At 37.3% G+C, this 115,343-nt stretch carries 95 protein-coding genes, 1 pseudogene, 1 riboswitch and 2 other annotated features (1 of these 99 running past the window's edge); of the genes and pseudogenes, 65 read left to right on the top strand and 31 right to left on the bottom strand.

Annotation, left to right across the window (positions count from 1 at the left end; genetic code table 11):
- Window positions 1-759 precede the first annotated feature (759 nt).
- Window positions 760-3,546, top strand: coding sequence for an S-layer homology domain-containing protein (locus tag ACIQLB_RS04880; RefSeq protein WP_400721739.1), 2,787 nt, complete (start codon window positions 760-762; stop codon window positions 3,544-3,546).
- Window positions 3,547-3,670: 124 nt separating this feature from the next.
- Here the strand turns inward: ACIQLB_RS04880 and ACIQLB_RS04885 are convergent, their stop codons facing one another.
- Window positions 3,671-4,309, bottom strand: a complete 639-nt coding sequence (locus ACIQLB_RS04885; RefSeq protein WP_400721742.1) for an NAD(P)H-binding protein — start codon at window positions 4,307-4,309, stop codon at window positions 3,671-3,673.
- 164 nt (window positions 4,310-4,473) lie between these two features.
- Between ACIQLB_RS04885 and ACIQLB_RS04890 the strand changes: the two genes are divergently transcribed.
- The 4 genes from ACIQLB_RS04890 to ACIQLB_RS04905 all read left to right on the top strand — a co-directional run bounded on the left by ACIQLB_RS04890 (window position 4,474) and on the right by ACIQLB_RS04905 (window position 8,164).
- Complete coding sequence (locus tag ACIQLB_RS04890) at window positions 4,474-5,685, top strand: diaminopropionate ammonia-lyase (protein WP_400721745.1); 1,212 nt, start codon at window positions 4,474-4,476, stop codon at window positions 5,683-5,685.
- Window positions 5,686-5,864: 179 nt separating this feature from the next.
- Window positions 5,865-6,626, top strand: a complete 762-nt coding sequence (locus ACIQLB_RS04895) for a MerR family transcriptional regulator (protein WP_400721748.1) — start codon at window positions 5,865-5,867, stop codon at window positions 6,624-6,626.
- A gap of 113 nt (window positions 6,627-6,739) precedes the next feature.
- On the top strand, window positions 6,740-7,189 hold the full coding sequence (locus tag ACIQLB_RS04900; protein WP_400721751.1) for a TraR/DksA C4-type zinc finger protein: 450 nt from the start codon (window positions 6,740-6,742) through the stop codon (window positions 7,187-7,189).
- Window positions 7,190-7,237: 48 nt separating this feature from the next.
- Window positions 7,238-8,164 (top strand): dipeptidase, encoded by a 927-nt coding sequence (locus ACIQLB_RS04905; RefSeq protein ID WP_400721754.1) that lies wholly within the window; start codon window positions 7,238-7,240, stop codon window positions 8,162-8,164.
- Window positions 8,165-8,181: 17 nt separating this feature from the next.
- Here ACIQLB_RS04905 and ACIQLB_RS04910 read toward each other — a convergent pair whose 3' ends face one another.
- The gene (locus ACIQLB_RS04910; RefSeq protein ID WP_400721757.1) at window positions 8,182-9,102 is read right to left on the bottom strand and encodes a 1,4-dihydroxy-2-naphthoate polyprenyltransferase; all 921 of its coding nucleotides are present in this window, start codon (window positions 9,100-9,102) and stop codon (window positions 8,182-8,184) included.
- A 271-nt stretch (window positions 9,103-9,373) separates the two neighbouring features.
- Window positions 9,374-9,559 (bottom strand): hypothetical protein, encoded by a 186-nt coding sequence (locus tag ACIQLB_RS04915; protein WP_400721760.1) that lies wholly within the window; start codon window positions 9,557-9,559, stop codon window positions 9,374-9,376.
- A gap of 169 nt (window positions 9,560-9,728) precedes the next feature.
- On the opposite strand from ACIQLB_RS04915, the gene ACIQLB_RS04920 reads away from it, so the two are divergent.
- The 7 genes from ACIQLB_RS04920 to ACIQLB_RS04950 all read left to right on the top strand — a co-directional run bounded on the left by ACIQLB_RS04920 (window position 9,729) and on the right by ACIQLB_RS04950 (window position 18,656).
- On the top strand, window positions 9,729-11,114 hold the full coding sequence (locus ACIQLB_RS04920; protein ID WP_400721763.1) for an isochorismate synthase: 1,386 nt from the start codon (window positions 9,729-9,731) through the stop codon (window positions 11,112-11,114).
- Entirely contained in the window at window positions 11,107-12,831 is a 1,725-nt protein-coding gene (menD, locus tag ACIQLB_RS04925) for a 2-succinyl-5-enolpyruvyl-6-hydroxy-3-cyclohexene-1-carboxylic-acid synthase (RefSeq protein WP_400721766.1), read from the top strand. The genes ACIQLB_RS04920 and menD overlap by 8 nt, the downstream gene beginning before the upstream one ends.
- Window positions 12,819-13,628, top strand: a complete 810-nt coding sequence (menH, locus tag ACIQLB_RS04930) for a 2-succinyl-6-hydroxy-2,4-cyclohexadiene-1-carboxylate synthase (protein ID WP_400721770.1) — start codon at window positions 12,819-12,821, stop codon at window positions 13,626-13,628. The genes menD and menH overlap by 13 nt, the downstream gene beginning before the upstream one ends.
- 64 nt (window positions 13,629-13,692) lie before the next feature.
- Window positions 13,693-14,511 (top strand): 1,4-dihydroxy-2-naphthoyl-CoA synthase, encoded by an 819-nt coding sequence (gene menB, locus ACIQLB_RS04935; RefSeq protein WP_049667407.1) that lies wholly within the window; start codon window positions 13,693-13,695, stop codon window positions 14,509-14,511.
- A gap of 339 nt (window positions 14,512-14,850) precedes the next feature.
- Entirely contained in the window at window positions 14,851-16,275 is a 1,425-nt protein-coding gene (locus ACIQLB_RS04940) for an o-succinylbenzoate--CoA ligase (protein ID WP_400721775.1), read from the top strand.
- An 83-nt stretch (window positions 16,276-16,358) separates the two neighbouring features.
- Window positions 16,359-16,817, top strand: a complete 459-nt coding sequence (locus tag ACIQLB_RS04945; RefSeq protein WP_400721778.1) for a hypothetical protein — start codon at window positions 16,359-16,361, stop codon at window positions 16,815-16,817.
- Window positions 16,818-17,450: 633 nt separating this feature from the next.
- On the top strand, window positions 17,451-18,656 hold the full coding sequence (locus ACIQLB_RS04950; protein WP_400721781.1) for a transglutaminase domain-containing protein: 1,206 nt from the start codon (window positions 17,451-17,453) through the stop codon (window positions 18,654-18,656).
- Here the strand turns inward: ACIQLB_RS04950 and ACIQLB_RS04955 are convergent.
- From ACIQLB_RS04955 to ytzI, 4 genes are all read right to left on the bottom strand, one after another.
- Window positions 18,619-19,614, bottom strand: coding sequence for a metal ABC transporter solute-binding protein, Zn/Mn family (locus ACIQLB_RS04955; RefSeq protein WP_400721784.1), 996 nt, complete (start codon window positions 19,612-19,614; stop codon window positions 18,619-18,621). The genes ACIQLB_RS04950 and ACIQLB_RS04955 overlap by 38 nt on opposite strands.
- Before the next feature lie 108 nt (window positions 19,615-19,722).
- The gene (yidD, locus tag ACIQLB_RS04960; RefSeq protein ID WP_053485074.1) at window positions 19,723-19,956 is read right to left on the bottom strand and encodes a membrane protein insertion efficiency factor YidD; all 234 of its coding nucleotides are present in this window, start codon (window positions 19,954-19,956) and stop codon (window positions 19,723-19,725) included.
- The gene (locus tag ACIQLB_RS04965; RefSeq protein WP_199777783.1) at window positions 19,953-20,114 is read right to left on the bottom strand and encodes a hypothetical protein; all 162 of its coding nucleotides are present in this window, start codon (window positions 20,112-20,114) and stop codon (window positions 19,953-19,955) included. The genes yidD and ACIQLB_RS04965 overlap by 4 nt, the downstream gene beginning before the upstream one ends.
- Before the next feature lie 70 nt (window positions 20,115-20,184).
- Entirely contained in the window at window positions 20,185-20,331 is a 147-nt protein-coding gene (gene ytzI / locus ACIQLB_RS04970) for a YtzI protein (RefSeq protein ID WP_400721789.1), read from the bottom strand.
- Window positions 20,332-20,469: 138 nt separating this feature from the next.
- On the opposite strand from ytzI, the gene ACIQLB_RS04975 reads away from it, so the two are divergent.
- The 4 genes from ACIQLB_RS04975 to ACIQLB_RS04990 all read left to right on the top strand — a co-directional run bounded on the left by ACIQLB_RS04975 (window position 20,470) and on the right by ACIQLB_RS04990 (window position 23,387).
- A complete protein-coding gene (locus ACIQLB_RS04975) occupies window positions 20,470-20,787 on the top strand; it encodes a transposase (protein ID WP_400721792.1) in 318 nt (105 codons plus the stop codon).
- A 341-nt stretch (window positions 20,788-21,128) separates the two neighbouring features.
- Window positions 21,129-21,593 carry an NUDIX domain-containing protein gene (locus ACIQLB_RS04980; RefSeq protein WP_400721795.1) on the top strand — a complete coding sequence of 155 codons (465 nt, stop codon included), beginning with the start codon at window positions 21,129-21,131 and terminating at the stop codon, window positions 21,591-21,593.
- Window positions 21,577-22,353 carry an alpha/beta hydrolase family protein gene (locus ACIQLB_RS04985; protein WP_400723061.1) on the top strand — a complete coding sequence of 259 codons (777 nt, stop codon included), beginning with the start codon at window positions 21,577-21,579 and terminating at the stop codon, window positions 22,351-22,353. The genes ACIQLB_RS04980 and ACIQLB_RS04985 overlap by 17 nt, the downstream gene beginning before the upstream one ends.
- Window positions 22,354-22,436: 83 nt before the next feature.
- Window positions 22,437-23,387, top strand: a complete 951-nt coding sequence (locus tag ACIQLB_RS04990) for an MBL fold metallo-hydrolase (RefSeq protein ID WP_400723064.1) — start codon at window positions 22,437-22,439, stop codon at window positions 23,385-23,387.
- Between the two features lie 200 nt (window positions 23,388-23,587).
- Here ACIQLB_RS04990 and ACIQLB_RS04995 read toward each other — a convergent pair whose 3' ends face one another.
- Entirely contained in the window at window positions 23,588-24,544 is a 957-nt protein-coding gene (locus ACIQLB_RS04995; protein ID WP_400721797.1) for an alpha/beta hydrolase, read from the bottom strand.
- Window positions 24,545-25,203: 659 nt separating this feature from the next.
- Entirely contained in the window at window positions 25,204-26,790 is a 1,587-nt protein-coding gene (pckA, locus tag ACIQLB_RS05000; protein ID WP_400721800.1) for a phosphoenolpyruvate carboxykinase (ATP), read from the bottom strand.
- 729 nt (window positions 26,791-27,519) lie between these two features.
- A riboswitch (SAM riboswitch) is annotated at window positions 27,520-27,638 on the top strand.
- A gap of 276 nt (window positions 27,639-27,914) precedes the next feature.
- Between pckA and metK the strand changes: the two genes are divergently transcribed.
- Window positions 27,915-29,111: a methionine adenosyltransferase gene (gene metK / locus ACIQLB_RS05005; RefSeq protein WP_400721803.1), complete on the top strand. Its 1,197-nt coding sequence runs from the start codon at window positions 27,915-27,917 to the stop codon at window positions 29,109-29,111.
- A 170-nt stretch (window positions 29,112-29,281) separates the two neighbouring features.
- Here metK and ACIQLB_RS05010 read toward each other — a convergent pair whose 3' ends face one another.
- Window positions 29,282-29,803, bottom strand: coding sequence for a gamma carbonic anhydrase (locus tag ACIQLB_RS05010; protein ID WP_400721806.1), 522 nt, complete (start codon window positions 29,801-29,803; stop codon window positions 29,282-29,284).
- 136 nt (window positions 29,804-29,939) lie between these two features.
- Here ACIQLB_RS05010 and ACIQLB_RS05015 point away from each other — a divergent pair, with 136 nt between their 5' ends.
- The 3 genes from ACIQLB_RS05015 (at window position 29,940) to ACIQLB_RS05025 (ending at window position 33,173) form a co-directional block, all read left to right on the top strand.
- On the top strand, window positions 29,940-30,746 hold the full coding sequence (locus ACIQLB_RS05015) for an alpha/beta hydrolase (RefSeq protein WP_400721809.1): 807 nt from the start codon (window positions 29,940-29,942) through the stop codon (window positions 30,744-30,746).
- Between the two features lie 127 nt (window positions 30,747-30,873).
- Window positions 30,874-32,376: an alanine/glycine:cation symporter family protein gene (locus ACIQLB_RS05020; protein WP_400721812.1), complete on the top strand. Its 1,503-nt coding sequence runs from the start codon at window positions 30,874-30,876 to the stop codon at window positions 32,374-32,376.
- A gap of 158 nt (window positions 32,377-32,534) precedes the next feature.
- Window positions 32,535-33,173, top strand: coding sequence for a superoxide dismutase (locus ACIQLB_RS05025; protein WP_400721816.1), 639 nt, complete (start codon window positions 32,535-32,537; stop codon window positions 33,171-33,173).
- Window positions 33,174-33,328: 155 nt separating this feature from the next.
- Here the strand turns inward: ACIQLB_RS05025 and mnmM are convergent, their stop codons facing one another.
- The gene (gene mnmM, locus ACIQLB_RS05030; RefSeq protein ID WP_400721819.1) at window positions 33,329-33,907 is read right to left on the bottom strand and encodes a tRNA 5-(aminomethyl)-2-thiouridylate-methyltransferase MnmM; all 579 of its coding nucleotides are present in this window, start codon (window positions 33,905-33,907) and stop codon (window positions 33,329-33,331) included.
- Window positions 33,904-34,860: a tRNA modification radical SAM protein MnmL/YtqA gene (gene mnmL / locus ACIQLB_RS05035; protein WP_400721822.1), complete on the bottom strand. Its 957-nt coding sequence runs from the start codon at window positions 34,858-34,860 to the stop codon at window positions 33,904-33,906. Before mnmL ends, mnmM begins: the two co-directional genes overlap by 4 nt.
- A gap of 271 nt (window positions 34,861-35,131) precedes the next feature.
- Here mnmL and ACIQLB_RS05040 point away from each other — a divergent pair, with 271 nt between their 5' ends.
- The 9 genes from ACIQLB_RS05040 to ACIQLB_RS05080 all read left to right on the top strand — a co-directional run bounded on the left by ACIQLB_RS05040 (window position 35,132) and on the right by ACIQLB_RS05080 (window position 48,670).
- Complete coding sequence (locus ACIQLB_RS05040; protein ID WP_400721825.1) at window positions 35,132-36,310, top strand: MDR family MFS transporter; 1,179 nt, start codon at window positions 35,132-35,134, stop codon at window positions 36,308-36,310.
- Between the two features lie 172 nt (window positions 36,311-36,482).
- Window positions 36,483-36,830, top strand: a complete 348-nt coding sequence (locus tag ACIQLB_RS05045) for an ArsR/SmtB family transcription factor (protein ID WP_400721828.1) — start codon at window positions 36,483-36,485, stop codon at window positions 36,828-36,830.
- 66 nt (window positions 36,831-36,896) lie between these two features.
- Complete coding sequence (locus ACIQLB_RS05050) at window positions 36,897-38,621, top strand: SulP family inorganic anion transporter (RefSeq protein WP_400721831.1); 1,725 nt, start codon at window positions 36,897-36,899, stop codon at window positions 38,619-38,621.
- Window positions 38,622-39,066: 445 nt separating this feature from the next.
- Window positions 39,067-40,818, top strand: a complete 1,752-nt coding sequence (dhaK, locus tag ACIQLB_RS05055) for a dihydroxyacetone kinase subunit DhaK (protein ID WP_400721834.1) — start codon at window positions 39,067-39,069, stop codon at window positions 40,816-40,818.
- Between the two features lie 101 nt (window positions 40,819-40,919).
- Window positions 40,920-41,132: a binding site (T-box leader), on the top strand.
- A gap of 90 nt (window positions 41,133-41,222) precedes the next feature.
- Window positions 41,223-43,640 carry a leucine--tRNA ligase gene (gene leuS / locus ACIQLB_RS05060; protein WP_400721837.1) on the top strand — a complete coding sequence of 806 codons (2,418 nt, stop codon included), beginning with the start codon at window positions 41,223-41,225 and terminating at the stop codon, window positions 43,638-43,640.
- Window positions 43,641-43,743: 103 nt separating this feature from the next.
- A complete protein-coding gene (locus tag ACIQLB_RS05065) occupies window positions 43,744-44,265 on the top strand; it encodes a sigma-70 family RNA polymerase sigma factor (RefSeq protein WP_400721840.1) in 522 nt (173 codons plus the stop codon).
- The gene (locus ACIQLB_RS05070) at window positions 44,252-45,190 is read left to right on the top strand and encodes a hypothetical protein (protein ID WP_400721843.1); all 939 of its coding nucleotides are present in this window, start codon (window positions 44,252-44,254) and stop codon (window positions 45,188-45,190) included. Before ACIQLB_RS05065 ends, ACIQLB_RS05070 begins: the two co-directional genes overlap by 14 nt.
- Window positions 45,191-46,179: 989 nt before the next feature.
- Window positions 46,180-47,451 (top strand): L-lactate MFS transporter, encoded by a 1,272-nt coding sequence (locus ACIQLB_RS05075; protein WP_400721846.1) that lies wholly within the window; start codon window positions 46,180-46,182, stop codon window positions 47,449-47,451.
- A 526-nt stretch (window positions 47,452-47,977) separates the two neighbouring features.
- Window positions 47,978-48,670 carry an AIM24 family protein gene (locus tag ACIQLB_RS05080; protein WP_400721850.1) on the top strand — a complete coding sequence of 231 codons (693 nt, stop codon included), beginning with the start codon at window positions 47,978-47,980 and terminating at the stop codon, window positions 48,668-48,670.
- A gap of 105 nt (window positions 48,671-48,775) precedes the next feature.
- Here the strand turns inward: ACIQLB_RS05080 and ACIQLB_RS05085 are convergent, their stop codons facing one another.
- Window positions 48,776-50,026 carry a BaiN/RdsA family NAD(P)/FAD-dependent oxidoreductase gene (locus tag ACIQLB_RS05085; protein ID WP_400721853.1) on the bottom strand — a complete coding sequence of 417 codons (1,251 nt, stop codon included), beginning with the start codon at window positions 50,024-50,026 and terminating at the stop codon, window positions 48,776-48,778.
- Window positions 50,027-50,222: 196 nt separating this feature from the next.
- Between ACIQLB_RS05085 and asnB the strand changes: the two genes are divergently transcribed.
- The 4 genes from asnB (at window position 50,223) to ACIQLB_RS05105 (ending at window position 56,603) form a co-directional block, all read left to right on the top strand.
- Window positions 50,223-52,070, top strand: coding sequence for an asparagine synthase (glutamine-hydrolyzing) (gene asnB / locus ACIQLB_RS05090; protein WP_400721856.1), 1,848 nt, complete (start codon window positions 50,223-50,225; stop codon window positions 52,068-52,070).
- 499 nt (window positions 52,071-52,569) lie between these two features.
- Window positions 52,570-54,183, top strand: coding sequence for a putative polysaccharide biosynthesis protein (locus tag ACIQLB_RS05095; RefSeq protein ID WP_400721859.1), 1,614 nt, complete (start codon window positions 52,570-52,572; stop codon window positions 54,181-54,183).
- A 9-nt stretch (window positions 54,184-54,192) separates the two neighbouring features.
- On the top strand, window positions 54,193-54,906 hold the full coding sequence (locus ACIQLB_RS05100; RefSeq protein ID WP_400721862.1) for a pseudouridine synthase: 714 nt from the start codon (window positions 54,193-54,195) through the stop codon (window positions 54,904-54,906).
- Between the two features lie 173 nt (window positions 54,907-55,079).
- Window positions 55,080-56,603, top strand: coding sequence for a diguanylate cyclase (locus ACIQLB_RS05105; protein ID WP_400721865.1), 1,524 nt, complete (start codon window positions 55,080-55,082; stop codon window positions 56,601-56,603).
- Between the two features lie 105 nt (window positions 56,604-56,708).
- Here ACIQLB_RS05105 and ACIQLB_RS05110 read toward each other — a convergent pair whose 3' ends face one another.
- Window positions 56,709-57,884 (bottom strand): MDR family MFS transporter, encoded by a 1,176-nt coding sequence (locus tag ACIQLB_RS05110; RefSeq protein WP_400721868.1) that lies wholly within the window; start codon window positions 57,882-57,884, stop codon window positions 56,709-56,711.
- Window positions 57,885-58,471: 587 nt separating this feature from the next.
- Window positions 58,472-58,693, bottom strand: a complete 222-nt coding sequence (locus ACIQLB_RS05115; RefSeq protein ID WP_036118795.1) for a DeoR family transcriptional regulator — start codon at window positions 58,691-58,693, stop codon at window positions 58,472-58,474.
- Between the two features lie 356 nt (window positions 58,694-59,049).
- Here ACIQLB_RS05115 and pepV point away from each other — a divergent pair, with 356 nt between their 5' ends.
- The 7 genes from pepV (at window position 59,050) to ACIQLB_RS05150 (ending at window position 66,860) form a co-directional block, all read left to right on the top strand.
- The gene (pepV, locus tag ACIQLB_RS05120; RefSeq protein WP_400721873.1) at window positions 59,050-60,456 is read left to right on the top strand and encodes a dipeptidase PepV; all 1,407 of its coding nucleotides are present in this window, start codon (window positions 59,050-59,052) and stop codon (window positions 60,454-60,456) included.
- A gap of 27 nt (window positions 60,457-60,483) precedes the next feature.
- Complete coding sequence (gene dat, locus ACIQLB_RS05125) at window positions 60,484-61,338, top strand: D-amino-acid transaminase (RefSeq protein WP_400721876.1); 855 nt, start codon at window positions 60,484-60,486, stop codon at window positions 61,336-61,338.
- Window positions 61,339-61,716: 378 nt separating this feature from the next.
- Window positions 61,717-62,721, top strand: a complete 1,005-nt coding sequence (locus ACIQLB_RS05130; RefSeq protein WP_400721879.1) for a nuclease-related domain-containing protein — start codon at window positions 61,717-61,719, stop codon at window positions 62,719-62,721.
- A 3-nt stretch (window positions 62,722-62,724) separates the two neighbouring features.
- Complete coding sequence (locus ACIQLB_RS05135) at window positions 62,725-63,657, top strand: diacylglycerol/lipid kinase family protein (protein WP_400721882.1); 933 nt, start codon at window positions 62,725-62,727, stop codon at window positions 63,655-63,657.
- A gap of 111 nt (window positions 63,658-63,768) precedes the next feature.
- Entirely contained in the window at window positions 63,769-64,416 is a 648-nt protein-coding gene (gene trmB / locus ACIQLB_RS05140) for a tRNA (guanosine(46)-N7)-methyltransferase TrmB (RefSeq protein WP_400721884.1), read from the top strand.
- A gap of 11 nt (window positions 64,417-64,427) precedes the next feature.
- Window positions 64,428-65,291, top strand: coding sequence for a YtnP family quorum-quenching lactonase (locus ACIQLB_RS05145; protein WP_400721887.1), 864 nt, complete (start codon window positions 64,428-64,430; stop codon window positions 65,289-65,291).
- 342 nt (window positions 65,292-65,633) lie between these two features.
- Entirely contained in the window at window positions 65,634-66,860 is a 1,227-nt protein-coding gene (locus ACIQLB_RS05150) for a carboxylate--amine ligase (RefSeq protein ID WP_400721890.1), read from the top strand.
- Between the two features lie 214 nt (window positions 66,861-67,074).
- Here ACIQLB_RS05150 and ACIQLB_RS05155 read toward each other — a convergent pair whose 3' ends face one another.
- A complete protein-coding gene (locus tag ACIQLB_RS05155) occupies window positions 67,075-67,389 on the bottom strand; it encodes a hypothetical protein (protein ID WP_400721893.1) in 315 nt (104 codons plus the stop codon).
- 313 nt (window positions 67,390-67,702) lie between these two features.
- Here ACIQLB_RS05155 and ACIQLB_RS05160 point away from each other — a divergent pair, with 313 nt between their 5' ends.
- The 8 genes from ACIQLB_RS05160 to ACIQLB_RS05195 all read left to right on the top strand — a co-directional run bounded on the left by ACIQLB_RS05160 (window position 67,703) and on the right by ACIQLB_RS05195 (window position 77,498).
- Window positions 67,703-68,779 (top strand): M42 family metallopeptidase, encoded by a 1,077-nt coding sequence (locus ACIQLB_RS05160; RefSeq protein WP_400721896.1) that lies wholly within the window; start codon window positions 67,703-67,705, stop codon window positions 68,777-68,779.
- Window positions 68,780-68,853: 74 nt separating this feature from the next.
- Entirely contained in the window at window positions 68,854-69,375 is a 522-nt protein-coding gene (locus ACIQLB_RS05165) for a DUF84 family protein (RefSeq protein WP_400721899.1), read from the top strand.
- A 455-nt stretch (window positions 69,376-69,830) separates the two neighbouring features.
- The gene (locus ACIQLB_RS05170; RefSeq protein ID WP_400721901.1) at window positions 69,831-70,655 is read left to right on the top strand and encodes a DUF1444 domain-containing protein; all 825 of its coding nucleotides are present in this window, start codon (window positions 69,831-69,833) and stop codon (window positions 70,653-70,655) included.
- A complete protein-coding gene (gene ytpR, locus ACIQLB_RS05175) occupies window positions 70,652-71,266 on the top strand; it encodes a YtpR family tRNA-binding protein (protein WP_400721904.1) in 615 nt (204 codons plus the stop codon). The genes ACIQLB_RS05170 and ytpR overlap by 4 nt, the downstream gene beginning before the upstream one ends.
- Before the next feature lie 315 nt (window positions 71,267-71,581).
- On the top strand, window positions 71,582-74,713 hold the full coding sequence (locus ACIQLB_RS05180; protein WP_400721907.1) for a DNA translocase FtsK: 3,132 nt from the start codon (window positions 71,582-71,584) through the stop codon (window positions 74,711-74,713).
- A gap of 219 nt (window positions 74,714-74,932) precedes the next feature.
- Window positions 74,933-76,246, top strand: coding sequence for a UDP-N-acetylmuramate--L-alanine ligase (gene murC / locus ACIQLB_RS05185; protein WP_049667451.1), 1,314 nt, complete (start codon window positions 74,933-74,935; stop codon window positions 76,244-76,246).
- A 110-nt stretch (window positions 76,247-76,356) separates the two neighbouring features.
- Window positions 76,357-76,863 carry a DUF948 domain-containing protein gene (locus ACIQLB_RS05190; protein ID WP_400721910.1) on the top strand — a complete coding sequence of 169 codons (507 nt, stop codon included), beginning with the start codon at window positions 76,357-76,359 and terminating at the stop codon, window positions 76,861-76,863.
- Window positions 76,864-76,997: 134 nt separating this feature from the next.
- Window positions 76,998-77,498 carry a YtxH domain-containing protein gene (locus ACIQLB_RS05195; RefSeq protein WP_053485032.1) on the top strand — a complete coding sequence of 167 codons (501 nt, stop codon included), beginning with the start codon at window positions 76,998-77,000 and terminating at the stop codon, window positions 77,496-77,498.
- Window positions 77,499-77,705: 207 nt separating this feature from the next.
- Here the strand turns inward: ACIQLB_RS05195 and pilM are convergent, their stop codons facing one another.
- Window positions 77,706-79,871 (bottom strand): pilus assembly protein PilM, encoded by a 2,166-nt coding sequence (pilM, locus tag ACIQLB_RS05200; RefSeq protein WP_400721914.1) that lies wholly within the window; start codon window positions 79,869-79,871, stop codon window positions 77,706-77,708.
- Window positions 79,872-80,044: 173 nt separating this feature from the next.
- Here pilM and ACIQLB_RS05205 point away from each other — a divergent pair, with 173 nt between their 5' ends.
- Both ACIQLB_RS05205 and ccpA read left to right on the top strand, forming a co-directional pair.
- Window positions 80,045-81,130, top strand: a complete 1,086-nt coding sequence (locus ACIQLB_RS05205) for a bifunctional 3-deoxy-7-phosphoheptulonate synthase/chorismate mutase (RefSeq protein WP_400721917.1) — start codon at window positions 80,045-80,047, stop codon at window positions 81,128-81,130.
- Between the two features lie 181 nt (window positions 81,131-81,311).
- The gene (gene ccpA / locus ACIQLB_RS05210) at window positions 81,312-82,316 is read left to right on the top strand and encodes a catabolite control protein A (protein ID WP_400721920.1); all 1,005 of its coding nucleotides are present in this window, start codon (window positions 81,312-81,314) and stop codon (window positions 82,314-82,316) included.
- A 146-nt stretch (window positions 82,317-82,462) separates the two neighbouring features.
- Here ccpA and ACIQLB_RS05215 read toward each other — a convergent pair whose 3' ends face one another.
- The 3 genes from ACIQLB_RS05215 to ACIQLB_RS05225 are packed head-to-tail and all read right to left on the bottom strand — an operon-like array spanning window position 82,463 to window position 84,926.
- Window positions 82,463-83,623, bottom strand: a complete 1,161-nt coding sequence (locus ACIQLB_RS05215; protein WP_400721923.1) for an acetoin utilization protein AcuC — start codon at window positions 83,621-83,623, stop codon at window positions 82,463-82,465.
- Window positions 83,620-84,270, bottom strand: coding sequence for an acetoin utilization AcuB family protein (locus tag ACIQLB_RS05220; RefSeq protein WP_400721926.1), 651 nt, complete (start codon window positions 84,268-84,270; stop codon window positions 83,620-83,622). The genes ACIQLB_RS05215 and ACIQLB_RS05220 overlap by 4 nt, the downstream gene beginning before the upstream one ends.
- A gap of 23 nt (window positions 84,271-84,293) precedes the next feature.
- A complete protein-coding gene (locus ACIQLB_RS05225) occupies window positions 84,294-84,926 on the bottom strand; it encodes a GNAT family N-acetyltransferase (protein WP_400721929.1) in 633 nt (210 codons plus the stop codon).
- 344 nt (window positions 84,927-85,270) lie between these two features.
- Here ACIQLB_RS05225 and acsA point away from each other — a divergent pair, with 344 nt between their 5' ends.
- The 5 genes from acsA (at window position 85,271) to ACIQLB_RS05250 (ending at window position 91,588) form a co-directional block, all read left to right on the top strand.
- Entirely contained in the window at window positions 85,271-86,998 is a 1,728-nt protein-coding gene (gene acsA, locus ACIQLB_RS05230) for an acetate--CoA ligase (protein ID WP_400721932.1), read from the top strand.
- Between the two features lie 247 nt (window positions 86,999-87,245).
- Complete coding sequence (gene argC, locus ACIQLB_RS05235; protein WP_400721935.1) at window positions 87,246-88,280, top strand: N-acetyl-gamma-glutamyl-phosphate reductase; 1,035 nt, start codon at window positions 87,246-87,248, stop codon at window positions 88,278-88,280.
- Between the two features lie 57 nt (window positions 88,281-88,337).
- A complete protein-coding gene (gene argJ, locus ACIQLB_RS05240; protein ID WP_400721938.1) occupies window positions 88,338-89,570 on the top strand; it encodes a bifunctional glutamate N-acetyltransferase/amino-acid acetyltransferase ArgJ in 1,233 nt (410 codons plus the stop codon).
- The gene (gene argB, locus ACIQLB_RS05245) at window positions 89,533-90,303 is read left to right on the top strand and encodes an acetylglutamate kinase (protein ID WP_400721940.1); all 771 of its coding nucleotides are present in this window, start codon (window positions 89,533-89,535) and stop codon (window positions 90,301-90,303) included. The genes argJ and argB overlap by 38 nt, the downstream gene beginning before the upstream one ends.
- 154 nt (window positions 90,304-90,457) lie before the next feature.
- Window positions 90,458-91,588 (top strand): acetylornithine transaminase, encoded by a 1,131-nt coding sequence (locus ACIQLB_RS05250; protein ID WP_400721943.1) that lies wholly within the window; start codon window positions 90,458-90,460, stop codon window positions 91,586-91,588.
- An 82-nt stretch (window positions 91,589-91,670) separates the two neighbouring features.
- Here the strand turns inward: ACIQLB_RS05250 and ACIQLB_RS05255 are convergent, their stop codons facing one another.
- Both ACIQLB_RS05255 and ACIQLB_RS05260 read right to left on the bottom strand, forming a co-directional pair.
- Window positions 91,671-92,552, bottom strand: coding sequence for an NAD-dependent epimerase/dehydratase family protein (locus tag ACIQLB_RS05255; RefSeq protein WP_400721946.1), 882 nt, complete (start codon window positions 92,550-92,552; stop codon window positions 91,671-91,673).
- Between the two features lie 91 nt (window positions 92,553-92,643).
- Window positions 92,644-95,694 carry a transglycosylase domain-containing protein gene (locus ACIQLB_RS05260; protein ID WP_400721949.1) on the bottom strand — a complete coding sequence of 1,017 codons (3,051 nt, stop codon included), beginning with the start codon at window positions 95,692-95,694 and terminating at the stop codon, window positions 92,644-92,646.
- 102 nt (window positions 95,695-95,796) lie between these two features.
- Window positions 95,797-96,001: a binding site (T-box leader), on the top strand.
- Between the two features lie 84 nt (window positions 96,002-96,085).
- On the opposite strand from ACIQLB_RS05260, the gene tyrS reads away from it, so the two are divergent.
- Complete coding sequence (gene tyrS / locus ACIQLB_RS05265) at window positions 96,086-97,354, top strand: tyrosine--tRNA ligase (RefSeq protein ID WP_400721953.1); 1,269 nt, start codon at window positions 96,086-96,088, stop codon at window positions 97,352-97,354.
- Window positions 97,355-97,813: 459 nt separating this feature from the next.
- Here tyrS and ACIQLB_RS05270 read toward each other — a convergent pair whose 3' ends face one another.
- The 3 genes from ACIQLB_RS05270 to ACIQLB_RS05280 form a co-directional block, all read right to left on the bottom strand.
- Window positions 97,814-98,623: a cobalamin-binding protein gene (locus tag ACIQLB_RS05270; protein WP_400721960.1), complete on the bottom strand. Its 810-nt coding sequence runs from the start codon at window positions 98,621-98,623 to the stop codon at window positions 97,814-97,816.
- Window positions 98,624-98,741: 118 nt separating this feature from the next.
- The gene (locus tag ACIQLB_RS05275; RefSeq protein ID WP_400721963.1) at window positions 98,742-99,947 is read right to left on the bottom strand and encodes an iron-containing alcohol dehydrogenase; all 1,206 of its coding nucleotides are present in this window, start codon (window positions 99,945-99,947) and stop codon (window positions 98,742-98,744) included.
- 395 nt (window positions 99,948-100,342) lie between these two features.
- Entirely contained in the window at window positions 100,343-100,744 is a 402-nt protein-coding gene (locus ACIQLB_RS05280) for a hypothetical protein (RefSeq protein ID WP_400721966.1), read from the bottom strand.
- 160 nt (window positions 100,745-100,904) lie between these two features.
- Between ACIQLB_RS05280 and ACIQLB_RS05285 the strand changes: the two genes are divergently transcribed.
- Together ACIQLB_RS05285 and ACIQLB_RS05290 are read left to right on the top strand one after the other, a co-directional pair.
- Window positions 100,905-101,492, top strand: coding sequence for a TetR/AcrR family transcriptional regulator (locus ACIQLB_RS05285; RefSeq protein ID WP_400721969.1), 588 nt, complete (start codon window positions 100,905-100,907; stop codon window positions 101,490-101,492).
- Between the two features lie 2 nt (window positions 101,493-101,494).
- Window positions 101,495-102,358 carry a CPBP family glutamic-type intramembrane protease gene (locus tag ACIQLB_RS05290; RefSeq protein WP_400721972.1) on the top strand — a complete coding sequence of 288 codons (864 nt, stop codon included), beginning with the start codon at window positions 101,495-101,497 and terminating at the stop codon, window positions 102,356-102,358.
- Window positions 102,359-102,415: 57 nt separating this feature from the next.
- Here the strand turns inward: ACIQLB_RS05290 and ACIQLB_RS05295 are convergent.
- A pseudogene (locus ACIQLB_RS05295) lies at window positions 102,416-102,608 on the bottom strand (LysR family transcriptional regulator); the annotation flags it as partial.
- A gap of 271 nt (window positions 102,609-102,879) precedes the next feature.
- Between ACIQLB_RS05295 and ACIQLB_RS05300 the strand changes: the two are divergent.
- On the top strand, window positions 102,880-103,698 hold the full coding sequence (locus ACIQLB_RS05300; protein ID WP_400721975.1) for an alpha/beta hydrolase family protein: 819 nt from the start codon (window positions 102,880-102,882) through the stop codon (window positions 103,696-103,698).
- 304 nt (window positions 103,699-104,002) lie between these two features.
- On the opposite strand, the gene rpsD is transcribed toward ACIQLB_RS05300, so the two are convergent.
- A complete protein-coding gene (rpsD, locus tag ACIQLB_RS05305) occupies window positions 104,003-104,605 on the bottom strand; it encodes a 30S ribosomal protein S4 (RefSeq protein WP_400721978.1) in 603 nt (200 codons plus the stop codon).
- Window positions 104,606-105,063: 458 nt separating this feature from the next.
- On the opposite strand from rpsD, the gene ACIQLB_RS05310 reads away from it, so the two are divergent.
- Window positions 105,064-106,944, top strand: a complete 1,881-nt coding sequence (locus ACIQLB_RS05310; RefSeq protein ID WP_400721981.1) for a sensor domain-containing diguanylate cyclase — start codon at window positions 105,064-105,066, stop codon at window positions 106,942-106,944.
- A 248-nt stretch (window positions 106,945-107,192) separates the two neighbouring features.
- Here ACIQLB_RS05310 and ACIQLB_RS05315 read toward each other — a convergent pair whose 3' ends face one another.
- Together ACIQLB_RS05315 and hisJ are read right to left on the bottom strand one after the other, a co-directional pair.
- Entirely contained in the window at window positions 107,193-107,672 is a 480-nt protein-coding gene (locus ACIQLB_RS05315) for a GAF domain-containing protein (protein ID WP_400721984.1), read from the bottom strand.
- A 24-nt stretch (window positions 107,673-107,696) separates the two neighbouring features.
- Complete coding sequence (gene hisJ, locus ACIQLB_RS05320; protein WP_400721986.1) at window positions 107,697-108,491, bottom strand: histidinol-phosphatase HisJ; 795 nt, start codon at window positions 108,489-108,491, stop codon at window positions 107,697-107,699.
- Between the two features lie 190 nt (window positions 108,492-108,681).
- Between hisJ and ezrA the strand changes: the two genes are divergently transcribed.
- The 5 genes from ezrA to ACIQLB_RS05345 all read left to right on the top strand — a co-directional run bounded on the left by ezrA (window position 108,682) and on the right by ACIQLB_RS05345 (window position 114,118).
- Entirely contained in the window at window positions 108,682-110,382 is a 1,701-nt protein-coding gene (ezrA, locus tag ACIQLB_RS05325; RefSeq protein ID WP_400721989.1) for a septation ring formation regulator EzrA, read from the top strand.
- 214 nt (window positions 110,383-110,596) lie between these two features.
- Window positions 110,597-111,061 (top strand): GNAT family N-acetyltransferase, encoded by a 465-nt coding sequence (locus ACIQLB_RS05330; protein WP_400721992.1) that lies wholly within the window; start codon window positions 110,597-110,599, stop codon window positions 111,059-111,061.
- Window positions 111,062-111,381: 320 nt separating this feature from the next.
- Complete coding sequence (locus ACIQLB_RS05335) at window positions 111,382-112,542, top strand: cysteine desulfurase family protein (protein ID WP_400721995.1); 1,161 nt, start codon at window positions 111,382-111,384, stop codon at window positions 112,540-112,542.
- Window positions 112,539-113,747 (top strand): tRNA uracil 4-sulfurtransferase ThiI, encoded by a 1,209-nt coding sequence (thiI, locus tag ACIQLB_RS05340; RefSeq protein WP_400721998.1) that lies wholly within the window; start codon window positions 112,539-112,541, stop codon window positions 113,745-113,747. Before ACIQLB_RS05335 ends, thiI begins: the two co-directional genes overlap by 4 nt.
- Before the next feature lie 152 nt (window positions 113,748-113,899).
- A complete protein-coding gene (locus ACIQLB_RS05345; RefSeq protein WP_053484999.1) occupies window positions 113,900-114,118 on the top strand; it encodes an alpha/beta-type small acid-soluble spore protein in 219 nt (72 codons plus the stop codon).
- Between the two features lie 330 nt (window positions 114,119-114,448).
- Here ACIQLB_RS05345 and thiE read toward each other — a convergent pair whose 3' ends face one another.
- Both thiE and thiD read right to left on the bottom strand, forming a co-directional pair.
- Complete coding sequence (gene thiE, locus ACIQLB_RS05350) at window positions 114,449-115,081, bottom strand: thiamine phosphate synthase (protein WP_400722002.1); 633 nt, start codon at window positions 115,079-115,081, stop codon at window positions 114,449-114,451.
- Window positions 115,071-115,343: the 3' portion of a bifunctional hydroxymethylpyrimidine kinase/phosphomethylpyrimidine kinase gene (gene thiD / locus ACIQLB_RS05355; RefSeq protein ID WP_400723067.1), read on the bottom strand. Its footprint extends 552 nt past the window's final position; 273 of the gene's 825 nt are visible here — the last part of the coding sequence; its start codon lies beyond the right edge, outside the window; it ends in the stop codon at window positions 115,071-115,073. The genes thiE and thiD overlap by 11 nt, the downstream gene beginning before the upstream one ends.

Genomic DNA, 115,343 nt, shown 5'->3' on the forward strand with positions numbered 1-115,343 from the left:
AGACACCGCCCTTTCACGGCGGTAACACGGGTTCGAATCCCGTACGGGTCATACTGAAATGCAGTAGATGTAACTTACATCTACTGCATTTTTTTATGATACATTATCAAATTATGTGTAACAGTGGTTCTTTAATCTAACTAAAGCGTTATTAAATTAGTATAAGGCTTTGATAAAATTACCCTCTAATAACTCATTAAAATTTTTTTCTACATGGTAGCACTCAAGAAGAAAGCCTCTCGTATTTTCATTATCTCCAACACTGCTAAAAAATAGGCATAGCAAAATAGAAATCAATTCTCAATTCTCCCTCTAACATGCGAAAACGTCTAAAATCCTTTCTATGATCGGCTGTTGCGGTTAGAATAGTCGTTCATGTAGGAGGTGAATAGCCCATCCCTTCGACTTCACTGAGTCATCGGAATAACAATTCCTACATACGAACGTATCATTCGTTGTGACTAACATCCTTTTGCTTATCACGTTTAGAGAAAAACGTATGTTAGATTCGTCTAAGCACGGCTCTATACTATATAAGAAAGGCTCTAAAAACCATACTTAATCCTAGTCTCTATCGAATATAAGTAAAATTATGCAATTTCATATAGAAAAAACTAATTATAATTTGAATTTGTTAAGTGCTCACTTTCTTTGGACAAATAATCCATGGAAAAACACTATAATATTGGTATATTCTTTGGAATATATGTATCTTTCTTTTATAATGGGAATGAATAGAATTAGTTGGAGGTAATAAAAATGAAAAAAAAGCAAAGTAAATGGATCATGAGTACAGCATCTGCTGCATTGGTTGCTGCAGCTGTTGTGCCTACTGCAAGTGCAGCTAGCTTTATAGATATTGCAAAAAGTGATCATAAAGATGCCATTTTGGCACTAGCAGATTTAAAAATTATTGGTGGATATCCAGACGGAACATTTAAGCCAAACACGACCCTTACGAAAGGTAATGTAACGAAATTTTTAGGAAAGTGGCTTGTATCAGAACACTTCCAGGTGCCAGCAGATTACAATAAAAAAGTACGTTTTACAGACTTGCCAACATCTTCAAAAGATAAAGAATTACTACAATATGCTGCGCTTATAAATGATACTGGTATTTTCAAAGGGACTAACAACAAGTTATTACCATCAGAATATATCTCACGTGAACAAATGGCTTTTATTTTAGTACGTGCGATTGAAAAAGTTTACGATATCGATTTAATTGCGATGTATAAAAAAGAAAACTTTAAATCTTCTATTACAGATTTAAAAGTAGCTTCAACAGAAAATCGTGAAGCCATCATTGCATTAGAATATGCAAAAATTACAAATGTAAAAACATTTAATCCGAAAAACACTTTAACACGTGGTCAATTTGCGTCATTCTTACATCGTTCGATGACGAATATCAATGATATGCTTAAGAAACCTGAAGTGCCATTACTTATCCAAACAGTTAAAGTTATAGATGCGAATACACTACAGGTGACATTAACGGATGGGACAAGCCATAAGGTATCATTAGCAACACCGCTTACTGAAAATGTAGAAACAAAGGTAGATTTCAAAATTAATGACAAACCGTATTCAGCTGTTGTTACATATGAAGTCAATGAGCTAAAAGTACAATCAATTGAGGGAATTAATGCGTCTCAGATTAAAGTTGTTTTCAACCAAGCAATTGACCCACTTTCTGTGTTAAAAGCAGATGGAAAATTACAGGAGAATGTTGTAGCGTTCTCTAATGTGGATACTTTAAGAGCACTATCAGTAGTAAAAACAGAAATTAGCACTGATAAAAAATCGGTCATCTTTACAATGAATGAGCCATTAAAAGGTACACATCGTTATGTGTTTAATAACATCAAATCTGAAAAGGGCACAGTGCTTCAAAAAGTAGATGCAAGTTTTGTTATTGCTGGTGATACACAAGCGCCTACCATTTTAGGAACAACGCAAGGAAAAAATTCTTCAATCGTTAAAGTGCAGTTTTCTAAGCCAATGGCAGCATTCCCAAATGAACGTATTCAATTTACATTACCAAATGGTACAAAGGTAGCGAATGTAGTAGGGAGCATTGAGCAAAACACAACTGAAGCAACTTTTGATTTATCAGCTGCAACAGTAAATGGCATTTATTTAGCTCCTAGTACAGCTATCCAAATTACATTCGTAGGGGCAGCAGATTTAGCAGGAAACATAATTTCACCAAGCTCTTCTACCGTAACAGTGAAAAAGGGAGATAAGGATGGAGTTCCGCCGACACTATCTTCTGTCACACAAACTGGACCAAATACGTTCCAGCTATTGTTCTCAGAGGAGATTCAACCACTTTATTCATATGATCTTTCAGTCAAAAACGGTCAGACTTCAATTTCCGTGAATAATGTAGAGAAAGATCCGAAAAATGGTCGTTTATTCAATGTTACGGTAGATCCAAGAAGCTCGCTTCAAGGATTTACAACGATTGAGACAGCACCTGGTCGTTTAATTACCGACTTATCAGGTGAAACAGCAACATTCTCAACAGTGTATAACTTTATAAGAGATGACAAAGCGCCTGCCCTAATGAATTCTGACATTGTTTACGAGGATAGTGTAGAATATTTACAATTAACGTTCGATAAGCCAGTACAGTTAGGAGCTAACGCAAAAGCATCATTTACTGGGAAATTCATGAATAATTACATTTTGTATGAGGTATCAAGAGGACCTCAAAGTGATATTCAGATCGTAAAAGATCAACCTACGAAACTGCGTGTTAAAATGTCAGGACTGCTCGGCAGTTATGATACAAAGGGAGCTCTTTACGAAGGCAAATTAAATTTATTTAATGTTACAAATTTATATGGTGTGCCAGTCTATGAAGTGCAAAATATTAAATTTACACGTAATGGTGATTTAAATATAAATAGCAATAAATTAGCTTTAACGCAATACAATGCAATTCAAACATCTGCAACAGATCCATCTATAAAAGATAATAATATTGTTTATTTAAATTTTAATTATCCTGTTGATCCATCACTTGCTCAAAACGTTCAAAATTATAGTATTGATAATGCTCAGGTAGAAAGTGCTGTTGTAGAGGGATCCAATTTAAATCGTATTAAGCTGACATTGAAAAAAGATTCGAATTATTATAACGGCCAACGAAGCTTCACGATTAAAGGCTTAAGAGCGGCAAATTCTATGGAATCATTTGATGAGGTGCGAACATCAATTAACCTTAAAGAAAATATTGCACCAAAGGTTACGAATGTTTATGTAAGTAATCAAAAAACAATAGAACTTACTTTCAGTGAGCCTGTAACGAAAGTTAATAGTACGGACTTTAATGTTGTTGTGAGTGGTTTATCGATACCGGTAGAAAGTACCATGCAAGGCAATGGTGGAGGAGCATTGATTTCAATATCACAGAGTGGGTATGGATATTCATTTGTAAAGGGTAGTAGTGTTACGATTCAAGCCTCACCTTATAATGCGATTACGGATGCCAACGGGAATAAATTAGATTTCACATCCCAAACAATACAGTACTAAGATGAATAAAAGAGATTAAATAAGAGTTTCCTAAAAAATAATATTTGTTTTTACACAATAAAAAATAGCATGTTGAGAATATATCTAGCATGCTATTTTTCTATGTCATTTTATCGCTATTACATTAATGGGAGATAAACGGTGCTTTGTGAACATATTTTGTATTATCCATATGATCAATAATAAAAGTGGCTATATCTTGATTAGTAATTTTCGTACCAGGCATATCCGTAAGGTTTTCCTTTATCAGTTTTGATGTTAAGCTATCTTTTACAAATGGCAATCTAATTAAAGTCCATTCGATCTGTTTATTATTTAACAAAAATTCCCATTCTAATTTTTTATCCTGCATCATTTTCGAAAAGAAAACTTCAAACATCTTTGCTCCGAAACGATTCATCATGCTTTTTTTGTCTTCTTTAATTGTTAGAGAACCACCGGAAACACCTATATAACGACTAATGTTTAAATCTTTCATCACATTAAAAATACTATTTGTAACTTTGCTATATAAAGGGTCCTCTTTTGGTGGTTGACCAAATGTATTAATAACAACTTGACAATCTTTAAGAAGTTCTCGGATGTTTTCGATATCTTGAACCTGCCCTTTCACTACTTCAATTTTATCATTTTTATACAGTAACTTATCCGGATTTCTAACAAGCATCCGAACATGATATCCTTTTTGTATTGCATGACTTGCTATATGTCTTCCTACTTTCCCTGTTCCTCCAATTATCGCTATTTTGTAAGCGTTATCCATTATATACCTCCAATTAAATATACTAGTAGATATACGATGAATCTCATTAATAAGATTCAAATTTTTCTTTTTTTACTAAAGTCTGTAATATCGATGTGTATAGTATTTTGTTTTGTGATTCTATAAGCTAAGATGAAAATAGAACAAAAGCTAGGGGGATATGTATGGAAAAATTATTATGGACTAACAACCAACAATATTTGTTACAGAGGAATGTAGAACAAGTAGTACCTTTTCTACGTAATTTTTCACCAGAACAAGTAAATCGTGTTGGTAGATTTCAGCGTACATATGAGAAATTTGAAAGTACACCATTACGTAGCATAAATGCTTTTGCATCGCTAGTTGGGGTGCATAGTATTTTTGTAAAAGATGAATCTTATCGATTTGGCTTAAATGCATTTAAAGTATTAGGTGGCGTGTATGCAATTGGGCAGTACGTTGCCAAAAAGTTAGATAGGAATATTGATGAGTTATCATTTGAGCAACTTAAATCACCAGAAGTAAAGGAACAGCTAGGGGATTTAACGTTTATTTCAACGACAGATGGCAATCATGGTCGTGGAGTGGCTTGGGCTGCTAGAGAGCTTGGTTTGAAAGCCCGCATTTATATGCCTGCTGGTAGTGCAGAGGAGCGCCTCCAAAATATTAAAAATGAAGGTGCATATGCTGAAATAACGACAATGAATTATGATGATACAGTTCGTTATACATCACAACTAGCAACAGAAAATGACTGGGTCGTTATTCAGGATACGATGTGGGAAGGCTATGAGGAAATTCCGTTATGGATTATGCAAGGCTATACCACATTAATAAAAGAAGCGGTTGAGCAGATGGAAAAAGCACCTACCCATGTATTTTTACAAGCTGGGGTTGGATCTTTTGCAGGTGCAATTGTAGCTTTCTTACAACAATATTATGAGGAAAAGATTACATTTGTCTTAGTCGAGCCTTTTGCAGCGAATTGCTATTATGAAAGCTTTAAAGCAGGAGCTGAACAGTTTGTAACGGTTGGTGGAAAGATGCAAACAATTATGGCAGGACTTGCTTGTGGTGAGCCGAATCCACAAGCTTGGGACCTGTTAAAGACTTATACGAAGGTCAGTATTTGCTGTGATGAGGAAGTTGCTGCAACAGGTATGCGCATTCTAGGAAACCCGCTAGCAACAGATGCACGAATCATTGCTGGAGAATCGGGAGCTGCCCCAGTTGGATGTTTTTATGAATTGATGACGAATGAGCAATATACAGAACTGAAGGAAACATTACAATTAGATGAAAATTCGCGAGTATTGTTTATTAATACTGAAGGTGACACAGATGTAGATAATTACAAAAATATTGTGTGGCATGGAAAATATGCAAAAAATTAATTGAAGAAATAGCAAACTAGTGATAATAAAATGTTCTAGTTTGCTTTTTTCATTTACGACGCGCCAAGTCGGAACGGAAATCAACCCAACGTTATGGTAATGAGCCAATTTTTCTTGAATTTTTTCTTGACCTTAACGTTGCGTAAACATTTACAGTAGCATTAGTGGAGGTGAAAATTATGGAATACACAATTCAAGAGCTTGCTCAATTATCCGGGGTTAGCACAAGAACACTGCGTTATTATGATGAAATTGGATTACTAAAGCCTGCAAGAACCAATGAGGCGGGCTATCGATTTTACGGACAATTTGAAGTTGATATGCTCCAGCAAATTTTATTTTATAGAGCATTAGATATGAAGCTAGCATCCATTAAGGAAATTATTCTAGCGCCTGATTTCCAACATAGAGAGGCACTCAAAACCCATCGTGCTGCTTTACTGACACGTAAGGAGCAGCTGGAGAAGATATTACAAACAGTGGAAAAAACCATTCAATCTATTGAGGAGGAACAACCAATGACAAATGCAGAGAAATTTAATGGATTTAAAGAGAAGCTAATCGAGGAAAATGAAAAGCAATATGGTCAAGAAATTCGTGAAAAATATGGTAATAACACGATTGAAGCATCGAATGCGAAGCTAATGAATATGACAGAGGAACAGTATGAGGCAATGCAGCAGCTAGAACAGCAATTATTTGATCGTTTAAAAGAAGCGATGGAAATCGGCGATACAAATAATGATGTGGCAATGGAGGTAGCGGAGCTTCATAAGCGTTGGTTAAGCTTTTCATGGTCACAATATACTAAGGAAGCACATGCAGGTATAGCTCAGATGTATATAGCGGATGAACGCTTCTCAGCTTATTACGATGAACGTGTTTCTAAAGGAGCGGCACAATTTTTACATGATGCCATCATCAATTTCGCCTTGGCGTAATTGTACTGAATGAAGATAAAAATTATACAAAAAAATAAGTGATTCCTCCTCATGCTTTCATGTTTTAGAAATATTAATTTAGGAAAAAATGAAGGCATGAGGAGGAGATTTTTTTGAACCCACAAGTAATGGAAAAATTAAAAAAGCAATTAGAGCAGGAACTACAGGAAATAGAACAACAACTTGAGGAATCAGAGCGTCCACAAGCGACAGAGTTATCTAATTATGATAATCATCCAGCTGACAATGCGAGTGATTTAACAGATCAGCTAACGGAAATGGCGATTGATGAGCACCGGGGTGACGATGCTGAAGAAATAAAGGCTGCACTACAAGCGATGGAGGATGGTACGTATGGTAAATGCGCTGTATGTGGTGACGAGATTCCTATTGGTCGCTTAGAAGCTATGCCAAAAGCATTGACATGTGTTGAGCATGCAGAGCACAAAGAGGATAATTTAAGGCCAGTAGAGGAAGATGTGTTGTCTTCTACGCCAAGATCGGATGATTTCATAGAACTTGAGGAATTTGGCTCTTCTGATACACCTCAAGATAAAAGTTAGTAAGCATTTTCGCTCTCAGGCAGTATAATAGCTGTATGGGGTGAGAATATGGACATAATTGATTTACACTGCGATGCTCTATTGAAATTAACAACTTTAGAAGCGGCAACATTTGAAGATGATGTACGTTTGCAAGCCAATCAACAGAGATTACAATTAGGGCGGGTTAAGGCACAAGTATTTGCTATTTTTATTAATCCTAAAATTCCACAAAGTCTGCAATTTTTAGAGGCAGTGCGGCAAATTGAAGCCTTCCATACGCATGTATTACAAACTGAGGGCATGGTGCATATTACGGATTGGTCGCAATTAGATACTTTAGCTCCACATGAAATTGGTGCAATTTTAAGCTTAGAGGGCTGTGGTCCAATCGGCGAAGATTTAGCAAAGCTTTCTGCAATTTTAGATGCTGGAGTGAAGCTAGTTGGCCTAACGTGGAATGAAGAAAATGCTGTGGCTCACGGTGCTGAACAGGATGCAAACCTTGGTTTAAAATCATTTGGTAAAGAGGTTATAAACTTGCTAAATGAGAGAGATATTATTATCGATGTTTCCCATTTAAATGAACAGAGCTTCTGGGATGTCTTGCCACTAGCGAAGCATATCATTGCGAGCCATAGTAATGCACGTGCAATTTGTGATCATCCAAGAAATTTAACGGACGCTCAGGCAAAAGCACTAGTCAAGCATGGCGGCCATATTCATGTCGTTTACTATCCGCCTTTTATCCAAGACAATGCTACGATGGATGATTTAGTAGCGCATGTGCAGCATCTAGCGAATATAGTAGGGGTAGAGCACCTTGGGCTAGGTTCAGATTTCGATGGAATAGATGCTACTGTAAAAGGATTAGTACACGCAGGAGAGGCACAAAATTTGTTAGAGACGTTACGTGAACATTTTTCAACCGAAGAAGTTCGTGGTATTGCAAGTAATAATTTTAGATGTTATGTAAAAAATGCAGTAGCCCGTTAAGGCTGCTGCATTTTTATTTAATAAAAGAAATATTGAATTAATAAACCGATTCCTAAGAGGAAGCCGAAGAATGTATTTGTTTGCGCTGTAAATTTCATTGCAGGCATAACTTCTTTCGCTTCTTTTTTATCGCGGAAAATTTGAATCGCACGAAGTGGTTTTGGAACGCTTAAGAAAATGATTAGAGCCCAAAAGGTAATACCATCAATTGCTACAAGAGCGATTACCCATAAGTACGAAACGATAAAAAAGCCAGATAGCACAGAAATGGCATTATCTCGACCTACTAAAATAGCAAGCGTTCTTCGACCACCCTCTGTATCGCCAACGATATCACGGATATTATTGGACAGCATGATAGCCCCAACTAAAATCATACTTGGTACTGAAAGCAAAACAGCATCTAATGTCACAGTAAGCGTTTGAATATAAAAGGCGATTAAGACAATCCCCATTCCCATAACAGCGCCAGATACAAGTTCCCCGAATGGTGAATAGGCGATTGGGTAAGGTCCTCCAGTATATAAAAAACCAATAAGCATACAAACAAGCCCAACAGCAGCAAGCCACCAAGAGGTAGAGGCACATATGTAAATGCCAAGCAGCATAGCGATTGCATAAAAGCTTAAGGCAATCATCATAATTGTTTTTGGTCGAACACCGTGACGCACGATCGTACCACCGATACCGACAGAATTTTCATTGTCTAATCCTAATTTGTAATCGTAATATTCATTGAACATATTTGTTGCCGCTTGTATAAGCATACTTGCAATGAGCATAGCAAAAAATAGTCCAAAATCAATTGTTTGTTTTTCAATTGCTAAGGCAATCGCTGTTCCTAAAAATACTGGAACGAATGAAGCGGTTAAAGTATGTGGACGTGTTAAATGCCACCAAACTTTAAAACCCCTATCAGCTTCAATGACTTTGGTCATAAGGTCTTTCTCTCCTTCAAATGTTGTAGACTATTCTTATTTTATACGAAGAATGAGAAAATGGATAGGTTCACAGCTTATTACATACAGTTCAATTAAAAAAATGATACAATAGAACATGCATTTATGAACTGAAAACAATAATTAAGATAAAAGCAACAGTACGAAGAATAGGCTAGCAAATAAAAATGACGGCTATTTTAAGAAAAAAATATGATGCGAAAAAGTACAAATGCTCATGTCATTATGCAAAGTTTTGGTCAAATTTGTTCTAAAGAAAAGGTTCATCACCAAAAGTTTGGATGACATTTGTTAAAACGTCTACTATGTAAATAAGTTGATTGAGTGGAGGCTGGGCGACTCCTTGGGGATTAGCGGTAGAGGAACGAAGGCTAAAAGCATCACGTCCTGTGATAACGCCTTCGTGACCAACATCGTGTTGGCCCAAGCGGCTCATCGGACGCCCCCAGGAAAGCGCCCAGTCGGAACGGAAATCAACCACACGTTTTGGTGAGGATCCAAAGAAAAGCCAAAGCAGTTGATGTTTATGACTGAAAGTGTAGAACGAGTACAAAACATACCGTGCGTCATTCATTATGTACATTGCAACAACGGAGGTAATTTTCATGCAACAGAAGTGGTACCAAGCCACAGAGGTAGAAGTGGACTCTTTGGGCCAAAGCCTTCATTTTTATATGGAAACAATTGAAGTTAGTCGCTTATCGGCGCTCGCATTTTATGCAGCGGGCGAGGAGCATTATAAAGGTGAACGATTTTATTGGCAAAATAGAGAAAAAACAATGACATTAGTAGGGCTAGGACATGCCTATACGATTCAAAATAACGCCAAAAATGATCGCTTCGATGCAGTAGAAGTAGAATGGAAACGTTTAACGAAAAACTGTGTGAAGGGACAAAGCGAGCTACAGCCAATTTTGTTTGGCGGATTTACATTCGATCCACAAAATAATGTAGCTGGGGAGTGGACAGGCTTTCCAGAGGCTTATTTTGCGCTTGCAACCTATCAGCTTGTCATACGTGATGACAAAGCGTTTGTAAGTATTCATCTCATTTCAAAAAATGAGCAAGCAGCGTCTCAATTTGAAGCGCTACGTAAAGAGCGAGATCATTTAATTCATGCTACTCAAGTAAAAGAAGTGAAAACGTATTCAAAGCCTGAAATCACAAGTTATTTTGAACCATATAAGGAGCCGTATTTAGCTTCGATTGACCAAGTAACTGCATTGATTAAGCAGAAGAAGGCAGATAAAGTCGTTATTGCACGCTCACTAGCATTGCAATTTAAAGAACAAGTTTCTTCACCACAGGTACTCTCACAAATTATTCATGAGCAGCCAGAGAGCTATTTATTTGGTTTAGAACGTCAAGAATTATTGTTCTTTGGTGCGTCCCCTGAACGTCTTGTAAAAGTAGAAGAGGGTCGAGCATTTTCATCTTGTGTTGCAGGATCTATTAAACGTGGTAAGACAGCAGAGGAAGATGAAGCCTATGGACAAAGCTTATTAAAGGATTCGAAAAATGGTGGCGAGCATCAATATGTTGTTGATATGATTGCGGAAACTTTCCGTAAAAATTGTGTAGAGATGAAAATACCGGATGGCCCTCGCTTACTAAAGATTAGAGATATACAACATTTATATACACCTGTTGAAGGTCAGTTAAATAATGAGGCAACAATATTACAACTGACAAAATCTTTGCATCCAACGCCAGCTTTAGGTGGTGTGCCAAGGAAAGAGGCAATGGCAGCTATACGTAAGTATGAGCCTATGAATCGTGGACTTTACGCGGCTCCAATTGGTTGGCTAGATGCTGACGGCAATGGGGAATTTGCAGTGGCCATTCGTTCGGCTGCTTTACTTAAGGATAAAGCTTATTTATATGCTGGTGGCGGTATTGTAGCAGATTCAGAGCCACAATCTGAATATGAGGAAACATTAGTGAAATTCCGCCCAATGCTTCGTGCGCTAGGAGGACAATTACATGAGTGAACGGAAAATTTTAACGGACTATGTTTATAAAATGGTAGCATCACTAGTGCAAGCCGGTGTTGAAAACGTTGTTGTCAGCCCTGGCTCACGTTCGACACCTTTAGCTTATGCATTTGCTTCAACGAAACAGCTTCATATGTATCGACAGGTTGATGAGCGATCGGCTGCTTTTTTTGCGCTAGGAATTGCAAAGGCTACAGCAAAACCTGTTGTTCTTTTATGCACATCGGGAACAGCTGCGGCAAACTATTTTCCTGCTATTGTTGAGGCAAGCTATGCCCGTGTACCGTTAATTGTCATTACAGCTGATCGTCCACATGAATTGCGAGAGGTGGGTGCACCACAGGCTATTAATCAGCCGAATTTGTATGGTACAAATGTCAAATGGAGCGTGGATTTCCCTTTGGCAGATGGTGCCACACCAACATTGCCGTTTATTGAGCGTCATATTGCACGTGCGGTAGCGGTGGCAATGAGCGCACCATTTGGACCAGTGCATATTAATGTACCGTTCAGAGAACCTTTGTTGATTGATTTTCGAGAGGAACTTCCAGAAGCGACATTTAAGCACAGTAGTATGGGTCAGTTAGTACCTTCAATGGCTACTCAACAAGAGCTATCGAAGATTTTAAGTGCAACTAAAAGAGGTTTTGTTATTATTGGTGAGCTACCGCTCGGTACAGATTTAACAATTATATGGGAGTTAGTCCACAAATTAAAATGGCCGGTCATTGTCGAGAGTTTATCCAATATGCGCTCTTCTGTCCCGGAGGATTGTCTACCTTATATGATCACGACGTATGATGCAATTATGAAAAGTGAAGATTTTAAAGCATTAGTTGAACCAGAGACGGTACTACGTTTAGGAGCGCAGCCTGTTTCTAAATTTATCATGCAATTTATTACTAAATCTCAGCCTAATGCCTATATTGTTGTCGATGAAGATCCGATGTTCCGTGATTCTACTAGTGTGTCTACTCATTTTGTTCATGCAAGTATTTGTGAGTGGCTCACGCAATTAGAGATCTCTGAAACAGCCCTAGAAACTGAGTATTTAGCTGAGTGGCAGGATGCTAATGATATTGCACTTGAGTATATTGAGCATTATGCTGATGGTGCGATTGATGAGGGAGCAATGGTAAGCCGATTACTTAAAATGATTCCTAATGGCAGTGATATTTTTGTTAGTAGCAGTATGCCAGTGCGTGATATTGATACGTTTTTAATGGCGACACCGAAGGATATTCGTATTGTTGCGAATCGTGGTACGAATGGTATTGATGGCGTCGTATCAACCGCAATGGGCTTTAGTCAAGGAAATAACCGCGAAACCTACTTGCTTATTGGCGATTTGGCCTTTTTACATGATGTCAACGGTCTCATTGCTTCAAGATACCAGGATTGCAATCTGACAATAATCGTTATGAATAATGATGGCGGCGGTATTTTCTCTTATTTACCACAATCTACAGTTGAAGCACATTATGAAGATTTATTTGGCACGCCAACTGCCCTTAAATTCCGTGATATTGCCAATATGTACGATATGGACTATATACGCGTAGATGATATTTCAGAGCTAACAGTAAAGTTCACTACGCTAAAAAAACGACCAATACGCTTAATCGAAATTTTCACCAATCGAGAGGAAAATGTGTATGCTCATCGGTCGCTGTGGAATCGTATTAATGCGGGATTAAAAGCATGGCAAAGCTAATGATTCGAGGGCTTGAAACATACGTGGAAATCTGGAATGAAGAAGCGGAGCAAACGCTCGTTGCATTGCATGGTTTTACAGGTAGTACAGTTACATGGATAAATTTGATAAAATCTCTACCTAGTGTAAGAGTTATCGCCATTGATTTAATTGGGCATGGTAAAACAGCTATACCTGAGCAAAGTAGTCGTTTCTCTATGCAAGAACAAATCCAAGATTTAGAGGAAGTTTTTGTCCAGCTACAGCTTAAGAAATTTACGCTGCTAGGCTATTCAATGGGAGGAAGAGTTGCATTATCGTATGCAATCTCCTACCCAGAACGCATTGAAAAGTTGATTTTAGAAAGTGCTTCGCCAGGTTTACGAACTTCAAAGGAACGTTCTGAACGTCGTGTAAGGGATAACGTTCTAGCTGAAAAAATAATTAGTAACGGTTTGTTATCATTTGTTAATGCATGGGAGAACATTCCTTTGTTTGAATCTCAAAAGCATTTACCGCACAGTGTACAAGAAGCGATTCGGTTAGAGCGACTTTCTCAGAAGGAGGAAGGCTTGGCAGGTAGCTTAATAGGCATTGGTACAGGCAGTCAGCCATCGAATTGGATGTCGTTGGATAAGCTTGAAATTCCTGCTCTATTAATTACAGGCTCATTAGATGAGAAATTTTGTAAAATTGCACTAGAAATGAAAGTGTTATTAAAAAATGCCAAGCATACGATAGTAAATGACGCTGGACATGCAATTCATGTGGAAAATCCCGCTGAGTTTGCTACAATAGTAGAGGAGTATTTAACGTAATGTTATTTTTACGTTATCGCCTCGATTTTGAACGAGACGAATTTAATTATTAGGAGGCAATTCAATGACACGTCAATGGACTAGTTTACATACTTATGAAGACATTAAGTATGAGTTCTATAACGGTATCGCAAAAATTACGATTAACCGTCCAGAAGTGCGCAACGCATTCCGACCGAAAACGGTAATGGAAATGATCGATGCTTTTTCACGTGCACGTGATGATAAAAATGTTGGAGCGATCATTTTAACTGGTGAAGGTGAGCATGCCTTCTGTTCAGGCGGAGACCAAAAAGTACGCGGTCATGGCGGCTACGTTGGGGAAGATGAAATCCCACGTCTAAACGTTCTTGATTTACAACGTTTAATCCGTGTTATTCCAAAACCTGTAGTAGCGATGGTTGCAGGTTATGCAATCGGTGGAGGACACGTCTTACACGTTGTCTGTGACTTAACAATTGCTGCTGACAACGCTCGCTTTGGACAAACTGGACCAAAAGTTGGTTCATTCGATGCTGGTTATGGCTCAGGCTATCTTGCACGTATTATCGGTCATAAAAAGGCGCGTGAAATTTGGTTCCTTTGCCGTCAATATGATGCACAGCAAGCACTTGATATGGGATTAGTTAACACAGTTGTTCCTTATGAGCAATTAGAAGATGAAACTGTACAATGGTGTGAAGAAATGCTACAAATGTCTCCAACTGCTCTACGCTTCTTAAAAGCAGCAATGAATGCAGATACAGACGGTTTAGCAGGTCTTCAACAAATGGCTGGCGACGCAACTCTTCTTTACTACACAACAGATGAAGCTAAAGAAGGTCGTGACGCATTTAAAGAAAAACGTCAACCAGATTTCGGTCAATTCCCAAGATTCCCTTGATTATCTGAAGCGTTGAACGGCTCGTATCTTAATGAGATACGAGCTTTTTGTATATCTAAAGGAGCGAGACGGATAGACTTGCTAGAGCGACGGAAGGTTACGGCTTAGCGTCGGAACGGCATGCTTTAGCGTCGGAACATCGTGTTTTAGCGTCGGAACGGCATGCTTTAGCGGCGGAACATCGTGTTTTAGCGGCGGAACAGCATGCCGAAGCAGCGGAAAACCATGTCAGAACACCGAGTAGACATGTCAAAACAATGGACATATCTCGTCAAACTAACAAATAGACAGATGATGCGATAAAGCAGTAAGATTAAGGCTGATTGGAGGAATAACGAGATGTATCTAAATTGGATTTTACAGCGAGCATATTTAACACCTTTACGAAAAGGTTTAACATATAATGGGCAGACTTGGACATTTCAAGAATTAAATGATTTATCTTTAAAACGTGCTCGTCAACTTACAGCACTGGATATTAAGCAAGGGGACCGAATTGCCATAATGGGGCCGAGTAATCCTTCCCTTGTCATTATGATGTATGCGTGTATGCATTTACAATGTGAAATGGTCATGCTAAATCGTAGGCTAACACAAGAGGAAATTGCCTATCAGCTAGAGGATTCAGAGGCTGTGGCGGTATTAATTGCAGATGAGGATATAGAAAAATTACCATCACATACGTCTTATTATTTATTTTCTACTATAGAAAAAAGTACAGAAGCGGCTATTGATATTACGAAAGAATGGTCTTTAAACCAAACAACATCGATTATGTATACATCTGGTACGACTGGTTTTCCAAAGGGCGTTTGTCAAACAGTTGGAAATCACCAGGCAAGTGCAACGGCCTCCGTTTTAAATATAGGTTTGCATGTGGATGATACTTGGTTATGTGCTGTACCACTTTTTCATATTAGTGGCTTTTCTATTTTAGTGCGCTCACTGTTGTACGGTAATAAAGTGCATTTATATGATCAGTTTGATGCAGCAGCCATTTCCAAAAATATAATGGATGGCGAGGTTACACATATGTCAGTAGTCGCTGTCACATTGGAAAGGATTCTACATACCCTTGAACAGAAAAACGCGCAAGCTTCACCAAAATTTAAAATGATGCTAGCAGGTGGTGGACCTGTGCCAGTAGATTATTTAAAGAGAGCTCATGCATTAAATTTAGCTGTAGCTCAAACGTATGGTATGACTGAAACTTCATCACAAACTGCGACATTAGCAAATGAAGATGCGATGCAAAAAATTGGTTCTGCGGGAAAACCATTATTTTTTAATCAAATTCGCATTGCTGAGCCTAATGACAATGGTGAAGGAGAAATTTGCATACGTGGCCCACATGTTACACCAGGGTACATTGGTCGTTTTGCCCAAAAAGGTGCAACGATTGATGGCTGGCTCCATACAGGGGATATTGGTTATATAGACGAAGAAGGTTATTTATTTGTCATTGATCGTCGGGCGGATTTAATTATTTCAGGTGGCGAAAATATCTATCCTGCTGAAATCGAAAATGTGCTACTTACACACCCTGCTGTTAAGGAAGCGGGAGTATGCGGTATTGATGATGATGCGTGGGGTCAGGTACCAATCGCCTTTGTTGTATTAAAAGAAGAAGCACAGGTAGAGCAAATACAAGCATTTTGTCAAAAGAAGCTTGCTAAATATAAAATACCAAAAGAAATTATTGTTACGGACGAGCTCCCTCGAAACGGTGCCAACAAGCTACTTCGTAGAAAATTAATGAACTAATACAAAAAGAAGCCTTCATTATAGGTATTTGACATTAAAGATTTAATTTATTTCAGATAGATTTTCGAAATAGGGGTAAAGCAATGAATTTTCAAGATTTGATGAAATTTAAAGGGTATATATATTTAAACAAATTGTTTGAACCAGAAGATAATTCACTGAGAGTACTTATTGATAGGTGTAATGTGAACAATACCAAGGAATTCGTGAAAATTACAGATGAGGTTGAAGTAGAAGCATCCCTAATTGATATTGATGACAATCTACCAGTTCTGCAATTGGATTTTGAGACGTATGTTGCTTACTCCATTATTAATGAATCTTTTACGGTAACGGTAATAGATGATTACGAAATTTCCGATGGTAATCTTTTTAGAATTTACTCTAAATCAAGGTATTTTGATTTTATTAAAGCAGGAACAATTGCTGAAGATATATTTCCAGAAAAGCAGTTCGTTCACTATCAAATTCCTTGTTTAAACCATATAATCGATATTATTTCATATGATGAGCCTAAAATTACTGAAACAAGAAGAAATTAATAATTTACATACTAGAAGAGCATCGGAATCGATGCTCTTTTATGTGTTTATTTTTACTTTTATAGAATGAGAAAAGTATTGCTAAAAGTAATGCGGAAGTTTGTTGAGTTTTTAAAATAACTCCCTATTAAGAGAACCCATTTTAGCTGCATTAGTTAAAAGGTTTCTTTGTATGTGTAGTTGAAAAACAAAATGATCAATAGGGAATCTTTATAAATGCTGTGGCATTTCACTTTTGCACAGACGAACCCTCTAAATGAAGTTTCATTTTATGACTATATATTAGAGTGATTTGCTTAGTGAATTGGTTGATTGGAGTGGAGACTGGGCGACTCCTTGGGGATCAGCGTCACAGATGAGACCCTGCAGCACAGCGAAGCGGCTCATCGGACGCCCCTAGGAAAACGCCCAGTCGGAACGGAAATCAACCCCTCGTTTTGCAGAAGTGCAACACCTTAATTTCATTGAGATAATAGTTTTTTTCAATACTATAAAAGAAGCCTTCATTTATAAGAAGGCTTCTTTTATTCGTTTTAAGAGTCATTTTAGTAAATTCTTAGGATTAAATTAATCATTCATTAACATAATAAGAAATAACAGGCATAAACTAGTTAGTAAAGGAGAATGGCTCATATGAGAAAATATATATATAATGTTGTCATTATATTATTTGTTCTACAAATGAGTCATGTGCAAGTATTCGCAAACTATGAACAAAAGAATATTGCAACTGCCAATTCAATAGAAATACTACAACATCTAATTCAAAAACAAGTCATGCAATTATCTACTGAATTTGACATTCGTTATACTGGTAATACATCCGAAATAAAAGATGAACTATCTGAGCTAATTAAACATGCTATTCAGGATCCATATATTTACGCCAATATTTCTAGTTTTAAATGGAAATATGATGGTTATGCCAATAATATTGTCATTACATTTGAGTTTGCCTATCATATTTCACAGGAAGAGGAGGCATTTGTAGAACAAACTGTGGCGAATATTATTGCACCTATGCATGGATTAAGTGAATTGCAGAAAATACAGGCTGCACATGATTTTATCGTTCTATCTACTGAATATTCAAAGGAAACCGAAGGAAGTCCATATTCTCCCTACACATTGCTTACGGAAAACAAGGGAGTTTGTCAGGCATATGCTTTAGTGCTTTATCGAATGCTAGAGATGCTAGGCTTTGAGGTACAATATGTACCAGGAACAGTAGGAGAACAGCTACACGCCTGGGTCTTAGTGAAGCTTGATAATGCATGGTATCATATCGATGTTACGTGGGATGATCCATTGCCTGATCGGAAGGGTGAGGTACTTTATAATTATTTTTTAGTTTCTGATCGCCAATTATCACAGGATCACTCTTGGGATTATACGAGTTTCCCAGCCGCTACAAGCGAAGCCTATATTGATTTACAAAAAATGAGTAAGGTTGAAGTTCTTACAAAACCAATAATGGATAGTCATTTTAACTTTGATGAAGGGCTGTCCGTTTTAAGTAAAAACAAACAAATAGTTAAACAATTAATAGAACAGTCTAGATTGCTTTTTAAAGGTCATAAAGGCGATAATCCTGTTCAGGTGCATCTAAATGAATGGGAACCAATCATTTTAGAAAGTAATGTAGCCGAAGTAAAGGCTAATCGAAAGATAATACAAAATGCTTTGCATAAGAAAAAAGGGTTAATAAGTGTTTATAGAACGGAAAAAAGAATGCCACAAGAAAAGTACGTCATAATAAAGGAGGTGCCCCATACGATTGTCGGGGCACCTCCTTACTCATTTATTTGTGAGCGTATAAGGCAGTATTTAAAGTTTTAATATTTTTCTTCATAAGGGTGAAGTAAGTCTCATTATTCTTCACATCATCTGCTGTTAAGACGCTTAAATTGTGCAAGATAAGAGAGTTTGCTCCAACCTCTTTTTGGATAACCTCGGCTAATTTAGAAGAGACATTTTGCTCGAATAAAATGTAGTGAATATGCAAATCATTTGCTTTATCAACAATCGCCGTAAGTTCTTTTTGAGAAGGCTCATTTTGTGAGTTTAAACCGGCTATTGGAACTTGCTTTAAGCCGTATTGTCCTGCGATATAGCCAAATGCTGCATGTGATACGAAGAACGTTTTCTCTTGCGCTTTATCAGCCATAGCTTTATATTCGCTGTCTAAATCTTGTAGTTCTTTTACTAATGCCTCGTAGTTAGCTGTGAATGTAGCTTCTTGTTCTGGCATTTTTTCAACTAGAGTGTTTTTAATGGAAAGTGCTAAGTCTTGACTGATAGTTGGAGATAGCCAAACATGTGGATCTACATTACCGTGATCATGATCATCATGTCCATGTCCGTCTTCATGATCATGATGTGCTTCCTCTTCATCATCATGTGAGTGACCTGTGCTCACAGCTAATTTTTCATCTGAAACCTGATCTGCAGTTGCTACCATTGTTACATCTTCATTAGCTAGAGTTTTTTTAGCATTTTCAACAAAGCCTTCGAGCCCTAAGCCGATATAGAAAAATATATTAGCATCTGCTAATTTCATCATATCTTTTTGTGTTGGCTCAAATGTGTGCTCATTGGCGCCAGCAGGATAAATAGAAGAAACCTCTACAAAATCGCCACCAATTCGTTGTGCAAAATAACTTAATGGATAGACAGTTGTGTAAATTGTTAATTTATCTTTTGTCTCTGACTGTTTGGATGTTGTTGATTTATTCCCACAGGCAGCAGTAAATAGGGCAAGGACTGCAACTAAAAATAATAAAAATACTTTTTTCATCTTATAGCATACCTCTTTCAAATAGTAACCATTACGATTTATTTTTTAGAACAGTTCTTATAATAACGCACATCTGAAAAAAGTACAAGAAAAAATGACCTTCGAAAATTAATTCTTTTTCGAAGGCCATTTTTCAGGTACTGGATCAAAGCCACCTGGATGGAATGGTTGGCATTTTGATATACGTTTAATCGTTAAATAGAATCCTTTAATGGCACCGTGTTTTTGAAAAGCTTCAAGTCCATAGGAGGAGCAAGTAGGATGGAAGCGACAAGATGGCGGCGTCATGGGTGATATAAATTTTCTGTAAAACTTAATGAGCCATATAAAGGGATATTTCATATTTGTTTATCCTTTTGTTGAGCGTTGATTTGCTTAGGCTTAGCATCGATAGTTTGTGTAAAGAAATTGCTTTTTTTCTTCAACAAGACAATGACAGAAACGCCAAACATAAGCATCATCATTGCGATCATAATGATTATTGGTAATGGTACTCCCATTGCGTTCACTCCAAATTCTATTTGATAATAATATTATAAAAGAATCTCTAAAAAAATTGTAGAAATTGAACTAGTCATCATCTTGATGAAAGCTTTGCTGAGGTTTTTCATCAACTGTATGTTTAAAAGCATACGCACGATTGACACTAATAATAGTCGCGACCGTTACTAGTATAACGATGATTGCTGCTACAACTAAGAGTGTAATTAAACTCATGGCATTCACTCCGTTCCTTATTCATACTTCCTATTATAAATTAGATAATCTTACTTAGTTGTGAAGGAAGTTTGACATTCCAGCGAATAAAACACTCCTTTTACCACCATACTATGGTAAAAGGAGTGTTTTGTAGAAATGGATCGTCAGCGTGTATATTTTTCACTTGCCAATAGAACGTATTATACAAATCCATTTGCAGGACCGTGGAACTTTGAACTCAACATAGATCGCCAAGCATTAGATGTCTTTGAAAAGATTTTTCAGCAAATGCAGATGTTAGAAATTTCAAATGCATGGCGAGCGCAATTGCCATATATACAATATCATCTTGATAGAGAAAATGATGAAATTGATTTGCGATTAAAAAAAATCTATGCACTTGTTCATGAGTATGGGGATGCGGATACGAAGGCATTTGTGGAACAGCTTCCATATTTCAATAAACGTGTCTGAAAGGAGGGTCACTGAAAAAAACAGTGACTCTTTTTTTATTGCTGAAAGCTAGTCTTAACTAATAGCAACTCTTGACGGATTAACCATTGTCATAAGAGAAGAGCTCACGTTTTGAGCACTAACAGTAAATAAATTCCAATTTGTTGCGCTGTTGCTGTTTGCGATCGAATAAACATAGTATTAGATGTGGTATTACTTCCCGTTAAGAACCCCCTATCGCATCGATTAATGGAAGTTGAATAGTAGTGATTTAATTTGTTGATTGTAGCTACATGATTACACTATAGTGAAATAAAAGATCATCATTGGACGTTGAAGAACGAAAAAAGGAGTTGAAGAGCATGTTTACATTTACAGATTTAAATGGTTTACAAGTGGATTTAAGTTTTAAAAGAGGCGAATTGAACATTGAGCCTAAACATGTACTCGTTTTATTAAAGCATGAAAATAAATGGTTATGTACGATTCATAAACGACGTGGTGTAGAGGTTCCAGGTGGTAAGCAAGAACTTGGAGAAACATTGGAGCAGGCAGCGATTAGGGAAGTATTCGAGGAGACTGGTGTTCATGTAAAAAACCTTAGATGGTTTGCAGAATACGCCGTTCATGATGATATCTTATTTTGTAAAACGGTCTTTACTGCTCAATTTGTGGGGCAGGAGGACATTGATTTTGATTTAGAAACTTCAGGGATGACTTGGCTAACGGATGAAGAATTTGCTCATCATCCAAATTTAAGCTTTCATATGAAGGATGAAGGTATGCAGAAAATGCTGGAGGAGTTGAAGCATTATGACCAATGGTAAAATCGTTGGAAAACGTCCGTATCCTTCGCCCAATCCAGCTATTCGTTTAACGGAAATCACATATATGTCACAGGGTCTACGTGTAAAGGGGTTATTAGCAGAGCCTAAGGCAGAAGGTACATATGATGGCTTTTTATATTTACGGGGAGGCATGCAAAGCATTGGTATGGTTAAACCTTCGCGTATCGCACAGTTTGCAGCTCAAGGCTTTATCGTTTTTGCCCCATATTACCGTGGCAATCGAGGTGGAGAAGGTCGAGATGAGTTTGCAGGAGCTGATCGATATGACGCTGTATACGCAGTAGAAGTATTAAAACAGTTTTGCAATGATAATATTAATGTCTTTGGTTTTTCGCGTGGTGGTATTATGGCGCTTTGGACTGCAATCTTACGTAGAGATATTACATCTGTTGTGACATGGGCAGGAGTATCTGATGCAACAGCTACATATTGGGAGCGGACAGATATGCGCAGGATGATGAAGCGTGTCATTGGAGGGACGCCTAATCGTGTACCAGAGGCTTATGATGCTCGAACACCACTTTTTGAGGTAGAACACATTACAGCTCCAGTACTTATTATTCATGGCTATCGTGATGAAAATGTAGATATTGAACACGCAAGACAGTTAGAATTTTATTTAAAGGATGCTAATAAAACATATGAAACATGGTATGATCTTCGCTATGCTCATCAGTATCCACCGGCCAAAAATAGAGCAATAGTACATGCACTTTGCGAGTGGATGAAACGTCAATAAAATAGTATGTTTTGAGAGGAGAGTATTGTTTGAAATACATAATAAGTAAAAGACGCAAGATTATAATTGTAGGATTAGTATTGATGATAATCGCTTCCACTTTTGTTTATTATAAGTTTTTAACACCTTCAGCAGATATTCAACAATACAAGGAATACTACGCTCCGGAAACAAAGCAAAAAGCATTGAATCAAGGTGAGATAAAGGTCACGTTTTTAGGAACATCATCTTTATTATTTGATGATGGCAACCCGCAATTATTGATTGATGGTATTTCTAGGCCACCCTTATTAAAAATGTTGCCTTTCAGCACTGTGAAAACGGATGCAGATACTGTAAATAATGCCTTTAAGAAAATAGGAATAGATAATAATAAGCTTCAGAGGTTGTTTATCTCTCATACACATTATGATCATGCGCTAGATTTAGCTTATATCGCTAAACAAACTGGGACGCATGTATATGGTTCAGAATCAGCAATTAATATAGGACTTGGAAACGGTATAAATATGAAACAGATGTCTGTATACGAAGTAAATACGGCTATGCAGTTTGATGATTTTACTGTCACTGTCCTTCAATCAAAACATTCACCAACCTTTGATGAAGGAGAGAAAATACAAGAACCACTTAAACAACCAGCAAAAGCCCTAGATTATCATGAAGATTCTTCATACGATTTCTTGATTACGCATAATAATAAAACATTCTTTGTTAAGCCAAGTACTAACTATATAGAAGGAGCATTAGATGACATTCAAGCTGATGTTTTATTTTTAGGAATAGGAGTATTAGGAGCTCAAGATCAAAATTTTCAAAACATGTATTATGAGCAAACTGTGCGGAAAGTACAACCGAAACTTATTATTCCAATACATTGGGACAACTTCAACAAACCTTTAACAGATGCTCTTGTAGCATTGCCTAAATTTGCAGATAACACAAAAAATGGATTAGATTTTATCATTCAAAGGACAAAAGCAGATGAAATTGATTTACAAATACTTCAAGGTTTCCAAAGCATTTATTTCTAAAAATTGCAGGGGAATTATACAAACTTCATTTAGAGAGTTTACTCCATTTTGATTAACTCTTTTTCAAGATGGTGTTTTTTGTTTGAAAAACTGTACAGGTAGCTCGAAGAACTGCTCGGGCCAAGTGAAAAACTGATCAGGTAGACCAAAAAACCGTTCAGGTGCTTTATGGCAGGCACCTGAACGGTAGAAAAGGACATTTACTCTATATATTTTGCTAAAAAGTTATTAATAATTTCCCAATAAGCGTCTCCAGCAACGCTTTCTGCACCACTATGTCCAGCACCCTCAACAATAAATTTCTCCTTCGGTACATTGGCAGCCTCATATACTTCATTTAGCATATCAGATGGAACAAATGTATCATTACTTCCATGAATGAATAGCATCGGTGTTTTCGATTTTGCTACTTGCTTGACAGTATCAGCTTCACCAAGCGTATAGTTAGCTCTTAACTTCGTAACAAATGAAGAAAATTGCATGATGGGAAATTCAGGTAAATTAAAAATTGCTTGCAATTGATAGGAGAATTCATTCCAAACTGAGGAATAACCACAATCCTCAATAATAGCCTTAACATTGCCAGGTAAATCCTCTCCTGAGGCCATCATCACTGTAGCACCTCCCATGGAAACACCATACAAAACAATTTCAGCGTTGTTATCAGAACTGATAACATTATTAATCCAAGAGACTACATCAAGTCGATCATGCCAACCCATACCAATATAGTCACCCTCACTTTTTCCATGAGCCCTTGCATCCGGTACGAGAACATTGTAGCCTGTATCATAAAAATGCTTAGCGTACTTGGTCATTTGTGAGCCATCAGATGAATATCCATGGAAAACAATTGCCCATTTATTTGTTTCGTTTGTATTTTTAAGCGTATAGGCATGTAATTTCAAATCATCGAAAGACTGTATATAAGAGTCCTCATAATTCTCTTTAAACCACTTCTCACTCTCTTCTTTTTCTTTAGCATCCTTAGGACTAACAGTAATAGAATTGTGCGGAGAGTTAAACACAGCTGATTTATCAGTATTAGGATTTAAGGCGAAGTTATAGAAATAATTCCCTGCAAAAAATCCAGCCACAACAAACAATACTAATAGAAGACTGACCATGGTAATAATCACTTTATATTTTCTTTTCATATATATCCCCCTAAAACTACTATTATGAATTATACACAAAGTTACTAATATGAAAAGTAGAATTCTCTTAAATAGGGGAATATAAAAAAAGGGAACGACCCTAATCGTTTCTTTTGCATGTTGTTGAAATGCTATTATGTCAATGAAATTAAGGTGTTTTATTAAATAAAGTATGGCTCTTCGGCAAAACGAGGGGGTTGATTTCCGTTCCGACTGAGCGCTTTGCCGCTGCCGCTACGCTTTCGCGCAGAGCAAAGCTTCCTGGGGGCGTCCGATGAGTAGCTTGGGCCAACACGATGTTGGTCACGAAGGCGTTATCACAGGATGTGATGGTTTTAGCCTTCGTTCCTCTATTGCTAATTCCTAAGGAGTCGCTCAGTCTCCACTCCAATCAACCAGGTCACTTAGCATGTATCTTCTGGCATGTCACCCTAATTTATAGTAATAAAACAAAACTTCAGCCACAGTTTTTCTTCCGAAAGCGAAGCGACAGCAACAACAACAAAGCTGAGGAATCGGCCCGATGCTCGTTCACAGGAAAGCGAGTAACATGGAATGGAAATTAAAGCTCCAAAACATTCTCAAAGATTTCCTGGACCATTTTGTTTTTCAACACAAAAAAGGGAACGACTTTTAAATCGTTCCCTTTGCTTAGTAAATTATTTTAATGGACCACCAAGTTTAGTGATAGCTTCAGAAACATTTGAGAATTTCTCGAAGTTTTTGTTGAATAAACCAGCAAGTTCAGCAGCTTTAGCATCATAAGCAGCTTTGTCTGTCCATGCATCACGAGGATTAAGCACTTCTGTTGGTACACCTTCAATAGAAGTTGGAATGTTTAAACCGAATACTGAATCTTGAATTGTTTCAACATTAGCTAATTTGCCGTCAATTGCAGCACGTACCATTGCACGAGTGTAAGAAAGCTTCATACGGCTACCAGTACCATATTCTCCACCAGTCCAACCAGTGTTCACTAAGAATACCTGTGCACTGTGCTCGTCAATTTTTTGACCTAACATTTCAGCATAAAGTGTTGCTGGAAGTGGAAGGAATGGAGAACCGAAGCAAGTTGAGAATACTGGTTCTGGTTCTGTAACACCACGTTCTGTACCAGCAAGTTTAGATGTGAAACCGCTTAGGAAGTGGTACATTGCTTGCTCTTTTGTTAATTTACTGATTGGAGGTAATACACCAAATGCATCAGCTGTTAAGAAGATGATTGTTTTTGGGTGACCTGCAACAGATGGATCAACAATATTTTCAATGTATTGAATTGGATAAGCTACACGTGTATTTTCTGTTAATGAACCATCATCATAGTTACAAACTCGAGTTTCTGGATCAACAGCTACGTTTTCTAGAACAGAACCGAAGCGGATTGCGTTGTAGATTTCTGGTTCTTTTTCAGCAGAAAGGTTAATTGTTTTTGCATAGCAACCGCCCTCAATGTTGAATACACCGTTATCAGACCAACCATGTTCATCGTCACCGATAAGCTTACGATCAGGATCAGCTGATAAAGTAGTTTTACCAGTACCAGATAAACCGAAGAATAATGCAACATCACCAGCTTCACCAACGTTTGCTGAGCAGTGCATTGAAAGGATGCCTTGTTGTGGTAATAAGTAGTTCATAATACCGAAAATAGATTTTTTGATTTCACCAGCGTATTCAGTACCACCGATTAGGATAATTTTCTTTTCAAGTGATACAATGATGAATGTTTCAGAAGCAGTGCCATCAACAGCAGGGTCTGCTTTAAAGTTAGGAGCTGAAATAACTGTGAAGTCAGCAACATGAGAAGCTAATTCTTCTTTAGTTGGACGGATAAATAATTGATGAGCGAAAAGATTGTGCCAAGCATATTCATTGATTACTTGGATGCTTAATTGCGAATCTTTGTCAGCACCAGCAAAGCCTTTGAATACGAATAATTCGTCACGTTCTTTTAAATATTTTACTACTTTTACATATAAGTTATCGAACACTTCAGAAGAAATTGGTCGGTTAACTTTTCCCCAGTCAATTTTATCCATTGTGCTATCTTCTTCTACCGTATATTTATCTTTAGGTGAACGACCAGTGTATTTGCCAGTTTCTGCACGAACTGCGCCATCTACTGTTAACATAGCTTCACCACGAGAAGTAGCCTTTTCAGCTAATTGTGGTACTGAAAGTTGAACATTAATGTTACCGCCGCTTAATAATTCCTTCAGTTCGTTTGCAATTTCTACTGAATTCATCGATTAAATACCATCCTTTTTTATAGTATTCCCTAGAGTCGAGGGAGATTTTCTTAATTTCAAAAATAGTATAACACAATTGCTTAAATAATCTATACTAATTCGGAAATTATTTTTCAGATTTTATTACTTTTCAAGAAAACGACAAAAAGTAAATTGATTCGTTTTGATAATGTTTTTTACCCTATAATAAGTGATCACACAATCACTTTCGACACAGCAAAATTGCGTTTGGAAGCTCTTAACTAACATGAGGTTCGCACAGGATGTGAAGTCTTAGCTGGTTTTTTATCAGTTGGGGTTTGTCGTCAACTGAAATGAGGCTACAATCATATTCATCCACCACATGTTCTGTAGCTACAAAATGTGCTTTAAAGGGGTCACACATATGTTAACACATGATGTGAGGTGGAGAATAGGGATTATTTTGTTTCAAATTACAGCATAATCCAAATTAGTTTCTTGTTTAATCCCATACTTTCTTTATAAGAATACAATCAATTATACCTTGGCATAATTGCGTCCAGAATCGGCTTTGTGCTTTGGCCATCAGTTGTTTATTGTGCGAAAGCGCAGTGCTAACGTAGCGGCAACAACATGAGGGCCGATACGATGTCGGTCATTTCGGTAATGCCACAGGTTCAGCGGATGTTTGGACACTCGCTGAAAGAAGCTAAAAATATTTGACAACGTTCTACCTTTTACGTATTATGAGATATTGAACGGATACTCTTATCCCGAGCTGGTGGAGGGTCAGGCCCTGTGAAACCCGGCAACCTGCATGAACTATTTCACGACATGCGCTGGTGCCAACCTGATGCAAGGGAAAGCCCCTTGAACGATAAGAGTGAAAGGTTACGAAGTCATTATTCCTTTCCTCATGTTAAGTAAGCGTGAGAAAAGGATTTTTTTATTGTTAAAAACGAATGTAAAGGTAAGCATATAGTCCTTTCCTTATTATAATGACGGATCTTTCGAAAACCTCGTGTTAAGAGCGGCAGCTGTATATTTGTGCAAAAGTAAAACGACAGCAACAACGGCTTGAGAGTCCAATCCATAGGGGCGGACTTGACATGGGTAATGAGTACCGTATTAATTCGCAGTAAGTAATAGGAGGAAACCAAATGACAAACCGTCGACTGTTTACATCAGAGAGTGTAACAGAAGGACATCCAGACAAAATTTGTGATCAAATCTCGGATGCCATTTTAGATGCTATTTTAGTAGAAGATCCAAACGCGCGTGTAGCGTGTGAAACAACAGTAACAACAGGCTTAGTTTTAGTAGCAGGAGAAATTACTACTTCTACTTATGTAGATATTAAAGGTATCGTTCGTGATACTGTAGCAGAAATCGGTTATACACGTGGAAAGTATGGCTTTGATGCTGAAAACCTAGCAGTACTTGTTGCTATTGGTGAGCAATCACCTGATATTGCTCAAGGTGTTGACCAAGCATTAGAGGCGCGTGAAGGCTCTATGACAGATGCTGACATTGAAGCAATTGGTGCAGGTGACCAAGGCTTAATGTTCGGTTATGCATGTAACGAAACGCCAGAGCTTATGCCATTACCAATTAGTTTAGCGCATAAACTGGCTCGTCGTTTAACGGAAGTACGTAAATCTGGTGAACTAGCATATTTACGTCCAGACGGAAAAACACAAGTAACGATTGAATATGATGAAAACAATGTACCAGTGCGCGTGGATACGATTGTAATTTCAACACAGCATGACGAAGAAGCTACACTTGAGCAAATTCAAGCAGACGTAAAAGAATTCGTTATTGCTCCAGTTGTTTCAAGTGAATTACTAGATGCCAATACTAAATATTTCATCAACCCAACTGGCCGATTCGTAATTGGTGGTCCAAAAGGGGATGCTGGTCTAACTGGACGTAAAATCATCGTTGATACATACGGTGGCTATGCACGTCATGGTGGAGGTGCTTTCTCTGGTAAGGACGCAACTAAGGTAGACCGTTCAGCGGCATATGCAGCACGCTATGTGGCAAAAAATATCGTAGCAGCTGGTTTAGCAGAACGAGCTGAAGTACAACTAGCTTATGCGATTGGTGTTGCTCAACCTGTATCTATTGCTGTTGATACATTTGGGACAGGAAAAGTTACGGAAAGTGAAATTGTAAAATGGGTACGCGAGCTATTTGATCTACGCCCAGCAGGGATTATTAAAATGCTTAACCTTCGTCGCCCTATTTATAAGCAAACTGCAGCATATGGTCACTTCGGTCGTACAGACTTAAATGTACCTTGGGAACAAACAGACAAAGCTGATGCATTAAAAGAAAAAGCAGGCTTATAAGCTATTCAGCTAAAGTAATGAAGAGCTGAAAAAATATTTTAAAATACTATTACAGAAAGGGGCTCAACATTCTAATAGCCCCTTTTGCTGTTTTTATCGAAAAAGAGAAGCTCCTAATCATAATTATGTATGGCTCGGTTGTTCAAGCAAACGTGGAGCTGTTGAAATAGCTATTTATTTTCTGTTTGAAGTGATTTATAGTATTGTCCTTTTTCTATATATTCACGTATGATGCGTTCCATATCTTCCTTATCTTCATCATTTAATTCTCTTACAACCTTTGCAGGACGACCTAATGCTAAGCTATTTGGAGGAATGACTTTGCCAGGAGGTACAAGACTACCCGCCCCAATGAATGCACCCTCTCCAATCTCCGCTCCGTCTAATACTATAGAGCCCATACCTATTAAGGCTTTTTTACGAATCGTACAGCTATGTAAAGTTACTTGATGTCCGACTGTTACTTCATCTTCAATAATGAGCGGATATTTAGGGCTTTGATGTAAGCAACAGAGGTCTTGAATACTAACTCGTTTTCCGATAATTGTTGGTGATACATCCCCTCGAATAACTGTGTTAAACCAAATTGTTGTTTCAGCACCTATTGTAACGTCACCAGTAACGGTTGCATAATCGGCAATAAAAACAGATGGATCGATATTGGGTATTTTACCTTTAAATGGATAGATCATAAGGATCGCCTCTTTTCTTTCTATGATGTAATATTATCGTATCAAATACGCAACTTGATGGAAATATAAAATTAAAATGAGCTAGATATTCCGATATAATCATTGTGTAATTATTTTTTTAGGAGGACTATGTGAAATGTGGAAATGGGAAGCTGATGGACAAGCAAAGGCTGTGGTTGCTATTCTTCATGGTGCATATGAAAATCACCGATGGTATGCATGGCTTATAGAAAAACTTAGATTGGAAGGCTTCCACATAGTCATGGGGGATTTACCTAACCATGGAGTAAATGTAGGATTTTCTCGTGTTCACGATGAAGATTTTAAAGAATACAATAAATATACAAGGCATTTAATGGAGAATGCTTTTTCGTATAATTTACCTGTCTTTTTAATAGGACATGGGCTTGGTGCGACACTATTACTACATACCATGCAAAAACGAAAATATGAATGCGCAGGGATTATCTTAACTTCACCTTGGCTTCATTTAAAGCTATTGCCAGGTAAACTATCAAATGCTTTAACTAGTTTAAGTGCCCTGACTGCAAATGTGAAGCTGACCCATGAAATTACATTAGAAGCATTAACGCGCAGTTTAGAAGGTAGAGATGAGATGAAGGATGAGGTTCCCTTTTCGTCAGTCGTTTCAGTGAAATGGTATCGAGAACTACAGCAAATGATGCGCAATTTAGTGTTATTGCCTAAGGCTGAATTCCCTAATATGCCTATGTTAGTTATGACAGCTGAAAAAGATAATATTACTGAAACTAAACAAACACGTAACTGGCTACATCAGATGGAATTTACAGAGTTTCAATTCAAAGAATGGGCAAACTGTTATCATAATCTATTTCATGAAGTAGAGCGTGACGAGATTTTTGTTTATATACGTGATTTTATTAATAATGCTCTTCGAAGAATTGGCTATATAATTGAATAGTGAATTACCTCTCCAATTAACTAGAAAAATAACTAACTTTTCGTTACTTGAATATAATATTGTAATTTTCTGAAAAATGTAATACTATAATGACTTAAAGTAATATTTTTCAAATCGGAGGGGTAAAATGGAAACGATTGTTGGGAAAATTAATGAGATTTTATGGGGACCGTGGTTTATTTATGGCATTTTGTTAATAGGCCTCTTTTTTTCAATCATTACACGGTTCCTACAAGTAAGACACATTAAAGATATGTTTGTTTTAATGTTTAAAGGCGAAAAATCAGAAAAGGGGATTTCATCTTTCCAGGCGATGTCTATCGCATTATCTGGTCGAGTAGGAACAGGTAATATTGCCGGTACAGCTACAGCAATCGGGATGGGGGGACCTGGGGCTGTTTTTTGGATGTGGGCAATCGCCTTTATCGGTGCGGCAACTGCTTACGTTGAGTCGACATTGGCTCAAATTTATAAAGAAGAGAAAGATACAGAATATCGTGGTGGGCCAGCTTTTTACATAGAAAAAGGAATGGGGCAAAAGTGGTTTGCAGTTATTTTTGCTGTTGCCGCATTAGCTGCCATGTTAGTTTTGATGCCGGGTGTTCAATCGAATGCAATTGCGACAGCGGTTGAAAACGCTTTCGATGTTAAGACTTGGATTACAGGACTTATTATTGTCGTCTTATTAGGTACTATTATTATCGGTGGGATTAAATGGATTGCCAATGCTGCACAGATCATTGTACCGTTTATGGCATTAGCATATATTCTGATGGCCATCATCATTATTGCAATGAATATTAAAGAAGTACCAGCTGTATTTTCATTAATTTTTTCTAGCGCATTTGGTGCACAAGAAATCTTTGGTGGTATTATTGGTTCCGCTATTGCATGGGGGGTTAAACGCGGTATTTATTCAAATGAAGCAGGTCAAGGGACAGGTGCGCATCCGGCAGCGGCTGCAGAAGTATCACACCCTGCTAAACAAGGTATCGTCCAAGCAGCTTCTGTATATATTGATACTTTATTAATCTGTACAGCTACAGCATTTATGATTTTATTTACTGGTATGTATAATGTACACGATGAAAAAGCGGGTGCTGATTCATATGTTTATGTTGGAGATTTCAATAAAGGTGGATTATCTGGAGAAGAACAAATCACATTTGCGAAAAGTATTAAAGAAGGCGCAGCATACACACAATATGCAGTTGACTCTTCATTACCAGGTTTTGGGGGACCATTCGTAGCGATTGCATTATTCTTCTTTGCTTTTACGACAATTATGGCATACTACTACATTGCCGAAACAAATGTGGCTTATCTATTCTCAGGAGCTACTGAAAAAGTCGTCATATGGCTGGCTAAATTTGCAATTTTAATTTCTGCGTTTTACGGTACAATCCGCACATCCGATCTTGCTTGGGCTATGGGGGATGTTGGACTTGGCTTAATGGTTTGGATTAACGTTATAGCGATTTTAATTATTATGAAGCCTGCTATAGTCGCATTAAAGGATTATGAGAAACAGAAAAAAGAAGGAAAAGATCCTGTTTTTGATCCTCGTAAACTAGGAATTAAAGGTGCAGATTTCTGGGTGGATTATAATGAAAAACGTAAAAATAAATAGACAATAACGAGAAAGCTATCTAATAGATGAAACATTCTATTAGATAGCTTTTTTGTTTTATAAAAAAATTTCTATTGACGGCAATAGAAAAAGAAGGTATATTTTGTCTTAAGGAAATTATCTTTCCTTTAAGAAACTTTTTGGGAGGGGGTGAAAAAATGACCGTGTTCCATTTACCGAAACTATCATATGATTATGATCAGTTGGAGCCCTATATTGATGCTAGAACGTTGGAAATCCATCATTCTAAGCATCATGCTACGTATGTAAATAATTTAAATGTAGCCTTAGAAGGTCATAAGGATTTACAAAATCAGTCGTTGGAAGATTTATTAAGCAATCTTGATGTACTTCCAGCTGACATTCAAACAGCCGTCCAAAATAATGGTGGAGGACACTATTGCCACAGTTTATTTTGGGATTTGATGAGTCCCGATGGTGGTGGTGAGGCAAATGCTGATATTGGAAAGGCGATTGATTATCATTTTAAAACGTTTGATAATTTTCAGGATCAGCTTTCTAAAGCAGCCATTACTCGCTTTGGAAGTGGATATGGATGGCTAGTGCTGGATGGTGAACAATTAACCATTATGAGTACAGCTAACCAAGACACACCTTTAAAAGAAGGGAAAATTCCTCTACTCATTATTGATGTATGGGAACATGCATATTATTTGAAATATCAAAATCGCCGGCCTGAATTTGTTACGAATTGGTGGAATACTGTCGATTGGGAAAAAGTCAATCAACGATATGTGGATGCAATGAAACAACAAACACTTTTAAAATCTAACTAGCTAAAGTTAATTAAGGTAATTTGACATGAAAGTAAAAGTTAAGTACTCCTCCCATCCCCCGCGCCATCGGGGGATATTTTTTTTCTAAATAAAAAGGCATGATTCCAATGCTCCATCGGAATCATGCCTTAAATAAATTTTGATATTGAAACGATCTAACTTAACGAGTGATCTTTCATTTTTTCTAAAGCAATCACAAAGGGAGGATCATTTTGTTGATTTAGAAACTCGTATTTTAATACGTGCACATATTTTTGGGGAAGTTGACTCACATATTCTATCACAGCATCTCGTTCTTCCTTACCACCCTGATGACCATGATAAATGACAAGGACAATAAGACCACCGATTTTGAGCAGCTTTAGCAAATCTTCAATGGCTTGTATCGTAGTATTTGACTGTGTAACGATGTCGTGATTACTACCAGGCAAATAACCAAGATTGAAAATTGCAGCAGCTACTGGCTTGTGCACATAGTTGGCTACTTCTTCATGCCCTCTATGTAAAACAAGTGCACGATGCTCTAAGCCATTGTCTAAAAGGCGATGGAGAGTCGCATCAACAGCACTCTTTTGAACATCAAAGGCGTATACTTGACCTTCATCGCCGACAAGCTGTGCTAAAAATAATGTGTCGTGGCCGTTTCCTGCTGTGGCATCCACTACAGTGTCGCCCTCTTCAACTGTATCTTTTATCAGCTGTTGTGCATATTGTAAAACGCGTTGTAGCTTCATTTCGTAACCTCAGCTTGATAAAATTTCCCTTGCCAGCTTCCACGGCGTTCAAGCTCTGCATCAATTCCATTTAATACTTCCCATTTATTAACACTCCACATAGGGCCAATCATTAAATCAATTGGTCCATCACCTGTGATACGGTGAATAACCATATCTGGTGGTAGAATTTCAAGCTGATCTGCTACTAACTTTGTGTAAATGTCCTGATCTAAAAATTCTAACATGCCCTTTTCGTATTGCTTAACCATTGGTGTCCCTTTTAAAAGGTGTAGTAAATGAATTTTAATGCCTTGTACATCAAGCTTTGCGACTTCACGAGCAGTTTCCATCATCATGTCATAGTCTTCAAGAGGAAGGCCATTAATTATGTGCGAGCAAACACGAATACCATGCTTTCGTAGCTTTTCAACACCTTCCACATATGTTGCATAGTCGTGGGCACGGTTGATAAGATTTGCTGTTTTTTCATGCACAGTTTGAAGTCCGAGCTCAATCCATAAATAGGTGCGCTCGTTTAATTCAGCTAAATATTCAACTACATCATCTGGCAGACAGTCTGGGCGCGTCGCGATAGATAATCCAACAACACCTTCTTGGGCTAAGGCTGCTTCAAATTTTTCTTTTAATACTGGTAGTGGTGCATGTGTATTTGTATACGCTTGGAAGTAGGCCATATATTTGCCGTCCTTCCATTTTTGATGCATTTTGTCACGTATTTCAGCAAATTGCACCTCGATAGGATCAACTTTATTGCCTGCGAAATCACCAGAACCTGCTGCACTACAAAACGTACAACCTCCGAAGGCAACGGTACCATCACGATTTGGGCAGTCAAAGCCCGCGTCTAGTGCTACCTTAAAAACTTTATGACCGAATTGCTCACGTAAATATCGATTCCATGTATAATATCTTTTCCCATCTGAAGGAAAAGGAAAGTTTGTTTCTGTCATTTATTTCACTCCTCTAACATTATATTTTATCACGTGCTAGTGCTTCCGTCATGAGGGAAGAATTTAATATTATGTGAATGACCTGAGCGAATGATGAGGATAGCCAAGCGAAAAGTACATCGACCGGAGTAAATCATGAGAATGGCCGAAAAAAACTACACAAAAAATATTCTAAAGCCTATGTAAAAAGAGTAAATTTATTTTTCTTGTACTTTTGTATTTTTCAACATAAACTAACTATTTAGAGTAGCGAAATAATGGAGGATATTTTATGCCAAAAAGTGTTTGGTTTTTAATTATCGGAATGCTTGTGAACACGACAGGCAACTCATTTTTATGGCCTTTAAACGCCATTTATTTGCACGATTATTTAGGGAAGTCCCTTGCGATGGCTGGCTTTGTGTTGATGCTGAATTCTGCTGCTGGCGTAATAGGAAATCTCTTAGGTGGTTATTTATTTGATAGAATAGGTGGCTATAAATCAACAATGCTAGGCATTCTGTTAACGATTGCTTCATTAATAGCTTTAACGATTTGGCACGGCTGGCCACATTATGTATGGATTTTAACGATACTGGGCTTTAGTGGGGGTATTGTATTTCCAGGAATGTTTGCTTTAGCTGGAACTGCGTGGCCTGAGGGTGGACGAAAGGCCTTTAACGCAATTTACTTAGCTCAAAATTTAGGAGTGGCAATTGGTCCTGCACTTGCCGGTGTTGTTGCTGCTTACCAATTTGACTACGTCTTTAAGGTCAACTTAGCCATGTATATTTTGTTCTTTTTTATAGCGTTTTTTACTTTTAAACGATTAGAGGCGGAGAGCATTGCACCAATGAATGTCGTGAGTGAAAGTAAGAGAATAATTAATAAAGCACCGTTTTATGCGTTATTAATTATAAGCGCATCCTCTGTACTATGCTGGCTAGCTTATTCACAATGGAGTGCGACGATTTCTTCCTATACGCAAGATCTAGGATTAGGATTGAAACAGTACAGCTTACTTTGGACTATTAATGGCCTACTTATCGTTTTAGGGCAACCGCTAATTGCGCCGCTAGTGAAACGTTGGGAACATAAATTGAAGCGTCAATTAGTATTTGGCGTGACCCTTATCGCAATATCCTTTGGCATCATTGCATTTGCAAGTGATTTTAAAATGTTTGGAGCAGCAATGGTTGTGTTAACTTTTGGTGAAATGTTTTATACGCCTGCGTTACCTACCATCGCCAATCAACTTGCACCTAAAGGGCGTCAGGGCTTTTATCAAGGAATTATTAATAGTGCAGCAACAACAGGTCGTATGATTGGACCTCTATTTGGTGGTATTATGGTCGATCAGTTTGGCATGATTGTACTCGTATTAATCTTAGTAATTATAGTATTGTTAGCGATTATTCCATGCCTTATCTATGATTATCCTTTACGAAAGAATAAAACAGTGACAGATTAATAGATAAATTTAACAAAAATATTCTCAAAACGAGCAAAAATCGTGTAGGAAACACGTTTTTTGTTCGTTTTTTTATGTTTGATATTGAAAGTTAGCATATAGTAGCGTACAATCAATCATACATATTCAAATATTTGAATATATGAAAATGAAGTTCCGTGGAGGGATTTATTTGGAAGAGAGCTTGCAGCAATTTAAGGCAGACTTTTTTAAAGCTTTGGCACATCCATTACGAATCAGAATTTTAGAATTACTTGTAGATGGTAAAAAAAATGTCAATGAAATTCAAAGCTGCTTAGAAAAAGAAGGCTCAGCTGTTTCCCAGCAATTGAGTGTATTACGAGGCAAAAATATTGTGTATGGGACGAAAGAGGGGAAAAAAGTTTACTATTCTTTAAGCGATCCGATGATTGGAGAATTACTTGGTGTAGCAAAAGATATTTTCAACAATCATTTAATAAATACAATTACAAGGTTAGAAGAAATGACTATTAACGAAAATAATGAAGATGATATGTAAATTTTGTAAACTGGGGTTTTTATGAAACATTTACCTTGCTTATTATTTTGAAGGGAAGATTTATAGATGAAGGCACTGTTTACAGGGCGATATGAAGGATATTCTGTTCATCATTTGAAGAAAGATTTAATTTCAGGGATTATTGTCGGGATTGTAGCAATACCGCTGGCAATGTCCTTTGCTATTGCGTCAGGTGTTAAGCCTGAGTATGGAATATATACAGCTTTTATTGCTGGAATACTTATTTCTCTTTTTGGTGGTTCGAAGTTTCAAATCGGGGGACCTACAGGTGCGTTTGTGCCAATTTTGTTAGGGATAGTCATTTCGTATGGCTATGAAAATTTACTAATTGCTGGATTAATGGCCGGGATTATTTTGTGCTTGATGGGTATTTTTAAACTTGGCTCATTAATAAAATTTATTCCCCGTCCCGTGACGATAGGTTTTACAGCAGGAATTGCAGTTATTATATTTACAGGTCAAATTGCCAATTTCTTAGGTTTAACTAATATTAAAAGACACGAGTATTTTATTGACAATGTAAAAGAAATTGTTATGCATATTGGTACGACAAACTTTTACAGTGTTTTAACGGCAATCATTAGTCTCATCATTATTTTAATAACACCGAAAGTTTTACCCAAAGTTCCGGGGGCGTTAGCAGGCATTGTTGTTTCTACATTAGTTGCAACATTCTTTTTTTCTGGACAAGTTGCCACAATAGCAACAGCCTATGGTCAAATTCCAAATACATTACCTAATTTTGTCGTTCCGGAAATCACATTAGAGCGAATGCAACTACTTATTGGACCAGCGTTAGTGATTGCCATGCTTGGTGGAATTGAATCACTTCTATCTGCAGTTGTAGCAGATGGCATGACAAATACAAAACATAATAGTAATCGAGAACTTGTTGGTCAAGGAATTGCTAATATCGTCACTCCTTTCTTTGGAGGGATTCCTGCAACGGGGGCTATTGCTCGTACTGCAACAAATATTAAAACAGGTGCAGTATCACCAATATCAGGTATTATTCACGGTGTATTTGTATTAGTCACTTTATTATTATTAGCGCCCTTTGCTTCACATATTCCTTTAGCAAGTATGGCTCCAGTTTTAATGGTTGTAGCTTGGAATATGAGTGAGCAAAAGCATTTTACACATATCGTTAAATTAAAAACAGGAGATTCTCTCGTTTTAATCATTACGTTTCTTCTTACTGTTTTTACAAGTTTAACATTAGCTGTAGGGGTGGGGCTTGTGTTAGCCGTTGTACTTTTTGCGAAGCGTATGAGTGAAAAGCTTGTAGTAACAAAGGTATTACCGGACCATGCGTTAAAGAGTGGAAAAGTGCAATCACATGCTGTTCATCAGAAGCGTGACTGTCCACAAATTAGTATTTATACAATTGAGGGGCCGCTTTTCTTTGGCGCAGCTCAAGCTTTTGAGCAGGCCATTGTAAGTTCCATTCATCAACAACAAAAAGTTTTGATATTACGCATGAGTAAAGTTCCTTTTATGGATTCAACTGGTGAAACATATTTCGGTAATATCATTCGGAATTTTGAAGCACAGGGTGGCACCATTTTAGTTACAGGTGTGCAAGATGAATTGAAATTAGCACTACAAAACAATGGCTTATATGCTGAAATTGGTGAAGAGAATTTCTATCAGCGTACAGGAGAGGCGATTAATAAAGCTTTAAGTTATTTAGATACAAATAAATGCATTGGATGTCAGCATTTTGCTTTTCGTGAATGTCAGGAATTATCCCGCATCAAGGGGCAGTAAATAGATTAACTGCCCCCTAACTGCACGATTGGTGAAGACTAATAAAGCAGTGGGGATGGAGAAAATCCCCACTGCTTAAAGTTTCACTTTATCCCGCATCAAGGGGCAGTAATTAATCTGTACCGAAAGTGAAGCATTAGGTACAAGTCTCCCACCTCATAATTTAGCGAAAGCAAAGAAGTTGAGTGGGAGATGAACTGCCTGAGAGGTCATTATAATCATCCCCGCAAATTTATTCGTAAATGTAAGGTGAGTGTCTTTAAACAAATCGTTCATTTTGTGTCCTTCTGCGATAAAACGCTTTCATTTTGCTATAATTAATAAGAATATGCTTTCAAATACTAGAAATCATATCATAGCAGGAATTTTCTATGAATAATTATAGAAGTATGGATACGAATAGGCTGCGAATAATGTAACAGTACTTACAGGGGAGGAATAAAAAATGAAAAAAATTATGAATCAACCTGAAACACTCGTTATGGAAATGTGCAATGGGATGGTTATGGCTCATCCGGAACTTGAGTTGTTAAAAAAATATAAAGTAATTAAGAAAAAAGAAATGAATGAAAATAAGGTAACTTTAATTAGCGGTGGAGGAAGTGGACATGAACCGGCACATGCGGGATTAGTAGGAAGAGGAATGCTGGATGCTGCGGTATGCGGTGACGTCTTTGCTTCTCCTTCACAAATACAGGTATATCAAGCAATTAAGGCAACAGCCAGTAAAGAAGGTACACTGCTCATTATTAAAAATTACAGTGGAGATATTATGAACTTTAAAAATGGTGCTCACCTAGCTACTGAGGATGGCATTCAAGTAGAGTATGTCCGCGTAGATGATGATATTGCAGTAGAAGATAGTCTTTATACTGTAGGACGCCGTGGCGTTGCAGGAGTTGTGTTAGTGCATAAAATCGCGGGTGCGGCAGCAGAAGAAGGTATGGGTTTGCTGCAGGTCAAAGCTGTAGCGGAAAAAGCAGCGGCAAATGTTCGAACAATTGGTCTAGCACTAACTTCCTGTACGGTTCCGGCTAGTGGATCACCAACTTTCAAATTGGATGAAGATGAGATGGAATATGGCGTCGGTATTCATGGAGAGCCAGGAAGAAAACGGGAAAAAATGATGACTGCAGATGAATTAGCCTTCCGCATGACAAATGACCTTATGAAAGATTTAGGCCTAGATGAAGATGCTGAGATTGCTGTTCTAGTAAATGGATTCGGCGGTACACCGCTTCAAGAACTTTATCTGTTTAACAATGCAGTGACTAGAGAGTTGAGTAAAAGAAATATACCAATCAATAGAACGTTTGTCGGCAATTACATGACAAGTATTGATATGGCTGGGATTTCGCTAACAATAATGAAACTAGATAATGAGCTGAAAACATTACTATCGAAAGAATGTAATACACCTGCATTTAAAGTAGATGGACCGGTCGAGAGTGTAGAATACGTAGATATTAATGACCATGTAGAAGAGAAGCAAGTTTTCTTTGAGATGGAAACTGCGGAAGAACATGCTATCATCAAGAGTGAGGTAATCACATTAAACAATATGATTTATCTTGTAGATAAAATGAGCGAAATTATTATTAAGAACGAAGTGCCTTTCTGCGAATTGGATACCCATGCAGGTGATGGCGATTTCGGAATGAGCGTCGCTAAAGGATTTAAGCAATTAAAAAGTGGATGGAGCTCGATTCTAGATCAAGAACATTTAAATATTGGGACTTTCCTTGATGCGTGTTCTATGATCATTATGGAACATTGCGGAGGGGCTTCTGGTCCAATTTGGGGCGGGGCCTTCCGAGCTGCGGGTAAAGCTGTAGAAGGAAAATCGGAATTAACGGTCGAAGAGTTTGCTGAAATGTTACAAGCTACGCTTAAAGGTATACAGTCTATCGGAGAACGCTCTTTCGGAAGAGGAGCAGAGGTAGGCGATAAAACACTTGTAGATGCGCTTGTTCCTTGTGTAAATGCTTGGTCAGAAAGCGCTGCAGCTGGTACGGATTTTAAAACAGCTTTTGAAACAGGGGCAATGGCCGCTGTTAAAGGAGCAGAATATACAAAAGAAATCGTTGCTCGAATGGGCCGTGCTGGTACAGTTGGTGAAAGAAGCCTAGGATATCCGGATGCTGGTGCTTATGCGCTAGGGGTCATCTTTACGGAGCTTTCACGTAGTTTAAAATAGCTGCAGTCTAACAAATAGGGATTGAATTGTTCAATATTGGGTAGTATGTAAACAAAGTCTTGTGCTTTTCAGTACTTTCCATTAGAATAAATGCAATACATGTAAAGACAGTGATGAGGAATAGTAAATTTGTAGTTCTTTTTAGAGAGCTAGCGGTTGGTGGGAGCTAGTAGGAAAGCAAATTGAACTCGCCTTCTGAGTCTGCCCGCGTGAAATAGGCGCGTGCCGTTCCTTCCGCGTTAAGGAAGCAAGAGCCGAGTGTGATCACTAATGTGGGTGGTACCGCGGGAGATACGAATTCTCTCGTCCCTTTCTAATAAAGAAAGGGACGAGTTTTTTTATTTTTTAAATATTTTGTCAATTCATAAGATGAAGAGCATGACATATTCAAAGGAGGAAAAATAATGAGTTTTAATCATCAACAAATCGAAAAAAAGTGGCAGCAGTATTGGGCTGATAATAAAACTTTTAAAACTGAAAATGAAACAGAAAAACCAAAATTTTATGCGTTAGATATGTTCCCATACCCATCTGGTGCTGGCCTTCATGTAGGACATCCAGAGGGCTACACAGCGACAGACATCCTTTCACGCTTCAAGCGCATGCAAGGCTATAACGTCCTACATCCTATGGGGTGGGATGCATTCGGTCTACCAGCTGAACAATATGCACTTGATACAGGAAATGACCCAGCAGAATTTACAGCGAAAAATATTGCGACATTCAAGCGTCAAATCCAAGAGCTAGGCTTTAGCTATGATTGGGATCGTGAAATTAACACAACAGATCCAGAATATTATAAATGGACACAATGGATCTTTATCCAACTTTATAAAAAAGGCTTAGCCTATGTAGATGAAGTAGCTGTAAACTGGTGTCCAGCACTTGGAACAGTACTTGCAAACGAAGAAGTTATTGATGGAAAATCAGAGCGTGGTGGTCACCCTGTAGAACGTCGTCCGATGAAGCAATGGATGCTTAAAATTACTGCTTATGCTGATCGTTTAATCGATGACTTAGAGGAAGTTGATTGGCCAGAGTCTATTAAGGATATGCAACGTAACTGGATTGGTCGTTCGGAAGGTGCAGAAGTAACATTTAGTATAGATGGCACAGATGAAAACTTCACAGTGTTTACAACTCGTCCTGATACATTATTTGGTGCTACATACTGTGTTATTGCACCTGAGCATCAATTAGTGGAGCAAATTACAACTGCTGAACAAAGTCAAGCTGTTGAAGCTTATTTAGATAAAGTAAAATTGAAATCTGATTTAGAGCGTACAGATTTAGCGAAAGAAAAAACAGGCGTATTCACAGGTGCCTATGCAGTGAATCCGATTAACGGTAAAAAAATGCCGATTTGGGTTGCGGACTACGTATTAGTATCATATGGTACGGGTGCTATCATGGCGGTTCCAGCACATGATGAGCGCGACTATGAATTCGCAACAGAATTTGGCTTAGAAATTATCCCTGTTCTTGAAGGTGGAGACATTAGTAAAGAAGCATTTACAGGAGATAGTAAGCACATTAACTCTGACTTCCTTGATGGCTTAAACAAAGAGGACGGTATTGCTAAGGCAATTGAATGGCTAGAGGAAAAAGGTGTTGGGGAGAAGAAAATCTCTTACCGTCTTCGCGATTGGTTGTTCTCTCGTCAACGTTACTGGGGTGAGCCAATCCCTATGATTCATTGGGAAGATGGTACAACGACGCCAGTACCGGAATCAGAATTACCATTAATGCTACCGAAAACAGATAATATTCGCCCTTCAGGCACTGGTGAATCGCCATTAGCGAATATTTCTGAGTGGGTAAATGTTGTTGATCCTGAAACAGGCAAAAAAGGTCGTCGCGAAACGAACACAATGCCACAGTGGGCAGGTTCTAGCTGGTACTTCATACGTTATATTGACCCAACAAATAAAGAAGCAATTGCAGATCCTGAGTTACTGAAACGTTGGTTACCAGTTGATATTTATATCGGTGGGGCAGAGCATGCAGTATTACACTTACTATACGCTCGCTTCTGGCACAAAGTATTATACGATTTAGGTGTTGTACACACGAAAGAGCCATTCCACAAATTATTTAACCAAGGGATGATTCTTGGTGAAGGTAATGAAAAAATGTCTAAATCAAAAGGCAATGTCGTTAACCCTGATGAAATCATTTCATCACACGGTGCTGATACTTTACGTCTATATGAAATGTTTATGGGTCCACTTGAAGCATCTGTTGCATGGTCAACAAATGGCTTGGACGGATCACGTCGCTTCTTAGATCGTATTTGGCGTCTATTTGTCAATGAAGAAGATGGTACAATCGCTGCGAAAATTCAAGCTTCTGATGACAAAACTCTTGAAAAATCATATCATCAAACTGTGAAAAAAGTGACAGAGGATTACGAAGGTATTCGCTTCAATACAGCTATTTCACAAATGATGGTATTCATCAATGATTGCTACAAAGCGGATGTTATTCCAACCGCTTACGCTGAAGGCTTTGTGAAGATGCTAGCTCCAATGGTTCCACACGTTGCTGAAGAGTTATGGCAGATATTAGGTCATGGCGAAACACTTTCATATGCACAATGGCCAACATATGATGAGTCTAAACTTGTTGATGATGAAGTGGAAATCGCGGTTCAAGTTGCCGGCAAAGTACGTGCAAAAATCATCGTAGCGAAAGACGCTTCAAAAGAAGAAATCGAAAAAGTAGCACTTGCAGATGACAAAGTACAAGAGTATATGGCAGGCAAAAACTTAGTAAAAGTAATTGTTATTCCAGGTAAGCTTGTTAATATCGTAGTTAAATAATAATGAAGAAAGTGTCCAATATTTGGGCACTTTTTTCATTTCTGCTGAAACCAACTAAGATTTCGATACGACTATAGTGTGAATGGGAATAGGAGGTGTTTGTTTGAGTGAGCATTTAGCAAAAATTATGGATGAGCATGGTGAATATTGTCTTCGAGTAGCTTATCTATATGTTAAAGACTGGGCTATTGCAGAAGAAATCGTTCAAGATGTATTTTTTGCCTATTATCGGCAGCAGGAGCGCTTTGAACAACGATCCTCACTAAAAACATATTTAGTAAAAATAACAGTACATAAAAGTCATGACTATTTACGAAGCTGGAAAAATAAGCGTCATATTTTATTTGAAAAGCTGCACATTGGAGTTAGCAAGCGAACGCCTGAAACAAATTTACTTGAAAAGGATGAGCGAAGAATTTTAACAGCAGCTTTGTTTGAGCTTCCAATCATCTATCGAGAAGTAATTATTCTTTATTATTTTCAAGAATTAAAGGTTCTAGAGATAGCAGAGGTTCTTACGTGTACAGAAAACACAGTGAAAACAAGATTACGCAGAGCTAGGCAAATATTGCAGGGGAAATTGGATAAAAGTCATTGGGAGGTGCTAGAAGATGACATTTTTTAAGGATAAATTGGACAAAGAGATTGGAGAAGCCCCACGTTTCTCTCAACAATTACAGGAGCGTATTTTGCAAAATGTATATCAGCAAGATAAACAACCTCGTAGATGGCAATATCCAACGATTATCATTGGAGCAGTCGTTACGATCCTCTTTTTGATTGTAATTGGTCCATGGAAGCAAGTAGACACAGCTAAGCATGCTACGATTGTTGAATTAGCACAACATGAAAATATTAAACAATTTACTATTGCGTATAATTGGCAGGAAGATTCCTTTAAGGCTGGAAGAACTGGTTGGATTTTAGCACAGCAAGCTTATAAAAAAGATTCGGAAACAAAGCTCATTGCTAATGCGCTTCAAAAGGCAGTTATATCGAAGAAGGATAATGATTATTATGTGTTTCGTGATGTATGGGTGGAGTTTGACAATGGGCAGGCTGTGCAGCTAAAAATGTTCTTAAATAATGAGCAGCTAGCTTTTAGCGATCAACATACAAATATTTTTTACAAAGTGGAAGATGCCGACACTGCGTCAGCATTTATGGACCTTATACGTAAAGATGAAAAGGATATTAGTTTCCGTGAGATGTTTGTTTTTATAATAATTGCTCTCTTTCTAGTGTGGCTAATTGAAAAAGTTATTCGAAAAATGTTTAGCATTCCAAAGGAGCCAAAATATATAAATGCAGGTCATCAACGTACAACGTATATTGCTAAGTTTATACAAGTGGCGACTTTAATTATATTTAATATATACGGTTGGTTCTTATATACAGCTGCAATATGCGTGTTTTTAGTTGTCTTCATGATGAGTTCTATTGTGATTGATTATTATTATGGGCGTGAAGAAAAAAGACATTATATATCGATTGGTTCATTTATTGCACTAGTGCCAATAATTATTGTATTTTTTATTTATTTTTTATAAAAAGGAAAGAGATGCTCGAGTTATTCCAGAGCATCTCTTTTTGATACATGACTAGATTACTTGATTTGTATTGAAATATGGAATCAAGAAGAGAAATTGTAACAATGACAATCGTCTAAAATTGACGATCTTTAATTGAATACATGTCTTTATAATAGGAACCAAAGTGATAATGGAGGTATTGAAACACAAAAAATAAAATTAAAATCATATAAAGACTGTGTTGGTAATTACATAAATAAAGCTAAATCGGAATTTTATTCTATTAACAATATTGGCTAAAAAATACTGTTTTTACTTGTGTGCTATAGCAAATGTTTTTTGTTATAGCTGATTGGTTTAGTAGCTTTTAAGTTTAAAAGCATTACTAGCCATTGTCTAAAAAAAAAGCAGATTCATTTTAAATAAAAAAATATATATTTGAATAATAAAAATGAGTAGGTAATGATTATTCGTTTTGAAAAATACACATTATGAATTGGATTTATTTAATTGGATACCCATTAAAAGTAAGGTGCATCATTTGATGTTGTTTTTTAGTTCTTTTTTACACGAAAGAAATTTGTTAATTTAAGGTTATAAATTCTCTTTTGTTCTAAAAATTTCTACTTAATGAATATTTGTTTCAGGTTTTTAAAAGAAACTAAAGGAATTATGTGAATTAGAAAAACTTGAATATACATTGATTGCATGTGAAAATATGCACAAAATTAATTATATCAAGATAATTTATGTGCGATTGGATAATAGAGTAGAAAAATAATATTAGCTAAAAAATGTTGTGGTTTTCGTTTAATAAACATCTATTTACTTAGAGACTGTAGGGTTTTCGTCATAAGATTATTAGTGTAAAAAATAAAAAACTTTTTGGAGAAATAATATTTTTTAAAAAAACATCTTGCATTTGAATAATTCTAAGTGGTAAATTGTTTTACATGGACGTTCATAAAACTTTCACAGGTAGCAAAAGAGGGGAGAAAAGAGAAATTATGAATAAAAATAGATGGTTAATTGCATTATCAGCAATCGCTATTCACCTTTCGATCGGCGGAGCATATGCATACAGTGTATACAAGCTACCGATTGTCACAGAAATGGGATGGAGTGAAACAAACGTAACGGTTGCTTTCACAATAATGATGGGGCTTGCTGGTTTTTCAGCAGCATTATTTGGTAACTTAGTAGAAAAAATGGGGCCACGTAAATCTGCAATGATAGCAGCTGTTCTATTTGGGGCAGGACAAGCTGGTGCGGGTGTAGCGATTTCAATGGATTCCGTAACATTGTACTGGTTAACATATGGTTTACTAAGTGGATTGGGTATGGGTATTGGTTATATTGCGCCTGTATCGACTTTAGTAAAATGGTTCCCGGATCGCCGCGGTTTAGCAACAGGTATGGCTGTACTTGGATTTGGTTCAGGGGCACTTATTACAGCGCCAGTCGCAGCTAACTTAATGGAGGCTGTGGGTATTTCTACAACGTACTTTATTTTAGGGGCAAGTTATTTCACGTTAATGATTTTAGGGGCTTCATATATAGCACCGCCTAAACCTGGTTATCTGCCAGCGAATATGAAGGCTGCTGCAAATAATGGTAAAGAAGTAGTGAAAAAAGATTTAGCTGTCATGTCAGCACGTGAAGCTGTGAAAACTAAGCATTTCTGGATGCTTTGGTCGATGCATTTAGTAAACGTAACAGCAGGTATTATGATGATTTCTGTTGCATCTCCAATGGCACAAGAAATTGTAGGATTATCAGTTGCGGGAGCCGCAGCAATGGTAGGAATAATGGGATTATTTAATGGTGGTGGTCGTTTAATATGGGCTGCTGTTTCTGACTATATTGGTCGTTCGAACGTCTTTGTAATTTTCTTTATCGCACAGCTAGTTACATTTATCGTCTTACCACATACAACAAACGTTATTGTTTTCCAAGCACTTATTTTCTTAGTAGTTAGTTGCTATGGTGGAGGTTTCTCGAATCTACCTGCATTTGCAAGTGATTTATTCGGTACGAAACAACTTGGGGTTATTCATGGTTATTTATTAACGACTTGGTCATTAGGTGGTATATTCGGTCCACTTTTAGTGAGCACAATTAAAAACTCTTATGGAAGTTATATTCCAGTATTCTATGTGTTTACAGGGTTAATTGCAGCTTCATTAATCATTTCATTAACTTTACGTGCAGATGTACGTAAACGAACAGCATTAAAAGAAGCTTCTCAAAAGGTTGGAGACGTCTCCGCTACACAATAAATATTACTTTCAATTCGCACTTGAAGGTATTGTCCATATGAGTGTCATTTCGCACATGACGCTTGTATGGTCTTTTTTTGTAGCTATTGTTATATAACACTTGATTAATCTTTGTTTAATGTATAACAGTAGTTGTCTGATGTCAATATCATTACGGGAAATAAAGTGATTTCGCTACCAAAAGAGAAATTTTGTAACGGAAAGCAAATGCGAGGTTCATTAATCGATTATCAAGAGACCGACCTAAAACTGACATTTTATGATCACCTCCTTTTGTTTAAAATTAATTAGGAAGCTGTTTTTCTTCATTCACGAAATGATTAATATTTAAAACTAAGAGAATAGAATAAGGGATTTTTGAAATTGAATAAAAAGATAGCAAATGCCTAAAAAACCCCTGAGAAAGCTAGTCATAATTAATGAATAGAAAAGTTATACCTTTATGTGCTTAAATCTTTTTATTTAATGACATTGAATCTTTTTATATGTTAAAACGTATATAAAATAAATAAGGAGGCAATGTGAAATGGGAAAGTTTTCTTTAAATGAATTTGTCAATAAAACACAGCAAGACGACAACGAAAATGAATATTTCGAGTTAGAAACTGAGCGTGTATTAGAGGTCAACCTAAATGGCGAGGTTTGGTCGAAAATGGGCGCGATGATTTCTTACATAGGAGATATAAAATTTGAGCGTGAGCGTGTGCTGGAGCATGGCCTCGGTAAAATGTTTAAAAAAGCATTAACAGGCGAAGGTACACAACTTATGAAAGCAAAAGGTAAGGGACGACTTTATTTAGCCGATCAAGGGAAAAAAATAACGGTCTTCGATTTAAAGGATGAAAGTATTTGTGTAAACGGCAATGATTTACTGGCATTTGAGCCAAGTATTGATTGGGATATTCATTTAATGCGTAAAATGGCGGGAGTCATGTCAGGTGGTTTGTTTAATGTAACCTTACAAGGGAGAGGGAAGGTAGCCATTACAACTCATTTCGAACCGTTAACCTTGTTAGTGAAACCTGGTGAAACGGTCTATACTGATCCGCATGCCACAGTAGCATGGTCAGGTAATTTGGCACCAGAGTTTAAAACAGATATTAGCTTCCGAACATTTATCGGTCGTGGTAGTGGCGAATCCATTCAAATGGCGTTTTCAGGTGAAGGCTTTGTTATCATTCAACCATTTGAGGAAGTATATATGTCTAAAGAAGGCTAAAAAAAGCGTGTCCTTTTCAGGGCACGCTTTTATATGATAAGAAGTAACTCGAATTGCCGATAACTCCTGAAAAATCGCTGATAGAAGTCCGAGATACAGAGTATATTACATTCCTGCGTTCATCCCTGCAATACGTCCGGTTACGAGTGCAGACGTTATATTATAGCCACCCGTGTAGCCATGAATATCAAGGATTTCTCCGCAGAAAAATAAACCGGCCTTTTTCTTCGAAGCCATTGTCTTTGGTTCAATCTCTTTAACAGCGACGCCACCTCCAGTGACGAATGCTTTTTCAAGAGATTGCGTGCCACTTACTGTCATTGTGAAATTAACGAGTAGTCTAGCTAAGTTGCGGATTTTTTCCTGTGCTAATTCAATACCTGTCAATTGTACATCGATGTCTGCACGTTCACATAAAAATAGTAGCCAGCTTTCAGGTGCAATTCCTTTCCAAACATTTTTTACCGCTTTTTTCGGATCTTCTTTAACGAGTCTGTTTAAGTATTGCAGGCACGTTTCCTCATTATAATCAACAAGTGTTTGAATACGCATTGTCACGGGCTCGTAACCTGTTTTCATTAATTCTTTCACGACAAATTGACTACAGCGTAAAACAGCAGGACCGCTTAATCCGAAATGAGTAAAGAGCATGTCCATTTGATGTGTGACGAGCACCTTGCCCTTTTTGTTTAAAACAGAGACAGCGACATCGCGTAACGCTAGTCCTTGTAGCTCACGAGCTTGAATAAAATCCTCTTTCGAGAGTACAGGAACCTCAGTAGGGAAAAGCGTTGTAATTGTATGGCCAGCACGCTCTGCCCATGGATAACCATCTCCTGTTGAGCCTGTTTGTGGAACAGCTTTCCCACCAACTGCAACGACTACTGCCTCACTACGAATTTCTGTGCCATCTGTAAGACGTACCCCAAGAATTTTGTCCTCATCCATTAGCAGCTTATTAACGGGTGTGTTTAAGCGTACTTCAACATGTAGCCTCTGAAGCTGACGAATAAGTGCATCTACTACATCTTGCGCGCGGTTAGATACAGGGAACATACGTCCATGATCCTCCTCTTTTAATGCCACACCAAGCCCTTCGAAAAATGCGATAATATCTTCATTATTGTAAACTGTGAATGGGCTGTAAAGAAAACGACCGTTTCCAGGTATGTGCTTAACTATTTCTTCAACAGGCAAACGATTTGTGACATTACAGCGACCACCGCCTGAAATGGCCAATTTTTTGCCGAGCTTTGTCCCTTTTTCTAGTAATAATACTTTCTTTTTACGCTCTCCAGCAGCGACAGCAGCCATTAAACCAGATGGGCCACCACCGATAACGATAACATCGTACATATATATAAACTCACTTTCTCTTCAAATTAGGAATCTTTCCTATTATACATGAAGTCTATATAGAGGGGCTTCTTTCACATTGAAAATAAAACAAAAGTATTTTATAATGCTTTATCTGTATTGTCTGTATGAAATGAATGTCTTTTCATGCTATTATGGTAAAGGTTATGCACTAAATTATGAGGTGAAAAATAGAATGTGCGGATTTATAGGCTATATTAATGGAACAAATGTGATTGATCATCATCAAACGATCGAAAATATGATGAATACAATTATTCACCGTGGACCAGACAGCGGCGGGATTCACAGTGATGATAAAGTAACGTTAGGATTCCGTCGATTAAGTATTATCGACTTATCAGACGTGGCAAATCAGCCGTTGTACAGTGCAGATGGAAACATCGTTCTCGTATTTAATGGAGAGATCTTTAACTTCCAAGAGCTACGTGCTGATTTGATTGAAAAAGGTCACAACTTTAAAACACACTCTGATAGTGAAGTTATTATTTACGGTTATGTTGAATACGGAGTAGAATTTGTCAAAAAGCTTCGCGGAATGTTCGCATTCTGTATTTGGGATAAAAAGAATGATTTACAATTCATCGCTCGTGATGGCTTTGGTATTAAGCCACTGTATTACACAGAAAACACAACAGATGGTACTTTTATTTTCGGTTCAGAAATTAAATCATTTTTACCGCACCCATCATTTATTAAAGAATTAAATAAAAATGCGCTACGTCCTTATTTGACGTTCCAATATTCTTCAATGGACGAAACGTTCTTTAAAGGTGTGTACAAATTACAACCAGCACACTACATGCTTATTCAAAATGGACAAAAGAAAATTGTGCAGTATTGGGATAAAAAATTCCATGCCAAAGAAGCTCCAATTGAAAAATATGTAGAAGACATTCGTACGACAGTAAAAGAATCAGTGGATGCGCATCAAATAAGTGATGTAAAGGTTGGTTCTTTCTTATCAGGTGGTATTGATTCAAGTTATATTACTTCATTATTACGCCCTGATAAATCCTTCTCAGTCGGTTTCTCTGACTACGAGGACATGTTTAATGAAACAAATTTAGCAAAAGATTTATCGGATACATTAAATATTCAAAATGAGCGTAAATATATTTCGGCAGATGAGTGTTTTGAAGCATTACCAAAAATTCAGTGGCATATGGACGAGCCACAATCGAACCCATCTTCTGTACCACTTTACTTCCTTTCTGAGTTAGCATCGAAGGATGTAACAGTAGTACTTTCAGGTGAAGGTGCGGATGAAATTTTTGGTGGCTACTCATGGTACCAAAACTCTGGTAAAATGCAAAAATATGAGAAAATTCCATTTGGTATTCGTAAAGCATTACGTGGCATAGCAGAGGCGTTACCTAAAAATCAATATTCGAACTTCCTTGTTAAAGGTGGTCAAACAGTAGAAGAACGCTTCATTGGGGAAGCGGTTGTATGGGACGAAGAAGATGCATTAAATGTATTGAAACCAGATTATAAAAATGGTCCATCTGTAAAATCGATTACAAAACGTATTTACGATGAAGTTCCAGGTGATGATGATGTTACTAAAATGCAGTATCTTGATTTAAATCTTTGGATGCCAGGCGATATTTTATTAAAAGCAGATAAAATGAGTATGGCTCATTCTATAGAATTACGTGTACCATTTTTAGATAAAGAAGTGATGGAATTAGCAAAAAACATTCCATCAAAATATCGCGTAAATGACATTGATACGAAATATGTTCTTCGTCAAGCTGCGCATCAGGAATTACCCGAAGAATGGGCAAAACGTCCAAAGCTTGGCTTCCCAGTGCCAATTCGTCACTGGCTACGTGAAGAAAAGTATTATAAAATGGTAAAAGAAATGTTTACAACTGACTTTGCCAATGAATTCTTTGATACAAAACAATTAGTAGGCTATCTAGATGAGCACTATGAAGGAAAAGCAAATCGTGGACGTTATATTTGGACAGCCTATGTGTTCTTAGTATGGTATAAACAATTTTTCGTAGAGATGTAATAGAGAAGTAGCTATAATCGGTGGGGGTTTTCTTAATCTCCACCGATTATTTTGAGCCTTCTACTTTCCATGGGGAGGACACAGGCGATATTTTTTTATGGAGCTCCAAGAACTTTTTAATGAATTTATGCGTCTGTTTACCTAGTAAATATGTTAAGATTACAGTTGGTTTACTTATTTAATATTTTGCTAGGAAATGTTTTCTTGTTATTTTCTAAATTTTGTTAATGTAGTACTGTAGTTTTGACAGTGAAAAAAGCTTTTTTATATGGCATCGTTTGCAAGTTATTGTGAAACATCTTTAAAAAGTGCTTTGTTCGCAGAAAGATTTACTTAAGAAGTAGCTTAAATCTTCAATGCGCTGAAAAACGTCCAGCTCTTCTTCATCCAATGAAATTAGTTACAGAAGCAAACGTTTTTAACTGCAAATATTTTATAAGTTTTTTTCTAAGTGTTACGATAATGAAAATATTGATTTTACGATGAATGGATGGGTACGATGTCCAATTTAATGAAAGGTACCGCGATATTAACAATGGGAATGTTTTTATCGAAGGTGCTTGGATTAATTTATATTTTTCCTTTTTATGCGATTGTGGGTGAGGAAAATGTTGCCCTCTATCAATATGCATATATTCCTTACTCGATTATGCTAGCAGTAGCCATCTCGGGTGCACCAATTGCTGTATCCAAGTTTGTTTCTAAATACAATGCAATGGGTGATTACCAATCAGGCCGCAAGCTTATGAAATCAGGCATACTTATTATGATGTGTACTGGGTTAGCGGCATTTATTTTTCTCTTTGTGCTAGCTACGCCAATAGCGGGGCTTGTTATTAAAAGTGATGATCAGGCATTTACGGTAGCGCAAATTGCTTCGGTTATTCGCTGGGTTAGCTTTGCGTTAATTGTTGTGCCATTTATGAGCCTCTGGCGTGGATTTTTCCAAGGCTATGACAAAATGGAGCCTACAGCGATTTCTCAGTTAGTGGAGCAAATTGTTCGTATTGTTGTGTTATTGGGTGGTTCATTCTTAGTTGTGGTAGTTTTCAATGGGAAACCAGAAACAGCTGTTTCCTTTGCAGTATTTGCTGCCTTTATTGGGGCAATTGGTGGGTTGCTAGTACTTTATTATTATTGGAAGAAATATCAACCTGAATTTGATTTGCTGCGCAGTCAAAGTGTAACGTCTACACAGCTACCAATGTCCAACATATATAAAGAAGTAATTACGTATTCAATTCCAATGGTATTTGTAGGCGTAGCCAATCCGTTATTTCAATTAGTCGATATGCTTACGTTTAATGGAGCTATGATATCTATAGGCTTAGCGGAAGTAACGGATAAGTATTTATCGATGATTAACTTTACAACACAAAAGGTTGTCATTATCCCAGTAATGTTAGCTACAGGTTTTTCGTCGGCACTAGTACCGACGATTACAAAATACTTTACGCAAGGTGAATATTTATCGCTACGACATGCAATGGATAAAACATATCAAATATTAATTTTTATTACATTGCCTGCGGTAGTTGGAATTTCATTGTTATCGAATGAAATTTACTTTATGCTCTATACTGAAAGTGAGATGGGGGCTATGATTTTAGCCCATTATGCACCAGTTGCTATTTTATTTGCCTTATTCCAAGTGACAGCAGCTCTTTTACAGGGTATTGACTTCCAAAAGTGGATTGTCTTAAGCTTATTAACTGGAATTTTCGTCAAGCTAGCGATTAACATTCCGTTAATTCGTTGGATGGAGGCAGATGGCGCACTTCTTGCTACAGCTATTGGCTATAGTGTTTCAATTATCATTAATATGCTTGTGCTACGAAAAACACTGAACTACAAATCAGAAATGGTTGTTCGTCGTGTCATGCTCATTGCTCTTTTGACAGCGGCAATGGCGGTAAGTGTACTAATCGTTCATAAACTTTTAGTGTTATTAATGGGACCAGTAAGTGGTAAATTCTCTGCATTAGTTTATTCTGTTATTTGTGCTGGAGTAGGTGTAGCAGTTTATGGCTTCTTGTCTTTACGCCTAGGCTTAGCACAAAAGCTTCTCGGTGAACGATTGACAAGAATTACAAACAAACTGGGGTTTAAATAGGAGGTACTAATGCGTTTAGATAAATTACTGTCGAATATGGGTTACGGGTCACGCAAGGAAGTTAAGCAGCTTCTAAAGCAAAAAGCAGTGACAGTAGATGGCGCATATGCGAAGGATGCAGCACTACATGTTGATCCTGACAAGCAGGATGTCTCCGTATTTGGTGAACGTGTGAACTATACAGAATTTGTATACTTTATGATGAATAAACCTCCTGGAGTTATTTCTGCAACGGAAGATTTACGAGATGAAACTGTCATTGATTTGTTAGATCCCTTACATCAACATTTCCAACCTTTCCCTGTAGGTCGCCTAGATAAAGATACAGAGGGATTATTGTTGATAACAAATGATGGCATATTAGCACATAATTTATTATCTCCTAAAAAACATGTGCCGAAGGTTTACTATGCACAAATAGAAGGAATTGTGACTGAGGAAGACTGTGAGAAATTTGCTCAAGGTGTTGAGCTAGACGATGGTTATGTAACAAAACCAGGAGAGCTCATCATATTAAAATCTGCTCAGCAATCAGAAATTGAGTTAACGATCCAAGAAGGTAAGTTTCATCAGGTGAAGCGTATGTTTGAGTCTGTTGGTAAACGTGTAACGTATTTAAAACGCCTATCGATGGGTAGCCTAAAGCTTGATGATAGTCTAGCACTAGGTGAATATCGAGAATTAACGGCTGAAGAACTAGCTTGCTTACAAAATAGGGATTAAAGAATTCCTCGATGCTAACATAGATTAGTATCGAGGCATTTTTTATATACATACTTATACCCGTAATTATATAATTAATATAACTTTTAGTGAAAAGCCATTTAGTCTATCGTACTAATAAATCTCTAAAGGTTTCAGAAAAAATGATGGTGAAAATAAGTAGGGGTAAGTTCATGAAAAACCTAAGAATGAAATTATTAATATCTTTAATTGCCTTTGCATTAATACTGGTTGCTGTAATTTTTTATGTCAATAGGCAAATACTTACGTCGGACATAGAAAAACAAGAAGTTTTGAATAGAACATTAATTGAAAATCATATTCTGACAGATATGCAAACGGTAGATAATGCACATTTTTATTTTGATAAAGATATCTCAGGCAAAATGGAAGAAGTACTACGAAAACTAATAACATATTATGAAAAAAACCCACATATAGCAAAGTGGGATTTGCAGAAAATAAAAAATGAACATGGAATGGATGTGTACATACTCGACAAATCAAATACCGTAATTTATACAACTTTTGAAAAAGATAAAGGTTTAGATTTTTCTCAATGCTGCACACGTTTTTCCGCTTTACTAGACGAACGTCGAGCAAGCGGGGAATACTACAATGATGGTATAGATATTTCAACAACCACTGGGGGATATCGAAAATTTGCCTATTTAGCAACACCCGACAAAAAATATTTATTTGAGCTAGGAATAGACTTACTGGATGATCCTGTCTTTCAAACCTTTAACTTCGAAAAGACTGCAAACTATCTAATGGATAAATATGCTGATTTGTTAGAAGTACAAACGATAAATGCGGGAGGGGTTTTCTTTGATAATTCTAAATCTCGTAAAATAACTGTAAATGATCAGTCAGAAATATTTCAAGAGCATTTTAAGCTAGCAAAAGAAACGATGGAGCCAACGGAATATCAAAAGGAGTTTAAAAATGGCTATACCGAGAGATACCGTTTTTTACCATATAAAGCAGAAACGGATCGGGGAGAATCCTCTAATAGAGTCGTGTATGTAAAATACGGAAATTTAACAGAAATGAGAGCGCTAACTAAAAATACACAGCAGTTTCGAATTTTGCTTTGTATTGCTTTAGTAACTTCTTTCATCATGCTATTAGTCATCAACAAACTCCTTTCCAAAACGATCCATCTTGCAACATATGATCCATTAACAAATGTTTATAATCGTGCTACTTATATTAGAAAAATGGACAAGTTATTAAGAAAAAGGAAGACGAATCAACCTGGTTTATTGCTGTTAGATTTAGATAATTTTAAACAAGTAAATGATCGATTTGGACATGTTGAAGGTGATAAGATCCTGATTGAAACAGCAAGTGCTTTAAAACAAGAAGTAGGGAAAAACGGCTTTGTTGTTAGATTTGGTGGAGATGAATTTGCCATTGTTTTATATGATACGAAAGATGGAAATATGGAAAAATTAGCGAATTCTATTTTGGAGAAAATTCGTCTCTTGAAGTATGCGGATAAAGTTTCTGTTGATAGATGGTCTGTACTTTCAGTCAGTATGGGCGGTGCCAATTGCATTCATCTTGATGAGTCAGAAAGAAGCTTATTTGAGCGTGCAGATAAGGCGTTATATCAATCGAAAAATGCTGGTAAAGACCGATACACAAGTTATAAAGAAGTTGCTGCCGATGAAGGAAGCCAAAGTCACTAATAATGTTATAATCATTCGCTCCATTACTATTACAGTGAGTCCAAGCAAGTATTTCGTATGCCTAGGATTCGGTTATAGAACTGGAGCGATTTTTTGTCTAAAGTCTTATTCCTGTTGCGGCTTAAACTTGGATCTATAAAATAAACAACTACATAAAACAAGAACAGCAATGACCGCAAACATTGCGTTCATATAATGTGTTAACAGCCAGCCACCAAGAATTGGTCCAATAAAGCCCCCTAAATTTTTAAATTGAGCTGCTCCTAAATAGGTTCCCTTTTGTGTATCAGGCGCAATTTCATCAATCATGACATTCATAGTAGGAAAGGCGAAAATTTCACCAATCGTGAATATAATCATAGCGATAATATATAACGGATAGCTATTTGAGAAGCCGAATAATAAAAGACCAAACGCGAAGAACAGAATCCCTACTAATAGGGTAGCTGTCGATGAAAAACGTTCTGAAAGTATACTAATCGGTAATTGTAGTAATAACACAACTGCTGCATTTAGCGAGATTAGTAGAGAATAGAGTTTGGCACCATCTTCAATTTTAAGTTCAATGATTTGTGGCAATGTTGAATCAAATTGAGAGTAACCAATATTAATTAAAATTGCCCCAAAAATAAAGCTTAGTAGTACACGATTCGTCAATAGAATCGTAAAGGTTTGCAGTATTTTAGTAGGAGTTGAAGCTTTTGGTTGTTGCATTTCATATCGATTTAAAACGAAAAATAAAAATGCAGCATAAATAATATACATAGTCCCTGTCAGCATGAATGGAATACTTGGGCTGGACAATTGAGAAATATAAACACCAATAATAGGACCGATAACAGCCGCTATGTTAATGGCTGTGTAACGAAACGAAAACAATCTTTTTCGTTTGTCAGCAGGAGTAAAATCAATCATTAATGCCTGTGTTGAGGGTTCAAAGAAGGAGCGACATAAGCCATTAAGAGCGTTTAATGCTACAAAGAACCAAATCGTTTGTGCTGTAGCAAAGCCAAAGAACACAATGCTCCAAACAATAATCGTAAGCAAAATGACGTTTTTTCTACCAAATCGGTCAGTTAAATAACCACCAAAAAATCCGCCTACAGTGGAGATTAACGGTGCAATACCAATCGTAAGGCCTATTTGTAAAGGGGATGCTTCAATTTCATTATGTAAGTAAATTGCTAAAAAGGGCATTGCCATAAAACTTGCAATGCGTGTGAAAATAGTTCCCCCTAAAATAATCCAAACTAGTGGATGAAACAGTTTGGGAAGTTTCATAGAATCCTCCTCTCAAAATGTAGAATGTTTCGATTTTAACGGATTGTTGATCAATTGTAAATAGTCAAAAAACATTTGAAGTTAACGCTGAGAAAACGAATTGTAATAAAAATACATGAATTTTTAGCAAATATAGGGCTTTGCATAAAAAAGGTTCATCACCATAACGTGTTGTTGATTTCCGTTCCGACTGGGCGCTTTGTACGCTTTCGCACAGATAAAACATTTGCCGCTGACGCTTCGCTTTCGCGCAGAGCTTCCTGGGGCGTCCGATGAGCCGCTTCACTCGCGTTCCTCTATTGCTGATCCCCAAGTAGTCGCCCAGTCTCCACTCCAATCAACTTATATACATGGCATACTTTTAAAATAATGTTATCCTCAACTTTTGATGATGAATACCATAAATAATGAATTTCATGATTAGTGGAAATTTCACTAAAAGTAATCGCAATCTTTTGAGAGGTAATTTACTTGGAAGCTTGAGAAATTGTGGGGAATCAAAAAATAGTAGAAAACAAAAAAAGAATGACCACGACGAAAGGTCATTCTTTTCCCATACAAAATGCTTTACGTGTTACACGTAAAAACTAAGACGTCATTTTTACTTTTTTCTTCGTCGTTGTCCATTTGCCTCGACTTGGACTCATCACCAAATCGTTAAAGGCTAACACGTTCAAATCTCTTTGAACAGTGCGAGGAGTGATACTAAACTCTTCGACTAAATCCTGTGTAGACACGGTTCCTTTGTCTAAAATAAACATGTACACGTCTTTAATACGATTAAGCATTCGATCAGTAGTTGGTTTCATAAATGAACCACTCCTTCATCTTAATTCTCTTGGCAAAGACTAGCGGACGACAATATGTGCGGAGTGCACTTAGGCTAATAAAGTAGCTGCCTTAGACATCCCCTTTTCTAATTTTATAGTCAGAAAAATTATTCTGATAACTTCATTATATAGAAAAGCTAGTCAATTTTCTAGTGAATGCAAGGGAAATTTACAATTAAGACATAAAATTTATACTGTATTTTGTGGGAATAAGTGAAAAACGTGCTACATGTGGTAGCGTTCAAAGTAAGATTTAGAAAAGTTGTCAGAAAGATGATTGTAATTTAAGTTGTAAAGAGTAGAATAATGTTAATACATTGAAGGAGGTACATCAAATGGATTGGTTACAAGCTGCAAAGGAAAGGCAAGATGAATTGATACAAGAGTTACAGGAGCTTGTGCAAATTAATAGTGTTCTCGATGAGAATACGATTACTACTGAAGTACCTTTTGGTGATGGTCCACTAAAGGCTCTTGAATGGTTATTAGCAAAGGGCCAAGTTGAAGGACTGCAAACGAAAAATATCGATAATTATGCAGGTCACATACAGATGGGTGAAGGTGATGATTTATTAGGTATTTTATGTCATGTTGACGTAGTACCAGTGGGTGATGAATCAAATTGGACATACCCACCTTTTAGCGGCACTGTAGCAGATGGTAAGCTATTTGCTCGTGGTGCAATAGATGATAAAGGCCCAACAATTGCGGCATGGATGGCCATGAAACTTGTCAAAGATGCAGGCATTAAGCTTAATAAAAGAGTACGGATGATTATCGGTACGGATGAAGAAACAGGCTTCCGCTGTGTCGACCACTATTTTAAACATGAGGAAATGCCGGCGATTGGATTTGCACCAGATGCGGATTTCCCACTCATCAATGCTGAAAAAGGCATTGCAGAGCTAGTGTTCTCTCAAAATAAAACAGGCGATGCTTCGAAAGAACAGCTATTATTATTTAATGCTGGAAAGCGACCAAATATGGTACCTGATTTTGCAAAAGCAACGGTGCAGTTTGTTTCTTCACAATTCGAACAGAATTTTCACACATTTTTAAGTAAAAATCAGCTAGAAGGCTCTTTATTAATCGAGGGTTCTCACTATATAATAACTATCAAAGGTAAGGCAGCCCATGCAATGGAGCCGGAAAAAGGTGTCAATGCAGCTGTTTATCTTACAGCATTTTTGCAACAAGAGTTGACGACAGAGGCAAGTAAACAATTTGTCGACTTTACCGCAGATGTTTTTTATCAAGATCATTATGGTAACAAGCTTGAATTACAATTTGAGGACGAAATGTCTGGTAAAACTACATTAAATCCAGGCATTGTAACCTATGATGTGGCTAAAGGTGGCAGTATGGTAATTAGCATGCGTTATTCTGTCACATATCCGTTTGATGAAAAAATTACGGAAGCACAACGTTTAGCTGTAGCAAAAGGATTTTCATTGGATATTCAAGATGACTCAAAACCTCATTATGTAAGCGAGGACGATGCATTTATCCAGACTTTAGCAGGTATTTATAGACGTCAAACAGGAGATTATGAAACGCCTTTACTTTCTACAGGTGGTGGTACGTATGCACGTGTGATGAAAAAAGGTGTGGCATTTGGCATGCTATTCCCAGGTGAGCCTGACGTGGCGCATCGTGCGGATGAGTTTGTCGTCATTGAAAATCTCATAAAAGCAACAGCTATTTATGCTGAAGCAATTGTTGAACTTGCAGGAAACAAATAACTTAAAGATGAAAAGGATGAACGAAACATGGCTTATTCATTATGGAATGATCAAATCGTTGAAGAAGGATCTATTGCAGTATCTCCAGAAGACAGAGGTTACCAATTTGGTGACGGCATTTATGAAGTAATTAAAGTTTATAACGGAAATATGTTCACAGCACAAGAACATATTGATCGTTTCTATGCGAGTGCCGAAAAAATTCGTCTTGTCATTCCTTATACTAAAGACGTATTGCACAAATTATTACATGATCTTATCGAAAAAAATAATTTAGAAACGGGTCATGTTTACTTCCAAATCACTCGTGGTACAACTCCTCGTAATCACATTTTCCCAGATGCAAGTGTTCCGGCTGTATTAACAGGGAATGTTAAAGCTGGCGAGCGTTCATATGAAAATTTTGAAAAAGGTGTTAAGGCTACCTTCGTAGAGGATATTCGTTGGTTACGTTGTGATATTAAATCTTTAAACTTATTAGGTGCTGTACTGGCAAAACAGGAAGCATCTGAAAAAGGTTGCTATGAAGCTATTTTACATCGCGGTGACATCGTAACAGAATGTTCATCAGCAAATGTTTACGGCATTAAAGATGGTAAGCTTTATACACACCCTGCAAATAACTTCATTTTAAACGGTATTACACGCCAAGTTATTTTGAAATGTGCGGAGGAAATTAATTTACCTGTTATTGAAGAACCAATGACAAAGGCTGATGTATTAACAATGGATGAGGTAATTGTGTCATCTGTATCTTCTGAAGTAACACCTGTTATCGATGTTGATGGAAACAAAATCGGTGCTGGAGTTCCAGGTGAATGGACTCGAAAATTACAGCAAGCATTCGAGGCGAAATTACCGCTTTCTATTAATGCGAAATAAATAAATCCTTTAAGAGAACTACCTAAACTTGGGTAGTTCTCTTTTTCTATAGAACAAATTATGGATGTTTTATCCTGAAACGTCATGTAAAATAAAAAGGATGAATGCAGTTGTAGATTGATTGCTATCGGAATTTAAAGTTAAAGAGCAAATGTCGATGTAATGAATGCAAATGTCTATTTGTCTTTATTTAGTAATTTTTTTGTAGCGACAGCAACAGCTTTGTGTCTGTGCGAAAGCGTAGTGCTAACGTAGCGGCAGCAACAACAACTACATTATGCCAAGGAGAAAATTGATACTTCGATTTGCCTTCCGAGCAGTAGTAGGGAAATTAGCAAATTAGATATAGAGCGAGTAAGATTGGAGTGACCAAAACACATGGCACAATTGGTGAAATTACAAGATTATATTTCACGCTATCAAATTGATTTAGCAAGATATCCTACACAATTTGTACGCTTAAAGAGCAGTCAATGGGAGCGTGTTAAGCGACAGTGGGAGTTAGGAGAAGAAATTAGTGAGTGGCAACATACCGACGACGATTCAGAAAATGATTCTTTCGAAGAAAAAGAGAGATTCTCTTTTTTAAAAAAAATATTTGCAGGTCGTCAGAAGGAAGAAAATGAGGACATTGAGCAAATAGAAATAACGAATGAACTAATGAGTGATGAAGATAGCATACCAGAAGAAGAAACGACTTTAACGTTTGAACCAAAAATTGTCTATGCACCGCAATCTGTTCATGAATTAAAACGAATGTTTATCGATCAATTTTTCCATTTCCAAATGAAATGGGCAAGTTCAACATTACGTGAAAAGTCGTATGTAGATCCTCGTTTTATGCGTGACCCCTTACTCCGAAATTTGTTACAAAAATTACCGGATAATTATTTACTTTTTTATTATCCGATTTTACAAATTAGAAAAGCACCCATAGAGCTTGATGTCGTGCTAATGTCACCGACAGAATGTATTTGTATAACAGTGCTAGAAGCGGAAAATCAAGCAGTTTATGTGGGAGGCAGTGAGCGATTCTGGATAAAAAAGGTGGGAACGAAGGATTCAAAAGTCCTTAATCCGATGATAAATTTAAATCGTATGGAATCTGTATTAACTCAATTATTTAAACAGGACGATATAAATATGCCGATTCGCAAGGTTATTTTAACACAGAATGGCTATTTCGATTATCCAGGGTCACCTTATGGTATTCAATTTGTTGATCGTCGAAATTATGGAGAGTGGATGGAGCATTTAAGGAAAGTATCCTCTCCTATGAAGCATATGCAAATTCGTGCTTCTCAAACGATTTTAAACAATGTACAAACAACATCCTTTAATCGAGATATTTGGCAGCAATCTTCTCAATCAGCCGGGGATTAGTGAATGCAAGTATTATTTATTGTGAATGAAGCAGCAGGGCACGGCAAAGGTAAGAAAGTTTGGCATCACCTTCAACAGCATTTAACAATGAACTATGAAGTAGCCTTTACAGAATATGAGGGACATGGACAGGAACTTGCAAAAAATTGGGCGCAAGATGTTCAAACAGAAAAATTAATTGTTATTGTTGGCGGTGACGGCACAATACATGAGGTTGTTAGTGGTGTTGTACATAATAAATTTATAGTGATTGGTGTAGTCCGAGCAGGCTCTGGGAATGATTTCGCACGATACTTTACTACATTTCAAAATGCTTTTCAAATTGAAAGCTATATACAAACAGAAATGGCTAACCTCCCAATGGATGTCGGTGCCGTTCAGTTTGGAGAGCCACAGCACGAGTTATTTATCAATAATGCTGGTGTGGGCTTTGATGCATTTGTCACAAAGCGTATTAATAAATCTCGTTTGAAGTTTTACCTCAATAAAATCGGGCTCGGCAAGCTATCATACGCTGTGGCAGTTGTAAGAGGGCTATTTAGCTTTGGACGCTTTGATGTAACTATTCGTGCGAACAATCAAGAATGGCAATTTCAGCAGGCATGGTTTGTTGCGATGAGCAATCAACCTTATTTCGGAGGGGGAATGAAAATCTCCCCGTCTTCTAAACCTGATGATGGACAAATCGAAATAATAATTGTTCACGGTATTTCACGACTTAAATTGCTGCTAGTATTTGTCACTGTGTTTTTTGGAAAACATACAAAATTTAAAGAGATTACTTTTTTGCAAGGCAATCAATTTAACATTTTCGTGCACGCAAATAACGTTGATTATCATACGGATGGTAACTATATTGGAGAAATTAGAGAGGGAACGAGGATTCATTGTACAGTGCAACGTAATGCTTGGCAGGTTATATCAAAGGAACATTAAAAATGGTCAATCACTAAAATATCATTTCGCAATAATTTCATGCGAATTTTATAGTTATACGTTATACTATAAAAAATCAATAATTTCATGAGAAAGAAATGAGGAAAAAAATTGAGATTAAGAAATAAGCCTTGGGCGGAGGAAATGCTTGAGAGTCATCCAGAGGTGATTGTTCCAAATCCTGAAGACTTTAAAGGAAATTGGCAGGCTGTTTTCGGAAATGACAACCCATTACATATTGAAGTAGGTACTGGGAAAGGTCAATTTGTCACAGGTATGGCCTTACAAAATCCGAATATAAATTATATTGGCATTGAGCTTTATGACAGTGTCATTGTTTGTGCATTGGAAAAAATTTTAGAGGCTAAATCTCCAGCGAATTTACGACTATTAAAAGTAAATGGCGCAGATTTAAATAAATTTTTTGAAAAAAATGATGTAGAACGTGTGTATCTGAATTTCTCAGATCCTTGGCCAAAAACGCGCCATGCTAAGCGACGTTTAACGCACGGGGGTTTTTTGAAATTATATGAGTCGATTTTAGTGGATGAGGGGGAAATCCATTTTAAAACGGACAACCGTGGTTTGTTTGAGTATTCATTAATGAGTATGTCTGAATATGGTATGCTACTAAAGTATGTATCACTCGACCTACATGCGAATATGCCTGAGGATAATGTTATGACTGAATATGAGGAGAAATTTTCTGCTAAAGGACAGCCAATTTATCGTCTAGAATCGCAATTCTTAACTAAATAGGGGGAGTATGGATGGATGAGTTAAAGTTTCACAAAATGTCATTATCATGGCTAAACGGGGGTGTCACTTGCCTTGATGGCGGTGCTATGTTTGGTGTTGTACCAAAACCACTTTGGTCACGCAAATATCCAGTCAACGAAAAAAATCAAATCGAGTTACCAACTGAACCAATATTAATTCAGTATGAAGGTAAAAACTATATTGTTGATACAGGCGTTGGCTTTAACAAATTAAATGAAAAACAGCTACGTAATTTTGGGGTAACTGAGGAATCAACATTAGCGGCTAGCTTACAGGAGCTAGGATTAACAACAGCTGATATTGATGCAGTATTAATGACGCATTTACATTTTGACCATGCGGGAGGTTTAACGCAATGGAAAGATGGTGTACTTGTACCAACATTCCCGAATGCAAAAATCTTCGTAACGAAAATCGAGTGGGACGAAATGCGTGAGCCAAATATTCGCTCGAAAAATACGTATTGGAAAGAAAACTGGGAGCCGGTTCAGCAATTAGTAGAAACGTATGAAGGTACGTTAGAGGTAGCTCCGGGTATTGAAATGATCCATACGGGTGGTCATAGTGATGGACATGCCATTATAAAATTAACTCAAAATGGCGAGGTATTATTGCATATGGCAGATATTATGCCAACACATGCACACCAAAATCCATTATGGGTTTTAGCGTATGACGATTATCCAATGGCGAGTGTCTTTGCGAAGGAACGAATAATGAAAGAAGCACTTGCGAATGGCTACGGCTTTATCTTCTACCATGATGCGTATTACCGCATGATTAAATGGGATGAAACAGGTAAAGAAATTGTAGATAAGCTAGAACGCAGTAGACAAGCTGTTATTACTTTCTAATTAATAGAACGTGTGAACCTTATGTGTTCGCACGTTTTTTTATAGTGTTGAAAACTATTGTGCCATGCTCTTAGCCTTCGTTCCTCTATTGCTAATCCCCAAGGAGTCGCCCAGTCTCCACTCCAATCAAACGCTTCACATAGTATGTATCTCTGGCATGTCACTCTAATTTATAGCGATAATGCCATGCATAGTTAAACTGTAGGAACGGAAATCAACCCCACGTTATGGTGAAGAGCCTAATTACCTATACCCCATTTTTTTGACACTTTTTTCGTGAACATCTTGGAAAATATGATACACTAAAAGCTATACTAAAACACAAAAGAGAGTTGAAATTACATGGCAACTGAGCAACCATTTTTACCAGTATTACTAGGATCAGATATGAATGCATATGGTATGGCACGTGCATTTTATGAGGCATATGGTATTAAACCACTTGTATTAGGACGTTCACATTTAACAGCAACGCAAGATAGTCATATCATAAATTTCGAAGAGATTGATCGCTTAAATGAACAGGATGTATTTGCACCTGCACTTGCAAAGGTCGCAAAAAAATATACGGATAAAAAACTACTGTTGTTAGCTTGTGGAGATGATTATGCAAAGCTGATCATCAAAAATAAGCCAGCATTGCAGGAACATTTTACAGTACCATACATTGATGAATCACTTATGGATGAAATTTTATTAAAAGAAAATTTCTATAAAATGTGTGATAAGTACGATTTTAAATATCCAGGTACGATGACTGTAACAGCAGACAATTACGAAAACTTTACCCCACCATTTGATTACCCAATTATTTTAAAAGCATCTAACTCGGTGGAATACTGGGCATGTAAATTCCCAGGTAAGAAAAAAGTATTCGTTGCACATGATGAAGCGGAAAAAACAGCTATTTTAAAAGCAATCTATAGCTCAACTTATCAGGATACAATGATTATTCAAGAATTCATCCCAGGTGATGATTCTTATATGCGTGTATTAAATGCGTATGTAGGGAAAGATGGCAAAGTGAAGCTAATGTGTCTAGGAAACCCAATCTTAGAGGAGCACTCACCTGAAGGAATCGGTAGTTATGCAGCAATTGTTACAACATACGATAAAGAGTTAATGGACCAAGTACGCGTCTTCTTAGAGGATATCGGTTATACAGGTTTTGCTAACTTCGATATGAAATACGATATGCGTGACAAACAGTATAAGTTGTTTGAAATTAACTTACGTAATGGCCGCTCTAGCTATTATGTAACAGCAAGTGGTCATAATTTAATGAAGTATGTAGCTGATGACCATATGTTAAATATTGAACAGGAAGTAACTTATGTTCAGGACAAGCATTTATGGATGATCATTCCTAAGGGTGTACTATTCAAATATGCATCAAATGAAAAGCTTAAACTAGAAGCTAAAAAATTAATTCGTGAAGGGAAATATACAAACTCTCTTTACTTTAATCAAGATATGAATGCGAAACGTTGGGTGAAACTAACGTTAAATAATTTAAATTATTATCGAAAATATAAAAAATACTTCAACAATAAAGGATTGTCTGAGTAAAAAGAAGAGGCTGGGACATAACTAAATGGTTCCTTCATAAAGCCTAATAATCTCTAAATTAACAAAACACGATAAATAGAAAAACCGAACTATTCCGAAACACTTCATGAGCGTTTCATTGGATAGTTCGGTATTTTTATTGGCTGAAACACTTTTGTCCCAGCCTCTTTTTTGTAGGGTTCTATAATTTTTCTTAGTGTATTGTTGAGTAACGTTATACTTCTGTGAGCTCTACTACAACACCTGAGCGAGCGTCAGCAGCAAATTCAAATGTTTGCATTTCGCCCTCATGCAAACGAGAGATACCTCCACGGTATACTGGAATAGTCATAATGCCGTTTGAGAAATTGTCTGTTTTCATAAAAATCCAAGAACCGTCAATCGGTGAATCCTTTTTAAATTCCTTTTTTATGTTTTCGAGTACTTGTCCTGCAGATACATACGGAGAAACCTTTTCACTTGCTTCTTTAACAATGACTGCGGCAGCTAGGCCAGTAGCAACACCAATTAAAAAATCACGTAATTTCATGCTTTTTTCCTCCTTTTTCTATAGCTTCATTTTAACATAGCATGCGGAGTGAATGCACGTTCACACTTTAGCACTTTTTAGGAAATGTATCAATATTTCGAATTTGGAAATCGATTTCCCGTGGCGGTAATTGCGCTGCCGCTTCATTTTCGCGCAGATAAATATATCAGCAAATTTGGGATAACCTTTGAAGATATAACTACACTTTCATTTATCTCGCTACTCATGAAAAATGGGAGTCTTCTGCTGAATATAGATAAATATGTTACAATGGGCAAGGAAGAATATTCTACTTCGTGGGGAGAGAGTCATCATGAAAGAGGAAACATTACATTTATTTAAAACATTAACGGAATTACCAGGCGCTCCGGGTAATGAACATGCAGTACGTGCGTTCATGCGTTCTGAGTTGGAAAAGTACTCAGATGAGATCGTTCAGGATAATTTAGGGGGTATTTTTGGTGTGAAGCGTAGTGAAGTTACTGATGCACCAAAAGTGTTAGTTGCTGGTCATATGGATGAAGTGGCATTCATGGTTACTTCTATTACCGATAATGGGATGATCCGCTTTCAAACATTAGGTGGCTGGTGGAATCAGGTTATGCTAGCGCAGCGCGTTGAAGTATTTACTAAAAATGGTGCGATTCCTGGTGTAATTTCATCAATACCACCACATTTATTAACAGATGCTGAACGTTCAAAACCGATGGATATTAAAAATATGCTAATAGATGTTGGCGCAGATAATAAAGAAGATGCTATTGCACTTGGTGTTCGTCCGGGTCAATCCATTATCCCTGTCTGCCCATTTACACCAATGGCCAATCCGAAAAAAATTATGGCCAAAGCTTGGGATAACCGCTATGGCTGTGGATTGGCAATTGAATTGATGAAAGAAGTAAAGGATGAAAAGCTCGCTTCGCATTTATATTCAGGTGCGAATGTAATGGAAGAAGTAGGTCTGCGTGGTGCTCAAGTGTCCGCAAATATGATTAAACCGGATTTATTCTTTGCTCTAGATGCTTCACCTGCAAATGATATGTCAGGAGAAAAAAGTCAATTTGGCCAGCTTGGAAAAGGGACATTATTACGTATTCTTGACCGTACGATGGTTACACATAAAGGCATACGTGAGTTCATTTTAGATACTGCCGAAACGAATCATATACCTTATCAATATTTTGTATCACCAGGTGGTACGGATGCTGGACGTGTGCACACAGCAAATGACGGTGTTCCTAGTGCAGTAATTGGTATTTGCTCACGCTATATTCATACGTCAGCGTCAATTATTCATGTTGATGACTATGCAGCTGCAAAAGCTTTAATTGTGGAACTAGTGAAAAAAGCAGATCGTTCGACATTAGCAACGATTCGCGCTAATGTGTAAAGTAATACCCGAAAGAAGTTAGAAGGTGCCTTTAGGGGCATCTTTTTCTATGCAAAGAAAGAGGGATTTGAAAAATGAACATAGCTATTGGTACAACAAACAAAGCAAAAACAGAGGCAGTTGAAGTTATAGCTAGAAAGTATTTTGATAAACCAAATTTCACCTGCGTTAAGGCTGCATCTCAAGTGTCTGATCAACCGATGACTCATGAAGAAACACGATTGGGAGCAATAAACCGTTCGAAAAACGCAATCAATGAGACGGGTGCACAATTATCGTTTGGATTAGAGGGTGGAGTAACAGAAATTGATGGTGTTATGTACGTTTGTAACTGGGGAGCACTTACAGTATCAAATGGCGTAACCTATACAGCTGCTGGTGCACAAATTATATTACCAGAAGAAATTGCCCAGGAAATAAGAGCTGGGAAGGAACTTGGGCCTGTAATGGAGCAATATACACAACGTCTAGATATCCGACAAGGTGCGGGAGCTGTAGGTATTTTTACACAAGGATTAGTAAGTCGTCAGATGATGTTCGAGCATATAGTTTCTCTTCTTCTTGGCCAATATTTATTTACATTAGCACATGAGTAGTGTCTTTTGATTAGTAATAATGGAATGGTGAAGTTACAACTTTAAAATATAAGGATGGTATTTTCGGCTTTGCAGTTGTATCAAAAACTGATCATGAAAATGAATTTGAGCATATTGCAAGTAGCGGTGGTGTAAAAATGACGACCATTTCTCAGGCAAAACATATTATAAATAATTTACACAAGATGACGAAAATCGTTCATTCGGTTAAGATTAAGTAATTGGATAGTTTTGAACAGGACGGTTCACAAACATGTGAGCCGTTTTCTCTTCATTTAAAAAATAGTAAGTTACAATAGACTCCTATCTATAGTTGATGAGCTAAATAAGGGTGGAGGATACCCAGATTTGCTGGAATAGAGATATAAATGTCACGACCTGTGGCAATTTATTTCTGCGCGATAGCGGCAAATACGCCAAAACTAAATTGATTTTGAAGAAAGGATGTGAGCTACGTGAAACAAATTAAATCAGAACAACTTGTGTCCCTATTAAAACAACGATTGAATGAAGATAAGTTTGATTTTGAATTTGATAAAAAGCACGATAAATTACGCTTAAACCATAAAAAAATTGGTAAAGGGATGGAGCTATCTCTACCAGGCATTTTAACAAAATATAATGATAAGCAAGGCGCTGCAATCGATGAAGTCGTTTATACAATCGAGCAAACCTTTGATGCTATGGAGCAAGAGATGGAACAAGGATTCCAAACTACTATACAAATTTATCCAGTTATTCGCGCAACATCCTACCCTCAAGCCTCGAAGGAGGGACATGCATTCATCACTACTGAACATACAGCTGAAACACGTATATTTTATGCACTTGATTTAGGAAAAACCTATCGTTTTATTGATGAATCCATGTTAGAGGTACTACAATTAACAGTAGAGCAAATTCGTGAAATGGCACGATTTTCTGTTAAGCAACTACCAACTGTTTATAAGAAAGATGAAGTTGCAGGGAATATTTTCTATTTTGTTAATGCTAATGATGGCTACGATGCAAGTCGCATTTTAAATGAAAGCTTTTTGAAAGAAATGCAAACTAACATTGAGGGTGACATGACGTTATCTGTGCCACATCAGGATGTATTAATTGTAGGTGATATTCGTAATGAAACAGGGTATGATGTATTAGCACAGATGACGATGCATTTTTTCGCTGTCGGTACAGTACCGATTACGTCATTATCTTTTATTTATGAAGACGGGGAGCTAGAACCGATCTTTATATTAGCAAAAAACAGAGTTAAAAAGGAGCAAGAGAAACAATGAATGTATTTTATAACAAAGAGCATGTAGGAGATGTATTGTTAGTACAATTAGCAACAGAATCAATCGTGAAAACAGAGGTAGAACGTACAGGTGATATCGCTGTTTTAAAGGAAGCACAAACAGGAGAAATTAAAGCATTTAATTTATTTAATGCTAGCAACTATATTCAAACTGATGCAAAAGGTCTAGTTGAAGTTACTCCAGAATTAGTAGCACAGCTAGAGGCAGCTATTGCAAAAAATGGAGCTGTAATCAGCCTTGATGTAGATTTTTCTCCAAAATTTGTCGTAGGCTATGTAGAAACAAAGGACAAACATCCAAATGCTGATAAACTAAGCATTTGTTCTGTAAACGTAGGTGAAGACACATTACAAATTGTATGTGGTGCACCAAATGTGGAAGCAGGTCAAAAGGTTGTTGTAGCAAAAATTGGTGCAGTGATGCCTTCTGGAATGCTTATTAAAGAAGGTAATTTGCGTGGTGTTGAATCATACGGTATGTTATGTTCAGCACGCGAATTAGCAATACCAAATGCACCTTCTGAAAAAGGAATTTTAGTATTACCAGAAGATGCGATAACTGGTAGTGCGTTTGAAACGCCAACTAGATAAAGCCTTCGAAAGCACTGTTTAGCTGCGAAAGCGCAGCGACAGCAACAAATGTTTTCTGTAGCGAAAGCGCAGCGACAGCAACAAGTGTTTTCAGTGCGATAGCACAATTAACGCCAAGACAAAATTGATTATATGTACTTAAAATCGTTATGCTACTAATATGCTAGTAACATAACGATTTTTTTGTCTAGAATGAGCCTCTAAATGCAAGTTTCTATAACATTTTTATGGTATGCTTTTTGTTATAGACATTGTAGTTTTTTATTAAATAAAGACAATGCTATAAATGAAGTGTAAGAGAAATGAGTGAACAACGTGAATTGGTTAAAAAAACAAATGGATAAATTTATAAATAAAGATGACAATGATTACGAATATGAAGAGTTTTATGAAGGCTATGAAGAAGAACAATCTGAGCAGCTGCATTCATTTAAAGAAACAACTGTAGCAAAGCAAAAAACCTTTCGTTTTCCGTTAATTGAGGATGAGGAATTTTCAGCTCCACCATCAACACCATCACCAAAAGAAGCATTCAATCAAATGGACGATGCATACTCCGGACAAATTGAAGATTTATCGCTACCGAGGCATTTAAATAATCATATTGTGGATTCGAGTGTTTATGATATTGAGGTTTCAGGCATTCGAGAACTATTAGCAAATCGAACGAAGAGAACTGGTAGAACGACGATTACACGAAGTCAGCCTGAACAGGAGAATCGTTCAAAAGCAAGTCTGGTTTTTCGAGACGCGCAAAATGAGCTACCGACTTCGCATAAAGCTTCGAATTATCAAGTAGAAAAGACAGATGAAAGTGTTTTACCTGAAAATCGCAAGCGTTTTGTACCAAGTGATGTTCCGTCACCAGTCTATGGTTTTTCTAAGCCGAGCCCAATTGAGCAGTTATTAGAGAAACGAAAGGAAGAGCACGACAAAAAAGAGTTAGAAATACCGACAGCATCTAAGTCTTTAAAAGAAGCGACAACAAATGAGGCTATTGAAAATATACTAGAAGAAAGAGAGCCTATTTGCGCAGTTCAGAAGGATGAACCTGAACAGCTTGAAATCCCTGATTCAATTGAAGCATCAGCAAAGCAACCGATTACTTTTGATGATCAATTAATAGACGAAACAAATCATCATAGTGATAAAATGACGACGGAATTACCTGTACCGCAAACAACTTCTTTTGCCCTAGAATTTGAAAATCAAGTGAAAGAAGCTGTTCAGCATGAGCTGAACGTTGAACAACTTTCAGCTGATCAATCAGAAATCCGTGTAAAAGAAGTAGTTGTAGAACAATTACAAATTGAAAATTCTACCATTCACATTGGTGAAGTTACAGTAGTCCAGCCTTCAATGAATGCAGACGATGTGCAAGATGTATTGCAAGAACAATCTTTAGAAGAGCAATCTATAGAAAAGAAAGAAAAAAGTGGCATTCCATTTAATGTTTTAATGCTAAAAACTGATAAGGAAAAGTGGAGAATCCAACAAAAGCAATTTAAAAATACGAAACCGACACCAACAATTGTTGAAAATGGCCAAGAGGAACAGGAGAGCCAAGAGGAACAGGAGCCTTCTTCTGAACTTATTAATTTGGAGGCAGAACATCAATTAGTGCAATCCGATACAGAATTTCAACAATCTATAGATTTAGAGATTAGTGAATTAGAGACGGACAATAAAATAGCACCACAATCGACAGAGGAAAACGAGGTTTCTAATCAAAATATTGCTCCATTCAATGCTGCAACAGAGAGTATATCAGTCATTACAATGGCACCAGTTACATCGATGTCAAACGTTTCGACATTAGAAAAGACAGTGATTGATATCGAGAGCTTCGACGAAATTTCAGCAACTACCGAAATGGAAGTAGAAACAACTACTGAACAGGAACTTACTACCGAAAACGAAAATGCAGTTATTCCCGAGGAGTCTGTTGATACAGCAGAATATCCAGAGCAATCTCTCGTATTAGAAGAAACATTAGTGGAAGATCAAGTAATGGAAACTCCTCGAAAACCTGTTCATGTGTATCAAAAGCCAGATGATGAGTTTTTAGAACCACCTGAGGAAAAAACACAGGATACTGAGTGGATGGAGCAACAGGGAGATACGTTGGTCGAAGCTTTGTCTTATTTCCAAGTCTCAGCTCAAATAGAATCCATTATGCAAGGACCTGCCGTGACACAATTTGAAATAACAGTGAGTCATGGTACGAAGGTTAGCAAAATCCGCAATCTATCAGATGATTTGAAGCTTGCACTGGCAGCGAAAGACATCCGCATCCAAGCTCCGATTCCTGGGAAGAGTTCAATTGGCATTGAGATACCGAACCGTGTATCTCGCGCTGTTCGATTATCAGAAGTGACAAATAGTCCTTCTTTCCTCGAGTCAGATTCACCGTTAGAAGCAGCATTGGGTCTGGATTTAACAGGGAAGCCTGTAACCATTGATTTACGAAAAATGCCACATGGCTTAATTGCCGGAGCTACAGGTTCTGGTAAATCGGTTTGTATCAATTCGATTTTGGTTAGTTTATTATATAAAGCTGCACCACATGAATTAAAGCTGATGCTTATCGATCCTAAAATGGTAGAATTAGCACCGTTTAATCATATTCCACATTTAGTTAGCCCAGTCATTACAGATGTGAAGGCTGCTACAGCCGCACTGAAATGGGCAGTGGAGGAAATGGAGCGTCGCTATCAGTTATTTGCGCATGCAGGTGCACGTGATATTACACGTTATAATGCAATTGCGGATAAAAATAATGAACATAGCTTAAAATTACCGTATATTTTAATTGTCATTGATGAATTGGCAGATTTAATGATGATGTCTCCTGCAGATGTAGAGGAGGCGATTTGTCGTATTGCGCAAAAGGCACGTGCTTGTGGTATCCATTTAATTGTTGCAACTCAAAGACCGTCTGTTGACGTTATTACAGGGCTTATTAAATCTAATATTCCTACACGTATTGCTTTTGCGGTATCTTCACAAATCGATTCGCGTACTATTTTAGATGGCCAAGGTGCAGAAAGATTACTTGGACGGGGCGATATGTTATATTTAGGTAATGGTATGTCTGCTCCTGTGCGTTTGCAGGGTACATTCGTGACAGATGATGAAATTGAAGCGATTATTGAGCATGTTCGTGAGCAAGGAGAGCCTGATTATATATTCGATCAAGAGGAACTTTTAAAGAAGACGGAGGTTTCCGCTGAGCAAGATGATCTGTTTGAGGATGTATGTCGATTTGTCTATGAGCAGGGAGGAGCTTCTACTTCCTTGGTTCAGCGTAAATACCATATTGGCTATAATCGTGCTGCTCGTTTAATCGATATGTTGGAATCGCATGGCTTTGTGTCTGAGGCAAGAGGCAGTAAACCACGAGAAAGTTACATTACAGAAGAAGATTTAATTGCCATGTTTGAATAAGAAATGCATTATTTTCGTATAGATTATCTTATTTACGCCAAAATTAGTTTTTTTAGAAAAGTTACACATTTATCCTTATGCATAAATAGTGCTATAATAGACGAGATGTGATGATTAGTACGTATTTTTTTGTACTTATAAAGGTATTAATACCTAATAAAAATACGATACACCTAATAGATGATAGAAGGGATATTGAATTCCCGGGGGGTTTAATTAATGACAGTTTTTCATTTCACAGGCATTAAAGGTTCTGGCATGAGTTCACTTGCACAAATCTTATTTGATGCTGGTGAACAAGTACAGGGCTCAGATGTTGATAAATATTTCTTCACGGAACAGCCGTTACGTGATCGTAATATTCCAATTTTTACATTTAATGCAGATAATATTAAAGAAGGCATGACAGTTATTGCAGGGAACGCATTTCCTGATGATCATCCTGAATTAGAGCGAGCTCGTGAAATCGGTGTAGAAGTTATTCGCTACCATAAATTTTTAGGTGAATATATCGGTAATTATACGTCGATTGCTATTACTGGTGCACATGGTAAAACATCTACGACGGGCTTAATGTCTCATGTTGTAGGTGGTTATAAACCAACTTCTTATTTAATCGGTGATGGAACAGGAGCTGGGCATGAAAATGCTGACTTCTTTGTGATGGAAGCATGTGAATACCGTCGACACTTTTTAGCTTACAATCCCGATTACGCTGTAATGACTAATATTGATTTTGACCATCCGGATTATTTTGCAAACATAGAGGATGTTTATTCAGCGTTTCAATCATTAGCATTACAAGTTAAAAAAGCAATTATTGCTTGCGGTGATGATGAACATCTACAACGCATTCAAGCGAAGGTACCTGTTGTTTATTACGGTTTTGGGGCTGAAAATGATTTTGAGGCTCGTAATGTTGAAAAAACAACTAAGGGTACAAAATTTGATGTATTTGTACGCAATGAATTTTATAGTACATTCTTTATCCCATTGTTTGGAGATCATGCGGTATTAAATACTTTAGCTGTTATTACACTTTGCCAATATGAAGGTATTTCACCAGAAATCGTTCAAGAACGTTTAAACACATACAAAGGTGTAAAAAGACGTTTTACAGAAACGAATATTGGGAATAATGTATTAATAGATGACTATGCACACCATCCAACTGAAATCCGTGCAACGATTCAATCAGCACGACAAAAGTTTCCGGATCGTGAGCTAGTAGCTATTTTCCAACCACATACATTTACACGTACACAAGCTTTTTTACAGGATTTTGCGGATAGTCTAAGTCTTGCAGATACAGCATACTTATGTGATATTTTTGGCTCTGCAAGGGAAACACAAGGCGCACTTTCAATCCAAGATTTAGCGTCTTTAATTGAAGGCAGTGCAGTGATTACCACTGAAGGAATTGAAGTGTTAACAAAGCATAAGGGCGCAGTATTTTTATTTATGGGCGCAGGCGATGTTCATAAATTCCAAGATGCTTTTGAAGACGTGCTAAAGAACAACGAAACAGCTTAGTCCGCAAGGAATAAGCTGTTTTTTCTCAAAATGAGAAGGAATTCAGTTTTTTTTGTCGAAAATAAGGAAAGTACTAGTAAAGAGAATTTTTACTTGCAGGAGGTCTAGTTATGGAAGTTATTTTGTATATTGCAGCAATCATTGCAGCAATCGGTTTTTTAATTTTTTGTGTGAGCGTTGGAATGACATTATTTTCGCTCAAACCAATCCTTAACAGTTTAGCTGGAACATTATCAGGTATTGAAGGACAAATGGAAGGTATTACACGTGAAACGACTTCCTTACTATCCAAAACAAATAGCTTGGCAGAGGATATTCAAGAAAAATCAGAACAGTTAAATTCTGTTGTTCATGCAGTCAAAGGAATTGGCGACTCTGTAAATGGTTTAAATACATCTGTACAGCAAATTACTTCTTCAATTTCTAATAGTGTGGAACAAAATGAAGAAAAAATTGCACAAGTTGTTCAATGGAGCAATGTCGCAATAGGCATTGCAGATAAGTGGAAGAAACGCAAAATTATCGATCAGGCCAATGAGGTGATTCAAGAAGATGTTTATTCTTCTGAATCAGAGCGGTCGGAAAAATCGAAAAGAAAATGGGGCCGTAAAAAATAATTATTATTCGGTAGACATTAAATGTCAACGGAATAAAAATAAAGTCTTAGGCATATGTTGAAGAATGCATCCGCAAAAGCAGATGGACAACCAGTCTAGGCAAATCAGATAATAAGATGGGGAGGAATCGTTGCATGACAACTCAAAAGCCAAATTATAATGAAGTGAAGGAACAACAACTTGAAAGTTCATTGCCACAGCTTTATCAACCGCAAGAATCGATCTATGAAGAGGAGCGAGTGAACATGAAGGATTTTGTTATTGGCGCATTAGTTGGGGGTATAGTAGGTGCAGCAGCAGGCTTATTACTAGCTCCAAAATCAGGGAAAGATTTACGTAGCGATGTAGCAGTACAAGCTGTTAACTTAAAAGATAAGAGTGCAGATTTCTCGACAACTGCAAAGGATAAAACGGTTCAATTATCTAAACAAATTCAAGAACAATCTACACAATTAGTAGAGAAAGTAAAAACATTAAAATCAGCAAAAGCACCAACTGTTTTTGACGATGGTACTGTTTCTTTTGAGGGTGAAGAGCCACTGGAGGATTTCATTCCTAGTGAAGAACCTAAAGCAGAGGATGCTAGTGAAAAAAAGGAACAAGCTGAAGAAAAAAGTGAAGAAGTTCGCGCATAACGCATAATAGATAAAAGGGATACGTTACATCTTATCATAGATGTAACGTATCCCTTTTTTATTGTTAAGGAAACTATGATTTTTTTGCCTGTGGATAAACTAGAGCAAAGTCGTCGTCTAGGCTAAAATGCTACATCCTCGAGGTCGCTTCGATCTCTTGGGCAAAAGTGGTGGGGTGTTTACTTTTGCTTCGGGCTCTCCAGCGCTTTAGCGCATTTGTTCAGATATAGGCGCTTTTTCTAGTAAAATCTCTAATTTATCCCCACCGAAAATCTCCATATCGAAGCTTGCCGGTTGACCATTTCGTAAAATCGTAAAATTACCTTTAAATGTAGTAGGTAGTTGCCAATTAGAGAAGCGGAACACATCTTGATATATCCAACGACTTCGGTCTTTTTCTTTAAATGAAATTGTTGCTCCATTTGGAACGGTTGACAGAGGTGAAACTACTACATGATTAACGAGAACTTCGTTGGCCATCTTCTTTAGCTCTAACACTTCGTTTTGAAAGTGTATGATGATTTTATCCTCAAGTAAAACATTCATTTGGTCAGCAATCCGTTGAACAGTAGGAAATGATTGTTGCTGAAACGAAATAATATCACCATCTTGTACAGTATATGACATTTTTGATGGTTTACCATTAATCATTAAATGGGCTGAAAACTCTGGTAAATAAAGTGGCTTTCCGTCTACTTGAATATAAAATGACTCAAATTGTTTTAATAACTCCCAATTATTTGTGAGCTTAAATACATCCTCGACTGTTTCGGCTATTTCAAACATCACAACATCTCGATCATTTAATGCACTATCGAGTGATGCAGGGGAACCATTAACAGTTATTTGTGGTTCAATCACATATTTTGTATGTTGAATTGTAACGGTTTTAATCGAAGCATCATCTACAATATCTCTCACTGTAGCAATAGCTGGCTGACCATCTTGGCCTTCAATTAACTGGATGGCATCGCCTGTTTTAATCATTGTTTTTGTGGATGCCTGATGACCATTCACTAAAATTTCCGCCGGTTGACCGTGACCACCAGGGATGAAAATATCTTGTCCATTTACATTCACTGATAATCCATGTCCTGGTTTTCCATATAACTGCTTTGCTCGAATATTGGCTGCTAAAAATGCATCGGCAACGGTCATTTCCTTTAATTCGAAAAGGCGAACGACTTGTTCATTGACTGTTAGACTCATATATTGAATAGGCATTTTTTTTGCTGCAATGGCGATACCAATTGGGGTCACCAATTCAGGAGATGCTTTAATATGATCTTCCTTCGTTAAGTTTTGAATGGCGTCAATTCCTCGAATGGCAATACGATTGGCAGGTAAATCTAGTACTAGTCCAAGTTCAGTTGTAAGATTTGGTGTTAAGCTACCACCACCAACAAGCATTACCGCCTTAGGAGTTATGCGATTATTAAGACGCAAAATTTCTTCCCCAATGGCTTTTGCAAGTTGCTTAACAGCAGAATCAATTGCTTGAAGAACTTCTTCTTTCGGAAAATATTGATCAAAGCCTAAAATATCCTGAATTAAAATTTCTTCTTCTGTTTGCAGTTGACGTTTCGCTTTTTCGGCAACTGGGAAGTCGAGTAAGTAGTGGTCACTTAAAGCCTCTGTTATTTCATCACCGGCAGTTGGTACCATGCCATATGCGACAACAGTACTTTTATCGGTAATGGCAATATCAGATGTACCAGCACCAATATCAACAAGCGCCACATTTAAACGCCGCATTGTTGGGGGGATAAGCACATTAATAGCTGCTATAGGTTCTAATGTTAGTGCATCCATTTCTAAATCCGCGCGTTTAAGAGCCGCAATAAGTGATTCTACGACAACTCGTGGCAAGAACGTAGCAATAACTTCAATTTGTGCTTCATCACCTTGCTGATCGAGTAGGCTACCAATTTCTTCACCATCTAAACGATAGTATAAAACTGAATAACCAACACAATAATAGTGGCTTATTTTAGCATCTTCTTTGTGTTGAAGGAGCTGTTGCTGAGCCTGTTGAACAGCTTGTAGTTCTAAACGACTTATATCTTCTTCTGTAAAGATTGGTCGATTACGTATATTAATCGTCACGCTCGCTTGTTCTGTTTTTAATGAGCGACCAGCTGCAGCGACACTTACTTTTGTTAAAGGACCATGCTTCTCTTCAAGTTCATGTTTAATTTCATTGATTAAATCTGCCACATACATGACATTATGTATTTGACCATCAACCATGGCGCGTTCTTTATGTTCTTTTACTAAGATGTCTTCCACGTGAAAGCGGTCATTATCTTCAGCTAAAATAATGCCTACTACAGAACGTGTACCGATATCAAGTGCAAATAATTTTGAACTCAATGTACTCGCTTCCTTTCTCGTAATATGTTATTATAATTTAGCGAGTTGAAGCGCTAAATTAAAAATGCGTGACATTCTGTACAACATTGATTATAATGTTGCTAATATCTAAAAATGTAACATACATTTCAGAGTTCTGGAAGTGTCTGTCATGAGGAGAGGAGCAAGAAAGCATGAGCCAAAAAGATTTAGAAAGCTTACGTAGTCAAATAGACGGTTTAAACTTAGAAATTCTTCGTCTAATTAACGAACGTGCAGCAGTAGTTGATGAAATCGGTAAAATTAAAGAAAAACAAGGTGTGAATCGCTATGATCCATTACGTGAACGACACATGCTTGATCTTATTAAAGAACACAATCAAGGTCCATTAAACCAAATGACGGTTGATTATATATTTAAGCAAATCTTCAAAACAGCTTTAAAACAACTTGAAGCGGATAAGAAAAAAGAATTACTTGTATCTCGTAAGAAGAAATCAGAAGATACTGTCATTAATGTAAATGGTGAGCTGATTGGCCAAGGAAAACCATCTTTCGTATTTGGACCTTGTGCTGTAGAATCATACGAGCAAGTAGCAGCGGTAGCAGCATCAATTAAAGCAAAAGGTGAAAAGTTAATTCGTGGCGGTGCTTATAAACCACGTACTTCTCCATATGACTTCCAAGGTCTTGGATTAGAAGGGCTTAAAATTTTAAAACGTGTGTCTGAGGAATTCGGTTTAGGCGTTATTACGGAAATTGTTACACCAGGTCATTTAGAGGAAGCATTAGATTACATCGATGTTATCCAAATTGGTGCACGAAATATGCAAAACTTCGAATTATTAAAAGCAGCGGGTGCAACAAATAAACCTGTCCTTTTAAAACGAGGCTTAGCAGCGACAATTGATGAATTCATTCACGCAGCAGAATACATTATGTCTAAAGGAAATGAGAACATCATTCTTTGTGAGCGTGGTATTCGTACTTACGAAAAAGCAACTCGTAACACATTAGATATTTCTGCTGTACCAATTTTAAAACAAGAAACGCATTTACCAGTATTTGTAGACGTAACGCATTCAACAGGTCGTCGTGATTTACTATTACCATGTGCTAAGGCAGCAATTGCTATTGGAGCTGATGGCGTCATGGCAGAGGTGCATCCAGATCCATCTGTAGCACTTTCTGATTCACAACAACAAATGGATATTCCAACATTTGATGCTTTCTACAAAACATTACAAGCTTTCATGAAGAACCATGAAATCAATGCCTAATTGTTGATAAACACCGCTTGCTTTAATCAGCAGGCGGTGTTTACTATATAGTGACAAAATAATGTCTAGAATAGTACTACTTGTACTTGGTTTTTCTTTTCATGTACATACTGCTTCTTGAAAAGAATATGAAAATTATCGTATGATAAGGCTATAAAAGGAAAAAAGGGAGGCACGTACGATGACTGTTACAATTTATGATGTTGCAAGAGAAGCAAATGTTTCTATGGCAACGGTCTCTCGTGTAGTCAATGGTAATCAAAACGTAAAACCGGCAACACGAAAAAAAGTATTAGAAGTAATTGAACGATTAGAGTATCGTCCAAACGCAGTAGCGCGTGGATTAGCAAGTAAGAAAACAACAACAGTTGGCGTGATTATCCCGGATATTGCAAACAATGTTTATGCGGAGCTGGCACGTGGTGTAGAGGATATTGCAACAATGTATCGTTACAATATTATTTTAGCCAACTCAGACCAACATGAAGATAAAGAGCTTCAACTACTGGATACAATGCTGGGTAAACAAGTTGACGGTATTGTTATGATGAGTGATGAAGTAACTGAAAAAATGCAACAAACTATGGATCATTCACCTGTACCAATTGTGCTTGCAGGTTCAGTAGATGAATCGCAAACAATTGCGACTGTTAACATTGATTATTACCAAGCAGCTTATGAGGCGATTACATTACTCATTCAAAATGGTCATAAGAGAATCGCTTTCGTAACAGGTCCGCTTACGTATACTATTAATGGAAAATTCAAACTTGAAGCTTATAAAAAAGCCTTACAAGACGCAGGCTTACCTATAGATGAATCACTAATCGCTGCAGAAGAATCAAGCTATGATATGGGGTTAGAGGCTTGGGAAACATTATCCTCACTTGATAATCCTCCAACTGCTTATTTTGCAGGTAGTGATGAATTAGCAATTGGATTGATTCATGGTGCGCAGGATGCAGGCAAAGATGTACCTGAGGATATCGAAGTGATCAGCTTTGAAAATTCAAAATTAGCACGTATGGTTCGTCCACAGCTAACAAGTGTCGCGTTACCACTTTACGATATCGGAGCTGTCGCAATGCGCTTGCTGACAAAATTGATGAACAAAGAGCCTGTTGAGGACGAATCGGTTATTTTACCTCATCGTATTGAACATCGACAATCTGTCAAAAGTAAATAACAGTTATAACACGTAAATCTGATAATGGATTTGCGTGTTTTTTATAGTCGGATAGAAAGGTGAAAGTGATGGATAGAATGCCAAGAGTGACTGATAGAGGACTAAGATAAAAATAAAAAGCCTCACGACTGTCGTGAGGCATAGTGTTAAACGTGTTTTTCATTGCGAATAATATGAAGCGCTTTGGTTAGCATTTGCGCGTTTTTTTCTTCAATCTCAGCCTTTCGAGGGATTGGCTCGTACAATGGATTTGGATCCTCCCAAGTTGGGATAAAAGGCACTGGTGCTTCAGGCTGCCAACGATCTAACCATGCTTGAGGTAGGGGTCCTGTTGGTAATTGCTGATCTGTCATTTCAAGCCATAGCATAGACCATGCGCGAGGCACAACACGCCAAATATCATAGCCTCCACCACCAACGGCAATCCATTTCCCCCCACAATATTCATGTGCTAATTTATGCGCAAGCTTTGGAATTTCTCTATAAATGTTCATTGTGCCATATAAATGTGTTAATGGATCAAAATAATGTGCATCTGCGCCGTTTTGCGTTAGCACAACATCCGGCTTGAAAAATTCAAAGACTTCTCGCATAGCCTTTTCATATATTTCTAGGAAACTCTCATCTTCTGTAAAAGCATCAATTGGGAAATTAAAAGAAGTGCCGTAGCCCTGTCCATTTCCGCGTTCCGTAATATTACCAGTTCCGGGAAAAAGATAGCGCCCTGTTTCATGAATAGACAATGTACAAACATCTGGATCTTCATAAAAACTCCATTGCACCCCATCTCCATGATGGGCATCGGTATCTACATAAAGTACTCGAGCATTGTATTTTTCCTGCAAATAGCGAATAGCTACTGTACTATCGTTATAAATACAAAAACCTGATGCACGGCCACGGAAGCCATGATGTAGCCCTCCACCTAGATTGAGGGCGTGCTCGGTTTTTCCTTCCATAACATAATCGACAGCTGTTAATGTTCCGCCGACAAGCTGTGCACTTGCTTCGTGCATATTTTCAAAAATAGGAGTATCTTCGGTGCCTATGCCGTAGCTTTCACATTGTGCCTCTGAAAGCTCACCATGTCCTGCTTTTTTAACGATTTCAATATATTTTGGATCATGTGCAAGTAAAAGCTCATCCTCTGTTGCGACACGAGCTGGAACAATATCTAAATCATCAAGAGCATCAATATTCTTTAACAAATCCATTGTAAGCGTCAAGCGTTTATGATTGAAAGGATGGGTATCTGAAAATTTATATCCGAGTTGCTCTGGCGAGTAAACAAATACTGCTTTTTTCATTGTAACGAAACACCTGGCAAATTAGGCCATAATACATCAAAGCCTTCTTTGCGAAGATCTTCTATCATAGCTAGTGGATTCAATGTTTTTACTCGGACACTTAAAATTTTATTTTGGGTATTTTCAGAGTCAGGATAAACTAAGACGCTTTGGACATTTGCATGATGTTCATTGAAAATTTTTGTGACTTCAAATAATATTCCTGGCGTATCAGATACACGAATTTCAATTTTAGAGCCAGGTTCAGTGGCACCAGTTAACTCTATATATGTATAGAGTAAATCTGTGGTAGTGACAATTCCAACTAGTTTTCCTCCAGAGACAATTGGTAAACAGCCTACTTTGGATTCATAAAAAGTAAGAGCTACTTCTTCTACGAAATCAAGTGGATGACCGACAAGTGGATTTTTAACCATAATCTCTTCCACTTTTGCATTAAAAACTGGAGAATTAGGCTTATCCCGTAATGAAGAAGGTAAAGCCTCTTTAATATCTCTTTCAGTGATAACCCCTAGAACGTGATGTTCCTCATCTACAACTGGTAAGTGACGTACTTTTTTCTCACGCATTAATTTAAGTGCTTCAAACACTGTATTTGTCGGAGCCAGCGTGAGGGGCTCATCATTCATAATTTCTTCTACGATCATATACTCATCCCCTATGTGTTGGTTTAATACATGAAGCGATTTCTAAATCGAAGTCTATCAAATCTTTCTATTGTCTCAGGAGGCACGCGTCTTCCTTCGCGTGCCATCAGGCAGTTAGCAGGATGTGATGTAATTTCAGGGTCATCTGTAGCAAAATATTCGAAGTTGGCAGAGCCCATCATTTTCTCCATCATTTTGCGATAGTCCCAAACATTTAAACCAGTCCCTTTTAAGTCCCAATGCCAATAATATTCGGTAGTGATAACAAGATAGTCTTCCATTTCATCTCCCATAAAAGACACAGCTAGTAGTGTCTTACCAGCACCTGTACCACGATAGTCTGGAATGACTTCAATAGCACCTAGCTCAATCATGTTATCAATTCGATCCTCGGCCCATCGTTCGAGTGGATCGGGATATAGATAAGTGACGTAGCCTACAATAATGTTTTCATTTCGAATAATAATAATTCGTCCTTCAGGAAGTCCTGCAATTTCTATAATGGCTTGCTGCTGTTGCTTTGGAGGTCTAAAAGCAACCAAGCCTTCGTGGAATGAATATGTAGCTAATTTTTCTGGAGGAACAGGTCCTTCCACATACACAGTACCATGCTTAGTTTCCTTTGTGACAGAAAAAAAAGTTTTTTTATGTTCCATAATTACACCACCTGAGTTTAATAATTCCATTATAGCTGATTTCCTGCGGAAAAACGCTATCTTTTGCAAAATATACCTGTGTTTTTAGAAAAATAAAAATATTAAGACATTATCGGCGAATTCGTGTAAAATATAATTATATTGCATCTGTTATTCAACAGAAGAATGTAGTGTGAATAAGCATTATCTGATTTTATACTATGCGAACTGTTGTATAACAATTGCTACATAACGTAGTTGTCTTTGGAGAAGGTGGCGGATTTTGAAGGGGAAAATAATGAAATTACGATTTGAAATTTGCCTACTAATTATACTAAGGCGATAGCAATGAGAGGGGTAGTTTCATGGGGATGAAAATGTTGGAGAAGTTGAATGCTTTATCGGGGCAATATAATTTGCCTGATTATGAGAAAGCTGCGGCAACACATGATTGGGAAGAGACAGAAAAGGGATTTAGTTGGTATGAAACAGGGCTTGTGAATATGGCATATGAGGCAATTGATCGTCATACAGAAACACATCGAAAAAACAAAGTTGCACTTTATTTTAATGATGGTAAGCGTAAAGAGGCTTATTCTTTCAATGAAATGAAAAAGCTGACAAATAAAGCCGCAAATGTTTTTAAGGTAGCAACAAATTTGGAGAAAGGTGATCGATTATTTATTTTCATGCCGCGTTCACCTGAACTTTATTTTTCATTATTAGGCGCTTTGAAAATGGGTGTTATTGTAGGTCCATTATTCGAGGCATTTATGGAAGGTGCTGTTTATGACAGACTTGCAGATAGTGAAGCTAAAGTATTAGTGACAACACCAGAGTTACTTGAACGAGTACCTCTAGAAAAGCTACCACATTTGCAGCATGTCTTTCTAGTAGGATCTGATATAGAGGAAACACCACAAATTTTAGATTTTAATAGACGCTTGAAAGAGGCACCTTCTCAATTTGACATTGAATGGGTGGACAGAGAAGATGGCATGATTCTTCATTATACTTCTGGATCAACTGGAGCTCCAAAGGGCGTATTGCATGTTCATAACGCAATGCTTCAACAATATCAATCAACGCAATGGGTACTAGATTTGCGTGAAGATGATATTTACTGGTGTACGGCAGATCCAGGATGGGTTACAGGAACAGCATATGGTATTTTTGGTCCATGGTTAAATGGAGTCACAATGCTAATTGTTGGTGGGAGATTTTCACCACAAGCTTGGTATCAAGCAATTGAGGATTATAGTGTAACAGTTTGGTATAGTGCACCAACAGCTTTCAGAATGTTAATGGGCGCTGGTAGTGGTATGCTTGAGAATTATGATCTATCTTCTTTACGTCACATATTATCTGTTGGTGAACCGTTAAATCCAGAGGTAATTCGTTGGGGGATTGATGAGCTAGATCATCGTATTCATGATACGTGGTGGATGACAGAAACTGGAGCACATATGATTTGTAACTATCCTTCTATGGATATTAAGCCAGGATCTATGGGAAAACCATTACCAGGCATCCATGCGACGATTGTTGATGATGCTGGCAATGAAGTATCACCTTTTACAATGGGGAATTTAGCAATTCGACGTGGTTGGCCTGCAATGATGCGTCAAATTTGGGGAAATCAAGAGCGTTATGAATCTTATTTCTTAAAAGGTGAATGGTATGTGTCTGGGGACTCTGCCTATATGGATGATGATGGTTACTTCTGGTTCCAAGGGCGTGTAGATGATGTTATTATGACAGCTGGTGAGCGGGTAGGTCCTTTCGAAGTAGAAAGTAAGCTACTCGAGCATCCTGATATAGTTGAGGTTGGGGTGATCGGAAAGCCAGACCCTGTACGAGGTGAAATTATTAAAGCCTTTGTATCATTACGTGAGGGTGTTGAACCTTCAGATGCATTGATTGAGGATATTCGTAACTTTGTTAAGAAGGGCTTATCTGCACACGCAGCACCACGTGAAATCGAATTTAAGGATAAGCTACCAAAAACACGCAGTGGTAAGATTATGCGTCGTGTGTTAAAGGCGTGGGAGTTAAATTTACCAACTGGTGATTTATCTACGATGGAAGAGTAATTATTTGTCTCAAATCAAGTTTTAACATATGGATATGGAGAAATTTAAATATTTATACTCTAGTGCATAAATAGAAGGCAGGAATTCATTCGATAAGCGAAGAGTTCTAGCCTTCTTTTTTTGAATTTATAATGATGAATTGCACTATCAGAATAAATAAGAAAATTACGTCAATAAATAAAAATTCAGTTGACTTAATAAATATGCAGACGTATACTAATTTTAACTTATTTCAGAGGTGAGTGCATTGAAAGTAGGAATTGTTGGTGCAACCGGATATGGTGGTTTAGAACTTATTCGATTTTTACATAATCATAAAGCGGTGGAGCGGATTGATTTATTCACATCTTCAGAAGAAGGTGTTATTTTTTCTTCTAAGTTTGGTCATCTCGTTCATATTGCCGATACACCTTTACAAAAAATTGATTATGGGGCTTTAGAGAAATTTGATGTTGTTTTTACAAGTACGCCTTCAGGGGTAACAAGTGAACTATTACCTCCATTGGTAGGGAAAGGTCCTAAATTAATAGACTTGTCTGGTGACTTCCGTTTAAAAGTTCCAGCGAGCTATGAAGCATGGTACGGTAAAAAAGCGGCGCCATTGGAAATCATTCAACAAAGTGTATATGGCTTAACTGAATGGAATGCAGAAAATGTTCAACATGCTTCTCTTATTGCTAATCCAGGGTGTTATCCAACAGCGGTTTTACTGTCGTTGTTACCATTGCTAAAAGAACGATTGATTGATTCGAGCTTTTTAGTGATTGATGCGAAAAGTGGGATTTCAGGAGCCGGAAATAAGCCATCGCAAACAACGCATTTTAGTGAGGTAAATGACAGCTTTTCAATCTATAAAACGAATACACATCAGCATATACCAGAAATCGAGCAGGCCATTTCAATGTTTGCGGGGGTCGATACAACCATTTCTTTTAATACTCATTTAGTGCCAATGACTAGAGGGATTTTAGCTACCTCATATGCACCAGTTATGTCTGGTGTTACAGAGAAGCAGCTAGTAGCTTGTTTACAGAATGCCTATGAAAAGCATCCATTTGTGCGGATTGCCACAGATGTAAATAGTCTAGGAACAAACCGCGTTAAAGGTTCAAACTATTGCGATATTTTAGTGAAGGTAGATAACCGTACGAATCGTGCCACAATTGTTGGCGTCATCGATAATTTAGTCAAAGGGGCTGCAGGGCAAGCCGTTCAAAATATGAACGTTCAATTTGATTTACCACAAACGACAGGATTAGATGTCGTTCCGTTCTATCTTTAATTGCATGAAGGAATCTGTATGCTTCTTTTATTTAGAAAACTAAGGAGGAAAGATTTTATGACATTAATAGCATCCGCAAGTATTATGAAAAAATTATCAAGTAAAAATATTGTTTCACCAAAGGGCTTTAAAGCTGCGGGTTTACATTGTGGTTTAAAGCATAAGAAAAAAGATTTAGCTGTATTAGTCAGTGAAGTACCCGCAAGTGTAGCGGGTGTCTTTACGACGAATGCTGTGCAGGCAGCACCATTAAAAGTAACGAAAGAGGTTGTGTACGCAACGAAGAAAATGCAGGCGATGATTGTCAACTCTGGAAATGCTAATGCATGTACAGGGAAGCAAGGGGCGAAGGATGCACAAACAATGCAGGCCCTAATGGCAGAAAAGCTTGGTGTCGAGGCAAATTTAGTAGGTGTTTGCTCAACGGGTGTTATCGGTGAAATTATGAATATGGTGCCAGTGGCAAATGGGATTAATCAGCTAGAGCCAAAGGATAATTTAGAAAGTGCTATTGATTTTGCACAAGCGATTATGACAACAGATACAGGTATGAAAAACACAAGCTACAGCACTATTGTTGATGGCAAAGAGGTTATTATCGCTGGCGTTGCTAAAGGTTCAGGTATGATTGAACCAAATATGGCAACGATGCTAGGTTTTATTACGACGGATGCACATATTGAATCAGATGTCTTACAGGCTACATTATCTGATATAACAAATATGACTTTTAATGCAATTACAGTGGATGGAGATACATCTACAAATGACACAGTAGTTGTCATGGCAAACGGCTTAGCAGGAAATATAGCTTTAACTCCTGACCATCCAGATTGGCAAAACTTCTATTATACATTGAAAACAGTAGCTGAAGACTTAGCGAAAATGATTGCCAAAGATGGTGAGGGTGCAACGAAGCTGATTGAGGTTGAAGTTGAAGGGGCATTTTCGGATGAAGAAGGACGTAAAATCGCTAAAACAGTAGTTGGTTCACCGCTTGTGAAAACGGCAGTATTTGGCTGTGATGCAAACTGGGGACGTATTATTGCCGCTGTAGGCTATAGTGGTGCAACGGTTGATCCAGAAAAAATTACGATCCAAATTGGCGGTGTAACTATGGTTGAAAACGGTGAGCCAATTCCATTTTCGGAGGATGGGTTAATTCAAATTTTAAAAATGCATGAAGTGAAAATCTATGTGTCACTTGGTATTGGGGAAGGCAAGGGGCATGCTTGGGGATGTGATCTAACTTATGACTACGTTCAAATCAATGCCTCATACCGCTCGTAAACGAATGGTCATTAAGCTTGGTGGCAGTACGTTAGAGGGCTTAAATGAGTCGTTTTTTGAGAATTTTAAAAAACTCCAAGAGAGCGGTGTAGAGCTTATTATTACCCATGGTGGTGGCCCAGCTATTAACCATGAACTTGCGGTGCGTGGGATAGAATCACATACTTTAAACGGTATTCGTGTCACGAGCGAAGCTGCAATTGATATAGTACAGTCAACGCTAATAGGAAAGGTCAATCCTGCGCTTGTTCATGAATTAACAACGGCTGGCATTGCTGCAATTGGATTAAATGGCTTTGATGGTCAGTTAATTGTAGCGGATTATCTAGACAAAGATGTATACGGTTTTGTTGGTGAAGTAAAAACCGTCAATACATCTTTGCTAGAAGCATTAATTAGTGTGGGGGTTGTACCGGTTATTGCTTGCGTTGGAGCAAATGAACATGGTCAAGTATTAAATATTAATGGGGATACGGTAGCAAGTGAAATAGCACTAGCTATAGATGCAGATAGCTTATTACTTGTAACGGATGTAAGTGGTATTCGTATTAACGATGAATATCAATCGAAAGTAACACCTTCCTTCATCAATCAATGGATTGATGAGGGTCGTATTTATGGTGGGATGATACCTAAAGTTCAAGGAGCTCTTGAATGTTTAAGTGCAGGTATTCCATCAGTGCAAATTGTTGGGGAATCGCTAGTAGGTACGACGATTTTATCCGGGAGATGAAGATAACCCGAATGAGTAAAGTTTCCCTCATTCTCACTCAGTAACAGTCATTCTTCTTCATAGATAAGAGTGACCGTTCTAATGGCATAGAGGTAGCAATATAGTTGTTTAGAGAAGATGATTGTTATAGTCAAAATTAGTAGGAGTTGATAAAATGAGTGCTTTATTTGGAAACTATGGCAAACGCCGCGCCCAAATTGTCAAAGGGCAAGGAACGGTTGTTGAAGATTCTGCTGGGAAAAAATATTTAGATTTTATAAGTGGAATCGCTGTAGTGAGTCTTGGTCATTCACATCCTGCGATTGTGGAAGCTATTCAAGATCAAAGTAAAAAGCTCTGGCATATTTCTAATTTATTTGATATTCCTGGCCAGGAGAAGGTAGCGCAAAAATTAATAGCAGATACACATTTTTCTTATGCATTTTTCTGTAATAGTGGTGCGGAAGCGAATGAAGCGTCCATTAAGCTTGCACGTAAGCATACAGGGAAAAATCATATTATTACTTTCGAGAAATCCTTTCATGGGCGAACTTTTGGAGCAATGTCCGCAACAGGTCAGGGCAAGGTACGTGATGGCTTCGGACCACTTGTTGAAAAGTTTACAATTCTACCTTTTAATGATGTGGCAGCACTTGAAGCAACGATTGACGATTCTGTCGCAGCAATTATGTTGGAGATGATTCAAGGTGAGGGCGGCGTTAACAGTGTATCACCAGAGTTCGCAGCAGCAATAGCGAAAGTCTGTGACGACAAAGGAATATTACTAATGATCGATGAGGTTCAGACAGGTATTGGACGAACAGGAACAAAATATGCTTTTGAGCAAACGATCTTAAAGCCACATATTGTGACATTGGCCAAAGGGCTAGGTGGGGGCTTCCCTGTCGGTGGGATGCTTGGGACAGCAGAGCTATATGATACATTTAATCCTGGCACACATGGGACAACATTCGGTGGTAATCCACTTGCAATGAGTGTTGCTGAAACCGTGCTTGATCATGTCTTTGAACCTGCATTTTTACAAAATGTACAGGAGCTATCTACTTATTTTGTTAAGCAGTTGAAAGCGAATCTACCGTCTACGTATACGGTACAGGGCCAGGGCTTACTTCTTGGCATTGGCTGTGGCGACACTGAGGTAGCCTCGTATATAGCTGAGGCGGAGGAAAACGGCTTATTATTAGTAAGTGCAGGACCAAACGTTATTCGTCTACTACCACCATTAACCGTGTCAAAAGCTGAAATCGATGAAGCAGTTGCAATATTAAAAACGATACTGTTTTAGTATCAGGCCAATTAACTACGATGAAAATGAATCTGCTACACTTTCTTTGGTGAGAAGTCTAGCAGATTTTTAATGGCCTAACTTATCGCAGCTCTTTTACTAATGTTTTCACTAGCGTAGGGAGCCAATCGTGGAGTTGACTAAATGTAAAGCCTGCAGCTTCTGCCTTTGTAGTTGACATATACCAATCTGCTGGAACCCCAAACGGTGACTGCGACATTTCATCGCCACCTACTAGAGAAATTTTTGCATGCTTTCCGGTTGTTACTTCAATAAGCTCAAGTAAATCTTTTAACGAAATTGCACCTGCAGCTGTTGCATTATAAGGTCCTTCAATTGGTGTAATGCCAGTAAAATACAAAAATGCAGCTGCTTCGTCATCCGTAATAAAGCTCATCTTTGCTTCAATATTTGGTAATGAAATAGGCTGTTCCTGTAAAACTCGTTCAACATGAAAATGTAAACGACGTGTATAGTCGTTCTCACTCATAACAATCGGGAGACGTACAGCGACAACAGGGAACGTAGCCTCTTTGAAAAGTACTGCCTCTGCTTGACGCTTACCCTCACCATATGAAAAATCTTCACGGTTCCCCATCCGAACTTCATAATCATATGGATTGAAATCTTCCTCAGTCTTGACCATGCCGTCTATTTCGTAGGTGGATAGAGTAGATGTAAAAACGAGCTTTTTCGTTTTACCTTCTAAAATTTCACATATTTTAGAAGCTTCATTGGGAGAGTAGCAAATATTATCATAAACAATATCCCATGTTGAACTTGATAATACCTGTGACAACGAATCGGCATCATCCCGATTAACAATTAGCTGCTTCACCTTTGTACCAAAAGGATTTCTGCTTTGTCCACGTGTTAAAACAGTTACGCTATGCCCATTTTGAAGACAGCGTTCAACAAGCTTTTTACCAAAAAAGCGAGTGCCTCCTAAAACTAAAATGTCCATATTATTTCCACCCCTTCAAATTAGTAGTCCCCTTTATAATGGCAAAAAAACAAGCATACTACAATTACTTTGTAGTATGCCTGCCTGTTTATTATTGGGTAGGTGGATCAGTCGGTGGAGTTGTATTTCCGTTGTCTCCTCCGTTAGAGCCATTCCCGGTGTTTCCGGAACCGTTGCCGTTATTTCCGGACCCATTGCCGTTATTAGAGCCGTTGCCGTTATTTCCAGACCCATTGCCGTTATTTCCGGACCCATTGCCGCTATTAGAGCCGTTCCCGTTACCACCACTAGACCCATTGCCATTTTCCGAACCGTTTCCATTATGATTCGAGTCATTGTCGTTAGTAGGTGGGGTAGTTGGTGGAACTTTTTCTTGATTGTCTTTTTCAGGTTGTTTTTCATCCGCACTACCACCAGTAGAAGCGACATTGGATTGCGATGAGGTTAAACCTGTAATATCTACAGCGACAACAACATAGGCTTGCCCACTTGCTACCGTCATACTTTGTGATGATTCAAGCACTGATCCGACAAGAGTTCTACCACCGTTTGTTACTTTATATATTCGATAACCGACTACGTCATTGGAAGAGCCTGTCCAAGATAATGTATTGCCATTAATTGAAGCGGTTACTGCTGCTGGCGAATTGTTATCTGCCGGGAAATCAACACCGGATACCGATGAATTCGATAATGACGAATTTTTTGGTAATAGGCTTGCCGGGTTACCGCCAAGTCTGCCTAACATTCGTTTAATAAATGCTTGATTAATACCTGCACCACCTGTCTTTACAAATTCTGGCGGTGTGTTAGGGAGTGCATTATAGGTTTTACCTTTAATCGTAACAACGCTTGAGGAAGCTAAGCTATCATCAGGTTGTGAAGGTAAAAATACTTTCGCGTTAAACAAGTCAGAGCGCACGAGACCAGCGTTAGCACATGCTGCAGAAGGCGCTAAACCAGAAATACCACAGAATGATGCAGTGACAACGTTTTTCGGTTGTTTAAATCTAGTTTTAGGGGCAATTAATTGTGGATCGACATCATACACAGAATTCATTAATGTTCCCCATAGCTTGTTAATTCGCACACTAGGCTGCTGATACGTATTATTAAATGTATACAGTGATTGATTGTTATCATAACCCATCCATACACCAAGAGAAACATTCGGGTTATAGCCAACTAGCCAAACATCTTTATAATTTTGTGAAGTACCTGTTTTAGCGGCAAAGTCAGCAGAGAATTTAAGCGTATTTCTTGCAACTGTACCTGTTCCTTTTGTTAACACATCTCGTAACATATCTGTAATGATATAAGAGGTTTCAGGACTAAATACTTGTTCAGGCTTAACTTCGTGTTTATATATGATATTTCCATTTTGATCTTCAATTCTATCAATCATATAAGAATCAATGAATTGTCCACCGTTTGCGAAAGTTGCATAGGCATTGGTATTTTCTTCAACAGTAGTTCCTTCCTTCAATGCTCCAATCCCAGTTGCAAGGTTTGTGAAGTCATCAGGCTGTAACTTTGAGAACCCCATTTTTGCTAAAAGATCAGCAGGGCGTCTGTTAAGAATATCATTATATAAACGTAAAGCTGATAAGTTTTGTGAATCAGCTAATGCCTCACGAGCAGGGATAAGTCCTCGTTCATCACTAGTAATATAGTTGTTCGGACTCCATCCGCCCACAGAGAATTTTACGTCAACTAACGGGCTACCTGCACCAATTACACTGTATTCTATTGCAGGTGCATATACGAGTAGTGGTTTCATTGTTGAGCCATTTGAGCGATATGCTTGTGTTGCATAGTTATAATTTTTAAGTTCAAAATCACGACCACCGACAAAGCTTAAAATACGTCCAGTATTATTTTCAATTAAAATACTGCCAACCTGTACAGGCATTTGAACATCAACTTCTGCACCTGTTGCAGGATCCTTGTCTTTAACGGTGTAAGTATGACCGTAAATTTTAAAGTTTTCCGCTGCTTTTTGCATCGAATCGTACATATCCTTATTAATAGTTGAATAGATACGATAACCTTTTGAGCGGACATCACGATCTGCTAGGATCGTATACTTGTCTTTTAATTTTTTTTCATTTTTTAAGCGTTCTGGATCAATACCATCTTCTACTGCTAGTTTTTCAGCAATAATTTCTGTCGCGCGACTTTCAAGCTCATACGTTAGCCATGGGTAGCGATCCTCCGTGCGCATCTCTGGTGAACGGAAATCAGCAGTAATATCATAAGCGAGTGCTTCTTTATATTGAGCTTCGTTAATGTAACCTGCGTCTTTCATACGATAAAGTACAATTTTCATACGATCAATACCCAGTTGAAGTGCTTCTTTACTTTTAAGTACACCTGTATTTGTAAAAGGTGTGTAAGTAAAAGGTGATTGAGGAATACCAGCTATATACGCTGCTTGAGGAAGCGTTAAATCCTTTGCTTTTACATTGAAAATACCTTCAGCAGCTGTTTCAACTCCTGCAATGTTTCGACCGGAAGAGTTACGACCATAAGGAACTATGTTTAAATAGGCCTCTAAAATTTCTTCCTTTGACATAAAGTGCTCTATGCGCATAGCAAGTAAAAGTTCTTTTGCTTTTCGTTCATAAGACACTTCGTTTGTTAATACTTGGTTTTTAATAAGCTGCTGTGTTAATGTAGAACCACCAGTTTGAGTGGAAGAGTTTGTTACGTCTTGAAGTAGCCCGCGGATGACGGCCTTCGGAACTATTCCGTTATGTTCACGGAAATACTCATCCTCTGTCGCTAATACCGCATTTAGAACATCAGGTGCGACATTGTTTAATGTTGTTGCTCGACGGTCCAAATCTGTACGTAATTTTCCGATATAAATATCGTTGGCAAAATAAATCTCACTTGTTGAATCGTAGTTAAAAATTTCATTGCGTAATTCTTGCTTTGAGCGTAGTGGCTCTTCTTTTACAAGTGACGCAAAATAGCCAGCGCCAACTGAACCGGCAAATACAGTACCTACCAATGCAAAGACTAAAAATAGTAAAAATAAGTTCCAGGCAACACTTCCTGAAATACGTAATTTCTTCATCCATTTTTGTTGAACTAATTCATCGATCTTTGCATTGATTTTCTCAATCCAATCTTTCAATGTATCGACCTCCTAAAATCTTGTCTATTATAGCACATATTGATTTAGGTCGAACATAGTTATTGACAATGAAAAAGATTCGTATAGAATAATGCTTATAGTTTTCTAGTGATGAAGAGCTTGCAGTAGTGTCTATTATTCCCTGTTTAGAGAGCCAGCGGTTGGTGAAAGCTGGTCATAATGTAGAGACGAATTACGTGCTTGGAGCTTAGACGTGCGCGCCTGCGATAAAGGCGATTGAATGAAGAGGAAGATGGATGACATCTTCAAGCCGGGTGGTACCGCGTTAGTGATTAACGTCCCTGCATGCAATGTTTTTGCGTGTAGGGACTTTTTTATTTCTAAAATAATTCTCCCTGCACGAAATATTAAACACTTAGGAGGAATAAAAATGACAAACGAATTATTTCAAGACTTAGAATGGCGCGGATTGTTATACCAACAAACTGATGCTGAAGGTATGACCAAATTATTAGATGAACAATCCGTATCTTTATACTGTGGTGTTGATCCAACTGCGGATTCTATGCATATTGGGCATATTGTGCCTCTTTTAACGCTACGTCGATTCCAAAAAGCTGGCCACCGTCCAATTTTGTTAGTTGGTGGTGCAACGGGTATGATTGGAGATCCATCGGGTCGCTCTGAAGAACGCCAATTACAAACAGTTGAGCAAATTGATAAAAATGTTCAAGGTATCCGTAGTCAATTAGAGCGTATTTTTGAGTTTGCAGAAGATGGTAATGGTGCTCAGTTAGTTAATAACCGTGACTGGATTGGCAATATAAATACGATTGAGTTTTTACGTGATTATGGGAAATTAATTAACGTGAACTACATGTTAGCAAAAGATACGATTGCATCACGCCTAGATACAGGGATTTCATTTACTGAGTTTGCGTATACTTTAATTCAAGGTATTGATTACAATCATTTATACAACCATTACAACTGCCGCATTCAAGTAGGTGGCTCAGACCAGTGGGGAAATATTACAACAGGTTTAGAAGTTATTCGTAAAACACATGAGGAAGAGACGAAAGCTTTTGGTATAACAATTCCTTTAGTAACGAAAGCAGACGGTACGAAATTTGGTAAAACAGCAGGTGGCGCTGTATGGTTAGATAGTAAGAAAACATCTCCATACGAGTTCTACCAATTCTGGATTAATGCTGCGGATGCTGATGTTGTAAAATACTTAAAAATCTTCACATTCCTTTCTCGTGAAGAAATCGAAGCTTTAGCAGTATCTGTAGAAGAGGAACCACATTTACGTAAGGCACAAAAAGCACTAGCTGAAGAAATGACTCGCTTAATTCATGGTCAAGAAGCATTAGACCAAGCAATTCGCATTACAGCTGCTTTATTCTCTGGTGACCTAAAAGCACTTTCTGCTGATGAAATGAAAGATGCATTTAAAGATGTTCCTTCTATTGAAATGGCGAAAGAAGATAAAAACATCGTGGATTTACTAGTGGAAGCGGGTATTTCACCTTCAAAACGTCAAGCTCGTGAAGATGTAACGAATGGTGCGATTAGCGTGAATGGTGAAAAGGTCACTGAATTAGAATATGTAATCGACGGCAAAGATCGTTTAGAAGATGCATTCAGCATTGTTCGTCGCGGCAAGAAAAAATACCATATGGTGAAGTTTGTATAATCCAGACTCACACAACAAAAAGAAACATCCCCTCAATATTTGAGGGGATATTTTGTTTTGTTGGAAAACGATTGTGTCAATGAAATTAAGATGCAAATAAAGTATGTCTTCGGCAAAACGAGGGATTGACGGCCGTTTTAAAAAATGTCATCCAACTTTTGAATTTTATCGACTAACTTTCACGTTTTATCACCCAACTTCTGAATTTTATCGACATCCACCTTCCAAAGAGCAAAAAAGGATTCATACACAAAACAGTGTGTGAATCCTTTTACTTTATTATGTCGCCCAGCCTCTACTCCAATCAACCACTTCACATAGCGTGTATCTTCTGGTATGTCATAGTTATAAGACGAAACTCCAGCAATGATTTACCTGTGCGAAGCGAGTAGCATGGAACGGAAATCACTCTCATTTAAAGCGTTACAATATTAACAAAGACTACGTTGACGATTTCTTTTAGCTATCTAAAAAACTAGAAAGCTTTACGTGCTTATATTCTTTGGGATGAAGCATATTCGCTAGCTTTAATGCACCCTCTATAAGACGTGGTGATGGACGACAATAAAGCCATTCCTCCATTACGTAAAGCTGTTTCATTTTAACAGCTTGAAGCTCCTGTGCATGTGCACGTTTTAATAAATTAGCCGGTTGAATACGTTCAAAGGCAACACCGACCCAAGCCATCATAATATAGTTTGGGTCGCGTCTTACTACATCTGCCCAATCGGTTTGCACGCTTGCTAATTCTACATCTTGAAACAGATTTTCCCCACCAGCAATGGCACTAATTTCAGTTAGCCAATTAATTTTACCTGGCGTAAAGATAGGGTTTGGCCACCACTCCCAATAGAGAGTAGGTTTTTTAGGAATCGTTTGAGCAACTGTGCGAAGACAATCGATACATTGTAAATATTCCTCAGAAATTTCCTTTGCACGCCCTTCAACTCCGCAGGCTTTACCTAAAGTATGGAGATCCTGTGCGATTTCTTCTAAAGAATTAGCATTAAAAATAATATGCGGAATATTTCTAGCTTGTAGAGCTTCAATATTTTTTTCCATGCCAGGGACACTTAAGGATGCGAGTACAAGATCAGGCTGTAACGCCTCTAAAGCATCCATATCGATTGATAAATCTGGGCCAAGCTGAGGTAAGTCGTTTACTGCTAATGGCCAATCTGAAAAATCATCGACACCAACAAGCTGATCAGTCAGGCCTAAATATGCAACAAGCTCGGTATTACTAGGACAAATTGAGATTAAACGCATCTTCTTATCTCCAATTCTTTTTAAGAAAAGTATAGCGAGTGTTGAAGTCACTTACAATGACGGAATGTTTTCCTCAATAAAAAAAGGCATGCCAAGAGACATGCCTTCTGATTACTTATTAAGAAAGTGCGATAGCTTCGAGTGATTCTTCTTTTTTCGCTACAGGGCCCATCGCATTTGTAATTATTTGTTTAATGTCTTCTAAAGTTGCTTTACGTGGGTTTGTTGCAGCACATACATCTAACATTGCATTTTTAGCTAAGATTTCAATATCCTCATCCTTCGCACCTAATTCGCGGAAGCCACTTGGAATGTTCAAATCTTTAGAAAGATTTTCAATTGCTACAATTGCTCTCTCAGCAGCATCACGTTTACTTAATCCTTCAACGTTTTCACCTAACAATTCAGCGATTTTTGCAAAACGCTCAGTACGTGCTGTTAAGTTAAAGCGGCAAACATGAGGCAATAAAATAGCATTACATACACCATGTGGTAGATTATAGAAGCCACCTAATTGATGAGCAATTGCATGTACATAGCCAAGTGAAGCGTTATTAAACGCCATACCTGCTAAAAATTGTGCGTAAACCATTTGCTCACGGGCTTCTAAATCTGCACCGTTTGCATAGGCACGTGGTAAATATTCAGGAACTAGCTGAAGTACCTTTTCAGCGCAAGCGTCAGTAATTGGTGTTGCGTTTGTCGATACAAATGATTCGATTGCATGTGTTAATGCATCTAAACCAGTTGCCGCTGTTAGAGCAGGAGGTAAGCCAATCATTAGCTCTGGGTCATTAATTGATAGTAGTGGAGTAACATGTTTATCCACAATGGCCATCTTCACTTTACGAGCTGTATCCGTGATAATCGTGAAGCGAGTCATTTCACTTGCTGTACCAGCAGTTGTGTTAATAGCGATTAATGGCACCAATGGGTTTTGTGATTTGTCAACGCCCTCGTAATCATGAATGCGTCCACCATTCGAAGCAATAAGTCCGATACCTTTCGCTGCATCGTGCGCACTACCTCCTCCAAGAGAAACGATCGAATCACAGTTTTCAGCATGATACACTGTAATCCCATCTTCAATGTTTTGATCTGTTGGATTTGGTTCTGCTTTCGGGAAAATTGCTACATCAATTCCAGCAGCTATAATGATGTTAGCAATTTGTTCAGAGAGACCTAGTTTGTGTAAGCCCTCATCTGTTACGATTAATGTCTTTTTCACTTCTAAATCATTTAAGCGTTTACCAACTTCTTGAATTGCTCCAGGTCCAAATAAGTTTGTTTTCGGCATAACAAATTGCTTTAGAACGTCTGACATATTTCCAACCCCTTTAAAAAAATTGTTATTGCTTGAATGATGGCGAACCACCTTTCGAAATTCATACTATTCTATTCTTTGTAAAAGTTCAACTTGTATTTTTATTAAAATTGTTAATTTTAATCGTGTTATTATTTAACAAAAAAGTTAGCTTTGTTTTTTGTTTGAGGGAAGGTTGATTTGTCTAAGAGTATTGATTTTAAAAAGGTTTGAAAATTGTTTTCCTATAAAAATAAAATATATTTTTTGGAAATGTGTTCTATTTTAAAGAAGTATTGAATAGTAAATAACTGATGTTTCGTTTTTAATATAATAGTAGTGGTTAAGTTGTTTTTTAATTGTGTAATTACTATTTTAAAGTACATGAATCGTTATAATTTACCGAATATTTAAAATTAAATTATCTTTCTTTTTGAAATGTTTAAGGAAATACATAATGCAAGAAGTAAATAAAGAATGACCGTATATCCTAGTAATGCGCACATATAGAAAATTGCTTTTGAATCTAAACTTATAGGAGGATAACCACTGTGAGCATTAAAATGATATACCTTCTGTTCATAACCGAACCAAATAGCTACTAACAAAAAGCCTAATAAAAGGAGAGCTAGGAAAGCCTTTTTATGAAAACTGATATGCTGTAGACTTTCTTTAAAAGTAATTGGACGCTTAATTTCATTGCTTTGATGCCTTTTAAAGGGTACTAAGAAAAAAGTCATGATCCCACTATAAATTACAACCATCACAGTAAGTTCAGAAACCCCCATTATTTCCTCCTTTATTCCTATATTTTCCATTTAGACTTCCATAAAGATAAAAGGTTCCTTTTTAATAGATATTTACAAACGGGAATGAAAACTTATTAAAGTTTTTATTTTTAGGGCACTTTTCAGGGATATTTGCAATTTTATTGAATACTATTTCAATGAAAATATTTTCAATAAAAGGGTGGGGAAAATGTCGATTAGACATGAACAGAAGGAGCAACGAAGAGCTTTGATTTTACAATCTGCATTAGATTTGTTTATTCGGAAGGGGTATGGTGAAACGAAAGTTGCTGATATTGCTAAAGCTGCTGATATGAGCATGGGGTTACTTTTCCATTATTTTGACTCTAAGGAAAAGCTTTATGAAGAGCTAATACGCATAGGGTGTGAAAGACTTAAGATGGATTTTAATTTTATAAATGAATCGCCATTGGCAATTTTTACAGCGGCTGCTGAGGATTTGTTTGACAGGATTCGTACAAACCCGTCTGCTGCAAAGATGTTTGTGCTAATGGAGAATGCACAACATCTTGATTCCTTGTCGGAAGATTTAAAAGAAATGCTTACGGAAGCAGGTAAATTAATAAAAAAGAGTATTCCGTTAATAGAAAAGGGGCAATTGTTAGGTGAAATTAAACAGGGAAATGCTGAAGCACTTGCGGTAGCGTTTTGGTGTTCTATTCAAGGAATCGCCCAATACATTGCGCTGCATCCCGAAACTCCTTGTCCTGATACAATGTGGGTTATTTCAATCCTTGGAAACGGGGAGGCGGATTGAAAATGAAAACTAAACGGAACTTAATAATCTTTATATTTGTTGTTTTGCTGTGTGGATGGTTTGGTGTTTTTGTAGATCGCTTCACCCCTGAACAGCCTAAAGGTGACACGCTTGGGATGGGCATTTGGCTGGTATTCCCGCTGCTGACAACTATATTGTTACGTGTCTTTGCAGGAGATGGGTGGCGAGATATAGGCTTATTACCTAATTTGAAAGGTAACATAAAATGGTATATTGTCTCGCTCCTAGTGTATCCTTTCATCACTTCTATAGTTTTGCTATTAAGCTATATATTTGGATGGATGGATTTTTCGAATTTTAATTTAGATGTACTAGTTTCGGTTTTCGTTGGCGGTTTATTAATCCAATTTGTTAAAAACTTTTTTGAGGAATCCGTCTGGAGAGGTTATTTGACAAGTAAACTTTCATCGTTAAAAATAAATGATTTTTGGTTGTATTGTATTGTTGGCGGTGTATGGGGAGCTTGGCATATTCCGTATTTTTTAGTGTTCTTATCAGAAAGTGATATCTTCAGTGTACTTCCTGTAAATAGGTGGCTATTTGCGTTGATAGGTATTGTGACGATGATTTGCTGGACAGTAATGTATACAGAAATTTATTTAATGACAAAAAGTATTTGGCCGCTTGTCCTTATGCATATGACAGAAGATGCGCTTGTGAATCCACTTATTCTCGATGGCTATATCAAAATTGCTCAGGGAAAAGAATTTCTTGTTTCTCCAACGGCAGGCATTATTACTACAATTCTTTACCTATTGGTAGGGCTTTTATTGCGAACTAAACGAAAAAAGCTAGAGAGGGAAATTGTATCAAAATCAACTACAACAGTTATCGTTAAAATTTGAAAGTTTTAGCGATGAATCAATTTCGACTTTGCGTAATTGTAGCTGTCGCTTATCCTAAATAGCTCTAATATGGAATATCATACGTTCTCCAATGCCCGTTAGAATCAAGCCTTTTTTGATCTCTAAAAAATAAAGTAACTCTTAAATGTGTCTCTATATTCAATATGGCATGACTGACAGCCAGCTGGGTCATATTTAAAGTTTGTGCAGCTTTTGTGAAGCTGCCTGTGTCTATCGTTGTTACTAGCACCTATAGTTGCGTAATTGTCACCATAAGTAAATGTTGCTTATACCACCTATCAAAAACATTCATTTTATTTATGTTGTTAAGTATGATCATAGTTTATGTAATCATAACGGGGTATTATTTTAAAGTACCTTGTTATAACGAAAAAATGCATTTCTTCTCCCATTTCTAGTCAACTTGCCTATGGCTATTTGCTTTATATTGTTTTTTTAGGTTACCCTAAACACGTTTAGATCTGGAATGAAAAAGTCAAGAAAAACATGGAGGTGCTCATATGAGTATACGAAATAAACGATTCACTTACGGAAAAAATCAGTTGCAATTTGGGGATCTCCGTCTCCCTGAAGGAGAGGGTCCTTATCCAGTTGCGATCGTCATTCATGGTGGATTTTGGAAAAATGTTTGGAACCTTGATATTATAGAACCTGTAGCAAAAGATTTGGCGTCAAAGGGAATAGCTACCTGGAACATTGAATATCGTCGTGTTGGAGATGAGGGTGGAGGATGGCCGGGCACATTTATTGATGTTGCAAATGCAGCCGATTATTTACAACAAATAGCAGAAGAAAATCATCTTGATTTAAGCAGGGTTATTACTATTGGGCATTCTGCAGGAGGGCATCTAGCTTTATGGTTAGCGGGTCGTGAAAAACTACCAGAAAATAGTGTTTTAAGAACTACTGTTCAACCACTTTCTCTTAAAGGATCGATAAGCTTAGCAGGGGTTAACGATCTTGCACTCATGGATGATGTTCATCATTTACGTCTATCAGAAGTCGGTATAGCAAATAACTATCCTGTGTCTGATTTGGTAGGTGGGTCACTTAAAGAGGTTCCGGAGCGTTATGAGCAAGCTTCTCCAATTCAGTTATTACCCCTTCAGGTTCCACAAGTTCTTATTCACGGTTCGCTCGACATTGATGTGCCAATCGGAATTAGTTATAACTACAAACGTGTAGCGGATGCTTCTGGGGATCAGGTAAAAATGGTGGAAATCCCATCCGCTGAGCACTTTAAAGTGGTTGACCCCGATGCCGAAGAATGGTCATATATTCTTACAGAGGTTACCAATTTATTAGATATCGTACTTTAGTAAAATATCATGGGGTTTGCTATAGGCAATTATTATTTCTTTTTTATTAATCGTGTATTTTATTTAATCAGAGCAGCTACTAAAATTATGGCTGCTTTTTATTATGGCCAATATAAACACTTTCAATTATATGATTAGCCTAGAGTGTTTGTATTTTGTGAGGATGTTAAATTTTATTTCCATTCTCTAGAAAGAAGAAACCCCATAATATTGAGCGTTGTCGATAAAAAGCAAAAACCCTAGAGAACCTTGGAATAAAAGGCTTTCTAGGGTTTTCTAAACTACTCTTTGCAGAGCAATTTAATTAACGAGAGTAGTACTCTACGATGAATGCTTCGTTGATTTCAGCTGATAATTCAGAACGCTCTGGAAGGCGAGTGAATGTACCTTCTTTTTTGTCAGCATCAAATGTTAAGTAGTCAGGTACGAAGTTGTTTACTTCGATTGCTTCTGTTACTACAGCAAGGTTTTGAGATTTTTCACGTAGAGAAATCGTTTGACCTGGTTTTACGCTGAATGAAGGAATATCAACGCGTTTGCCATCTACTAAGATGTGGCCGTGGTTTACTAATTGACGAGATCCACGACGAGTACGAGATAAACCTAAACGGTAAACTAGGTTGTCAAGGCGAGTTTCAAGAAGGATCATGAAGTTTTCACCGTGAACACCTTTCATTTTACCAGCGCGGTCGAATAGAGTACGGAATTGACGTTCGTTCATGCCGTACATGTGACGAAGTTTTTGTTTTTCTTGAAGTTGTAAACCGTATTCTGATAATTTTTTACGTTGGTTTGGACCGTGTTGACCTGGTGCGTAAGGACGTTTTTCGATTTCTTTACCTGTACCGCTTAGTGAGATACCAAGACGACGTGATAATTTCCAAGATGGACCTGTATAACGAGACATATTGTTGTCTCCTCCTTTAAATTTGGTTTTTTTGTTGTAAAACAAAAACCAGTAGTACCCATTCTTATACGCATTTTATTTTCATGTATTTTCGCCTATGCAGCCGTTAGGTTACGCGATACACCATCTATTTGAATCTGTTTAGTTATACTAAATAAAATAGAGGAATAAAATACAGTAATAAGCTCATACCACTGCTGCGTTTATTTTACACAATCTACATTGTAACTGCTTATTATATAGACGTCAATTATTAGGCTAATTATTTTTGAAAATGGATAATAGTAAAAATTTCCTCTCTATACATATTGCGATAGTCGGAAATAGTTAATGATACAGTGTGATATGTAAAATGTAAAAGTGAAATAGAATAACATAGTCAAAATGACACAAATTATGTATAATATACTATAAGTTAATAGTAATTGATTTGGACGTTATATAGAAAAGGTGATTTCATGACAGACCATTTACAAACGCTAAAATATATAAAATCAGATGTTTTAAGCATTTGGGTGAGTTCTAAGGAACAAGCTGGTTTTAATGGGTATTTTAACCCATTGAAACAGTGTCTAAAGAAGCGCTTTGGAATTGTAAATGTGGCATTTCTCGGTTTCGAAGGAAATTCTTTAATACCGATTGAAGAGATGGCTACTGTAACAATTGAAACAAAACTAAATGCTGTGTCATGGTTAATGATTGAAGCTAGCTTTTATCAACAGAAGATGGTGAAAATTCCCTATATATTAAAAGAAAAAGACGCATATATGACGATGACAGATATGGTGCTTTTCCAAGCAGAAGGCAAAAATCCAATTGGTGTGCTACTTGTCGAGGCAACCGATGCTTGGACAGACTTTATGACTTCGGATTACGGGGAAAAATTTGTCGAAACGCTTACAAAGGTTCTTCAGTTGATAAGAGAAAATTTTGAAGTAAAAGTGAATGAAGACCAATATAGAAAATTGTACAATATGACAGATTTATTTCATTCCACTATGGATATTGATTTAATTTTAGAAAATGTCTTAAAAAATATTAAGGATAATTTCCCAGAGTTTAATGTGGAGCTTATACTATCGAATGATCAAGACCGCCATACGACTATCGATATTAAGCTTTTTGATTACTTATCTGAAAGACCTGCAACTATTGAGGCTTTTGTCTCAGGAGAGCTGACAACGGAGCTTGCTAGCGATTTAAATTGTCGATTATTAAACGCCCCTATAAAAGGGAGACAAGCTATTTATGGTATTTTACAAGTAAGTGCACCTATAACATATCTTTTTTCAACGACTGAAAAAGACTTTGTACGTATGCTAGCACAAACATCAGGAAATGCGCTTGAAAATGCAAAATTATATCATCAATCACATCGCCTAGTAAGTGATTTACAACTCATCAATGAAACATCGCATCGTTTAAATATGAGGATTGACATTCATGAAATGTTACTTTTCCTTCAAAAACAGTTAATGAAATCCTTTCAACCAATGGAAGTTTGTTTCGCTTTTAAATATAATGACACCTTTAAAGTGACGGATGCTAGTACAGCCTTATTCAATGTAGAAAAGGGTCAAACATATATAAAACATGTTGAACAACATTTTGAAAATACCAATGATCCACTATTTATTGCCGATTTCAGCCGATTAACCCCATATCAAATTGAATATCGTTCAATTATGGCAATCCCAATTTTAATGGAAGAAAAAATTAATGGTTTTAGTATTGTGTTACACAAGGAGCCATATTTCTTTTCATTTGACAGCTTTAAATTAATGCAATCATTAATCCATCACTCTTCTTTAGCAATTGCAAACTCAATATTACGAAATCAACTTCAGGAAATGGTAGATTTGGATCATTTGACGAAATTGTACGCAAGAAGTTATTTAGACCAGTATGTAGAAAAGTCGCTTAAAAATGATCAATCAGGAATGTTCTTACTCATTGATATTGATAATTTCAAACGCATTAATGATACGTATGGTCACCAAATTGGTGATAAGATTCTTATGCAAATTGCAGCACGGTTAAAAGAAACAATTGGAACTCGTGGTATTTGTGCACGCTGGGGTGGAGAAGAAATGTCTGTGTATATTCCAAATATTGATGAGAAAGAAGCAATCGAATTAGCAGCAGCAATCGTTGCAGTAATTCCAAGTACAACAGATCCTCAGGTGACAATTTCAGCAGGTCTCATAACATGGGATGAACAGTACCGTCCAGCGTTTCAATCTGTTTTCCTTCATGCAGATACAGCGCTTTATGAAGCGAAAAACAGTGGTAAAAATCGTTTTTGTATTCATGATAGATCCTATCTAACAAATTCATAATGTAATAAAAGTAAACAGATGTTTTTGAAAAGAAAACGTCAGCCTTATGTGCAGAAATGCCCTGAAATGACAATAAATCATTTCAGGGCATTTTTTTATCCCGCATTAACGCGCAGTAATACTCCCACCTCAAAATTCGGCAAAAGCAAAGAAGTTAGGTGGGAGATAAACTGCCCGTAAAAGCCCGATTCGTTCAACTAATAATCAGTGGGGAGATGAAGAAAACCCCCACTGATTAAAGTGTCACTTTATAAATGGGGGCCTAAGGTTTTTACGAATAGCTCTAACCCTTCTTGATCTTCCTTAGAAAAGCGATTTACGATTGGACTGTCGATATCAAGAACACCGATGACCTGTCCTTCTTTTATCAAGGGAATAACGATTTCTGATTGGGACGCGGCATCACAGGCAATATGCCCTGGAAAATCATGTACGTCTTTTACCACTATTGTTTCTTCTTTGCCTACAGCTGTTCCGCAAACGCCACGTCCGATTGGAATTCTGACGCAGGCAGGTAAGCCTTGGAATGGCCCTAATACAAGTTCCTTCCCCTGTAATACATAAAAACCGACCCAGTTAATGTTTGGCAGAAATTGATTTAGTAATGCAGAGGCGTTACTTAAATTAGCAATGCGATCGCTCTCTCCTGTAAGCAGAGCATCTAACTGTTTTGCTAAAGTATTATATTGCTCGGCAATTGGCCCATCATAATTAATTTGTGTAAACATAAAAGCACCCCGTTTGAAAGTTATTTATTTTGGATATATAACATTATAGTGTTGATGTAAATCAGCAACACTATGAGCATCTGAACCGAAAACAATTGGTAGCCCAATAGATTTACTATAATCGATAAAGGAAAATGGTGGATAAGGTTCCTGACAATATGTTTTACTTAAACCAGCGCTATTTAAATCTAGCTCATAGCTTTCTTCCTTCATTAAATCTAATACTTCTCGAATCCGCGCAGAATCATCAATTTTCACCATATGTGCTAATTGAAATTTGTGAATAAGTGAAGGATGCCCAATGCGCTTAGGCTTGTATTGCCCTAAATCTGCTTTTATGGATTGTAGGACGGTATCATAATATAAATTATACACTTGTTCGATAGAGCCCACTTTTTTTGAAAAAGCCATAAAACTTTCTGGAGAAAAGTCAATGCATTCAAAGGTATTTTGCCATTGTAAAAAATGGACCGATAAAATAGAATCATTTAAAAAGTGTCCATATGTATTAAGAAATTGACGAGTTTCTTGTTCAAAGCCTTGAATATAGTCAACCTCTAGACCTATATGAATGCGGATGTCTTGTGCATACTCCTTTTGAAGGCGCTGTAATTCTTCAAAATAAGGCATTAAAAATTCTTGATTCATACCACTATCTTGCTGTGGTGTAGGGTCAACAAAATTCAATGGTAATGGTGCATGTTCTGTAAAGGTGATATCTGTAAAGTTGTGGGAGATAGCTTTTTCAATATATTGCTTAAATGAATCAGAAGTACCGTGTGGACAATATGGACTATGAACATGGCCGTCATATTTCATGAAATAACCACTCCTTTAGCTATTGATAATAACACTTCTATTTGCGACAATTGTTCAAAAATTAAGTAGGTGTTATTCTTGAAAGGCGTATATACACAAAAAACTCTCAAATTTTAGTACAAAAGGCGATAACATAGTATATAATAAATACAACTAGCCAATTCGTTTATTGTAGAATAGGAGGCTTACGATGGAGTATATCATCATTCCGGTTATCCTACTATTAATTTTAGCTATAGTAGGATTTATGATGCGACGAAAACATATAACAATCATTGCTAAACTTGAAAATGAAAAATCACAAATACAAAACAATCCCATAAATGAGGAAATTTCAAAAGTTAAATCTTTAAACATGAACGGTGAAACGGAAGAGATGTTTGAACGATGGCGTAATAGTTGGGATGAAGTCATCGACGTACATATGACAAAAATTGATTCACTTTTATTTGACGCAGAGGATCAAATCAATAGACTTCGTTTTAATAAAGCAACGTTAATTGAACGTGAGATAGAAGATTACATTCAAAAGTGTGAACAAGATAAAGATAAAATCTTAGAAGAACTAAATGAATTAATTGGCAGCGAAGAAAAAAATCGTATTGAAATTGAACAATTAAAAGAATACTATCGCTCTGCACGTAAAACATTGTTAGCGCACCAACATTCATTTGGTGTAGCATTACCAGCTCTGGAGAAAAAGCTGGAGACGTTTGTTCAAAAGTTTGAGGAATTCGATATGCTTACTAGCGAAGGGAATTATTTACAGGCAAGAGAAAATGTTATTGGCTTGAACCAAGAGTCACAGCAGACATTTGAATACATAAATGATGTCCCAACAATTTTGACTGAATTGCAAGTAAAGCTACCAGGAGCGGTACAGGAATTACGTAGTGGCCAGCGTGAAATGGAAGAGCAATCCTATTATTTACAGCATTTAGAGCTAACTGTAGCGCTTGATAAATTTGAAGAAGAATTTGCGACATTAAAAAATGAATTAGCAGAGCTTAACTTAACGGTTGTTAAACCGCGTGTTGCTGAAATAAATGAAGAGATTGATCATTATTACGATTTGCTTGAAAAAGAGGTTATTGCTAAAAATTATGTTGACCAAAATTGTGATCGTTTATTAAGCTCAATCACCAATGTTATTGGTTCAACAAGATTAGTAAGTGATGAAGCAACCTTTGTACAGCAAAGCTATCGTTTAAATGAAAAAGATGCAGAAATTCCTAAAGCTGCATTAAAGCAATTAGAGGCTTTACAACGTCGCTATGACTTATTGGCGATGCGTGTTAGAGAGGAAAAATCTGCATACTCAAGTTTGCAGGAAGAATTGATTGAAATTAACGAAGAGCTTGAAGGTATTCATGAGGAGCAAGGCCATTTGTCAAATACGATGAAGAAGCTACGAATTGATGAAAACAAGGCTCGCTCACAAGTAGAAAACTTAAAGAAAACATTACAAGAAACAGATCGTCTATTGAATAAGGCTAATATTCCAGGTATTCCTGAAGAGATGGATGCCCGTCTGGATGAGGCAGCAGAGCATATTTATGTAGTAATGCAAAGCCTGCAAGAGGTACCTCTCAATATGGGAACAGTTCATAATAATTTAAATGCTGCAACACTTTGTGTAGAGGATGTAAAAGCGAAGGCACATGAATTGATTGAAAATGTAATGCTAATTGAACGTATTATTCAGTATGGTAATCGTCATCGTGCAACAAATCCAAAATTGCATGCTCGTTTAAAAGAAGCAGAAGCATCGTTCAATCAATTCCGCTATTCCAAGGCATTAGAAGAGGCTGGAACGGCAGTTGAAGAAATGGAGCCAGGTGCTTTAAAGCGAATTCAAGAACTTGTAGCAGAAGAAACAATAACAAAATAGTCAAGTATAATAAAAAATTACATCAGCTGTCTAAAAGGTATAGTTATTACTTTTTAGACAGCTTTGTTATTAAAAGGCCAATTTGTTTGTTGGGGTATTCATACGATTTTTCGGACGTTTGCGTGTGCTATTAGACATAAAAGTGACCGGAAGCTTCACATTATGCCTCATCCCAATTTTTGTTTAGAAACGATGAAAAATAGAGGTGTTCATAATGCAATTTTATAGTAAGGAAATGAATGAAGTTTATGCGACGGACATTTTGAATTGGAAGTATGAAGAACCATATGTTTTTTATAACAATGAACTATGCGACGAATCTCTAAAAGAATTTCTTGAAAATCCGTACTATTCAATTGTCAATGATAAAGAAGAGCTAGTCGGCTTTTTCTGTACAGGAACATCTGCACAAGTACCTAAAGGACATGACTATAGCGCGTATTTAGACGAGTGCATTGATGTTGGGATAGGGATGAAGCCTGAGCTAACAGGAAAAGGTTATGGTTCAGAATTTTTTTCATTTATCTTAAATCAGTTACAAAAAGAAAATCATAGTCCTATTCGTTTAACAGTAGCTACATTTAATACAAGAGCAATTCACCTTTATGAAAAATTAGGCTTTGAAAAAGTCATGGAATTCACAGCTTCAACTGAATTTATAACAATGAAAAAAGGTTAAAAATAAGCGTGTTGACTAGGTTTTTTTGTGCTGAAATCCGCCTTCAATACGGTGGGGAAATATAGTTTAAATATGGTCGCTGAAAGTTGAGGATGGCATTTATTTAACTTTTTACAGCGGGTTTTATGTTACTAAATTTTTGCTTTGAAACGTTCATAGTTAAATTCCTAGGTATCACTCTATAAAGGGTGTTTTTTCACATTAAAAGCAAACAAATAAGTGATTAAATTAGGATAATTGTTAAAGTTAGTAGTCAATTGCTGAAGATTGCGTTATGATAAATACCGTTAAATCAACGTTTTGAAAGTGTGTGAATATTAATGGAAGTTAATACAATCTATTTAGACAACAGTGCAACAACAAAACCTTTAAAAGAGGTTATGCAAGCATTTATGGCAGTGAATGAGCAGTATTATGCCAATCCTGCTTCCATTCATGCAATGGGTGTTGAATCAAACGAATTATTAATGCGTGCACGTGAGCAAGTAGCAGATATTTTGCAGACAGAAGCAAAAAATGTGCTATTTACGTCAGGTGGTACTGAATCCAATAACACGGCTATATTTGGTTTAGCACGTAGCAATACACATAAAGGAAATCATATTTTAACAACTGAAATTGAGCATCCATCTGTTCTAGAATCTGTTAAGCAACTTGAGCAAGAGGGTTTTGATGTAGAATACTTGCAAGCAGATAAAAATGGAGTCATTTCTTTAGAGGAGCTTCGCACAAAAGTGCGCAACGATACCATTTTAGTAAGTATGATGCATGTAAATAATGAAATGGGTGCTATCCAACCAATTTTTGAAGCTGCAAAAATTATTCATGAATCGAGTCGTGCAGCTTTTCACGTTGATGCTGTACAAAGCTTTGGAAAGTTACCGATATCATTTAACGATGACGAGGGACCAGACTGTATTTCAATTTCTGGCCATAAAATTCATGGCTTTAAGGGTTCAGGTGTACTAGCATTCCGTAAAAAAATGAAATGGCAACCGTATGCACTTGGTGGAGGACAGGAGTTTGGTTTACGTAGTGGAACAGTAGCTGTACCGCAAGCTGTGGCCTTATCCAAAGCAGCCCGAATAGCAGTCGAGACGATGAATGACCGTGGAAAAAAATACCGACAATGGTATGAAGAAATATGCACGCAATTACGTGGATATGGGGATGTAGTGCATATTTTATCAACGCCACAAGGAGCGGCGCATATTTTATCTTTTAGTATTCGTGATTTAAAAGGTGAAGTCGTTATAAATGCATTGCAAAAACGCAATGTAATTGTCTCGACATCGAGTGCTTGTTCATCGAAACAGACAAAAACAAGCCATGTTGTTGAAGCGCTAAATATCGATGAGCATTTTAAAAAGGGTGTTATTCGTATAAGTTTTGGAGCGCATGTAACAAATGAAGATATAGTAAAGTTTAAACAAGTATTAGATGAAGTATTGATGGAACTTAAAGGAGAATTTAAATCATGATTTGGAAAGAAATTTTAATTCGATATGGAGAGCTTTCTACAAAAGGTCGTAACAAGATGGATTTTATTCGTCGCTTACGAGAGAACATTCGTCATGCGTTTGCTGATTTAGGACATTTACACATCCGTACAGAGCGCGATCGTATGTTTATAGCCATTCAAAATGAAACACAAATGGACGAGCTATTAAAAGGATTACCTAAAATTTTTGGTATCCAATCATTTAGTCCAGTGGCAGCATGTGAAAAAGACATCGATGCCATGAAAAAACTTGCCATAACAATTATGGATACATTTAAAAATGAGCAGCTTACTTTTAAAGTAGAAGTAAAGCGAACAGATAAAACATTTCCGTTAGAATCACATGCCATTCAACGTGAAATTGGTGGTTATGTATTACCACAATATCAAAATTTATCAGTAAAGGTGAAGAAGCCTGATATCGAACTTCGTGTAGAGGTGCGACATGATGCAACATATATGATGGCACAAGTTATTCCGGGTGCAGGTGGAATGCCTGTAGGTTCCAATGGTAAATCATTATTAATGCTTTCTGGCGGTATAGATAGTCCTGTCGCGGGTTATTTAATGATGAAACGAGGAGTGCGCTTAGAGGCGATTCACTTCTTCAGCCCACCGTACACAAGCCAAAATTCATTGGAAAAGGTAAAGGTGCTTGCTAATGAATTAACGAAATTTGGAGCTAGTATACGTTTACATGTAATTCCTTTTACTGAAATTCAAGTTCTTATTAAAGAAAAAGTACCTTCTAATGTATCGATGACAACAACTCGTCGTATGATGCTAAAAGTTGCTGACAAAGTACGTGAAGAAATTGGTGCACTAGCTATAGTAACAGGTGAAAGTCTTGGACAAGTAGCGAGTCAAACTCTTGAAAGTCTAACAGCTATTAATGCCGTAACTAATACACCAATTTTACGTCCATTAATCTCATCAGATAAATTAGAAATTATCGATATTGCAGAGAAAATAGGCACATACGAAACGTCTATCCAGCCATTCGAAGACTGCTGTACAATTTTTACTCCAGCAAGTCCAAAAACAAAGCCTAAGCTTGAAAAGGTTGAGCACTATGAAAGCTTCTCGGATTTTGATGAACTAATCGAACGAGCAGTGAAAAACCGTGAAGTCTATATTTTCCCGAAAAAAGAGCAAGAAGCCGATAAATTTGCAGATCTTTTATAGAAGAAACTTGCGATTTCTTAAGCTAACGAGCCGACTCAAAAGTCTTGAGTCGGCTTTTTTGTTCATTTCCTTTACAGGTATAATTTACCGATAAAATTTTTGTATTAAAAATCTAATATCGCACATTCTATATTCACAAGGAGGTGAGACACATGGCGAACAACACAAACCGCAGTTCAAACCAGCTTGCAGTACCTGGTGTACAACAAGCGCTAGATCAAATGAAATACGAAATTGCACAAGAATTTGGTGTTCAATTAGGAGCTGACGCTTCAGCTCGTGCTAACGGTTCCGTTGGCGGTGAAATCACTAAACGTCTTGTACAAATGGCAGAATCTCAATTAAAAGGCATGCCAAACAGCAACCAATAATTGCTTAAAATTAAAACCAGTGACCGTAAAAGGCACTGGTTTTAGTTTGTTTAAATTGTTTATTTTTTATCCCGTATTAACGGGCAGTAATTCATCTATATCAAAAGAGAAGCGTCAAGTCCTCCCATTTCAATTCAATGAGAGCAAAAAAATAGGTGGGGCTAACTGCCCGTAAATACCCGATTGGTGAAGACTAATAATTAGTGGGGTAAAGACCCCCACTGATTAAAGTTTCACTTTATCCCGTATTAACGGGCAGTAATTTATCTATATCAAAAGAGAAGCGTTAGGTCCTCCCATTTCAATTCAATGAGAGCAAAGAAATAGACTTTATCCTACAAATGATTTAAATGTAGAGACTGTATTAGAAATATCTTCACTTTCGCAAATGGCAGAAATAACTGCTATTCCATCCGCACCTGCTTTAAATACCGTATGTGCATTCGAGCAATTTATGCCTCCAATGGCAACGATGGGGAGCTCCGGATATTGTCTCCGAACTTGCTGTAAAAAATCAGTTCCACTAGGTGGTTTGGCGTCGCTTTTAGATGTGGTTGAAAAAATCGGACCAATTCCTACATAGTCAGCACCGTATTGTAGAGCAGTTTGTAATTCAGCTTGTGAGTGAACAGAAACACCTAGAATCATGTTGCCAATTTTTTTACGTGCCATCGATACAGGAAAATCCTCTTGTCCAATATGAACACCATCCGCTCTAAGTTTTATAGCTAATTCTACATCATCGTTGATGATAAACGGAACATTATACTGCTGACAGAGCTTTTGACATTTGCGAGCAAAATTTTCATAGGCTTCCCCAGTTAGTAAATTTGACCCTTTTTCACGATATTGAAACATAGTAATTCCAGATTGCAGAGCTTTCTCTAAAACATTTATTGGATCCTGGTTTAAAACATTACCTGTACCCATAATAAAATATAGCTGTAGATCGTCATGTTTCATGAATGATTACCTCGCAGGAATCCTTATAGTTTTGATAGGCAAAATGATTTGTTGGACCATGGCCATTACCTATAAATAAATCATGCGTTATTGCTAATTGAATAAATTTCTTAGCTTCCTCAATTGCTTTCTCTATAGGTAGCCCACGACCAAGAAAAGCAGTTAATGCAGCGGAAAACGTACAGCCTGTACCATGCGTATTTTTTGTTGCAAAACGAGTGGACTGCATGGAAAATGACCGACCATCCTGAAAAAATACATA

The sequence above is a fragment of the Lysinibacillus sp. NPDC092081 genome, from assembly GCF_044755845.1.
Lineage (GTDB): Bacteria > Bacillota > Bacilli > Bacillales_A > Planococcaceae > Lysinibacillus.

Coding starts and splice junctions, on each gene's coding strand:
- ACIQLB_RS04880 (WP_400721739.1), top strand. CDS start 760: ATGAAAAAAAAGCAAAGTAAATGGATCATGAGTACAGCATCTGCTGCA.
- ACIQLB_RS04885 (WP_400721742.1), bottom strand. CDS start 4,309: ATGGATAACGCTTACAAAATAGCGATAATTGGAGGAACAGGGAAAGTA.
- ACIQLB_RS04890 (WP_400721745.1), top strand. CDS start 4,474: ATGGAAAAATTATTATGGACTAACAACCAACAATATTTGTTACAGAGG.
- ACIQLB_RS04895 (WP_400721748.1), top strand. CDS start 5,865: ATGGAATACACAATTCAAGAGCTTGCTCAATTATCCGGGGTTAGCACA.
- ACIQLB_RS04905 (WP_400721754.1), top strand. CDS start 7,238: ATGGACATAATTGATTTACACTGCGATGCTCTATTGAAATTAACAACT.
- ACIQLB_RS04910 (WP_400721757.1), bottom strand. CDS start 9,102: ATGACCAAAGTCATTGAAGCTGATAGGGGTTTTAAAGTTTGGTGGCAT.
- ACIQLB_RS04915 (WP_400721760.1), bottom strand. CDS start 9,559: ATGAGCCGCTTGGGCCAACACGATGTTGGTCACGAAGGCGTTATCACA.
- ACIQLB_RS04920 (WP_400721763.1), top strand. CDS start 9,729: ATGCAACAGAAGTGGTACCAAGCCACAGAGGTAGAAGTGGACTCTTTG.
- menD (WP_400721766.1), top strand. CDS start 11,107: ATGAGTGAACGGAAAATTTTAACGGACTATGTTTATAAAATGGTAGCA.
- menH (WP_400721770.1), top strand. CDS start 12,819: ATGGCAAAGCTAATGATTCGAGGGCTTGAAACATACGTGGAAATCTGG.
- menB (WP_049667407.1), top strand. CDS start 13,693: ATGACACGTCAATGGACTAGTTTACATACTTATGAAGACATTAAGTAT.
- ACIQLB_RS04940 (WP_400721775.1), top strand. CDS start 14,851: ATGTATCTAAATTGGATTTTACAGCGAGCATATTTAACACCTTTACGA.
- ACIQLB_RS04945 (WP_400721778.1), top strand. CDS start 16,359: ATGAATTTTCAAGATTTGATGAAATTTAAAGGGTATATATATTTAAAC.
- ACIQLB_RS04950 (WP_400721781.1), top strand. CDS start 17,451: ATGAGAAAATATATATATAATGTTGTCATTATATTATTTGTTCTACAA.
- ACIQLB_RS04955 (WP_400721784.1), bottom strand. CDS start 19,614: ATGAAAAAAGTATTTTTATTATTTTTAGTTGCAGTCCTTGCCCTATTT.
- yidD (WP_053485074.1), bottom strand. CDS start 19,956: ATGAAATATCCCTTTATATGGCTCATTAAGTTTTACAGAAAATTTATA.
- ACIQLB_RS04965 (WP_199777783.1), bottom strand. CDS start 20,114: ATGGGAGTACCATTACCAATAATCATTATGATCGCAATGATGATGCTT.
- ytzI (WP_400721789.1), bottom strand. CDS start 20,331: ATGAGTTTAATTACACTCTTAGTTGTAGCAGCAATCATCGTTATACTA.
- ACIQLB_RS04975 (WP_400721792.1), top strand. CDS start 20,470: ATGGATCGTCAGCGTGTATATTTTTCACTTGCCAATAGAACGTATTAT.
- ACIQLB_RS04980 (WP_400721795.1), top strand. CDS start 21,129: ATGTTTACATTTACAGATTTAAATGGTTTACAAGTGGATTTAAGTTTT.
- ACIQLB_RS04990 (WP_400723064.1), top strand. CDS start 22,437: ATGATAATCGCTTCCACTTTTGTTTATTATAAGTTTTTAACACCTTCA.
- ACIQLB_RS04995 (WP_400721797.1), bottom strand. CDS start 24,544: ATGAAAAGAAAATATAAAGTGATTATTACCATGGTCAGTCTTCTATTA.
- pckA (WP_400721800.1), bottom strand. CDS start 26,790: ATGAATTCAGTAGAAATTGCAAACGAACTGAAGGAATTATTAAGCGGC.
- metK (WP_400721803.1), top strand. CDS start 27,915: ATGACAAACCGTCGACTGTTTACATCAGAGAGTGTAACAGAAGGACAT.
- ACIQLB_RS05010 (WP_400721806.1), bottom strand. CDS start 29,803: ATGATCTATCCATTTAAAGGTAAAATACCCAATATCGATCCATCTGTT.
- ACIQLB_RS05015 (WP_400721809.1), top strand. CDS start 29,940: ATGTGGAAATGGGAAGCTGATGGACAAGCAAAGGCTGTGGTTGCTATT.
- ACIQLB_RS05020 (WP_400721812.1), top strand. CDS start 30,874: ATGGAAACGATTGTTGGGAAAATTAATGAGATTTTATGGGGACCGTGG.
- ACIQLB_RS05025 (WP_400721816.1), top strand. CDS start 32,535: ATGACCGTGTTCCATTTACCGAAACTATCATATGATTATGATCAGTTG.
- mnmM (WP_400721819.1), bottom strand. CDS start 33,907: ATGAAGCTACAACGCGTTTTACAATATGCACAACAGCTGATAAAAGAT.
- mnmL (WP_400721822.1), bottom strand. CDS start 34,860: ATGACAGAAACAAACTTTCCTTTTCCTTCAGATGGGAAAAGATATTAT.
- ACIQLB_RS05040 (WP_400721825.1), top strand. CDS start 35,132: ATGCCAAAAAGTGTTTGGTTTTTAATTATCGGAATGCTTGTGAACACG.
- ACIQLB_RS05050 (WP_400721831.1), top strand. CDS start 36,897: ATGAAGGCACTGTTTACAGGGCGATATGAAGGATATTCTGTTCATCAT.
- dhaK (WP_400721834.1), top strand. CDS start 39,067: ATGAAAAAAATTATGAATCAACCTGAAACACTCGTTATGGAAATGTGC.
- leuS (WP_400721837.1), top strand. CDS start 41,223: ATGAGTTTTAATCATCAACAAATCGAAAAAAAGTGGCAGCAGTATTGG.
- ACIQLB_RS05070 (WP_400721843.1), top strand. CDS start 44,252: ATGACATTTTTTAAGGATAAATTGGACAAAGAGATTGGAGAAGCCCCA.
- ACIQLB_RS05075 (WP_400721846.1), top strand. CDS start 46,180: ATGAATAAAAATAGATGGTTAATTGCATTATCAGCAATCGCTATTCAC.
- ACIQLB_RS05080 (WP_400721850.1), top strand. CDS start 47,978: ATGGGAAAGTTTTCTTTAAATGAATTTGTCAATAAAACACAGCAAGAC.
- ACIQLB_RS05085 (WP_400721853.1), bottom strand. CDS start 50,026: ATGTACGATGTTATCGTTATCGGTGGTGGCCCATCTGGTTTAATGGCT.
- asnB (WP_400721856.1), top strand. CDS start 50,223: ATGTGCGGATTTATAGGCTATATTAATGGAACAAATGTGATTGATCAT.
- ACIQLB_RS05095 (WP_400721859.1), top strand. CDS start 52,570: ATGTCCAATTTAATGAAAGGTACCGCGATATTAACAATGGGAATGTTT.
- ACIQLB_RS05100 (WP_400721862.1), top strand. CDS start 54,193: ATGCGTTTAGATAAATTACTGTCGAATATGGGTTACGGGTCACGCAAG.
- ACIQLB_RS05105 (WP_400721865.1), top strand. CDS start 55,080: ATGAAAAACCTAAGAATGAAATTATTAATATCTTTAATTGCCTTTGCA.
- ACIQLB_RS05110 (WP_400721868.1), bottom strand. CDS start 57,884: ATGAAACTTCCCAAACTGTTTCATCCACTAGTTTGGATTATTTTAGGG.
- ACIQLB_RS05115 (WP_036118795.1), bottom strand. CDS start 58,693: ATGAAACCAACTACTGATCGAATGCTTAATCGTATTAAAGACGTGTAC.
- pepV (WP_400721873.1), top strand. CDS start 59,050: ATGGATTGGTTACAAGCTGCAAAGGAAAGGCAAGATGAATTGATACAA.
- dat (WP_400721876.1), top strand. CDS start 60,484: ATGGCTTATTCATTATGGAATGATCAAATCGTTGAAGAAGGATCTATT.
- ACIQLB_RS05130 (WP_400721879.1), top strand. CDS start 61,717: ATGGCACAATTGGTGAAATTACAAGATTATATTTCACGCTATCAAATT.
- ACIQLB_RS05135 (WP_400721882.1), top strand. CDS start 62,725: ATGCAAGTATTATTTATTGTGAATGAAGCAGCAGGGCACGGCAAAGGT.
- ACIQLB_RS05145 (WP_400721887.1), top strand. CDS start 64,428: ATGGATGAGTTAAAGTTTCACAAAATGTCATTATCATGGCTAAACGGG.
- ACIQLB_RS05150 (WP_400721890.1), top strand. CDS start 65,634: ATGGCAACTGAGCAACCATTTTTACCAGTATTACTAGGATCAGATATG.
- ACIQLB_RS05155 (WP_400721893.1), bottom strand. CDS start 67,389: ATGAAATTACGTGATTTTTTAATTGGTGTTGCTACTGGCCTAGCTGCC.
- ACIQLB_RS05160 (WP_400721896.1), top strand. CDS start 67,703: ATGAAAGAGGAAACATTACATTTATTTAAAACATTAACGGAATTACCA.
- ACIQLB_RS05165 (WP_400721899.1), top strand. CDS start 68,854: ATGAACATAGCTATTGGTACAACAAACAAAGCAAAAACAGAGGCAGTT.
- ytpR (WP_400721904.1), top strand. CDS start 70,652: ATGAATGTATTTTATAACAAAGAGCATGTAGGAGATGTATTGTTAGTA.
- murC (WP_049667451.1), top strand. CDS start 74,933: ATGACAGTTTTTCATTTCACAGGCATTAAAGGTTCTGGCATGAGTTCA.
- ACIQLB_RS05190 (WP_400721910.1), top strand. CDS start 76,357: ATGGAAGTTATTTTGTATATTGCAGCAATCATTGCAGCAATCGGTTTT.
- ACIQLB_RS05195 (WP_053485032.1), top strand. CDS start 76,998: ATGACAACTCAAAAGCCAAATTATAATGAAGTGAAGGAACAACAACTT.
- ACIQLB_RS05205 (WP_400721917.1), top strand. CDS start 80,045: ATGAGCCAAAAAGATTTAGAAAGCTTACGTAGTCAAATAGACGGTTTA.
- ccpA (WP_400721920.1), top strand. CDS start 81,312: ATGACTGTTACAATTTATGATGTTGCAAGAGAAGCAAATGTTTCTATG.
- ACIQLB_RS05215 (WP_400721923.1), bottom strand. CDS start 83,623: ATGAAAAAAGCAGTATTTGTTTACTCGCCAGAGCAACTCGGATATAAA.
- ACIQLB_RS05220 (WP_400721926.1), bottom strand. CDS start 84,270: ATGATCGTAGAAGAAATTATGAATGATGAGCCCCTCACGCTGGCTCCG.
- ACIQLB_RS05225 (WP_400721929.1), bottom strand. CDS start 84,926: ATGGAACATAAAAAAACTTTTTTTTCTGTCACAAAGGAAACTAAGCAT.
- acsA (WP_400721932.1), top strand. CDS start 85,271: ATGGGGATGAAAATGTTGGAGAAGTTGAATGCTTTATCGGGGCAATAT.
- argJ (WP_400721938.1), top strand. CDS start 88,338: ATGACATTAATAGCATCCGCAAGTATTATGAAAAAATTATCAAGTAAA.
- argB (WP_400721940.1), top strand. CDS start 89,533: ATGACTACGTTCAAATCAATGCCTCATACCGCTCGTAAACGAATGGTC.
- ACIQLB_RS05250 (WP_400721943.1), top strand. CDS start 90,458: ATGAGTGCTTTATTTGGAAACTATGGCAAACGCCGCGCCCAAATTGTC.
- ACIQLB_RS05255 (WP_400721946.1), bottom strand. CDS start 92,552: ATGGACATTTTAGTTTTAGGAGGCACTCGCTTTTTTGGTAAAAAGCTT.
- tyrS (WP_400721953.1), top strand. CDS start 96,086: ATGACAAACGAATTATTTCAAGACTTAGAATGGCGCGGATTGTTATAC.
- ACIQLB_RS05270 (WP_400721960.1), bottom strand. CDS start 98,623: ATGCGTTTAATCTCAATTTGTCCTAGTAATACCGAGCTTGTTGCATAT.
- ACIQLB_RS05275 (WP_400721963.1), bottom strand. CDS start 99,947: ATGTCAGACGTTCTAAAGCAATTTGTTATGCCGAAAACAAACTTATTT.
- ACIQLB_RS05280 (WP_400721966.1), bottom strand. CDS start 100,744: ATGGAAAATATAGGAATAAAGGAGGAAATAATGGGGGTTTCTGAACTT.
- ACIQLB_RS05285 (WP_400721969.1), top strand. CDS start 100,905: ATGTCGATTAGACATGAACAGAAGGAGCAACGAAGAGCTTTGATTTTA.
- ACIQLB_RS05290 (WP_400721972.1), top strand. CDS start 101,495: ATGAAAACTAAACGGAACTTAATAATCTTTATATTTGTTGTTTTGCTG.
- ACIQLB_RS05300 (WP_400721975.1), top strand. CDS start 102,880: ATGAGTATACGAAATAAACGATTCACTTACGGAAAAAATCAGTTGCAA.
- rpsD (WP_400721978.1), bottom strand. CDS start 104,605: ATGTCTCGTTATACAGGTCCATCTTGGAAATTATCACGTCGTCTTGGT.
- ACIQLB_RS05310 (WP_400721981.1), top strand. CDS start 105,064: ATGACAGACCATTTACAAACGCTAAAATATATAAAATCAGATGTTTTA.
- ACIQLB_RS05315 (WP_400721984.1), bottom strand. CDS start 107,672: ATGTTTACACAAATTAATTATGATGGGCCAATTGCCGAGCAATATAAT.
- hisJ (WP_400721986.1), bottom strand. CDS start 108,491: ATGAAATATGACGGCCATGTTCATAGTCCATATTGTCCACACGGTACT.
- ezrA (WP_400721989.1), top strand. CDS start 108,682: ATGGAGTATATCATCATTCCGGTTATCCTACTATTAATTTTAGCTATA.
- ACIQLB_RS05330 (WP_400721992.1), top strand. CDS start 110,597: ATGCAATTTTATAGTAAGGAAATGAATGAAGTTTATGCGACGGACATT.
- ACIQLB_RS05335 (WP_400721995.1), top strand. CDS start 111,382: ATGGAAGTTAATACAATCTATTTAGACAACAGTGCAACAACAAAACCT.
- thiI (WP_400721998.1), top strand. CDS start 112,539: ATGATTTGGAAAGAAATTTTAATTCGATATGGAGAGCTTTCTACAAAA.
- ACIQLB_RS05345 (WP_053484999.1), top strand. CDS start 113,900: ATGGCGAACAACACAAACCGCAGTTCAAACCAGCTTGCAGTACCTGGT.
- thiE (WP_400722002.1), bottom strand. CDS start 115,081: ATGAAACATGACGATCTACAGCTATATTTTATTATGGGTACAGGTAAT.